At 70.7% G+C, this 113,206-nt stretch carries 104 protein-coding genes, 1 tRNA gene, 6 pseudogenes and 1 riboswitch (1 of these 112 cut by a window edge); of the genes and pseudogenes, 48 read left to right on the top strand and 63 right to left on the bottom strand.

Features of this window, described 5'->3' with window-relative positions:
* From K4S16_RS40920 to K4S16_RS46190, 3 genes are all read left to right on the top strand, one after another.
* Window positions 1–123 carry the final stretch of a cytochrome P450 gene (locus tag K4S16_RS40920; RefSeq protein WP_149264487.1) on the top strand. 1,101 nt of this gene lie to the left of the window's left edge, so the window shows 123 of its 1,224 coding nt (coding positions 1,102–1,224); its start codon lies off the left edge, out of view; the stop codon is at window positions 121–123.
* 139 nt (window positions 124–262) lie between these two features.
* Window positions 263–1,177: a hypothetical protein gene (locus tag K4S16_RS40915; RefSeq protein ID WP_149264486.1), complete on the top strand. Its 915-nt coding sequence runs from the start codon at window positions 263–265 to the stop codon at window positions 1,175–1,177.
* A gap of 10 nt (window positions 1,178–1,187) precedes the next feature.
* Window positions 1,188–1,838 carry a nucleoside triphosphate pyrophosphohydrolase gene (locus K4S16_RS46190; RefSeq protein WP_235037395.1) on the top strand — a complete coding sequence of 217 codons (651 nt, stop codon included), beginning with the start codon at window positions 1,188–1,190 and terminating at the stop codon, window positions 1,836–1,838.
* A 563-nt stretch (window positions 1,839–2,401) separates the two neighbouring features.
* Here K4S16_RS46190 and bioB read toward each other — a convergent pair.
* Together bioB and K4S16_RS40895 are read right to left on the bottom strand one after the other, a co-directional pair.
* Window positions 2,402–3,562 carry a biotin synthase BioB gene (gene bioB / locus K4S16_RS40900; RefSeq protein WP_149264485.1) on the bottom strand — a complete coding sequence of 387 codons (1,161 nt, stop codon included), beginning with the start codon at window positions 3,560–3,562 and terminating at the stop codon, window positions 2,402–2,404.
* A gap of 305 nt (window positions 3,563–3,867) precedes the next feature.
* The gene (locus K4S16_RS40895; protein WP_149264484.1) at window positions 3,868–4,098 is read right to left on the bottom strand and encodes a hypothetical protein; all 231 of its coding nucleotides are present in this window, start codon (window positions 4,096–4,098) and stop codon (window positions 3,868–3,870) included.
* A 149-nt stretch (window positions 4,099–4,247) separates the two neighbouring features.
* On the opposite strand from K4S16_RS40895, the gene K4S16_RS40890 reads away from it, so the two are divergent.
* Window positions 4,248–4,931: an alpha/beta fold hydrolase gene (locus K4S16_RS40890; RefSeq protein WP_149264483.1), complete on the top strand. Its 684-nt coding sequence runs from the start codon at window positions 4,248–4,250 to the stop codon at window positions 4,929–4,931.
* Between the two features lie 176 nt (window positions 4,932–5,107).
* On the opposite strand, the gene K4S16_RS40885 is transcribed toward K4S16_RS40890, so the two are convergent.
* The gene (locus K4S16_RS40885; protein ID WP_200842410.1) at window positions 5,108–5,698 is read right to left on the bottom strand and encodes a DUF4291 domain-containing protein; all 591 of its coding nucleotides are present in this window, start codon (window positions 5,696–5,698) and stop codon (window positions 5,108–5,110) included.
* A gap of 34 nt (window positions 5,699–5,732) precedes the next feature.
* Entirely contained in the window at window positions 5,733–6,437 is a 705-nt protein-coding gene (locus K4S16_RS40880; RefSeq protein WP_200842409.1) for a TetR/AcrR family transcriptional regulator, read from the bottom strand.
* An 89-nt stretch (window positions 6,438–6,526) separates the two neighbouring features.
* Here K4S16_RS40880 and K4S16_RS46185 point away from each other — a divergent pair.
* Window positions 6,527–7,369: pseudogene (locus K4S16_RS46185) on the top strand (TIGR03620 family F420-dependent LLM class oxidoreductase); the annotation flags it as partial.
* Window positions 7,370–7,726: 357 nt separating this feature from the next.
* On the opposite strand, the gene K4S16_RS40870 reads toward K4S16_RS46185, so the two are convergent.
* On the bottom strand, window positions 7,727–8,383 hold the full coding sequence (locus K4S16_RS40870) for a response regulator transcription factor (protein ID WP_149264481.1): 657 nt from the start codon (window positions 8,381–8,383) through the stop codon (window positions 7,727–7,729).
* A gap of 8 nt (window positions 8,384–8,391) precedes the next feature.
* Window positions 8,392–9,528, bottom strand: a complete 1,137-nt coding sequence (locus tag K4S16_RS40865) for a sensor histidine kinase (RefSeq protein WP_200842408.1) — start codon at window positions 9,526–9,528, stop codon at window positions 8,392–8,394.
* Between the two features lie 158 nt (window positions 9,529–9,686).
* On the opposite strand from K4S16_RS40865, the gene K4S16_RS40860 reads away from it, so the two are divergent.
* The 3 genes from K4S16_RS40860 to K4S16_RS40850 are packed head-to-tail and all read left to right on the top strand — an operon-like array spanning window position 9,687 to window position 12,144.
* Entirely contained in the window at window positions 9,687–10,592 is a 906-nt protein-coding gene (locus K4S16_RS40860; RefSeq protein WP_149264479.1) for an ABC transporter ATP-binding protein, read from the top strand.
* Window positions 10,589–11,365: an ABC transporter permease gene (locus K4S16_RS40855; protein ID WP_149264478.1), complete on the top strand. Its 777-nt coding sequence runs from the start codon at window positions 10,589–10,591 to the stop codon at window positions 11,363–11,365. Before K4S16_RS40860 ends, K4S16_RS40855 begins: the two co-directional genes overlap by 4 nt.
* Complete coding sequence (locus K4S16_RS40850) at window positions 11,362–12,144, top strand: ABC transporter permease (RefSeq protein ID WP_149264477.1); 783 nt, start codon at window positions 11,362–11,364, stop codon at window positions 12,142–12,144. Before K4S16_RS40855 ends, K4S16_RS40850 begins: the two co-directional genes overlap by 4 nt.
* A 65-nt stretch (window positions 12,145–12,209) precedes the next feature.
* On the opposite strand, the gene K4S16_RS40845 is transcribed toward K4S16_RS40850, so the two are convergent.
* Complete coding sequence (locus K4S16_RS40845) at window positions 12,210–12,518, bottom strand: hypothetical protein (RefSeq protein WP_149264476.1); 309 nt, start codon at window positions 12,516–12,518, stop codon at window positions 12,210–12,212.
* 597 nt (window positions 12,519–13,115) lie between these two features.
* Here K4S16_RS40845 and K4S16_RS40840 point away from each other — a divergent pair.
* Window positions 13,116–13,982 carry a helix-turn-helix transcriptional regulator gene (locus tag K4S16_RS40840; RefSeq protein WP_149264536.1) on the top strand — a complete coding sequence of 289 codons (867 nt, stop codon included), beginning with the start codon at window positions 13,116–13,118 and terminating at the stop codon, window positions 13,980–13,982.
* A 9-nt stretch (window positions 13,983–13,991) separates the two neighbouring features.
* Here K4S16_RS40840 and paaI read toward each other — a convergent pair whose 3' ends face one another.
* Window positions 13,992–14,432: a hydroxyphenylacetyl-CoA thioesterase PaaI gene (paaI, locus tag K4S16_RS40835; RefSeq protein WP_308800999.1), complete on the bottom strand. Its 441-nt coding sequence runs from the start codon at window positions 14,430–14,432 to the stop codon at window positions 13,992–13,994.
* A gap of 92 nt (window positions 14,433–14,524) precedes the next feature.
* On the opposite strand from paaI, the gene K4S16_RS40830 reads away from it, so the two are divergent.
* The 9 genes from K4S16_RS40830 (at window position 14,525) to K4S16_RS40790 (ending at window position 23,178) form a co-directional block, all read left to right on the top strand.
* Window positions 14,525–14,926, top strand: a complete 402-nt coding sequence (locus tag K4S16_RS40830) for a nitroreductase family deazaflavin-dependent oxidoreductase (protein WP_149264475.1) — start codon at window positions 14,525–14,527, stop codon at window positions 14,924–14,926.
* 105 nt (window positions 14,927–15,031) lie between these two features.
* A complete protein-coding gene (locus K4S16_RS40825; RefSeq protein ID WP_235037394.1) occupies window positions 15,032–16,237 on the top strand; it encodes a phosphotransferase enzyme family protein in 1,206 nt (401 codons plus the stop codon).
* 147 nt (window positions 16,238–16,384) lie between these two features.
* A complete protein-coding gene (locus K4S16_RS40820; protein WP_149264474.1) occupies window positions 16,385–17,251 on the top strand; it encodes an NAD(P)-dependent oxidoreductase in 867 nt (288 codons plus the stop codon).
* Between the two features lie 52 nt (window positions 17,252–17,303).
* A complete protein-coding gene (locus tag K4S16_RS40815; protein ID WP_149264473.1) occupies window positions 17,304–17,693 on the top strand; it encodes a VOC family protein in 390 nt (129 codons plus the stop codon).
* 47 nt (window positions 17,694–17,740) lie between these two features.
* Complete coding sequence (locus K4S16_RS40810) at window positions 17,741–18,343, top strand: bifunctional 2-polyprenyl-6-hydroxyphenol methylase/3-demethylubiquinol 3-O-methyltransferase UbiG (protein WP_149264533.1); 603 nt, start codon at window positions 17,741–17,743, stop codon at window positions 18,341–18,343.
* A gap of 66 nt (window positions 18,344–18,409) precedes the next feature.
* Window positions 18,410–19,246 (top strand): hypothetical protein, encoded by an 837-nt coding sequence (locus tag K4S16_RS40805; RefSeq protein ID WP_149264472.1) that lies wholly within the window; start codon window positions 18,410–18,412, stop codon window positions 19,244–19,246.
* Window positions 19,243–20,337: a hypothetical protein gene (locus K4S16_RS40800; RefSeq protein ID WP_149264471.1), complete on the top strand. Its 1,095-nt coding sequence runs from the start codon at window positions 19,243–19,245 to the stop codon at window positions 20,335–20,337. Before K4S16_RS40805 ends, K4S16_RS40800 begins: the two co-directional genes overlap by 4 nt.
* A gap of 7 nt (window positions 20,338–20,344) precedes the next feature.
* Window positions 20,345–21,817 (top strand): hypothetical protein, encoded by a 1,473-nt coding sequence (locus K4S16_RS40795; RefSeq protein ID WP_149264470.1) that lies wholly within the window; start codon window positions 20,345–20,347, stop codon window positions 21,815–21,817.
* Complete coding sequence (locus K4S16_RS40790; protein ID WP_235037393.1) at window positions 21,814–23,178, top strand: AAA family ATPase; 1,365 nt, start codon at window positions 21,814–21,816, stop codon at window positions 23,176–23,178. The genes K4S16_RS40795 and K4S16_RS40790 overlap by 4 nt, the downstream gene beginning before the upstream one ends.
* A gap of 29 nt (window positions 23,179–23,207) precedes the next feature.
* Here the strand turns inward: K4S16_RS40790 and K4S16_RS40785 are convergent, their stop codons facing one another.
* Complete coding sequence (locus tag K4S16_RS40785) at window positions 23,208–23,996, bottom strand: ABC transporter ATP-binding protein (RefSeq protein WP_149264468.1); 789 nt, start codon at window positions 23,994–23,996, stop codon at window positions 23,208–23,210.
* A gap of 203 nt (window positions 23,997–24,199) precedes the next feature.
* Between K4S16_RS40785 and K4S16_RS40780 the strand changes: the two genes are divergently transcribed.
* From K4S16_RS40780 to K4S16_RS40770, 3 genes are all read left to right on the top strand, one after another.
* Window positions 24,200–24,715 carry a hypothetical protein gene (locus K4S16_RS40780; protein ID WP_149264467.1) on the top strand — a complete coding sequence of 172 codons (516 nt, stop codon included), beginning with the start codon at window positions 24,200–24,202 and terminating at the stop codon, window positions 24,713–24,715.
* A gap of 99 nt (window positions 24,716–24,814) precedes the next feature.
* Entirely contained in the window at window positions 24,815–25,504 is a 690-nt protein-coding gene (locus K4S16_RS40775; RefSeq protein WP_149264466.1) for a thioesterase family protein, read from the top strand.
* A gap of 132 nt (window positions 25,505–25,636) precedes the next feature.
* Window positions 25,637–25,858 (top strand): hypothetical protein, encoded by a 222-nt coding sequence (locus K4S16_RS40770; protein ID WP_149264465.1) that lies wholly within the window; start codon window positions 25,637–25,639, stop codon window positions 25,856–25,858.
* 33 nt (window positions 25,859–25,891) lie between these two features.
* On the opposite strand, the gene K4S16_RS40765 is transcribed toward K4S16_RS40770, so the two are convergent.
* Genes K4S16_RS40765 through hrpA form a run of 3 tightly spaced genes read right to left on the bottom strand, consistent with a single transcriptional unit; the run spans window position 25,892 to window position 32,434 of the window.
* Window positions 25,892–27,424, bottom strand: a complete 1,533-nt coding sequence (locus K4S16_RS40765; protein WP_200842407.1) for a chromosome segregation ATPase — start codon at window positions 27,422–27,424, stop codon at window positions 25,892–25,894.
* 27 nt (window positions 27,425–27,451) lie between these two features.
* Window positions 27,452–28,453, bottom strand: coding sequence for a prolyl aminopeptidase (gene pip, locus K4S16_RS40760; protein ID WP_149264532.1), 1,002 nt, complete (start codon window positions 28,451–28,453; stop codon window positions 27,452–27,454).
* A gap of 48 nt (window positions 28,454–28,501) precedes the next feature.
* A complete protein-coding gene (hrpA, locus tag K4S16_RS40755; RefSeq protein ID WP_149264464.1) occupies window positions 28,502–32,434 on the bottom strand; it encodes an ATP-dependent RNA helicase HrpA in 3,933 nt (1,310 codons plus the stop codon).
* Between the two features lie 222 nt (window positions 32,435–32,656).
* Here hrpA and K4S16_RS40750 point away from each other — a divergent pair, with 222 nt between their 5' ends.
* Complete coding sequence (locus K4S16_RS40750; protein WP_149264463.1) at window positions 32,657–34,069, top strand: serine/threonine-protein kinase; 1,413 nt, start codon at window positions 32,657–32,659, stop codon at window positions 34,067–34,069.
* 8 nt (window positions 34,070–34,077) lie between these two features.
* Here K4S16_RS40750 and K4S16_RS40745 read toward each other — a convergent pair whose 3' ends face one another.
* Window positions 34,078–34,986: an SDR family oxidoreductase gene (locus tag K4S16_RS40745; RefSeq protein WP_149264462.1), complete on the bottom strand. Its 909-nt coding sequence runs from the start codon at window positions 34,984–34,986 to the stop codon at window positions 34,078–34,080.
* Window positions 34,983–35,756: an SDR family oxidoreductase gene (locus tag K4S16_RS40740; RefSeq protein WP_149264461.1), complete on the bottom strand. Its 774-nt coding sequence runs from the start codon at window positions 35,754–35,756 to the stop codon at window positions 34,983–34,985. The genes K4S16_RS40745 and K4S16_RS40740 overlap by 4 nt, the downstream gene beginning before the upstream one ends.
* Window positions 35,757–35,867: 111 nt before the next feature.
* On the opposite strand from K4S16_RS40740, the gene K4S16_RS40735 reads away from it, so the two are divergent.
* From K4S16_RS40735 to K4S16_RS40720, 4 genes are all read left to right on the top strand, one after another.
* A complete protein-coding gene (locus K4S16_RS40735; RefSeq protein WP_149264460.1) occupies window positions 35,868–36,611 on the top strand; it encodes an enoyl-CoA hydratase family protein in 744 nt (247 codons plus the stop codon).
* Complete coding sequence (locus K4S16_RS40730) at window positions 36,611–37,474, top strand: CoA transferase subunit A (protein WP_149264459.1); 864 nt, start codon at window positions 36,611–36,613, stop codon at window positions 37,472–37,474. The genes K4S16_RS40735 and K4S16_RS40730 overlap by 1 nt, the downstream gene beginning before the upstream one ends.
* Window positions 37,471–38,202, top strand: coding sequence for a CoA-transferase subunit beta (locus tag K4S16_RS40725; RefSeq protein WP_149264458.1), 732 nt, complete (start codon window positions 37,471–37,473; stop codon window positions 38,200–38,202). The genes K4S16_RS40730 and K4S16_RS40725 overlap by 4 nt, the downstream gene beginning before the upstream one ends.
* Window positions 38,203–38,360: 158 nt before the next feature.
* Window positions 38,361–39,491: a nitronate monooxygenase family protein gene (locus K4S16_RS40720; RefSeq protein WP_149264457.1), complete on the top strand. Its 1,131-nt coding sequence runs from the start codon at window positions 38,361–38,363 to the stop codon at window positions 39,489–39,491.
* A 6-nt stretch (window positions 39,492–39,497) separates the two neighbouring features.
* Here the strand turns inward: K4S16_RS40720 and K4S16_RS40715 are convergent, their stop codons facing one another.
* The 8 genes from K4S16_RS40715 to K4S16_RS40680 all read right to left on the bottom strand — a co-directional run bounded on the left by K4S16_RS40715 (window position 39,498) and on the right by K4S16_RS40680 (window position 47,010).
* Window positions 39,498–39,932: a TetR/AcrR family transcriptional regulator C-terminal domain-containing protein gene (locus tag K4S16_RS40715; protein ID WP_200842406.1), complete on the bottom strand. Its 435-nt coding sequence runs from the start codon at window positions 39,930–39,932 to the stop codon at window positions 39,498–39,500.
* Between the two features lie 110 nt (window positions 39,933–40,042).
* Complete coding sequence (locus tag K4S16_RS40710) at window positions 40,043–41,023, bottom strand: zinc-binding dehydrogenase (RefSeq protein WP_149264456.1); 981 nt, start codon at window positions 41,021–41,023, stop codon at window positions 40,043–40,045.
* Window positions 41,023–42,033, bottom strand: coding sequence for an aldo/keto reductase (locus K4S16_RS40705; protein WP_149264455.1), 1,011 nt, complete (start codon window positions 42,031–42,033; stop codon window positions 41,023–41,025). Before K4S16_RS40705 ends, K4S16_RS40710 begins: the two co-directional genes overlap by 1 nt.
* A gap of 106 nt (window positions 42,034–42,139) precedes the next feature.
* Entirely contained in the window at window positions 42,140–42,994 is an 855-nt protein-coding gene (locus K4S16_RS40700) for a helix-turn-helix transcriptional regulator (protein ID WP_149264454.1), read from the bottom strand.
* Between the two features lie 61 nt (window positions 42,995–43,055).
* The gene (locus K4S16_RS40695; protein WP_149264453.1) at window positions 43,056–44,258 is read right to left on the bottom strand and encodes a CaiB/BaiF CoA-transferase family protein; all 1,203 of its coding nucleotides are present in this window, start codon (window positions 44,256–44,258) and stop codon (window positions 43,056–43,058) included.
* Entirely contained in the window at window positions 44,255–45,433 is a 1,179-nt protein-coding gene (locus tag K4S16_RS40690) for an acyl-CoA dehydrogenase family protein (RefSeq protein ID WP_149264452.1), read from the bottom strand. The genes K4S16_RS40695 and K4S16_RS40690 overlap by 4 nt, the downstream gene beginning before the upstream one ends.
* A 14-nt stretch (window positions 45,434–45,447) precedes the next feature.
* Window positions 45,448–46,248 carry an enoyl-CoA hydratase/isomerase family protein gene (locus tag K4S16_RS40685; RefSeq protein ID WP_149264451.1) on the bottom strand — a complete coding sequence of 267 codons (801 nt, stop codon included), beginning with the start codon at window positions 46,246–46,248 and terminating at the stop codon, window positions 45,448–45,450.
* A gap of 66 nt (window positions 46,249–46,314) precedes the next feature.
* Window positions 46,315–47,010, bottom strand: coding sequence for a GntR family transcriptional regulator (locus K4S16_RS40680; RefSeq protein ID WP_149264450.1), 696 nt, complete (start codon window positions 47,008–47,010; stop codon window positions 46,315–46,317).
* Window positions 47,011–47,099: 89 nt separating this feature from the next.
* On the opposite strand from K4S16_RS40680, the gene K4S16_RS40675 reads away from it, so the two are divergent.
* Window positions 47,100–48,281 (top strand): acyl-CoA dehydrogenase family protein, encoded by a 1,182-nt coding sequence (locus K4S16_RS40675; protein ID WP_149264449.1) that lies wholly within the window; start codon window positions 47,100–47,102, stop codon window positions 48,279–48,281.
* Here K4S16_RS40675 and glpK (K4S16_RS40670) read toward each other — a convergent pair.
* Together glpK (K4S16_RS40670) and K4S16_RS40665 are read right to left on the bottom strand one after the other, a co-directional pair.
* Window positions 48,278–49,804 (bottom strand): glycerol kinase GlpK, encoded by a 1,527-nt coding sequence (glpK, locus tag K4S16_RS40670; protein WP_149264448.1) that lies wholly within the window; start codon window positions 49,802–49,804, stop codon window positions 48,278–48,280. The two genes, K4S16_RS40675 and glpK (K4S16_RS40670), sit on opposite strands and share 4 nt — an antisense overlap.
* 57 nt (window positions 49,805–49,861) lie before the next feature.
* A complete protein-coding gene (locus K4S16_RS40665) occupies window positions 49,862–50,629 on the bottom strand; it encodes an IclR family transcriptional regulator (RefSeq protein WP_149264447.1) in 768 nt (255 codons plus the stop codon).
* A 246-nt stretch (window positions 50,630–50,875) separates the two neighbouring features.
* Here K4S16_RS40665 and K4S16_RS40660 point away from each other — a divergent pair, with 246 nt between their 5' ends.
* From K4S16_RS40660 to K4S16_RS40650, 3 genes are all read left to right on the top strand, one after another.
* Window positions 50,876–51,703, top strand: a complete 828-nt coding sequence (locus tag K4S16_RS40660) for an MIP/aquaporin family protein (RefSeq protein ID WP_149264446.1) — start codon at window positions 50,876–50,878, stop codon at window positions 51,701–51,703.
* 42 nt (window positions 51,704–51,745) lie between these two features.
* On the top strand, window positions 51,746–53,266 hold the full coding sequence (gene glpK / locus K4S16_RS40655; RefSeq protein WP_149264445.1) for a glycerol kinase GlpK: 1,521 nt from the start codon (window positions 51,746–51,748) through the stop codon (window positions 53,264–53,266).
* A gap of 166 nt (window positions 53,267–53,432) precedes the next feature.
* Window positions 53,433–55,097: a glycerol-3-phosphate dehydrogenase/oxidase gene (locus K4S16_RS40650; RefSeq protein WP_149264444.1), complete on the top strand. Its 1,665-nt coding sequence runs from the start codon at window positions 53,433–53,435 to the stop codon at window positions 55,095–55,097.
* A 27-nt stretch (window positions 55,098–55,124) separates the two neighbouring features.
* Here the strand turns inward: K4S16_RS40650 and K4S16_RS40645 are convergent, their stop codons facing one another.
* The 12 genes from K4S16_RS40645 to K4S16_RS40590 all read right to left on the bottom strand — a co-directional run bounded on the left by K4S16_RS40645 (window position 55,125) and on the right by K4S16_RS40590 (window position 70,895).
* Complete coding sequence (locus K4S16_RS40645; protein ID WP_200842405.1) at window positions 55,125–55,940, bottom strand: MaoC family dehydratase N-terminal domain-containing protein; 816 nt, start codon at window positions 55,938–55,940, stop codon at window positions 55,125–55,127.
* Between the two features lie 11 nt (window positions 55,941–55,951).
* Window positions 55,952–56,929 (bottom strand): SDR family NAD(P)-dependent oxidoreductase, encoded by a 978-nt coding sequence (locus K4S16_RS40640; protein ID WP_149264442.1) that lies wholly within the window; start codon window positions 56,927–56,929, stop codon window positions 55,952–55,954.
* 34 nt (window positions 56,930–56,963) lie between these two features.
* Window positions 56,964–58,130 (bottom strand): NADH:flavin oxidoreductase, encoded by a 1,167-nt coding sequence (locus tag K4S16_RS40635; RefSeq protein ID WP_200842404.1) that lies wholly within the window; start codon window positions 58,128–58,130, stop codon window positions 56,964–56,966.
* A 208-nt stretch (window positions 58,131–58,338) separates the two neighbouring features.
* Window positions 58,339–59,493 carry an acetyl-CoA C-acetyltransferase gene (locus tag K4S16_RS40630; RefSeq protein WP_149264441.1) on the bottom strand — a complete coding sequence of 385 codons (1,155 nt, stop codon included), beginning with the start codon at window positions 59,491–59,493 and terminating at the stop codon, window positions 58,339–58,341.
* A 24-nt stretch (window positions 59,494–59,517) separates the two neighbouring features.
* The gene (locus K4S16_RS40625) at window positions 59,518–60,135 is read right to left on the bottom strand and encodes a TetR/AcrR family transcriptional regulator (protein ID WP_149264440.1); all 618 of its coding nucleotides are present in this window, start codon (window positions 60,133–60,135) and stop codon (window positions 59,518–59,520) included.
* 26 nt (window positions 60,136–60,161) lie between these two features.
* Complete coding sequence (locus K4S16_RS40620; RefSeq protein WP_149264439.1) at window positions 60,162–60,941, bottom strand: SDR family oxidoreductase; 780 nt, start codon at window positions 60,939–60,941, stop codon at window positions 60,162–60,164.
* Complete coding sequence (locus K4S16_RS40615; protein ID WP_149264438.1) at window positions 60,938–62,176, bottom strand: acyl-CoA dehydrogenase family protein; 1,239 nt, start codon at window positions 62,174–62,176, stop codon at window positions 60,938–60,940. The genes K4S16_RS40620 and K4S16_RS40615 overlap by 4 nt, the downstream gene beginning before the upstream one ends.
* 24 nt (window positions 62,177–62,200) lie before the next feature.
* Window positions 62,201–63,487: a glycosyltransferase gene (locus K4S16_RS40610; RefSeq protein WP_149264437.1), complete on the bottom strand. Its 1,287-nt coding sequence runs from the start codon at window positions 63,485–63,487 to the stop codon at window positions 62,201–62,203.
* On the bottom strand, window positions 63,471–66,383 hold the full coding sequence (locus K4S16_RS40605; RefSeq protein WP_149264436.1) for a CDP-glycerol glycerophosphotransferase family protein: 2,913 nt from the start codon (window positions 66,381–66,383) through the stop codon (window positions 63,471–63,473). The genes K4S16_RS40610 and K4S16_RS40605 overlap by 17 nt, the downstream gene beginning before the upstream one ends.
* A 244-nt stretch (window positions 66,384–66,627) precedes the next feature.
* Window positions 66,628–67,401, bottom strand: coding sequence for a CHAP domain-containing protein (locus K4S16_RS40600; protein ID WP_149264435.1), 774 nt, complete (start codon window positions 67,399–67,401; stop codon window positions 66,628–66,630).
* Window positions 67,402–67,412: 11 nt separating this feature from the next.
* Window positions 67,413–67,551, bottom strand: a riboswitch (cyclic di-AMP (ydaO/yuaA leader).
* Between the two features lie 485 nt (window positions 67,552–68,036).
* On the bottom strand, window positions 68,037–69,929 hold the full coding sequence (locus K4S16_RS40595; protein WP_149264434.1) for a PP2C family protein-serine/threonine phosphatase: 1,893 nt from the start codon (window positions 69,927–69,929) through the stop codon (window positions 68,037–68,039).
* Between the two features lie 183 nt (window positions 69,930–70,112).
* The gene (locus K4S16_RS40590) at window positions 70,113–70,895 is read right to left on the bottom strand and encodes a hypothetical protein (protein ID WP_149264433.1); all 783 of its coding nucleotides are present in this window, start codon (window positions 70,893–70,895) and stop codon (window positions 70,113–70,115) included.
* Window positions 70,896–71,073: 178 nt separating this feature from the next.
* Here K4S16_RS40590 and K4S16_RS40585 point away from each other — a divergent pair.
* The 3 genes from K4S16_RS40585 to K4S16_RS45345 all read left to right on the top strand — a co-directional run bounded on the left by K4S16_RS40585 (window position 71,074) and on the right by K4S16_RS45345 (window position 72,150).
* A tRNA-Pro gene (locus K4S16_RS40585) sits at window positions 71,074–71,147 on the top strand.
* Window positions 71,148–71,304: 157 nt separating this feature from the next.
* Window positions 71,305–71,634, top strand: a complete 330-nt coding sequence (locus K4S16_RS45350) for a transposase (RefSeq protein WP_200842403.1) — start codon at window positions 71,305–71,307, stop codon at window positions 71,632–71,634.
* A 48-nt stretch (window positions 71,635–71,682) separates the two neighbouring features.
* Entirely contained in the window at window positions 71,683–72,150 is a 468-nt protein-coding gene (locus tag K4S16_RS45345) for a transposase (RefSeq protein WP_200842402.1), read from the top strand.
* Between the two features lie 235 nt (window positions 72,151–72,385).
* On the opposite strand, the gene K4S16_RS40570 is transcribed toward K4S16_RS45345, so the two are convergent.
* Window positions 72,386–73,630 (bottom strand): hypothetical protein, encoded by a 1,245-nt coding sequence (locus K4S16_RS40570; RefSeq protein ID WP_149264431.1) that lies wholly within the window; start codon window positions 73,628–73,630, stop codon window positions 72,386–72,388.
* A 308-nt stretch (window positions 73,631–73,938) separates the two neighbouring features.
* Between K4S16_RS40570 and K4S16_RS40565 the strand changes: the two genes are divergently transcribed.
* On the top strand, window positions 73,939–74,562 hold the full coding sequence (locus K4S16_RS40565) for an SMI1/KNR4 family protein (protein WP_149264430.1): 624 nt from the start codon (window positions 73,939–73,941) through the stop codon (window positions 74,560–74,562).
* Here K4S16_RS40565 and K4S16_RS40560 read toward each other — a convergent pair.
* From K4S16_RS40560 to K4S16_RS40550, 3 genes and pseudogenes are all read right to left on the bottom strand, one after another.
* Window positions 74,559–74,846, bottom strand: a pseudogene (locus K4S16_RS40560) (ATP-binding protein); the annotation flags it as partial. The gene K4S16_RS40565 and the pseudogene K4S16_RS40560 overlap by 4 nt on opposite strands.
* A 92-nt stretch (window positions 74,847–74,938) precedes the next feature.
* Window positions 74,939–75,556, bottom strand: coding sequence for a hypothetical protein (locus tag K4S16_RS40555; RefSeq protein ID WP_200842401.1), 618 nt, complete (start codon window positions 75,554–75,556; stop codon window positions 74,939–74,941).
* Window positions 75,557–75,623: 67 nt separating this feature from the next.
* The gene (locus K4S16_RS40550; RefSeq protein ID WP_149264429.1) at window positions 75,624–75,815 is read right to left on the bottom strand and encodes a hypothetical protein; all 192 of its coding nucleotides are present in this window, start codon (window positions 75,813–75,815) and stop codon (window positions 75,624–75,626) included.
* Window positions 75,816–75,936: 121 nt separating this feature from the next.
* Here K4S16_RS40550 and K4S16_RS40545 point away from each other — a divergent pair, with 121 nt between their 5' ends.
* A complete protein-coding gene (locus tag K4S16_RS40545) occupies window positions 75,937–76,677 on the top strand; it encodes a phosphotransferase (protein ID WP_200842400.1) in 741 nt (246 codons plus the stop codon).
* Window positions 76,678–76,761: 84 nt separating this feature from the next.
* On the opposite strand, the gene K4S16_RS40540 is transcribed toward K4S16_RS40545, so the two are convergent.
* Entirely contained in the window at window positions 76,762–76,935 is a 174-nt protein-coding gene (locus K4S16_RS40540; protein ID WP_149264427.1) for a DUF397 domain-containing protein, read from the bottom strand.
* On the bottom strand, window positions 76,926–77,708 hold the full coding sequence (locus K4S16_RS40535) for a helix-turn-helix transcriptional regulator (protein ID WP_160161212.1): 783 nt from the start codon (window positions 77,706–77,708) through the stop codon (window positions 76,926–76,928). Before K4S16_RS40535 ends, K4S16_RS40540 begins: the two co-directional genes overlap by 10 nt.
* Window positions 77,709–77,861: 153 nt before the next feature.
* Between K4S16_RS40535 and K4S16_RS40530 the strand changes: the two genes are divergently transcribed.
* Window positions 77,862–78,254 carry an ATP-binding protein gene (locus K4S16_RS40530; RefSeq protein WP_149264425.1) on the top strand — a complete coding sequence of 131 codons (393 nt, stop codon included), beginning with the start codon at window positions 77,862–77,864 and terminating at the stop codon, window positions 78,252–78,254.
* Window positions 78,255–78,263: 9 nt separating this feature from the next.
* Complete coding sequence (locus tag K4S16_RS40525; protein ID WP_160161211.1) at window positions 78,264–78,503, top strand: hypothetical protein; 240 nt, start codon at window positions 78,264–78,266, stop codon at window positions 78,501–78,503.
* A 67-nt stretch (window positions 78,504–78,570) separates the two neighbouring features.
* Here the strand turns inward: K4S16_RS40525 and K4S16_RS40520 are convergent, their stop codons facing one another.
* From K4S16_RS40520 to K4S16_RS47080, 5 genes are all read right to left on the bottom strand, one after another.
* On the bottom strand, window positions 78,571–79,182 hold the full coding sequence (locus K4S16_RS40520) for a hypothetical protein (protein ID WP_149264423.1): 612 nt from the start codon (window positions 79,180–79,182) through the stop codon (window positions 78,571–78,573).
* Window positions 79,179–80,354, bottom strand: a complete 1,176-nt coding sequence (locus K4S16_RS40515) for a relaxase/mobilization nuclease domain-containing protein (protein ID WP_149264422.1) — start codon at window positions 80,352–80,354, stop codon at window positions 79,179–79,181. The genes K4S16_RS40520 and K4S16_RS40515 overlap by 4 nt, the downstream gene beginning before the upstream one ends.
* A 54-nt stretch (window positions 80,355–80,408) precedes the next feature.
* A complete protein-coding gene (locus tag K4S16_RS40510) occupies window positions 80,409–80,741 on the bottom strand; it encodes a mobilization protein (RefSeq protein ID WP_149264421.1) in 333 nt (110 codons plus the stop codon).
* A gap of 515 nt (window positions 80,742–81,256) precedes the next feature.
* On the bottom strand, window positions 81,257–81,427 hold the full coding sequence (locus K4S16_RS45340; protein WP_200842419.1) for a hypothetical protein: 171 nt from the start codon (window positions 81,425–81,427) through the stop codon (window positions 81,257–81,259).
* The gene (locus K4S16_RS47080) at window positions 81,385–81,705 is read right to left on the bottom strand and encodes a helix-turn-helix domain-containing protein (RefSeq protein WP_160161210.1); all 321 of its coding nucleotides are present in this window, start codon (window positions 81,703–81,705) and stop codon (window positions 81,385–81,387) included. Before K4S16_RS47080 ends, K4S16_RS45340 begins: the two co-directional genes overlap by 43 nt.
* Before the next feature lie 510 nt (window positions 81,706–82,215).
* Between K4S16_RS47080 and K4S16_RS40500 the strand changes: the two genes are divergently transcribed.
* From K4S16_RS40500 to K4S16_RS46655, 3 genes are read left to right on the top strand one after another with little or no spacing between them, the layout of a single operon-like run.
* The gene (locus K4S16_RS40500) at window positions 82,216–83,139 is read left to right on the top strand and encodes a hypothetical protein (RefSeq protein WP_160161209.1); all 924 of its coding nucleotides are present in this window, start codon (window positions 82,216–82,218) and stop codon (window positions 83,137–83,139) included.
* Window positions 83,140–83,182: 43 nt separating this feature from the next.
* A complete protein-coding gene (locus K4S16_RS40495) occupies window positions 83,183–83,677 on the top strand; it encodes a restriction endonuclease (protein ID WP_160161208.1) in 495 nt (164 codons plus the stop codon).
* Between the two features lie 25 nt (window positions 83,678–83,702).
* The gene (locus K4S16_RS46655) at window positions 83,703–83,825 is read left to right on the top strand and encodes a hypothetical protein (protein ID WP_268843306.1); all 123 of its coding nucleotides are present in this window, start codon (window positions 83,703–83,705) and stop codon (window positions 83,823–83,825) included.
* Window positions 83,826–84,018: 193 nt separating this feature from the next.
* Here the strand turns inward: K4S16_RS46655 and K4S16_RS40490 are convergent, their stop codons facing one another.
* Both K4S16_RS40490 and K4S16_RS40485 read right to left on the bottom strand, forming a co-directional pair.
* Window positions 84,019–86,121 (bottom strand): DUF3883 domain-containing protein, encoded by a 2,103-nt coding sequence (locus K4S16_RS40490; protein ID WP_160161207.1) that lies wholly within the window; start codon window positions 86,119–86,121, stop codon window positions 84,019–84,021.
* A gap of 955 nt (window positions 86,122–87,076) precedes the next feature.
* Window positions 87,077–91,225 (bottom strand): DUF3883 domain-containing protein, encoded by a 4,149-nt coding sequence (locus K4S16_RS40485; RefSeq protein ID WP_160161206.1) that lies wholly within the window; start codon window positions 91,223–91,225, stop codon window positions 87,077–87,079.
* 881 nt (window positions 91,226–92,106) lie between these two features.
* Between K4S16_RS40485 and K4S16_RS40480 the strand changes: the two genes are divergently transcribed.
* Window positions 92,107–92,499: a 2-oxo acid dehydrogenase subunit E2 gene (locus K4S16_RS40480; protein WP_149264415.1), complete on the top strand. Its 393-nt coding sequence runs from the start codon at window positions 92,107–92,109 to the stop codon at window positions 92,497–92,499.
* 310 nt (window positions 92,500–92,809) lie between these two features.
* On the opposite strand, the gene K4S16_RS40475 is transcribed toward K4S16_RS40480, so the two are convergent.
* The 5 genes and pseudogenes from K4S16_RS40475 to K4S16_RS40450 all read right to left on the bottom strand — a co-directional run bounded on the left by K4S16_RS40475 (window position 92,810) and on the right by K4S16_RS40450 (window position 97,763).
* Entirely contained in the window at window positions 92,810–93,433 is a 624-nt protein-coding gene (locus tag K4S16_RS40475; protein ID WP_200842399.1) for a Shedu immune nuclease family protein, read from the bottom strand.
* 47 nt (window positions 93,434–93,480) lie between these two features.
* Entirely contained in the window at window positions 93,481–94,725 is a 1,245-nt protein-coding gene (locus K4S16_RS40470; RefSeq protein WP_149264413.1) for an IS701 family transposase, read from the bottom strand.
* 62 nt (window positions 94,726–94,787) lie between these two features.
* Window positions 94,788–95,618, bottom strand: coding sequence for a hypothetical protein (locus tag K4S16_RS40465; protein WP_149264412.1), 831 nt, complete (start codon window positions 95,616–95,618; stop codon window positions 94,788–94,790).
* A gap of 119 nt (window positions 95,619–95,737) precedes the next feature.
* A pseudogene (locus K4S16_RS40460) lies at window positions 95,738–96,127 on the bottom strand (IS30 family transposase); the annotation flags it as partial.
* 289 nt (window positions 96,128–96,416) lie between these two features.
* Entirely contained in the window at window positions 96,417–97,763 is a 1,347-nt protein-coding gene (locus K4S16_RS40450) for a tyrosine-type recombinase/integrase (protein ID WP_235037391.1), read from the bottom strand.
* Window positions 97,764–98,180: 417 nt separating this feature from the next.
* On the opposite strand from K4S16_RS40450, the gene K4S16_RS44780 reads away from it, so the two are divergent.
* Window positions 98,181–98,330, top strand: a complete 150-nt coding sequence (locus K4S16_RS44780; RefSeq protein WP_160161204.1) for a hypothetical protein — start codon at window positions 98,181–98,183, stop codon at window positions 98,328–98,330.
* A 572-nt stretch (window positions 98,331–98,902) separates the two neighbouring features.
* Window positions 98,903–99,058 (top strand): hypothetical protein, encoded by a 156-nt coding sequence (locus tag K4S16_RS44775; protein ID WP_160161203.1) that lies wholly within the window; start codon window positions 98,903–98,905, stop codon window positions 99,056–99,058.
* Between the two features lie 19 nt (window positions 99,059–99,077).
* Here K4S16_RS44775 and K4S16_RS45335 read toward each other — a convergent pair whose 3' ends face one another.
* From K4S16_RS45335 to K4S16_RS40435, 4 genes are all read right to left on the bottom strand, one after another.
* Complete coding sequence (locus K4S16_RS45335) at window positions 99,078–99,236, bottom strand: hypothetical protein (RefSeq protein WP_200842398.1); 159 nt, start codon at window positions 99,234–99,236, stop codon at window positions 99,078–99,080.
* Window positions 99,237–99,248: 12 nt separating this feature from the next.
* On the bottom strand, window positions 99,249–99,641 hold the full coding sequence (locus tag K4S16_RS40445; RefSeq protein WP_200842397.1) for an NAD(P)-binding protein: 393 nt from the start codon (window positions 99,639–99,641) through the stop codon (window positions 99,249–99,251).
* Window positions 99,638–101,026 carry a DJ-1/PfpI family protein gene (locus K4S16_RS40440; protein WP_160161202.1) on the bottom strand — a complete coding sequence of 463 codons (1,389 nt, stop codon included), beginning with the start codon at window positions 101,024–101,026 and terminating at the stop codon, window positions 99,638–99,640. Before K4S16_RS40440 ends, K4S16_RS40445 begins: the two co-directional genes overlap by 4 nt.
* Before the next feature lie 112 nt (window positions 101,027–101,138).
* Complete coding sequence (locus K4S16_RS40435; protein ID WP_149264410.1) at window positions 101,139–101,786, bottom strand: dihydrofolate reductase family protein; 648 nt, start codon at window positions 101,784–101,786, stop codon at window positions 101,139–101,141.
* A gap of 328 nt (window positions 101,787–102,114) precedes the next feature.
* On the opposite strand from K4S16_RS40435, the pseudogene K4S16_RS46180 reads away from it, so the two are divergent.
* Both K4S16_RS46180 and K4S16_RS46175 read left to right on the top strand, forming a co-directional pair.
* Window positions 102,115–102,405, top strand: a pseudogene (locus K4S16_RS46180) (DJ-1/PfpI family protein); the annotation flags it as partial.
* A 100-nt stretch (window positions 102,406–102,505) separates the two neighbouring features.
* Window positions 102,506–102,853, top strand: coding sequence for a helix-turn-helix domain-containing protein (locus K4S16_RS46175; RefSeq protein WP_235037390.1), 348 nt, complete (start codon window positions 102,506–102,508; stop codon window positions 102,851–102,853).
* 202 nt (window positions 102,854–103,055) lie between these two features.
* On the opposite strand, the gene K4S16_RS44770 is transcribed toward K4S16_RS46175, so the two are convergent.
* The 3 genes and pseudogenes from K4S16_RS44770 to K4S16_RS40415 form a co-directional block, all read right to left on the bottom strand.
* Window positions 103,056–104,132 (bottom strand): hypothetical protein, encoded by a 1,077-nt coding sequence (locus K4S16_RS44770; RefSeq protein ID WP_160161201.1) that lies wholly within the window; start codon window positions 104,130–104,132, stop codon window positions 103,056–103,058.
* Between the two features lie 447 nt (window positions 104,133–104,579).
* A pseudogene (locus tag K4S16_RS40420) lies at window positions 104,580–105,798 on the bottom strand (IS110 family transposase).
* 690 nt (window positions 105,799–106,488) lie between these two features.
* On the bottom strand, window positions 106,489–106,704 hold the full coding sequence (locus K4S16_RS40415; protein WP_149264409.1) for a hypothetical protein: 216 nt from the start codon (window positions 106,702–106,704) through the stop codon (window positions 106,489–106,491).
* A 69-nt stretch (window positions 106,705–106,773) separates the two neighbouring features.
* On the opposite strand from K4S16_RS40415, the pseudogene K4S16_RS40410 reads away from it, so the two are divergent.
* Both K4S16_RS40410 and K4S16_RS40405 read left to right on the top strand, forming a co-directional pair.
* A pseudogene (locus tag K4S16_RS40410) lies at window positions 106,774–107,065 on the top strand (transposase family protein); the annotation flags it as partial.
* A 572-nt stretch (window positions 107,066–107,637) separates the two neighbouring features.
* Window positions 107,638–109,464, top strand: coding sequence for a BTAD domain-containing putative transcriptional regulator (locus K4S16_RS40405; protein WP_235037389.1), 1,827 nt, complete (start codon window positions 107,638–107,640; stop codon window positions 109,462–109,464).
* Window positions 109,465–110,392: 928 nt separating this feature from the next.
* Here the strand turns inward: K4S16_RS40405 and K4S16_RS40400 are convergent.
* The gene (locus tag K4S16_RS40400; RefSeq protein ID WP_149264407.1) at window positions 110,393–111,466 is read right to left on the bottom strand and encodes an IS30 family transposase; all 1,074 of its coding nucleotides are present in this window, start codon (window positions 111,464–111,466) and stop codon (window positions 110,393–110,395) included.
* 1,153 nt (window positions 111,467–112,619) lie between these two features.
* On the opposite strand from K4S16_RS40400, the gene K4S16_RS46650 reads away from it, so the two are divergent.
* Complete coding sequence (locus K4S16_RS46650; protein ID WP_268843305.1) at window positions 112,620–112,754, top strand: hypothetical protein; 135 nt, start codon at window positions 112,620–112,622, stop codon at window positions 112,752–112,754.
* Between the two features lie 88 nt (window positions 112,755–112,842).
* Here K4S16_RS46650 and K4S16_RS40395 read toward each other — a convergent pair whose 3' ends face one another.
* Complete coding sequence (locus K4S16_RS40395) at window positions 112,843–113,112, bottom strand: hypothetical protein (RefSeq protein WP_149264406.1); 270 nt, start codon at window positions 113,110–113,112, stop codon at window positions 112,843–112,845.
* Window positions 113,113–113,206: the final 94 nt, after the last annotated feature.

The following is a 113,206-nucleotide window of genomic DNA, read 5'->3' as shown; positions in this document are numbered from 1 at the left end:
GAGATCACCGTGCTGCTCCGCGAGCTGTACACGCGGCTGCCGACCCTGCACGCCACGGCGCCTCCCGTCCGCCAGCGGACGAGCTTCATCAACGGGATCAAGTCCGTCCCCTGCGCGTTCTGACCTCGGAGCGGAGGAGCCCGCACGTGCCGCGCGGACGTCGGCGCGCGTTATCCACAGAATCTCGTTCTCCTCGTTCCGTCCGGCGGCCTCCTCGAAGCTGAATCTCGCACGCCGGTCCAACGGCCCCGAGGAGGCTGCAATGCGCGTCACCATCACGGTCCCCGAAGAGACGACCGCCGATTTCGTCGTCGCGACCGACAGGAACCCCGGCGACCTGTCGGCGGCGATCCTCCGGAGGTTCTCCGGCTCCTTCGCGGCGGCGGTGTCGGAACGGCTCGCCTCGCCCCGCCTCGCGCTCGCCTGCCACCCCGCCGCCGCCTCCCCGTGGGACCTCTCCGGCGTCACCGGTGCGGACGCCGACGACGTCGAACGGCTGCGCCGAGCGACGACGCACATCGCCGTCACCTCGGTCCTGCCGGCCGGTGACCTGCCGTTAGGGCCGCACCTCGCCCGCGCCGCGACGAAGGCGATCGCCGAATCGCTCTGCGGCGTGCCCGTGGACGTCGCCTCGCGCCAAGTCCTGCCCGTCATCCCCTTCGGGAGATTCGAAGATTTCGCCCTCGCCGACGACTGGCTGGGCACCACCCTGCCGCCCTACCGGAACTCCGGCCGCTGCACCGCCGACGAGGAGGACATCGACGGCTGCGCCTGCGTCCACCTCACGACACGGGGGTTGGGCCGGTTCGGACTGCCCGAACTCCAGATCACCGGCGTCGCCTGCCCGCACGACCTGGCAGCGCTCAACGTACTCCGCACGACCGCCCAGCGGCTGCTGCCCCTCGGCAGGCACCCGGGCGAGCACACCCTGCCCGCGGAACTGCTGCTGACGAGCGCCGACTTCTCCGCGTTCTGGGGAAACCGCGACCCCCTGTGGGACGACGGACCCATCGCGGTGCGCCTCATCGAGGTGACGCCCCGCCGCCTGGCCATACGTCCGCCCGCGGACTTTCCCGGCACATTGAACGAGTGGCTATGGGACGAACTCCCGCCCGTCCTGCACGAACTGCTCAGCTGCGAGCCGGACCACGCCATGGCGAGCCATCCGAGTGGCTAACGTCGCCGGCATGGAGAACGAGCAGGCACCAGGGTCGCTCGCGAGAGCGCTGGCGGATTTGGCGGCCGAACGCGAAGCCCAGGACCGGACGTGGGGCGTCCAGGAGTTCCCGGACGGCACCGGCCCGGGCTTCACCGCACGAGCTGAGGAGGCGAAGCAGGAATGCGTTGCGGCAGGAGCGCGTGGGGAGCTGACATGGCGTCACATCCTCGCCGAGGAGTTCTTCGAAGCGCTGGCCGAGTCCGCCCCGGAAAGCCTCCGTAACGAACTGGTCCAGACTGCGGCGGTCGCCGTCCAGTGGATCCAGTCCCTGGACAGGCGCCACGGCGGCACGGTGCACCAGACCAAGGAGAATGTCCGGGCCGAGAAGCTCGTCCGCGATCGGATACCCGACATCATCCGGGAAGCGGGCCGGACCCCGGAGACACGGATCGCGGCCCATCACGAGCAAGCGTCCCTGCTACGCGCCAAGCTCTACGAGGAGGCCAGCGAGTACGTCGCGACCAGCGACCCCACGGAGCTCGCCGACCTTCTGGAGGTACTCCACGCACTCGCCTCCCTCCACGGCCTCACCCCCGACCAATTGGAAGACCAGCGCGCCGCCAAGGCCGCAGAACGAGGAGCCTTCTCCAAACGCCTCGTCCTCCGCCTCCCCCACTAGCCACGCCCCCTTAGGAGGCGCCTCCTCGAATGCGTCCCGCCCATGGAGACACCTCGCCTATGGATGCCGGCCCCACATGGATGAAGGCGCGCCCGTGCGACCGCCCCCACCAATGAAGACGACTCGCCCGCGAAACGCCCCCGCCTCCAGAGGCGCCCCGCCCGTACAACCGCCCGCGAACCTCTGCAGATGCCCCACCCATGCCACCGCCGCCCACCTCCAAAAAGCCCGCTCACGCGAGTGCCCGCCCGCCTCGTGAGGTGATCCACCCGTACAACCGCCACCCACCTGTGGGGGCCCCGTACGGCCGCCCGCCCACCCCTGCAGGCCCCCACCCATGCCCCCGCCGCCCACCTCCGGAGGCGCCCGCTAATGCGAGCGCCCGCCCGCTTCTGAAGGTGCCCCGCTTGTGAGCGCCCCCTGGTGCAGGCGCCGCCGCGCGTGAGGGCTCTCTGGTGCAGGCGACCCGTGCGACGGCGGCCGGGGTGAATGCGGGGCCAGAAGGGCTGGGGTGAGATCGACGGGGGTGATGTTCGGGCAGCGCCGGGGGTAGGTCGCGCGGGTCAGGCGTTGGGGGGCAGGTTGGTGCCTGCTCCTCGGCGGCGTACCGCGACCAGGTCGGTTCGGGCAGGCCCTGGGAGCTGCGCGGGGCGAGCGTCGCCGTCGTCGCCGATGTCCTCCCGATCGGGTGCGGCATCGGACACGGGGGCCTTCGATCGCCTTCGGTGTTCGGGAAGTGTGGCGGTAGCCGCACCTTCCACCTCGAAGCCCGCGTCGGCGATCATGTCGAGGTCCGCCTTGCCGGCCTGCCCCTCGCTGGTCAGGTAGTCGCCCAGGAAGATCGAGTTGACCACGTGCAGCGCCAGGGGCTGGAGCGTTCGCAGATGGATCTCCCGCCCGCCGGCGAGACGCACCTCCACGTCCGGGCAGACGAAACGCACCATCGCCAGGATCCGCAGGCAGCGCTGCGGGGTGAGGGCCCATTTCTCGGCCATCGGCGTCCCGTCGAACGGGATCAAGAAGTTCACCGGGACCGAGTCCACGTCCAGGTCGCGCAGCGCGAAGACCACGTCCACCAGGTCCGCGTCGCCCTCCCCCATGCCGGCGATCAGCCCGGAGCACGCCGACAGGCCCGCCGCCTTGGTCTGCCGGACGGTGTCGACCCGGTCGCCGAACTCGTGCGTGGTGCAGATGTCCGCGTACGCGGCTTCGGCGGTGTTCAGATTGTGGCTGTAGGCGTCGACGCCGACCTCTCGCAGCCGCCCGGCCTGCGCGCCGGACAGCAGCCCAAGACAGGCGCAGATCTCCACATCCTCGTCGCGTTCTTTGATCGCGTCGATGATGCCGGCGACCCGTTCCACGTCCCGGTCGGTCGGGCCACGTCCACTGGCCACCAGGCACAGGCGTTTGGCGCCACCGGCCACGCCCGCTTCCGCCGCCGCGGCCGCCTCGTCGGGCTTCAGCCAGGTGTAGGTCAGGACGCCCGCCTCCGACCCCAGCCGTTGAGAGCAGTACGAGCAGTCCTCAGGACAGAGCCCCGACTTCAGGTTGACCAGGTAGTTCAGCTTGACCCGGCGCCCGAACCAGTGCCGCCGTACCTTGCCGGCGGCCGCCACCACGTCGAGCAATTCGTCATCGGAGGTTTCCAGCACCGCGAGCGCCTCGGCCCGGGACAGCGGCTCACGGCGCAATCCCTTGCCGACCAGAGTCTCCAGCAGGTCCATGGCGCCGATCCTGGCCTCCTGCGCACGCCCCGCCAAGGCCCGCACCGTACAAGAAGGTCGATCAAGATCTGTCGATCATCTCAGCGCGAGGCACCCGCCTCCCCATAGCCGAGATGGAGTGGCGAAGGGACGGTCGCGAGGCCCTGGGCATCGGAGCGGACATGCCACTGCACCCCAGCCAACCCCCAGCCCCTCCCGCACGTCCCACGACGACAGATCCAGGGCCCCAGCGGCGAAGCACGACTGCCACGTCCTGCGCATCGCGAGCGGACATGACCGAGGCGGGCGTTTACCAGGTGGGAGGGTCAGGGCCAGACCTGGTGGAGGGTCCAGGGGCCGGGCTGGTGGGGGGCGATGACCTCGGCGATTGCGAGGCCGTCCGGTGTCGCCACCTGGAGGCGGTAGAACCTCGCCTGGCCCGGGGCCTGCCATTCCTCAAGGACCCGGCGCACGCGGTAGCGGCCGCGGGGGCCGGTGATCTGGGAGGGGCGGCCCGTGGGCGTGGTCTCCGCCGAGACCGGTTCGTCGATCAGCACGAGACGACAAGGTAGTCCGAACACACGTTCGAAGCGAACCCGACACGCCGTGGCGGCCGACGGAAGCACCGTCCCGCCCCTGGCTCTGGACCTGATTGTCCGTGGGGGGCGCTACCGTCGCTGTCGTCGGACTACGGAGGACGATGACCATGGCGACCTACACACTCATCCCCGGAGCGGGGGGCCAGGCCTGGTACTGGCACCGGCTGGTACCAGAGCTGCGGGCGCGAGGACACGACGTCGTGGCCGTCGACCTTCCCGCCGGTGATGACTCCGCGGGCCTGACGGAGTACGTCGACACCGTGCTCGAGGCGATCGGCGACCGCAGGGACCTCATCCTGGTGGCGCAGTCGATGGGCGGCCTCACGGCACCGCTCGTCTGCGAGAGGCTGCCGGTCGACCTGCTCGTGCTGCTCAACGCCATGGTCCCGTCGCCAGGCGAGACGGGCGGCGAATGGTGGGAGAACACCGGGCAGGCGAAGGCGATGTCCGACCAGGCGGTCCGTGATGGACGGACGCCGCCCGCCGAGTTCGACGCCGAAGAGTACTTCTTCCACGACGTGCCGGACGAAGTGAAGGCGGTGGCGCTGTCGCAGGAGGCTCCGCAGTCGGCCACCCCGTTCACAGAGCCGTGGCCGCTCCACAAGTGGCCCAGTACTCCGACCGTCTTCCTGCAAGCACGCGACGACCGCTTCTTTCCACTGGACTTCCAGCGGCGGGTGGTGGGCGAACGGCTGGGCATCACCGTTGACGAGATGCCCGGAGGGCACCTCGTCGCACTGAGCCGTCCCCGAGAACTGGCCGACCGCCTGGAGACCTACCGCACGCGATGACGGGCCCCCGCGGCCATCCGGAGACCCGCGGGGGTTTGGGTCATGGACTACCAGGCCCCTCCCCGTCACCTGGATGAGCGAGGAGAACGCCTGCGGTGCGGCGCATGTCGTGACGAGGTCTGTTGTCACCCTGGCCCGGCGGGTGGGGGCGTTCGGTTTCGACCAGGCCGCGCTTGCTAGGACGCTCCCAGCCGTTCGGCCAGGGCGGGCGCCAGCGGGTACGGGCGTTCCTCGGGGAGGAGCGCTCTGGCCTGGGGGATCCGGCCGGCCTGGCGGAGTCCGTGGATCTTGCGGACCAGCGGGGTGCGGTCCTCGATGCCGATGATCCAGTCGTCGACGTAGCGGTCGACGATGTGGCGGCTGAGGCCTATCTGGATGCTGCGCGTTTCGAGTTTCCGGCCGTGAAGGGAGCGTTCAGGGTCCCATTGGACGTGCACCATAGCCTTGGCGAACCGGCGGGGCCATTCATCGGCGCTCCGGAAGACGCGGCGGTCGGGATCGGTCGGGACGGCGAGGCCCAGCGCCTCCTCCCAGCCCGCCCGGGTGATCCGCACCGCGAGGATCGTCTCCTGTCCGGGCTTGCGGGCCCAGTTGCTGCGGGCCATGAGCCACAGGAAGGACGGCTTGATCCAGGTCATGCGGTGCCGGGAGAACGGCGGGACGAACGTGCCCTGCCTCGCCGCCGGACCGCCGATCTCGGGGGCGTACGCCTGGTAGACGGTGATCGAGTCGCGGTCGTAGCAGGCACGGATCTCGCGTGTGCGCATGATCCCGCCAGGGTGGCGCGGGGCTCGCTGCGGCTCAACCGGTTTTCCTCCGGCGGTGGGCCTTCTGGCGGCAGGCGGCGCCGCAGAACCGGGCGGGGCGTCCCGTCGGCGCCGAGGTGAGCGGCTTCCCGCACACCTCGCAGTACCTTTCGTTACGCGATTCGGGCAGCGTTTCGTCGTCTTTCGTTACGGGACGGAGAGCATCGCACGCCAGCGCCGTCATGCGTCCGGGCCGGCCATCGGGGCGCCGCTGGCGTTCCATCAGCATGGCGCCGACCATGAGGGCGCGGACATCGTGGACGTCGACGTCCGAGCGGACCGCGCCCGCGTCCTGCGCCCGTCGCAGCAGACCGCCCAGGGCCGAGGCGAACTGCTCGTCCATGCCTTGGACGTCCAGCGTTCGCAGGTCCGCGGCCAAGGCGTCGCACAGGGCGTGGTTGAACATCGCACGCTCCACGACCCACATCAGGAAGCCGTAGAAGGCCTCTCCGGGATCATCTGCGTGGACGAGCGCCTGCGCCTCGTCCACGATCCGCTCGATGCGGTCCGAGACGACCGCCTGGAACAGGACCTCCTTGGTCGGAAAGTGGCGGTAGACGGTCCCTGCTCCGACACCGGCCCGGCGGGCGATGTCGTCGAGCGGGACGAGGCGGCCGTCCGCGGCGAAGGCCTCGAACGCGGCCTGGAGGATGCGCTCGCGGTTGCGGCGCGCGTCGGCGCGCAGCGCGCGTTCGCTCACCCGGCACCTCCTTCGTCGGGGTTGACAAGCGGGGCGGACGTTCCGGTACCGTCCTAAGCGGGTTAAGCGTTCCGATTATAGGAGGACCGATGACGGCGGTGGACGAGGCTCGCGCCGCGCTCGGCAGGATCGGCGTCGGGCTCGTGACGCCCATCGCGCCGGCGGACGAATGGCGGCGTGCGGCGCAGCGCGTCGAGCGGGCGGGCTACGGGTCGATATGGGTGAACGAGGCGATCGGCGGGCGGGAGGTGTTCACGCAGCTCAGCGTGATGCTGGCTGCGACCGAGCGGATCGTTCTCGGCTCGGCCGTCGCGAACCTGTGGGCACGGCATCCCGCCACCATGCAGGGTGCGGCGTCGGTCCTGGCCGACGCCTACCCGGGGCGCCTCGCGCTCGGTGTGGGCGTCAGCATGGGCGCGATCGTGGAGCAGAGCGGGCAGAAGTGGACAAGCCCGCTGACCCGGATGCGCGAATACCTCGACGGCATGGACGCGGCCGTCGACGCGGCGCCCGTACCCGAGAAGCCTTTCCCGCGGCTGCTCGCGGCCCTCGGGCCGAAGATGCAGGAACTGGCCCGCGACCGCGCGGACGGCGCTCTCCCCGCTGCGATGCCCGTCGAGCACACCCGGCAGGCCCGGGAGAGGCTCGGCGACGACAAGCTCCTCATCGCCATGCAGAGCGCCATCCTCGAGACTGACCCGGCGAAAGCACGCGGTATCGCAAGAGGGACGCAGATGTTGGCGATTCCGGGCTCCCCTTACGTCCGCTCCCTCAAGTCGCTCGGATACGGCGACGAAGCGCTCTCCGGCGGCGGCTCTGACGAGGTCATCGACGCCTGCTTCATCTGGGGCGATGAGACCGCCATCGCCAAGAGGGTCCAGGAGCACCTGGACGCGGGAGCCGACCACGTCTGCGTCACGGTCTTCACTCCGGACCTGTCCTCGGCCGCCGACCATTTCGAACGCCTGGGCCCCCGCCCTGCTCTGACGACCGTCCCGGCCACGCGCCTGCCCAGCGCCGCCCAAGGCCTCAAGCCCGTGCCTCCGGACCGCCGGGTCGGCTTCTTACCCGGTGGCACATGGGCCACGACAACCGACCGGTCCGGCCTGAGCGGGCTCAACCGGACCTCCTGCTCGCCCGCCGCACGGCCCGGCCCCCGCCCAGCGCGGTCCCGCACGGATCTCAAGAGGCCACAGCCCTGCACGGCACAGGTCGCACTGCGCGGTCCTGCACAGCGCGGCCCGGCGAGAGTTACACCGCGCGGGCGGCACCCCAGGGCTCGCACGGGGTCAGCGGGGGCGGATCAGGCCGGTTTCGTAGGCGGTTATGACCAGTTGGGCGCGGTCGCGGGCGTGGAGTTTGGCCAGCAGGTGGCCGATGTGGGTCTTCACGGTGGCGGGGCTCAGGTGGAGGTGCTCGGCTAGCTCGGTGTTGGACAGGCCGCGCGCGATGAGGGTGAGGACCTCGCGCTCGCGGTCGGTGAGTGCGTCGAGTCCGGCGGGCGGCGGCTGGGCGGGGCCGGGGCGGCGGACGAACTCGGCGATCAGCCGGCGGGTCACCGACGGGGCGAGCAGGGACTCCCCCGACGCGACGACGCGGATCGCGGACAGCAGGTCGGCGGGCGGGGTGTCCTTCAGCAGGAACCCGCTCGCCCCCGCCCGCAAAGCCGAGTAGACGTAGGTGTCCAGGTCGAACGTCGTGAGGATCAGGACCCGGACGCCCGGCAGTTCGGCGCAGATGCGCTGGGTGGCCTCGATGCCGTCCATCTCGGGCATGCGGACGTCCATCAGGACGACGTCCGGGCGCTCCCGGGCGGCCAGCTCGACGGCCTCGGCCCCGGTGCCGGCCTCGCCGACGGTGCGGAGGCCGGGCGCGGTGTCGATCAGGACGCAGAAGCTGCCGCGCAGCAGGGCCTGGTCGTCGGCGACGAGGACGCTCAGATCCAACGGGGTTCCTAGCTGTCGTACGGGAAGGCGGCGGAAACGGCGAAGCCGCCTTCGGGGCGCGGGCCGGCGGTGAAGTCACCGCCGTACATCATGACGCGTTCGCGCATGCCGATCAGTCCGTGCCCGTCGCCGCCCGGCAGGACGCGGGTGCCGGGCCCGTCGTCGGTGACGTCGATGCGCATCCGGAGCCCGTCGGCCCTGACGCGGACGCGGCAGCGCGCGGGCGCCGCGTGCTTGACGACGTTGGTGACCGCCTCCTGGACGATGCGGTAGGCGGAGAGCGCGATGCCGTCGGGGAGGTCTCTCGCGTCGACGTCCAGGTCAACGTGGACGCCCGCCATGGCGGCGCGTTCGGCGAGCGCGGTCAAGTCGGCCAGCCCTGGGGACGGAGCGAGGTCGGCGTCGGCGGCGCCGGTGCGCAGAACGCCGAGGAGGTGACGCATCTCCGCGAGCGTGCCTCGGCTGGTGGTCTCGATGACGCGGAGGGCGTCCAAAGCCTCCTCGGGGCGGGCCTCGGCGACGTGGACGGCGACGCCGGCCTTGACGGCGATGAGGCTCATGCTGTGCGCGACGACGTCGTGGAGCTCGCGGGCGATGCGGAGGCGCTCGTCGGAGACGGCCTGGTCGGCGAGGCGGCGGGCGGCGTGCGCGGCGTGCGCGCGGCGTTCGCGGACGACGCGGCCGAGCGTCCAGGACGCGCCGAGAACGGAAACCCCGAGCAGCAGCCTGCCGAGGATCGCGGCCTGCGTCCCGACAGGGCCGGCGACGGCGCCGACGAAGATGAACACGGCGCTGACGGCGCCGATGAGCAGGGTGGGGACCCATCGGCGGCGGCGCCGGGTGAGCGCGACCTGGTAGAGGGCGAACCCCGCGGCGGCGTAGGTGTCCCAGGGCAGGCCGAGGAGCAGCGTGGCGGTCGAGGCGGACAGGACGGCGGCGAAGACCGGGACGGGCCACAGGCGCCGCACCGCGAGGGGCAGGGCCGTCGCGGCGGCGAGCGGGACGGCGAGGAGCGGCGGGGCGTCGGTGGAGTCCGGCAGCAGCACGAGCACGAGGGCGTAGATGAGCGCGGCCCCGGCGTCGAGGCCGACGAGGCCGCGCCGGCCGAACCGCGGGAGCGGGGAGCGCAGCTCGGATTCGTCCACGTCACGAAAGGTAGCGGGGCGGTGCGGCCCGCGCCTCATGCCGGCGGCCGTCATACCGGGGTCTGAGGCGGCGGGACGGTCTCGGAGCACGGTCGCACGCGCGGTTCCCGCCCGCGTTCCGATGTGCGCCGGGGCGGTCGCGGACGACCCTCGACGGCATGATCGAGGTACGCGAGCTGACCAAGCGCTACGGCGCCACGACGGCGGTGGACCGCCTGTCCTTCACCGTGAGGCCGGGGGCGGTGACGGGGTTCCTCGGCCCGAACGGCGCCGGAAAGTCGACGACGATGCGCGTCGTGCTGGGCCTGGACCGGCCGACGTCCGGTGAGGCGCTCGTCAACGGGCGCCCGTACAGGGCGCTCCGGCGGCCGATGCGCGAGGTGGGGGCGCTGCTGGACGCGGGCGCGGTGCAGGGCGGGCGCCGGGCGTTCGACCATCTCGGCTGGCTGGCGCGCAGCAACGGGATAGGGACGCGGCGGGTGGCGGAGGTCCTGGAGCAGGTGGGCCTCGCGGGGGTCGCGCGCAAGCGGCTCGCCGGGTTCTCGCTTGGCATGCGGCAGCGGCTCGGGATCGCCGCGGCGCTGCTGGGCGATCCGGGGGTGCTGATGTTCGACGAGCCGGTGAACGGGCTGGACCCCGACGGCGTCCGCTGGATCCGCGAGCTGATGCGGGGGCTGGCCGCCGAGGGCCGGACGGTGCTGGTCTCCAGCCATCTGATGAGCGAGATGGAGCTGACGGCCGACCGGCTGGTCGTCATCGGGCGCGGACGTCTGATCGCGGACACGTCGGTGCGGGAGCTGGCGGACCGCTTCCACCGCGGGGTGCTCGTCCGTTCGCCGCGCCCGGCCGAGCTGACCGCCGTGCTCGCGGCGGCCGGGGGCTCGATCGAGTCCGCGCCGGGCGGAGCGCTCACGGTCACCGGGCTGGACGTGGCCGCCATCGGCGACACGGCCGCCGCGAACGGGATCCCGCTGTACGAGGTGACGCCGCACAGCGCCACGCTGGAGGAGGCCTACATGGAGCTGACCGCGGGCGGCACCGAGTTCAGGGCGGTGGCGTCGTGATCGACGCGCTCGCCGCCGAGTGGTACAAGCTCCGGACCGTCCGCTCGACCTTCGCCGTGTTCGGGACGGTCGCGGTGTTCATGCTTCTCTGCCTCCTTTGGTCGTGGTACGTCGCCCGTTACTGGGACGGCCTGTCGCCCGCGAGGAGGGCGACGGCGAAGGCGGCCCCGGCGGAGCAGCCCCTGGCCGTGGCGCTGCCGGTGTGCGCGGTGGTGCTGGGGGCGCTCACGTTCACGTCGGAGTACGCGCACGGCATGAACCGCACGACGCTGGCCGCGCTGCCGAACCGGCCGGTCCTGTTCGCCTCCAAGGTGGGCGTGGCGGCGGCCGCGATGCTCGGGGCGGCGCTGGCGGCCCTGGCCGCCGGGGCCGCCGCAGGGGACGCCATCGTGGGGAGCCGACCGGTGGCCACGTTCCAGGGGCCGGCGGCGGACGTCGCGGTCCACCTGCTGTGGCTCGGCCTGACGACGGCGGCGATCACGCTGGTCGCGTGCGGGCTGGGCGCCGTGCTCCGCTCCACGGCCGGGACGATCACGGTCGGCATGGCCGTGCTGTTCGTGGTGCCCGGCCTCGCCCGGCTGCTTCCGTCCCCGTGGGACGAGCGGATCTGGTCGGCGCTGCCCGGCAGCCTGTCCGACCAGATCGCGGGCCCGCCGGGCTCGTCGACGGACCACGGCGTCCTGTCGCCGTCCGCGGCGGTCGCGGTGCTCGTGGCCTATGCGGCCGTCGCGCTGGGGGCCGGGGCCTTCTCCTTCACGCGGCGGGACGCGTGATCGCCCTCGCGGTCGCGGCCGAGTGGCGCAAGCTGCGCTCGGTGCGCTCGACCTACTGGGTACTGGCGGTGACGGCGGCGTTCACCGGGTTCACCGTGCTGCTTGCGATGCAGATGGCGCACGTCTGGGACGGGCTGGCGCCCGACCGCCGCGACGACCTGCTGCTGCGCCCGGTGCAGGAGCTCAGCACGTGGGTGGCGTCGCTGTGCCTGGCGGTGCTCGGCGCGCTGTCCGTCACGTCCGAGTACCGCACGAGCATGATCCGGACGAGTCTCACCGCGCTCCCGAGGCGCCCGGGACTGCTGGCGGCCAAGGCGGTGGTGGCCGGGGCGGTCGCGCTGGTCGCCGGGGAGGCAGCGACGGTCGGCTCGTTCCTCGGCACCCGGCTCGTCGTCGGCGACCGGCCCTTCCCGGACCAGCACGCGTCCATCGCGCACGACCTGCCCGGATTCCTCGTCGAGGGGACGGCGGTCCCGGTGTTCGCGCTGCTCGGCCTGTCGCTCGGCGTGCTGCTGCGGTCCACGGCGGGGACCCTCGTGTCGGTGGTGTTCCTGTGGCACGTCCTGCCCCTGCTCGCCTTCCACCTGCCGCGACCGTGGAGCGAGCGCGTCGGCTCGGTCCTGCCCGGCGGCCTGCCGGCCCAGATGGCGGGGATCGGCGCGGACAACTCCATCTATGGGGATCTGCTGTCCCCGCCCGCGGCGACCGCCGTGCTGCTGGCGTACGCTTTCGCGCCGCTCGGCCTCGCCGCCGTCGTCCTCGCCAGGCGGGACGCCTGAAGGCCCTGAAGCCACCGACGGCGGCGTCCCCGGGGCGGGGCGCCGCCGTTCGTCTTCGGGCAGGCTCAGCCGGCCTGCAGGGAGGTCGCCCGGACGGCCAGGCGCTCGCGCAGCATGTCGACGGCCTCGTCGATGCGGGGCGCGGCGGCCTGGGCGCGCACGCGCCGGCCGTCGAACTCGACGACGGCCTGCGCCAGGGCCGGGCGCGGCAGCGACCGGTCGGCCACCACGCTCAGCGTGACCTGGACGGACGTGACGCCGCGGGCGCCGGCCAGCGCGTCGCGGACGGCCCGCTCGGCCGCCGCGCGCTCGTGCGCCGAGACGTCGCCCGAGGTCAGGAATCGGATCTCCGGTCGCTCACGGGTCGCGTTCATGTGTCCTCCCAGATGCGCTTGTTCGGTCGCCTGTCGGCACGCGCGGCGGCCCGGTCGCGGCCAGGTGGGCCGCCGCCCTGAACAGTGAACGCCGCAGGCCCCCGGGATCACGCCCGCGCGGGACGAGAGCTTCATCACTCGTTGCGCCGGCCGCCGGCGCGCACCACGGGGAATGCCTGCGGAATAAGTGGTCAGAGACATTCACGGAGCCGGCAACGGCCTGCGAAATGGCCTGTCAGGATTGGCCGCCCGCAAAGCGGGAGAGCACCCGGCAATTCCTGCACCAACACCGGCCCGCGCGCGGGAAAAATGACCACCCGGCCGACTCCGTGCAACGCTCGTGCAACGTTCCGCAGCCGACTCGCCACCGACAGGCACTGCTCACAGGGCTCCGCACCCGTTTTCGCCCATGTCAGCGCCGGTCAGGCGCCGCCGGATCGGAAGGCGGTATTCCGCCATCCCAAAAACACCCGCGCATCCTCTAACATAGGGCGGTGCCGTTCCGCCCACGAGCAGACCCGTCGACTGGCTGGTGACCCCTTGCCCCAGGATTCAGCTGCCCCAACACCCCCGCCGGAAGGTGATCCGGCCGGACGGCTGATCGATTATCCGCGCCGCGGCGGGCCGACCGTCCTGCGCATTCTCCTCGGCGCGCAACTGCGGCGGCTGCGCGAGGCGCGCGGCATCTCCACCGAGCAGGCGGGTTACGAGATCCGCGGATCGCACTCCAAGATCAGTCGAATGGAGCTGGGCAGGGTCGGCTTCAAGGAGCGCGACGTCGCCGATCTGCTCACCCTCTACGGCGTCTCCGACCCCGCCGAGCGCGCCCCGCTGCTGGCGCTCGCCAAGGAGGCCAACACCCCCGGCTGGTGGCACCGGTACGGCGACATCCTGCCGAGCTGGTTCGAGGTGTACCTCGGGCTGGAGGAGGCCGCCTCCCTGCTGCGCACCTACGAGCTCCAGTTCGTCCCCGGGCTCCTGCAGACCGAGGACTACGCGCGCGCCGTCGTCCGGCTCGGGTACTCCGACGCCAGCGACGAGGAGGTCGAGCGCCGCGTCCAGATCCGCACCACCCGGCAGGAGCGGTTCACCTCCCCCGAGGCGCCGACGCTGTGGGCCGTGCTGGACGAGGCGGTCGTGCGCCGTCCGCTCGGCGGCCGCCAGGTGATGCGCGAGCAGATCCGGCACCTGATCGAGGTGTCCGAGCTGCCCAACGTCACGCTGCAGATCGTGCCGTTCGGCGCGGGAGGGCACGCCGCCGCAGGCGGCCCGTTCACCATCCTGCGCTTCGCCGAGCCGGGCCTGTCCGACGTCGTCTACCTGGAGCAGCTCACCAGCGCGCTCTACCTCGACAAGCCGACCGACGTCGACACCTACATGCGCGCGATGAACAACCTCTGCATCACCGCCGAGCGGCCCGACGAGACCGCGCGCTACCTCACCCGGGTCCTGAACGAGTTGTGACCGCGCCCCTCAGGGCGCGCCGCCGTCCAGGACGCGCTGGTTCCGGCTGCGGCTCCCGCCGCGGAACTCCGCGATGACCTCCCCGCCGGGGACGCGGCGCACCGTGACGTCGTAGATCCCGCTTCGGCCGTACCGGGTGCGTTCGACCGCCGTGGCCTCCAGGTCGTCCCCGCCGCGCGCACTCGCGACGAACACCACGTCCGCGGACGCGGCGACCGTCACGGAGTCATAGGTGTTGCACGCGTAGGCGAACGCCGAATCGGCGAGCAGGAACAGGTAGCCGCCGTGGGCGATCCCATGGCCGTTCACCATGGTGTCGGCCACCGTCATCCGCAGCCGCGCCCGCCCCGGCGCGATCTCGGTGATCCGCATGCCGAGGTCCTGCGCCACCTTGTCCTGCGCGTACATCGTCTCGGCGCACCGCCGCGCCACCTCTGCCGCATCATCCACCACGCCAGGGTAATGATCCCGGGAAGGGCGGCCCCGGCTCGCAGGTTACAAGAGGGCGCCTTTTGATGACGATGCCGAGTGAGGAGACAACCATGCTTTACGGCAAGGAGCACGTCGAGCGGTACCAGGCGACCGACGGTGAGGAGGGGCACGAGTGGCAGGGCACCGTCACCCTCCTGCTCACCACGACCGGGCGGCGCAGCGGCAAGGAGCGGACCACGCCGCTCATCTACCAGCCGGAAGGCGACGCCTACCTCGTCGTGGCGTCCAAGGGCGGGGCGGACGAGCCGCCGGCCTGGTACCGCAACCTGCAGGAGAACCCCGAGGTGAAGGTGCAGGTGAAGGGCGACAAGTTCACCGCGCGGGCCCGGACGGCGACGTCCGAGGAGAAGCCCGCGTTCTGGCGCAAGATGGCCGCCGTCTGGCCGGACTACGACGAGTACCAGAAGAAGACGAGCCGCGACATCCCGGTCGTCGTCCTCGAACGCGTCTGAGGCGCCGGGCCGCGCGGTCGGCTTTCGCGCCGCGGCCGGGACGTGTAGCGTCGGCGTAGAACACCCATTCGACCGCCGTCCGTCCGACTCAGCCGAGGTGCCGAGGTGCCGACGTCCCAGAGCGCTGACACGAGAGACCGGCCCGACGCCGAGGAACCGGCCGACACAGAGAGACAGGCCGACTCCGAGAAACAGGCCGGCGTCGAGAAGCGGGCCGCCGGTGGGAAGCAGAGCGGCGCCGGGAAGCGGGCGAAGGCCGGCGACGGGCCCGGTCCCGAGCCGCTCCCGCCGCGGCTGCTGAAACGCTGGGAGATCGGCGCGCCTGGCACGACCACGCCGCTGGCCACCGGGAGCGGCGACCGGAGCTGGCGCGTCGACACGGCGGACGGGGCGTTCTTCCTCAGGGAGCACGTCGGCCCCGACCGGCGCCGCGTGCTGTTCCAGCACGGCGTCACGGCCGCGCTCGACGCGGCCGGTCTGCCGGTGCTCGCGCCCGTGCCGGCGCGCGGCGGGCGCACGCTGGTCACCGCCGCCGGCCGCGGATACGTCCTGTACCCGTGGGTCGGCGGCCGGGGCCGCGGCGGCCTGGAGCTGACGTTCGCCCAGTGCGAGGCCCTCGGCGAGCTGCTCGGCCGACTGCACGCCGCGCTCGACGAGCTCACGCCGCCCGTCCAGCAGAGCATGCTCGTGCCGACGCCGCGGGCCGCCGACGCGGCCGCCGCCGTCGAGGAGATGCTGCGCGACGTCCCGGGCGGCGAGGACGGCACCGACTTCGACGCGCTCACCGCGCGCCGCCTGCGGGAGCGCCGCGACCTGCTCACCGAGTTCGCCGGGCACCAGCCGCCCGACATCGAGGTGAGCACGGTCGGGCACCTGCACGGCTCATTCCACGCCGAGCACCTGCGCTACGGCGGGTCGGGCAACGTCACCGCCGTGCTCGGCTGGGGCGGCCTCACCACCGGTCCGGTCGCCGGGGAGGTCGTGCGCTCGGCGGCGCGGCTGTTCGCCTGCGAGGACGAGCGCGGCCTCGATCTCGACCGCGTCGAGGCGTTCGTGCGCGGGCACCGCTCCGCCTTCCCCCTGGACGCCGGGCAGATCCAGTCGGCCGTGCACCGCGAATGGTGGGAGCGGCTCTGCGACGTCGCGCCGCTCCGGCACCGCTACCTGGGCGAGGACGGCGCGGGCGAGCGCGGCCCCGCCACGCTCGTGAGCTGGTGGTCGGCCAACCTCGACCGCACCCTCGACGCCTTCGCCGTGCCCTACACCGCCGAATACGCCGACGCCCCCGGCGACAGCCCCGCCTACGGCTGATCGGCTCGTCCCGGCTCCGATCGGACGGCGCGGCGAGGCATCCCCGCCTCCCGGCGGGTAGGGGACACTGCGAACGCGCATCGGCCCGCGATGTGCGAACCTTGGTCCGCACAATTCTGTATCGAACAGTCCAAAAGGAGCCGCAGGATGACTCAGGTCGCAGTGCTCGGCACCGGGATCATGGGGGCCGCGATGGCCCGCAACCTGCTCAGGAACGGGCACGGGGTCGCCGTCTGGAACCGCACCGCCGCCCGCGCGGAGCCGCTCGCCGCCGACGGCGCCACCGTCGCGGCCTCCCCCGCCGAGGCCGTCCGGGACGCCGACGTCGTCATCACCATGCTGAACGACGGGGAGACCGCCCTCGCGGCGATGACCGACGCGGCGCCGGGGCTGCGCGCCGGGCAGGTCTGGGCGCAGGCGGGCACGGTCGGCGTCGCGGACGTGCCGCGGCTGGCCTCGTTCGCCGCCGACCACGGGCTGACGTTCGTGGACTCTCCCGTCCAGGGCACCAAGCAGCCCGCCGAGCAGGGCAAGCTCGTCATCCTCGCCGCGGGGCCGCAGGACGCGCGGAAGGCCCTGGACCCTGTCTTCGGCGCGGTCGGGAGCAGGACGGTGTGGCTGGACGAGGACGGCGCGAGCGGCGCGGGCACCCGGCTGAAGCTGGCCGCCGTGAGCTACGCCATCTCGCTGACCTCGGTCGTCGCCGAGTCGGTGGCGCTGGCGAAGGGCCTCGGGCTCGATCCGTCCCTGCTCGGCGAGGTCCTCACCGGCGGACCCCTCGACAGCCCCTATCTGCAGATCAAGATGAAGGCGATGCTCGAGGGCGACTTCGAGCCGAGCTTCGCCGTCCGCAACGCCGAGAAGAACACCCGGCTCATCCACGACTCCGCCGAGGCAGCGGGCATCCGCGTCGACGTGAACGACGCGGTGGGCGAGCGGTTCCGGCGCGTCATCGAGCAGGGCCACGGCGACGAGGACATGGCCGCCACCTACCGCGCCAGCTTCGCGGACTGACACCGGGCGCGCCGCTGCGCGCACGGGGCGGGGGCGAGGCCAGGATGGTGGCATGGACGTACTCAGCAGCCGCATCCTGCTCCGCCCCCGCGATCCGGCGCGCACCCAGCGCTTCTACCGCGACGTGCTGGGCCTCGCCGTGTACCGGGAGTTCGGCCCGGCCGACTCCCCCGGCGTGGTGTTCTTCCTCGGTGCGGGCTTCCTGGAGGTGTCGGGGCACGGCGCGGGCGAGACGGGCTCGTCGCCGATGCTCTGGCTCCAGGTCCGGGACGTCCGGGCCGAGCACGAGCGGCTCGCGGCCGCCGGCGCGCGCGTCACGCGGGAGCCCCGGGAGGAGCCGTGGGGGCTGGTCGAGATGTGGATCGAGGACCCCGACGGCGTCAAGATCGTTGTCGTGGAGGTCCCGGAGGCCCACCCCCTCCGCCGCGACCCGCGCCCCTGACCCGGCGGTGACGATGACCCGGTGGTGACGATGACCCGGTGGTGACGATGACCGACGACTACTGGAACCACAACACGCACTACCACGGCGTCGTGCTGCGCAACGTGCCGCGCGGCTGCGGGGAGGCGCTGGACGTCGGCTGCGGGGACGGCCTGCTGGTGCACCGCCTCGCGCCGCGGGCGGCGCACGTCACCGGGATCGACAGGTCGCCGGAGATGATCGCGGAGGCGGTCCGGGCGAGCGCGGGCATCGGCAACGTCGACTTCGTCGAGGCGGGGTTCCCCCCGCACGACCTGCCGAAGGACCACTACGACTTCGTCTGCAGTGTCACCGCCATCCACCACATGGACTTCGTCAAGGCCCTGGCGGCGATGCGCGGAGCCGTCAGGCCGGGCGGAACCCTGGTCGTCGTCGGCCTGGCGAACAACAAGGGGCCGCGCGACCGGGCGTACGCGGCCGTCGGCCTCCCGGTGCACTACTTCCACCTGCTCCGCAACCGGCGGCGCGCGGGCAACCCCGGCGCCCCGGTCATGGACCCCGACATGACGTGGGGCGAGGTGCGGGACGAGGCGCTGCGGCTGCTGCCCGGCGCGGTGTTCCGGCAGCACCTGCTGTGGCGCTACTCCATCGTGTGGCGCAAGCCGCGCTGAGCCGCCCGGACTCCGAAAAACTGGAAAACACTGGAAGTGTCGGGAAGCACCTGTACTGTCTGCCGCATGTCCCGGTCCCCCGGCGCCCCGACCCCCGACGAGCTGGAGACGCGCATCGCCGAGCTGCGCGCCGCCGTCCGGCGGGCCATGGCGGCCGGCGACCGGCCGGGCGCCCGCGAGCTGCGCGCCGAACTGCGCAGGACCGAGAGCGCGTGGGACGACGCGGTCCTCGGCAACGCCGCCGGGCCCGGCGCGAGCGGCGGCGACGGAGGTCCGCGCGGCCTCCTGCCCGTCCGGGAGCAGGTCCACCAGGCGCTCACCCTGCTCGGCGCGCCCGCCGCGCCGAAGCTGATCGGGTCGGTGTACGCCGCGTTCTTCCCCGGCGAGATCCCGGGGAGCCGCCTGACGAGCCTGCGCCGCGACGAGGAGCGCTCCTTCCGCACCGCGCCGTACGCGCGCCCGTACTACCTGTGCGCCGCGCTGACCGCCGACCTGCTCGCGCCCGCGCGCGGACTCCTCACCGTCAGCACGTGGCCCCTGGAGCAGCGGATCGTCGGGCCGCTCAGCCCGCGCACCGACTTCCTCACCTGCGCGCTGCGCCTCGCCGAGCACGCCGGGCGCGGGACCCCCGCGCCGAGCGTGCAGCGGCTGCTGTGGCGTTTCGCGTCCAACATTCCCGGTGCGGTCACCGGTACGGTCGGTACAGTCGATCCGGCCGCGCTCGCCGAGGCAGCCCGGGCCGAACTGGACGTGCACCGCGACCCGGACCGGCGGCGCCGCGAGGCGGCCGCCGCACGCGCCCGGGAACGGCTCGACGACGCCGAACGGCTGTTCGGCACCCGGCTGCGGGCCCTGCGGGATCCCGGCCGGCGCCCCGCCATCAACGGAGAGACGGACCGATGACCGACACCGCGCCGGACCTCGACCGGCTGCGCGGCGACGCGCCCCCGCGCAACCACGACGCACGCACGATCGCCGCGCTCACCTCCAATCCGGGCTGCGCCCGCCGCGGGGTGATGGACGCGGCGGGCGTCGACAAGGACGCGGTGGCGCGGGCCCTGGGGTTCCCCGCGCCGTTCGGCCAGTCGCAGTTCGCGATCACGCGCGGGAACGCGTTCGAGGCGCAGGTGAAGGCGGACGGCTGCGCGGAGCTGCTGACGCTGCTGCGCGAGCGGCTCGGCCTCGCCGTTCCCGAGGTCGCCTATGACGACCTGGAGGTCGTCGCGGGCAACGAGGGCCGGGAGCTGCGGCACTCGCGGACGCGGCGGCTGGTCGCCCGCGCGCTGGAGACCGGCGAGGGCACGCTGTTCGACCACCCGCTGCTGCGGCTGGAGATCGCCGGGCGGCCCGCCTACCTGGAGCCCGACGTGATCGCGTTCCAGCTCGAGGGCCGGATGCACGTCATCGAGATCAAGTCGTTCGCCGTGGTGGACGGGCAGGCCGAGCCGGAGCAGGTCGCGGCGGCGGCCCGCCAGTCGGCGGTGTACGTGCTGGCGCTGCGGCGGCTGGCGGCGGAGCTCGGGCACGACCCGGCGCGCGTGTCGCACGAGGTGTTCCTCGTCTGCCCGGAGAACTTCTCGAACCGCCCCACCGCGACGCCGCTGGACGTCCGGCCCCAGCTCGCCGTCCTGGAGCGGCAGCTCGCGCGCCTCACCCGCGTCGACGACATCCTCGCGGAGCTGCCCGACGAGCTGACGTTCGAGCCCGGGGAGGCGCTCGCCGAGTCCGTGCGGGCGGTCGAGGCCCGGTACGCGCCCGAGTGCATGGCGGGCTGCGAGATGGCGCTGTTCTGCCGGGACGAGGCGCGCGCGTGCGGCGCGACGGGCGCGCTCGGCCGGTCCGTGCGCGACGACCTCGGCGGCCTCGACACGATCGGCACCGCGCTCGCGCTGGCGGACGGGTCGCTGCACCCCTCCGACGACCTGGCCGAGACGGCCGAGCAGCTGCGCGCCGCGGCGCGGCTGCGCGACGAGGCGCTGCACGGGGCCGCGTGATCCGCCCATGAGTGCGCTGTCCTCGCTCGCGCGGTTGCAGGCCGCGGCCGCCGGGATCGCGCAGCCCCTCGCGACCGTGCGGCACTGCCACGTGTCGGACGCCCCGCTCGTGCTCGTCCCGCTGAAGCTCGCCGGGGAGGCGGCGGCGCCGCTGGCCGTGATGGTCGGCAGCGCGCCGGACGATCCTTCCCTGCTCGTCGTCCCGCAGCCGCGCAACCGCGATCTGCGGTTCGCGTTCGCGGCGACCCTCGCCAAGCTCGTCCTGAACCACATCGAGACGAGCCGGGGCGCGGTGGAGGAGCTGCCGCCCGGCAAGGACGGCGACGAGCGCATCCGGTACGGGGACGCGCCGCAGCTGCTCGTGCCGAACCGGGGCGGTGTCGCGTTCCTGCGCCTGATGGGCCGCTCGACGCGGTTCCGCAGCACCGAGGGGCCCTACGCGGTGGACCCGGCGGTCCCGGTGCTCGGCCGGTGGCTGACGTGGTTCGCCGACCGCAACGACCATCCCGGGTCGTCCCTGCTGGGGGCGATGACGGAGCTGCTGCGGCTGCACTGGGCGACCGGGCAGAGCTCGCTGGAGGACGGCAACCTCGCCGCGCTGATGGGGTGGATCGACCCGCCGGGCGGCCTGGACGGGCCGGCCGCGGCGGCCCGCGCCGAGGACCCCGTCCAGCATCCGCCCGCGGGCCCGACGACCGACCCGACGTTCGACAACGAGGTCCTCGCGCCCGCGATCGCCGCCTACGACCGGTCGGGCGGCGCCCCGCGCGCCGAGGAGCGGCTGCGCGCCGCGCTCGCCTCCCAGCTCACCCCGACGTGGGAGCTGATGTGGCGGGCCGTCGAGCTGCTGCGCGCGCTGCCGGAGGGGGCGAGCGTCCCGCGCCGCTGGGAGCGCGACCGGGACGCCTTCACCTATTACCACCAGACGTTCGGCGAGGCGTATCCTCAGGCGCGCCGCGACCCGCCCGTCCGCGCGGCGCGGCGGCTGCACGACCTCGAACGCGCGCAGGACGCCTACGACGCGCAGCGGGCGTTCGACGATCCGCTGGTCATGGCCGAGCACCGCCTGGCCGGCCAGGCGTTCGGCGGGACGGTCACCGAGTGCGACCCCGCCCGGCTCGACGAGACGGGCAAGCGTCCGAAGCTGCGTCCGCTGCTGCGGGTCGGCACGCGCGACCCGGTGCGGCTCGACGTCGGCACGACCGTGTGCAGCGCGGCCAGGCCGGCGCTCAAGGGGAGGATCGTGGACGTGGAGGACGGCGGCGTGCTGCTGGAGCTGACCGGCGGGATGGGCCGCAAGCTCACCCCGGAGGCGGGCGTCGTCCCCGAGGTCGGCGACCGGGTGTGCTTCACCTCGCTCACGGAGGGCTCGTTCGGCGCCGCGAAGTTCCCCGACCGGGAGGACACGCCGTGGACGCACGGCGGGCCGCCCGCCGAGTACGTGCCGACCGACGAGGACGCCGAAGAGGAATGGTCGTGACCGGACACGCGGGCCGCCACCTGGTACCGGTGGCGGCGCAGGACCCCGCCCTCTCCACGGCCGACCCCGGCGACGCGGCGGCCCGGGTCGTCGACGGCGTCCTGGCCGACCTCGGCGGCGGGCACCGCGGCGTGGTGGTCGACTCCCCGCCGGGCGCGGGCAAGTCGACGCTGGTGGTCCGCGCGGCCGCGCACCTGGCCGAGGCCGGCGAGCGGCTGATGATCGTGGCGCAGACCAACGAGCAGGTCGACGACCTCATCGACCGGATCGCCGCGAGGCATCCCGGGATCACGCTGGGGCGGCTGTCGGCGTCGGGGTACGCGCCCTCCGAGCGGGTCATGGCGCACCCGTCGGTGCGGGTGGCGCAGAAGGCCGACGACCTCGCCGAGCACACCGTCGTCATCGCGACGGGCGCGAAGTGGGCGACGCTCTCGGACGGGTCGTGGCCGTGGGCGATCGTGGACGAGGCGTACCAGATGCGCTCGGACCTGCTGCTGCGCATCGCCGGGCGGTTCGAGCGGGCGCTGTTCGTCGGCGACCCGGGCCAGCTCGACCCGTTCTCCAGCGTCGAGGTCGAACGCTGGGCCGGCCTCACCTGGGACCCGATGCGCAGCGCGGTGTCCGTCCTGCTCGCGCACAACCCGGACCTTCCCGTCCACCGGCTGCCGGTGTCCTGGCGCCTGCCCGCGTCGGCGGCCCCGGTGGTGTCGGAGGCGTTCTATCCGTTCACCGGCTTCCGCGCCGGGACGGGGCCGGGCGACCGGAGGCTGGAGTTCGCCGCGCGCGGCATGGGCACCACCTACGACCACGCGCTCGAAGAGGCCGCGGCCACCGGCTGGGCCCTCTACGAGCTGCCCGCCCGGCACACCCTGCGCACCGACGCCGAGGCCGTCCGCGCGACGGCGGCGCTCGCCGTCCGGCTGCTGCAGCGCGGCCCCGTGGCGCACTCCGAGCAGGGGTCGAACCCGGTCGACGCCGCGCGTGTGGCGATCGGCGCGGCCCATCGCGACCAGGTCACCGCGATCCGCGCGGCGCTCGGCCCGCACGGCGCCGGCATCACCGTCGACACCGCCAACCGGCTCCAGGGCCGCGAGTACGACGTGACGGTCGTGCTGCACCCGCTGTCGGGGCGCCGCGACGCGACCGCGTTCCACCTGGAGTCGGGGCGGCTGTGCGTGCTGACGTCGCGGCATCGGCACGCGTGCGTCGTGGTGGCGCGGGCGGGGATCCCCGAGCTGCTGGACGCGCATCCGTCCGCCGAGCCGGTGCACCTCGGCGTGCCGGTCAAGTTTCCGGACGGGTGGGAGGCGAACCAGTCGGTCCTCGCCCACCTGGCCGGGCACCGGGTCGCCGGCGGCTGAGCCGCGGCCGGCGGACCGGCGGGGCCCGGTCAGACCCGCCCGGCGGTCGCGGCCCAGCGCCCGTGGTGCCGGCTGATCGTGATCGGATGGTCGAAGCACGCGCTGACCAGTTCGGTCGTGAGGACGTCGCCGGCCGGTCCGGACGCGAGCACCCGGCCGTCGCGCAGCAGCAGCGCGTGGCTGGTGCTGACGGGCAGCTCCTCCAGGTGGTGCGTGACGAGCACGGTGGTCAGGTCGGGGCGCTCGGCGCGCAGCTGGTCGATGGCGGCGAGCAGCCGCTCCCGGGCGGCGACGTCCAGGCCCGTGGCGGGCTCGTCGAGCAGCAGCAGCGGCGGGTCGGGCATCAGCGCCCGCGCGATCAGCGCGCGTCCCCGCTCCCCCTGCGACAGGTTCGGCCAGCGGGCGTCGGTGCGGGGCGTGAGGCCCATCAGCCCGATCAGCTCGTCCGCCCGGCACAGGTCGTCCTCGGACGGCGTCCAGCGCGGGACGAGCTCGATGGTGCCCGTCACCCCGGTCAGGACGATCTCCCGCACCGTCCGCGCCGACTCCAGGGGGTGGCGCGGGTTGACCTGCCCGATCAGCCGGCGCAGCTCCTGGACGTCCACGCGGCCGAGCCGGCGCCCGAGGATCTCCGCAGTGCCCCGCGTCGGGTGCGTGTAGGCGCCGAGGATGCCGAGCAGCGTGCTCTTGCCGGCCCCGTTCGGGCCGATCAGCGCCCAGTGCTCGCCGCGCAGCACCGTCAGCGTGACGCGGTCGAGCAGCGTCCGCCGCTCGCGCACCAGATCGATCTTGTCGGCGTTGAGCACGACGTCGGACACGGAAACCTCCCGCTCGCGGACACGGCCTGTCGAGGGCACCGAAGGGGCACGCGCGGCGGATGGGCGGTGCGGGACGCCGGAGACCGGGGTCGCCGGGGCGGAGGCGTCGGTGGACGATCTTCAACGTACCCCCGCGGCCCGGTTCGAGGGAGGCGCCCGGCCGGATACTGTGAGAGCCGGTGCCTCAGCTATCGGGGAGGGACATGGAGGACCTCGGCTTCATGTGCGCCCGCTGCGGCGGCGAGGTGCACGACGTGACGCACAACCGCGAGGGCTCGCTCGACGGCGTCGGCTACCGCCACAACCGGCGGGTGGAGCCGTGGGACCACGAGCTCGAGCTCGCGGTCGGCGAGCCCGCCCCGCCCGACCAGGGATGCGACTTCTGCGGCGGGCCCGCGGCGAGCTGGCTCTACTACCCCACGCTCGACCCCGACGACACCGACATGTTCGAGGTCGAGCTCGACACCACGCACCTGTCGGACGACGACACCGCCGTGGCCGTCCTCAACATGCTCTATCCCTGGTACGCGTGCGACACGTGCTCCGTCCTCGTCGCCGACCGCAGCGTCGACCTCCTCATCGCCCGCGCCCTCGACCGCACCCCCGTCCCCGCGGACGGCCCCGTCGACGAGGAGACCGTCCGGGCCCGCCTGCGCGGCTCCCTCTCGGTCTTCTTCACCACCCGCCCGGGCCGCCCCCAGCCCTCCCGGGCGGTATAGGACGGCCCTGCCCGGCCACCCCCGGAAGCGGGCTGTCGGTAGGGCTGACTATGATCGGTCCGTTTTCGGTGTGGTGTACGTGAGCACGGGGGATGTCAAGTGATCATCGAGAGGCGGTTCCACGGGCCGGACGGGTCCGGGAACGGCGGATACGTGGCGGGGCGCCTGGCGGGGCGGGTGCCGATCGACACGGTGACCGTGACGCTGCGGCAGCCGCCGCCGCTGGACACCGAGCTGACCGTCACGGTGGAGGACGAGCGCGGGCACAGCGCCCGGCTGTGGGACGGCGAGCGGCTGATCGCCGAGGCGCTCGCGGGGGCGATCGTGGTGCCGCCCGTCGCGCCCTTGCCGTTCGAGGAGGCGCTGCGGGCGGCGGAGAAGTACCGGGCGACGGAGAACCACCCGTTCCCGGGCTGCTTCGTCTGCGGGCCCGACCGCGAGCCCGGCGACGGGCTGCGGCTCGAGCCGGGGCCCGTCGCCGAGGGCACCGTCGCGGCGCCGTGGGTGCCCGAGCGGGTGCCCGAGCGGGAGCTGGTGTGGGCCGCGCTCGACTGCCCGGGCGGCTGGTCGTTCGACGTGGCGGGCCGCCCCGCGGTCCTCGGCACCATGACCGCGCAGGTGATGGACGTGCCGGAGGCCGGTGAGCAGTGCGTCGTGATGGGGCTCGCCCGCAGCCGGGAGGGCCGCAAGATGCACGCGGCGACCGCGCTGTACGGGGCGGACGGGCGGCTGCTGGGCCGCGCCGAGCAGATCTGGATCGAGGTCGACCCCGAGACGTTCGGGCGCTGACCACCCGGCCGCCGATCCGGGGGCGGAGCGGCCGGGACGCGCTTTTTTCGGCGGAACGTGTCGTCCGACACTGTCGCCCATGCCGGATCCGCTGTTCAATCTGAGCTTCCGCGGAAAACGGGAGGCGTATCGATGAGCGGAGACGGGTTACTCATCCTGGGGCTGGCGGCGCTGGCCGTCTACACGGGGGCTTACTGGGAGGGCGCCCGCCGCGCCGCGGCCGACATGGCGCAGGGCCACCGGAAGGTCCTCACGCCGCGGCGGACCTCGGCGCAGGGGCGCTGCCAGGTTCTGGTCTCCGCCGCCGCGGCAGGGCTGGCGCTGGCGCTGGTCGTGCTGGCCGGCCTCGGCTGAGCCCGGACGGCGCGGCCGCCCGGGCCCGGGCCGTCAGGGGCCGGTGAACAGGGGGTCCTCCCGGTCGGCGCCGTTGAGCGCGCGGCCCTGGTGCGGCGGGGGGCCGCCCGGGGCGGGGTGGCCGCCGGTGGTCGAGCCCGGCGTCCCGTTCGGGCCGGGGGCCGGATGCGGGACGGGGGCGCCGAGGGGGGCCGGCGCGCCGGGCTGGGCAGGGACGCCGCCCGGGACGCGGCCGCCGATGGGGGGCGGGCCCGGTGGCATGCCGGGCACCGGTGCGGTGCCGGGGGCGCCGGAGGGCGGCGCGCCGGGCGGAGGCGCCGGGTGGCCGCCGCCTGACATCCGGCCGCCGGGCGGGAAGTTGGACGACAGCGTGTTGTGGGTGAGCTGGTCGATCTGCCGGCGGGCGCGGTCGGCCTCGGCGCGGGCGGCGTCGCGCTCCTCGGCGAGGGCGGTCAGCGCGGCCTGCTGCTCGGCGACCGACTGCGACAGCTGCCGCAGCTGCACCGCCTGCTCGTTGATCTTGGTGTTGAGCTCGTCCCGTTCGCTCGTCGCGGCCTTGGCCTGCGCCAGTGCGGCGTCGCGCTCCTTGGCCGCCTCCTCGGCGCGGGCGTTGGCGCGCAGGGCCTCCGCCTCGGCCTCCGACTGTGCGCGCATGGCGGCGGTGCGCTCGGCCTCGGCCTTGCTGGCGGCCTGCATCGCGCGCTGCCGCTGGGCCTCGGTGTCGCGCATGGCGTTGCGCAGGTCCTCGGCGCCCTGCTTGGCGACCGCGGCCTCCACGCGCTGCGCCTCGGCGGTGCCCTCCGCCTCGGCGAGCTTGGCGTGCAGGCCGACGAGCTCGGCCCGCGCCGCCTCCAGCGCGGCGAGCAGCTCGCTCTCGCGGGCCGCGACCCGGTCGCGCTCGCTCTCGGCGGCGAGCTTGGCCGTCATGGACTGCTGCGCGATCTGGTGGGCCTCCTCCCACGCCTGCTGCGCGGCGTCGCGCTTGGCGGTGGCGAGCTTGGCCTCCTCGCGGGCGCGCCCGGCGTCCTGCTCGGCGGTCTCTGCGCGCTTGCGGGCGGAGGTGGCCTCGTGCCACGCCTCCTCGGCCTTGCGCTGGGAGGCGTCGCGCTCGCTCTGCGCGATGGCGAGCTCCCGGGCGGCCTCGGCGCGCACCTCGGCGACGCGGCGCTCCACGCCGGCGACGCTCAGCTCGGAGGTCAGCGAGTCGGCGAGCGCGTCGGCGGCCTTCTCCAGCCGCTCGACGATCTCCCATGCCGACGCGACCTGCCCGGTGAGGCCCGGCGCGTCCCGGCCGCGGTCGCGGCGCTCGCGCGCCTCGCGGGCGCAGGCGCCGTCGTTGTCCTGGCAGTAGCGGACGGTGCGGACGGCGCCGACCGCCTGGGGGACGGGCCGCCCACAGTTGGCGCACGGCCAGACCGTGACCGGGTCGCCCATGCGCGCGACCGCCGTCTCGGCGGACGCCCCGGGACCGGTGCCCTTGTCCCCCGAGCCTTCGGAGACCGCGCCCTGGGGAGCCGCGGCCGTCCCCTCGGGGCCGCTATTGTCGCGCTCTTCGCTGTTAGGCATGGAATGAACGATACGCACCCCCGCGCGTCACTGCAGTGACTTGGGTGGTACATGTGGAAGCGCCCACCCCGTCGGAAAGTGAGCGGCGAATTCGTCGGTCGCCCCGATGATGAGGTCGCGCGTGCCGGGCTCGCTGCCGCCGTGCCCGGCGTCCTCCACGATGTGGAACCTCGCCTCCGGCCAGGCCCGGTGCAGGTCCCACGCCTGCTCCGGCGGCGTCTTCACGTCGTAGCGCCCGTTCACGATCAGGGCGGGGATGTGCCGGATGCGGTCCACGCCCGCGAGCAGGCCCCCGGCCGGCAGGAAGCCCCCGTTCGCGATGTAGTGGTGCATGATGCGGGCGAACGCCACCAGGACCCCGTCGTCCAGCTCCGGCGGCGGGACGGGCAGGAGCGTGTTGGCCGCCAGCTCCCAGGCGCCCCACGCGCGGGCGGCCGGGACGTGCACGGCAGGGTCGGGGTCGCCGACGCGGCGGCCGTACGCGGCCAGCAGGTCGTCCTGCTCGGAGGGCGGGATCGCGTCCCGGAACGCCGCCCACTCGGCCGGGAAGAGGCGTGCCGCGCCCGTCGGCGCCAGTCCCCACTCCTCGTCGGAGGGGCGGACGAGCCAGATGCCGCGCAGTACCATCGCGCCGACGCGGTCCGGATGGGCCTGCGCGTACGCGAGCGCGAGGGTGCTGCCCCAGCTGCCGCCGAACACGAGCCAGCGCTCGATCGACAGGTGCTCGCGAAGCCGCTCGATGTCGGCCACGAGATGCGGCGTGGTGTTGTGCTCCAGCGACACGGCCGGGTCGCCGGCGAAGGGCAGGCTCCGGCCGCAGTTGCGCTGGTCGAACAGCACGATGCGGTACCGGGACGGGTCGAAGAACCGCCGCTGGTCGGGCAGCACCCCTCCCCCGGGCCCGCCGTGCAGCACCACCGCGGGCACCCCCTCCGGGTTGCCGCAGATCTCCCAGTGGATGCGGTTGCCGTCACCGACGTCGAGGAGACCGGAGTCGTACGGCTCGATCGGGGGGTAGAACTCGCGCAGCGCCATGCCCCAGTATCACCCGAATGTGATCATGCCCCGCACCGCCGGCTAGAGCTGGGCCATCGCCTTCCGGATGCGCTTGTCGGAGACGGGGAAGCGGGTGCCGATCTGCTGGGCGAAGAGGCTGACCCGCAGCTCCTCCAGCATCCACCGGACCTGCCGGGCCGGCTCCTCCTCGCGGCGGGACGGGTGGAGGCGGCGCAGCGCCTGCTCGTACTCCTGCGCCAGGACGTCGACCTGGTGCGCGAGCATGCGGTCGCGCCCCGGGTTCTCGGGGAGCTTGTCGAGCCTGACCTGCAGGGCGCGCAGGTAGCGCGGCAGATCGGGCAGCCGGGCCCACCCGGTCGCGGTGACGAACCCCGGATGGACGAGCGTGCCGAGGTGGCCGCGGATGTCGGTGAGCGCCGGGACGAGGGTGAGGCTCGCCGTGCCGCGCAGCCGGCGGTCGAGCTCGTGCGCCTCGGCGAGGATCCGCTCGACGAGGGCGACGATCTGGGCCGTGGCGTCGTGCAGGTCGGCGCGGACCCGGTCGTACAGGGCGCGGAAGGCGTCCTCGTCCCACGCGGGCCCGCCCGCCTCGGCGATGAGCCGGTCGGCGGCGGCCGTGACGCAGTCGTCGAAGAGCGCCGCGACGGAGCCGTGCGGGTTGTGGCTGAGCGCGAGCTTGCCCTTGTTGGTCAGACGGCCCTGGATGAGCTTCACCGGGGACGGCGCGTTCAGCAGGATCAGCCGCCGCGTGCCGAGCCACATCGCGCGGCGCTGCTCGGCCTCGGTCTCGTACATGCGGACGGCGACGGTGTCGCCCTCGTCGGTGAGCGCCGGATACGCCTTGACGTCGTAGCCGGCCTGGTTGCGCTCGTAGGTGCGGGGCAGCTCGCCGATGGTCCACGCGGTGAGCCCGGACCGCTCGATCGTGGACGCCGCCTTGGACAGCGTCCCGCGCACCTTCCCGGCGAGGCGGCGTTTCAGCTCGTCCAGGTCGGTGCCCTCGCCGAGGGTGCGGCCCGCGCCGTCCACGACCCGGAACGTGATGCGCAGGTGGGCGGGCAGCCGGGACGGGTCCCACGCCTCCCGCGCGACGGGCACGCTCGTCAGCGCGGTCAGCTCGCGCTCCAGGGCGTCCAGGAGCGGTTCGGTGCGCGGCGCGACCCGGTCGAGGATCTTGCGGGCGTAGTCGGGCGCCGGGACGAAGTTGACCCGCAGCTGCTTCGGCAGCGACCGGATCAGCTCGGTCACCAGCTCGGTGCGCAGTCCGGGCACCTGCCAGTCGAAGCCGTCCGGCCGCACCTGGTTGAGGACCTGGACGGGGATGTGCACGGTGACGCCGTCGGCGTCGGCGCCGGGCTCGAACTGGTAGGTGAGCCGGAGCCGCAGCGCGCCCTGCTTCCACGCGTCCGGGTAGTCGGACTCGCTGACGCCGCCCGCCGACTCGTTGATGAGCATCGACTTCTCGAACCCGAGCAGGTCGGGATCGGTGCGCCGGGCCTGCTTCCACCAGGCGTCGAAATGCCGCCCGGAGACGACGTCCTCGGGGATCCGCGCGTCGTAGAAGTCGAAGAGGGTCTCGTCGTCGACGAGGATGTCGCGGCGCCGGGCGCGGTGCTCCAGCTCCTCCACCTCGTCCAGGAGCGCGCGGTTGTCGTGGAAGAAGCGGTGGTGGGTCTCCCAGTCGCCCTCGACGAGGGCGTGCCGGATGAACAGCTCGCGCGACAGCGCCGGGTCGATGGCGCCGTAGTTGACGCGGCGGTCGGCGACGATCGGCACCCCGTAGAGGGTGACCTTCTCGCGCGCCATGACGGCCGCCTGCTTCTTCGACCAGTGCGGCTCGCTGTAGTTGCGCTTCACCAGGTGCCGGGCGAGGGGCTCGATCCACTCGGGCTCGATCCTGGCGTTGATCCGCCCCCACAGCCGGGACGTCTCGACCAGTTCCGCCGACATGACCCAGCGCGGCGGCTTCTTGAACAGCGACGACCCGGGGAACACCGCGAACTTCGCGCCCCGGGCGCCCAGGTACTCCTGCCCGCGCCGCGGCTTGTCCTTCTTCTCGGCGTCCAGCAGGCCGATGTGCGAGAGCAGGCCGGCGAGAAGCGAGGTGTGGATGCGGTCGGGCGGCGCATCGGCGGTGTTGAGCGTGACGCCGAGGGACTTGGCGACCTGCTTGAGCTGGCCGTGGAGGTCCTGCCACTCGCGGATGCGCAGGTAGTGCAGGAACTCGTTCTTGCACATGCGGCGGAACGCGCTGCCCGACAGCTCGTTCTGCTGCTCGCGCAGGTAGTTCCACAGGTTCAGGTAGGCGAGGAAGTCAGAGCCGGGGTCGGCGAACCTGCGGTGCCGCTCGTCGGCGGCCTGCTGGTGCTCGGCCGGGCGCTCGCGCGGGTCCTGGATGGACAGCGCCGCCGCGATGATCAGCACCTCGCGGACGCAGCCGTTGCGGTCGGCCTCCAGGATCATCCGCCCGAGCCGGGGGTCGACGGGCAGCTGGGCGAGCCGGCGGCCGAGCGGGGTGAGGCGCTTGCGGGGGTCCTTCTCGGCCGGGTCGACGGCGCCGAGCTCGTGCAGCAGGTCGACGCCCGCCTTGACGTTGCGGCGGTCCGGCGGCTCCACGAACGGGAACGCGGCGATGTCGCCGAGGCCGAGCGCGGTCATCTGCAGGATGACCGACGCGAGGTTCGTCCGCAGGATCTCCGGTTCGGTGAACTCCGGGCGGGACTCGAAGTCCTCCTCGGAGTAGAGCCGGATGCACACGCCCTCGGAGACGCGGCCGCAGCGGCCCTTGCGCTGGTTCGCCGACGCCTGCGAGACCGGCTCGATCGGGAGCCGCTGCACCTTCAGGCGGTGGCTGTAGCGGGAGATGCGCGCGGTGCCGGGGTCGACGACGTACTTGATGCCGGGGACGGTCAGCGACGTCTCGGCGACGTTCGTGGCGAGCACGACCCGCCGCCCGCGGTGCGGCTTGAACACCCGGTGCTGCTCGTCCGACGACAGCCGCGCGTACAGCGGCAGGACCTCGGTCGCCGCCCTCCGCCGGGTGAAGTGCTTGGTGAGCGCGTCGGCGGTGTCGCGGATCTCCCGCTCGCCGCTGAGGAACACCAGCACGTCGCCGGGGGCCTCGCGGCCCAGTTCGTCCACCGCGTCGACGATCGCCTGGACCTGGTCGCGGTCGGGGTCGGCCGACGGGTCGTCGGGGTCGGTGACGGGGCGGTACCTGACCTCGACCGGATAGGTGCGCCCGGACACCTCCACGATCGGCGCGTCGCCGAAGTGCGCGGAGAACCGCTCCGGGTCGATCGTCGCCGAGGTGATGATCACCTTGAGGTCGGGGCGGCGGGGCAGGATCTCCTTGACGTAGCCGAGGAGGAAGTCGATGTTCAGGCTGCGCTCGTGCGCCTCGTCGATGATGAGCGTGTCGTACTGGCGCAGCAGCCGGTCGGTCTGGATCTCGGCGAGCAGGATGCCGTCGGTCATCAGCTTCACGAGGGTGTCGTCGCTCGACCGGTCGGTGAAGCGGACCTTGTAGCCGACGGCGTCGCCGAGCTCGGTGCCGAGCTCCTCGGCGATGCGGTCGGCGACCGTCCGCGCGGCGAGCCGGCGCGGCTGGGTGTGGCCGATGGAGCCCTGCACGCCCCGGCCCAGTTCGAGGCAGATCTTAGGGATCTGGGTGGTCTTGCCGGAGCCGGTCTCGCCCGCGACGATCACCACCTGGTGGTCGCGGACCGCGGCGAGGATGTCGTCCTTCTTCTGCGACACCGGCAGCTGCGCCGGATAGGTGATCGCGGGCATGGCGAGGCGCCGCCGCTCGACCCGCCGTTCGGCGGCCTCGACGTCGGCGGCGATCTCCTCGGCGACCCTGGCCCGGCGCCCGGCGTCGCGCATCTTCTGCACGCCGTCGATCCTGCGGCGCAACCGGTGCTGGTCGCGCAGCATCAACTGCGGCAGGCGCGCGCGCAGGCCGGCGAGCGGCGATTCCACACTCGTCCCCATAACCATCGACAAGGATAGGGTTCCAGGCCTCGCGGGCCCCGCTCACCCCACACAACCTTCGCACCGTAGCCGGAACGCCCGGCACGAGGCGATCCATTATCCGGGGGTTACAACGCCGCGCCGGGAACGCGCATTCCGCTCTCCCCCGGGCCACGCCCCGCACCTGATCCTTCACCCAAAGCCACTGCACCGGGCCCCCGCCCTCGTTCATGATGGGGAGGCGTGGAGACCCCGACCGCCGCCGGCCGCTACCGGATCGACAGCCACCTCGGCTCGGGCGGCTTCGCCTCGGTCTGGCTGGGGCACGATCCCGACCTCGACTCCCCGGTCGCGATCAAGATCCTGGCCGGGCACTGGACGCTGCGCACCGACGTTCGCGAACGGTTCGTCCAGGAGGCGCGGCTGCTGCGCCGCGCCGACTCGCACCGGCTGGTGCAGGTCTTCGACATCGGCGAGCTGCCCGACGGGCGGCCCTACTTCGTCATGACCTACGCCGACCGCGGCACGCTGGCCGAGCGGCTCGCCGGCGGGCCGCTCCCCGCGGCCGAGGCGCTGCGCACCGCCCAGGAGATCATCCGCGGCGTGCAGGAGCTGCACGACCTCGGCATCGTGCACCGCGATCTGAAGCCGTCCAACGTGCTGCTGCGCTCGACGCCCGGCGGCGGCGAGCGCATCATGATCGCCGACCTCGGCATCGCGCGGACCGGGGAGCACCTGTCGAGACTGACGCTGCCGGCCGGCTCGCCCGGCTACATGGCGCCCGAGCAGACGCAGGTGGACGGGGCGCCCGACCGCCGCGCGGACGTCTACGGCCTCGGCGCGCTGACCCACCACCTGCTGACCGGGGAGCCGCCCGCCGTGCCGCCGCGCCCGCCCGCCGAGACCCGGGCCTCGATCCCGTCCAGCGTGGACGCGGCCGTGCTGCGCGCGCTGGAGCCCGACCGGGAGAGGCGCTGGGCGTCCGCGGCGGAGTTCGGGGAGGCGCTGGCGCGGGCCGCCGGGACCACGCGCACCGATGCCCTCGCACCGGGAAGTCGCACGCCGCGAAGGCGCCCGCGCGGTCGGCGGGCGTTCGCGGGCGCCGGGGCGGCCGCGGCGCTGGCCGCGGCCGCCGTCGCGTTCTGGCTCCCCCACGGGGGAGACGGCGGCGCGAAGCCGCAGGACCGGACCGGGCAGTGGCTGCGCGCGGGATCCGACATCCCCGCGCGCTACCGGGACCTGATCGTGCAGGCCGGGACGTGGTGCGAGATGCGCGGGCTGAGCCCGGCTCTGATCGCGGCGATGCTGAGGGCGGAGAGCGGCTTCGACCCGCACCTGTCCGACCCGGCGCACGACGAGTACGGCATCGCCCGGTGGACGCCGCGCGTGCTGGTGTTCTGGCAGCCCGGCGGGCTCGACAACCCCGAGCCGAAGCCCGCCCAGATCACGCCGGAGCTCTCGATCCCCGCGATGGGCCGGTTCCTGTGCTACTGGGGCAAGGACCTGAAGAACGTCCCGGGCGACCCGGCGCTGAACCTCGCCGCCGCCTACCGGAGTTCGTCGAAGACGGTCGTGAAGGCGGGCGGCGTCCCGGCGAGGTTCCGGCCGTACACCGAGAAGGTCCGCCGGTACATGGACGACTACCGTCCGCGCTGAGGCGCCGGTCAGCCCGCCCCGTACACCGGTTCGGGCGCGGGGGCCTTCGCCAGGAGGTCCTTGACCACGTCGCCGACCTCGGCCGGGTCCCACCGCGCGCCCTTGTCCGCCGCGGGGCCGTGGCGGAAGGCGTCCATCACGCAGATCCTGCCTCCCTCCGCCTCGAAGACCCGCCCGGTGACGTCCCGCGACTGCGCGGAGCCGAGCCAGACGACGAGCGGCGAGACGTTCTCGGGCGCCATGGCGTCGAACTCGCCCTCGGCCGGGGCGGCCATCGTCTGCGCGAAGACCTCCTCGGTCATCCGGGTGCGGGCGGCGGGGGCGATCGCGTTGACCGTCACGCCGTACCGGCCGAGCTCGGCGGACGCCACGAGGGTGAGCCCGACGATGCCCGCCTTCGCGGCGGAGTAGTTGCCCTGGCCGACGCTGCCGAGCAGCCCGGCGCCGGAGGAGGTGTTGACGACGCGCGCGTCCACGGCGCGGCCGGCCTTGCTCTCGGCCCGCCAGTACCGCCCGGCGTGCTTGAGCGGCAGGAAGTGGCCCTTGAGGTGGACGCGCATGACGGCGTCCCACTCGTCCTCGCCGAGGTTGACCAGCATCCGGTCGCGCAGGAACCCGGCGTTGTTGACGAGGGTGTCCAGCCGGCCGAACGTGCCGGTCGCCGCGGCGACCAGCGCGGCGGCGCCCTCGTCGGTGGCGATGTCGTCGGTATTGGCGACGGCCCGCCCGCCGAGGGCCTCGATCTCCCGGACCACGTCGTGGGCGGGGCCCTCGGAGGCGGCCCCGGTGCCGTCGCGGGCGACGCCGAGGTCGTTGACCACGACGAGGGCGCCCTGGCGCGCGAACTCCAGCGCGTGCGCCCGGCCGAGGCCGCGTCCGGCGCCGGTGACGGCGACCACCCGGTCCTTGCAGATCATCGCGATTCCTCCTTGTTGACGGTGGCGGCGTCCAGGAACGCGGGGCGCTCTCCCCCGCCGTGCACCTGCATCGACGAGCCGGTCACGTAGGACGCCAGGTCGGACGCCAGGAACACGCACGCGGCGCCGATGTCGTAGGGGTCGGCGAGGCGGCCGAGCGGGACGGTCCTCGCCACCGCCGCGACGCCGTCCTCGTCCCCGTAGTGCAGGTGCGACAGCTCGGTGCGGACCATGCCGAGGATCAGCGTGTTGACCCGGATGTGCGGCGCCCACTCGACCGCCAGCGACTGGGTGAGGTTGTGCAGCCCGGCCTTCGCGGCGCCGTAGGCGGCGGTGCCGGGCGACGGCCGCACCCCGCTCACGCTGCCGATGTTGATGACCGAGCCGCCGCCCCGCTCCATGATCCGCGGCCGCAGCGCCCTGGCCATGATCAGCGGCGCCGTCAGGTTCAGCTCCATGATCTTGACGTGGGTGCGCAGCGAGCCGTCCGCCACCGGCAGGTAGGGGGCGCCGCCCGCGTTGTTGACGAGCACGTCCACGCTGTCGAGGCCGTCCGCGAACGCCTGCACGGCGTCGGGGTCGCGCACGTCCAGCGAGACGAACCGCGCGGCCCGCCCGCCCGCCTCGGGCACCGCCTCCGGCTCGCGGCGGGCGACCGCGACCACGTCCGCGCCCGCCTCCAGGAAGGCGCGGCTGATGCCGGCGCCCACCCCGCGCACGCCCCCGGTCACCACGACGGTCCGGCCCGCCAGGTCGAGCGTCAGTGACATGCCGCCTCCGGCCGCGTATGACATGCCGCCTCCGGCTCCGGTGACATTCCGCCTCCTCCGTGCGCCTCTGCTACCTTCTGTTCTAACAAATGTTTGGTGGAAAGGTAGCGCATGGGAGTCTCCACCACGACCCTGGACGGGGTCGCCGAGATCGTCGTGGACGCGCCGCCGGTCAACGCCCTGACCGTCGCGGGCTGGTACGAGCTGGCCGACGCGGTGCTCGCGGCGGGCCGCGACCCCGGGGTCGGCGCCGTCGTGCTCCGCGCCGAGGGCCGGGGCTTCAACGCGGGCGTCGACATCAAGGAGATGCAGAGCACCGAGGGCCACGCCGCGCTGGTCGGCGCCAACCGGGGCTGCTTCGCGGCGTTCGCCGCCGTCTACGACTGCGAGGTCCCGGTCGTGGCCGCGGTGCACGGCTTCTGCCTCGGCGGCGGGGTCGGCCTCGCCGGCAACGCCGACATCGTGATCGCCTCGCGGGACGCCTACTTCGGGCTGCCCGAGGTGGACCGGGGCGCGCTCGGCGCGGCCACCCACCTGGCCCGGCTCGTCCCGCAGCACCTGATGCGCGCGATGGTCTACACGTGCCGCAACGTCACGGCCGAGGAGCTGCACCACCACGGCTCGGTCCTGGAGGTCGTCCCGGCGGAGGAGCTGCGCGCCAAGGCGATGGAGGTCGCCGCGGGCATCGCCGCCAAGGACCGGTACGTGATCCGGCGCGCCAAGGAGTCGCTGAACGGCATCGACCCGGTCGACGTCAAGCGCAGCTACCGCTACGAGCAGGGCTTCACGTTCGAGCTGAACCTCGTCGGCGCTGGCGACGAGCACCGCGACGCCTTCGTCTCCAAGGGGGCTTGATGAGTTCCAAGGTGATGTCCGTCGAGGAGATCGCGGGGTCGCTGGAGAGCGGCATGACGCTCGGGATCGGCGGCTGGGGCTCGCGGCGCAAGCCGATGGCGCTGGTGCGGGCGATCCTGCGCTCGCCCGTCACCGACCTCACCGTGGTCTCCTACGGGGGGCCGGACGTGGGGCTGCTGTGCGCGGCGGGCAAGGTCCGCCGGCTGGTCACCGCGTTCGTGACCATGGACTCGATCCCGCTGGAGCCGCACTTCCGGCAGGCGCGCCAGTCCGGGGCCGTCGAGCTGACCGAGTACGACGAGGGCATGTTCATGTTCGGGCTGTACGCGGCGGCGCACCGGCTGCCGTTCCTGCCCACCCCGGTCGGCCTCGGCTCGGACGTGATGAGGGTCAACCCGGAGCTGCGGACGGTCCGGTCGCCCTACGAGGACGGGCAGGAGCTCGTCGCCGTCCCCGCCCTGCGGATGGACGCGGCGCTGGTGCACATGAACCGCGCCGACGCGCGCGGCAACGCCCAGTACCTCGGCCCCGACCCGTACATGGACGACCTGTTCGCCAAGGCGGCGGACCGGACGTACGTCTCGTGCGAGCGGCTCGTCGACACGGCCGACTTCGCCAAGGAGGGGCCGGTGCAGTCGCTGCTGATCAGCCGCTCCCAGGTGGCGGGCGTGGTGGAGACGCCGAACGGCGCGCACTTCACCGACTGCCTTCCCGACTTCGGGCGGGACGAGGCGTTCCAGAAGCTGTACGCGCAGTCGGCGGCCGATCCGGACAAGTGGGCGGCGTTCAGCGAGCGGTTCCTGTCCGGCGACGAGGCCGCCTACCAGGACGCGGTCCGGGTCTGGCGGGAGGAGGCGCGATGAGCGAGGTGACCAGGGCCGAGGTGTGCGCGGCCGCGTGCGCGGACCTGTTCCGGGGCGACGGCGAGATCGTCGCCGCGGCGGTGGCGGGGTTCGTGCCGATGCTGGGGTCCCGGCTGGCGCGGGCGACGTTCGAGCCCGACCTGCTGACGACCGACGGCGGGCCGTCGCTGAGCGCCGAGCCCGTCCCGCTCGGCGGGCCGGCCGGGACCGTCGAGGGCTGGCTGCCCTTCCGCGACCACCTGTGGCTCGTCCTGAACGGGCGGCGGCACGTGGTGATGGGGCCGAGCCAGATCGACGCGCACGGCAACACCAACATCTCCTGCATCGGCGACTGGAAGCAGCCCACCCGGCAGCTCCTCGGAGTGCGGGGCGGGCCGGGCAACACGCTGCTGAACACGACGAGCTACTGGGTGCCGAACCACTCGGCGCGCGTGTTCACCGAGAAGGTCGACATGGTGAGCGGCGTCGGCTGGGACCGCGGCGCGCACGAGATCCGCGCCGTGGTCACCAACCTGGCCGTCCTCGACTTCGACACCCCTGACAAGCGGATGCGGCTGCGCTCGGTGCACCCCGGCGTGCGCGTCGACGACGTGCTCGCGGCGACCGGATTCGAGCTGGCCGTCCCGGGCGAGGTGCCCGAGACGCGGCTGCCGGACGGCGAGGAACTGCGGATCATGCGCGAGGTCCTGGACCCGAAGGGGCTGCGGGAGCGCGAGGTCCCAGCATGAGCGAAGCGAACCGGGGGGTGCGGGGGGTCGTCCCCCCGCAAGGAGCAGGCATGAGCGAAGCGAACCGGGGGGTGCGGGGGGTCGTCCCCCCGCAAGGAGCAGGCATGAGCGAAGCGAACCGGGGGGTGCGGGGGGTCGTCCCCCCGCAAGGAGCAGGCATGAGCGAACCGAACCGAGAGGGCGCCGCCCCGCAAGGAGCAGGTATCAGCGAGGCGGACACGGGGCAGGTGCTCGACACCCCGCTGACCCGGCTGACCGGAGTGCGGCACCCCGTCGTGCAGACCGGCATGGGGTGGGTGGCCGGTCCGCGGCTCGTCACGGCGGTGGCGAACGCGGGAGGGCTCGGCGTCCTGGCGTCGGCGACCATGACGCTCGACCAGCTCGCGGAAGCGATCCACGAGGTCAAGGACCGCACGGACGCCCCGTTCGGCGTCAACCTGCGGGCCGACGCCGGGGACGCGGGCGACCGCATCGACCTGCTAATCAAGGAGGACGTGAAGGTCGCCTCGTTCGCGCTCGCGCCGAAGCGCGAGCTGATCGCCAAGCTGAAGGACGCCGGGCTCGTGGTGATCCCCTCGGTCGGCGCGCGGCGGCACGCGGAGAAGGTCGCGGGGTGGGGCGCCGACGCCGTCCTGGTGCAGGGCGGCGAGGGCGGCGGGCACACCGGCCCCGTCGCCACCACGCTGCTGCTCCCCCAGGTCGTGGACGCCGTCGACATCCCGGTCATCGCGGCCGGAGGCTTCTTCGACGGGCGCGGCCTCGCCGCCGCGCTCGCCTACGGCGCGGCGGGCGTCGCGATGGGCACCCGGTTCCTGCTGACGTCCGACAGCTCGGTGCCCGACGCGGTCAAGCAGGTCTACCTCAGGACGGGCGAGACCGTGGTGACGCGGCAGGTGGACGGGATGCCGCACCGGGTGCTGCGCAGCGAGCTGGTCGACACGCTGGAGGGCTCCGGCCGGATCGGCGGGCTGGTCCGGGCGCTGCGCAACGGCGCGCGGTTCAAGAAGCTGTCCGGCATGTCGTGGCGCGAGATGATCGCCGACGGCAGGGCGATGAAGCACGGCAAGGACCTGTCGTGGTCGCAGGTCCTGATGGCCGCCAACACCCCCATGCTGCTGAAGGCCGCCATGGTGGACGGCAGGCCCGACCTCGGCGTGATGGCGTCCGGCCAGGTCGTCGGCGTGATCGACGACCTGCCGGACTGCGCCGACCTGATCGGTGCGATCGTGCGGCAGGCGGCCCAGGCCATCGCCGCGCAGCAGGCGCACCTGGTGCGTCAGGCCCCCTAGCCCCGGCTAGGTCGCGTCGTCGCGGAGACCGCGCAGCACGGCCGCCAGCCCCCCGCGGAACTCCTCGTCGGGGCCGAGCAGGCGGGCGTGCCGCGCGGTCCGCGCCAGAAGGGGGAACTCGTCGGCGGGCAGCCCGGCGAGGGCGGCGGTCCCCTCCCCCGACAGCGCGCTCAGATGCTCCAGCTGGATCGCGCCGACGATGTGGGCGAGCAGCGCGCGCATCGCGATCGCCGCGCGCGGCCCCGTGAAGCCCGCGTCGGCGAGGATGCCCGCGACCGTCTCGCCCCAGCGCAGCGACCCCGCCGAATCGTGCCGGCGCGTGAGGGTCAGCGGGACGACCGACGCGTGGGCGCCGAAGGCCGCCCGCATCCGCAGCGCCATGGTCTCGATCCGGTCCTCCCAGCCGACGGCAGGATCGTCGCGGTCAAGTACGGCGAGCACGCCTAAGACCAGTGGACGGTCGACGAGCTGCTGGCCCTGGCCGCCCAGGCTACGTACCCCGGCCGGAAGGCGGCGAGGTGACCGCCCTCCGGCCGGGCCGCGGCTGAGCGTCAGCCCTTGACCGCCAGCACGAGCTTGCCGGTCGTGGAGCCGGACTCGATGCGCTCGTGCGCCTCGGCGGCCTGCTCCAGGGGCAGTTCCTCCACCTGGACCCGCAGGTCGCCCGAAGCGGCCGCGGCGACCGCGCGGCGCAGGGCGCGCCCCGCCTCGGCCGGTGCCACGCCCGCGAACGCCGCGAGGTTGAACCCGGACACGGTCTTGTTGGAGAACCACAGCTCGTTCGCCGGGACGCCCACGTCGTCCGCGCCGGACGCGTTGCCCATCACGACCATCCGGCCCATCGGGGCCAGGGCGTCCAGGCTGGCGCGGCGGGCCGGGCCGCCCACCATGTCCACCACGATGTCGAACCCGCGCCCGCCGGTGAGGCCGGCGACCTCGCCCGGCAGCGCGTCGCGCAGCACGACGTCGTCGTAGCCGAACCCGCGCGCCGCCTCGATCTTGGCGGGACCGCCGACCGTGCCGGCCACCCGGCCCGCGCCGAGCAGCCGGGCGGCCTGGCCGAGCTGGCTGCCGACGCCCCCGGCGGCCGCGTGCACCAGCACGGTCTCGCCCGGCTCGATGCGCGCGACGCGGTCCAGGACGAGGAACGCGGTGGCCCCGTTGGACGGGACGGCCGCCGCGACGTCCAGGCCGAGGCCGAGGCCGTCGAGCGGGGCGACGAGGTCGGCGGAGGTGACCGCGACCTCGGCGTAGCCGCCGCTGTCCACGATCGTCAGCGCGGCGACGGGCTGGCCCCTGCGCAGCCCCTCCACGTCGGGCCCGACCGCACGGATGTGCCCGGAGACCTCGATGCCGGGCACGAACGGCAGCGGCACATCCACGACGCCACGCCTGTACAGGACTTCGGCGAAGTTGGCGCCCGCGTACGCGACGTCGATGGACACCTGCCCCGGCCCCGGTTCGGGGGCGTCCACCTCGGCCTGGCGCAGCACGTCCGCGCCGCCGAACTCGGGGATCGTGACGGCCCGCATCAGTACCGCCCCCCGACGGCCGCGGGGACGCCGTCCAGCTCGGCGAGGTCGGCCTCGGTGAGGTCCAGGGCGGCGGCTCCGGCGTTGTCGCGCAGGTACTTCCGCTTCTTGGTGCCGGGGATCGGGATGACGTGCTCGCCCTGCGCCAGCGTCCAGGCGATGGCGACCTGCGCCGGGGTGGCGCCGTGCCGCGCGGCGACCGCCTTGACCACGTCGACGATGCGAAGGTTGGCCTTCAGCGCCTCCTCCTGGAAGCGCGGGTTGCCACCGCGGAAGTCGGTGTCCTCGAAGTCGGCGGCGGTGACCGTCCCGGTGAGGAAGCCGCGGCCGAGCGGCGAGAACGGCACGAAGGCCGCGCCGTGGGCGGCGCACCAGCCGACCACGTCGCCCGGTCCCTCCCCCGCTCCCGCGGTGTCGCCCGGCAAGGTGCCCGCGATCCCGCCGGGCGCGCCCATGGCGTCCCGGGTCCACAGCGACAGCTCCGACTGGACGGCCGCGACCGGGTGGATCGCGTGCGCCTCGGCGGCCTGCGCGACGCCGACCTCCGACAGGCCGAGGCTGCGCGCCTTGCCCTCGGCGACCAGTTCGGCCATGGCGCCCCAGGTGTCGGCGAGGGGCACCTCCGGGTCGACCCGGTGCAGGTAGTACAGGTCGATCACGTCCGTGCCGAGACGGCGCAGGCTGTCCTCGGCGGACGCCTTGACGTGCTCCGGCGTCCCGTTCCGCACGATGTTGCGGGTGGCCGGTGACTCCACGACGAGGCCCGTCTTGGTGGCGACGACCGCCTCGTCCCGGCGTCCCGCCAGCGCCCGCCCGACAAGCGTCTCGTTGTGGCCGTCGCCGTAGGGCTGCGCGGTGTCCAGGAACGTCACGCCGAGGTCGAGCGCCTCCCGGATCAGCGCCACCGAGGCGTCGTCGTCGCGTTCCGACTCGGTGTAGGCCCAGCTCATCCCCATGCAGCCGAGCCCCACGGCGCCCACCCGCGTCCCGGCGAACTCGCGCGTCCTCATGATGTCTCCTTCGTTCCTCATGAGGACGATCGTGCTGGACGGGCCGGAACGTAGACAGACTCCGCTCATCCTGGGTGTGGCACCACCACCCTGGACGGGGGCCGGGTCAGCCGGCGGCGGCGAGGCCGCGGCGCGCCATCAGCCGTTCGAGGCGCTCCTGCGTGCCGGTTCCGGGACGCGGGTTGTGCAGCACCAGGGAGTGGCCCGGGCGGTCGGCGAGCGGCAGCAGCGTGCCCTCGAAGACGAGCTCGCCCGCGTCCGGATGCCTGATGCCCTTGACCGCCTGCGCGTCCGCGCTCACCTCGTGGCGGGGCCACAGCTCCGCGAACTCGGGACTGACCGCCAGCAGGTCCGCGATGATCCGGTCGAACTCGGGGTCGCCCGGGTAGCGGGCGGCGTCGGCGCGGAACCGCGCCACGACGCCGGGTGCGGCGGCGGCCCAGTGGGTGTGCATCGACCGGTACCGAACGTTCGTGAAGTAGGTGACCAGGCAGTTGTGGTCGGTGTCGCCGTACCCGAACACCTCGCGGGCCGCGTCGTTGATCGCGACGAAGTTCCAGTGCCGGTCGCGGACGTAGGCGGGGCGCGGCGACCAGGCGTCCAGCACCCGCCGCAGCTCGGGCGTGATCGGGGCGGCCGGTCCCGCCTCCGCGCGCGGCGGGTTCAGCCCGGCGAGCAGGTACAGGTGCTCGCGCTCGGCCCGGTCCAGCCGCAGGGCGCGGGCGATCGCGTCGAGGACGTCCCCGGAGACCTTGATGTCGCGGCCCTGCTCCAGCCACGTGTACCAGGAGACCCCGACCCCCGCGAGCACCGCGACCTCCTCGCGGCGCAGGCCCGGCGTCCGGCGCCGTCCGCCGTCGGGCATGCCGACGTCGGCGGGGGTGAGCCGGGCGCGGCGGGTGCGCAGGAAGTCGCGCAGTTCTTCGCGGCGGCGGTCGGGGGCGGGGGTCCGGCTGGCCATGCCGCCACGATAGCCGCCGCTCCCCGGGGCGGCGCGGTCGGAGATCGCGTTGGACCTCAGGTCAGGCGATGGCGCCGGCGGAGCGGAGGGCCGCGATGGCCGCGTCGTCGCGGCCCAGCTCGCGCAGGACGGCGTCGGTGTGCTCCCCGAGCACCGGGATCGGGTCCATGCGGGGCTCGGCGCCGGCGAACGTGATCGGCGGGAGCAGCGCCCGGATGCCGCCGACCGGGGAGCCCACCTCCCGCCACCGGTCCCGCTCGGCGAGCTGCGGGTGGGCGACCAGGCCGTGCCCGTCGTTGAGGGTCGCGTTCGGCACGCCCGCCTCGTCGAGCCGCCTGAGCAGCTCGTCCCGTCCCATGCGGGACGTGACGGCGGCGACGAGCGCGTCCACCTTCTCCCGGTTGCCGACCCGCGCCCGGTTCGTCGCGAACTCGGGGTCGGTCACGAGGTCGGGCCGCTCCAGCACGCCGGCGGCCAGGGCGGCCCAGCCGCGGTCGTTCTGGACGCCGATCACCACGTCGACGCCGTCGGCCGTCGGATAGGCGTCGTACGGGGCGATCACCGGGTGGCTCAGCCGCGTGCGCGGCGGCGGGGAGCCGGTGTAGAGCGTCGTGTACATCGCCTGGCCCATCCACTCGGCGACCGCGTCGAACATCGTGACCTCGATCGAGGCGCCCTCGCCGGTGGTGCCGCGCCGCACGAGCGCGGCGAGCGTCCCGGAGAAGGCGTACATGCCGGCCGCGATGTCGGCCAGCGGCGAGCCCGCCTTCACGGGCGTCTCGGGCGTGCCGGTGACCGAGATCAGCCCCGCCTCGGCCTGGACGAGCATGTCGTAGGCGCGCTTGTCCCGGTACGGCCCGCGCGACCCGTATCCCGACATCTCGACCACGATCAGGCGCGGGTCGCGGGCCCGCAGCTCCTCCGCGCCGAACCCGAGCCGGGCGGCGGCACCGGGGGCGAGGTTCTGCAGGAAGACGTCCGCGCGCGCGACCAGTTCGGTGAGGACCGCCCGGCCCTCGGCCTGCTTGAGGTCGAGCGCGACCGACTCCTTCGACCGGTTGAGCCAGGCGAAGTGCGTGCCGAGGCCGCCGCGCACGCCCGTGTCGTACGCGCGGGCGAAGTCGCCGCCGTCCACGCGCTCCACCTTGACGACGCGGGCGCCCAGGTCGGCGAGCTGCCGCGTGGCGAACGGCGCCGCGACCGCCTGCTCCAGCGCGACGACGGTGATCCCTTCCAGCGGCAGCGGAGCGCCCGCCGCCGTCACCGGTCCTCCAGGAGCCTGCGGCCGATGATCATTTTCTGGATGTCGGCGGTGCCCTCGCCGATCAGCAGCATCGGGGCCTCCCGGTACAGGCGCTCGATCTCGTACTCCTTGGAGTAGGCATAGCCGCCGTGGATGCGGAACGCGTCCTCCACGACCTCCTTGCAGTACTCGCTGGCCAGGTACTTCGCCATCCCGGCCTCCAGGTCGTTGCGCTCGCCGGAGTCCTTGCGGCGCGCCGCCATCACCATCATCTGGTGCGCGGCCTCGACCTTGGTCGCCATCTCGGCCAGGCGGAACAGGACCGCCTGGTGCTCGGCGATCGGCCTGCCGAACGTCTCGCGCTGCCGCGCGTAGGCCAGGGCCAGCTCGTAGGCGCGCCGGGCCACACCGCAGCCGCGCGCCGCCACGTTGACGCGGCCGACCTCGACGCCGTCCATCATCTGGTAGAAGCCGCGCCCGGGCGCCCCGCCGAGGACCTGCGCGGCCGGGATCCGGTAGGAGTCGAAGACGAGCTCGGTGGTGTCGACGCCCTTGTACCCCATCTTGTCGATCTTGCCGGGGACGGTGAGGCCCGGCGCGACCTCGCCGAAGCCCGGGGTCTTGTCGACCAGGAACGTGGTCATGCCGCGGTGGCCCGCGCCCGGGTCGGTCTTGACCAGCACCGCCACCAGGTTCGCCGAGCCGCCGTTGGTCAGCCACATCTTCTGGCCGTCGACCACGTAGTCGTCTCCGTCCGGGACGGCGCGGGTCGTGATGGCGGAGACGTCCGAGCCGCAGCCCGGCTCCGACATCGAGAACGCGCCGCGGATCTCGCCGGACGCCATCCGCGGCAGGTAGTGCGCCCGCTGCTCGGCCGTGCCGTGCTGCGCGATCATCCACGCGCCGATGAAGTGGGTGTTGACGATGCCCGACACGCTCATCCAGCCGCGCGAGAGCTCCTCCACCACGAGCGCGTAGGTCAGCAGCGACTGGCCCAGCCCGCCGTGCTCCTCGCCGATCGTCAGGCCGAAGAGGCCGAGATCCCGCATCCCGTCCACGATCGCCTGCGGGTAGGCGTCGGCGTGCTCCAGCTCGGTCGCGACCGGCAGGATCTCCTTGTCGACGAACGTCCGGACGGTCGCGATGATCTCCCGCTGCTCGTCGGTCAGCCCGTGGGTCTGCTGCAGCCTGCTCACGTCCTGGATCCTCCCTAGCGGCCCTCGAAGCGCGGCGTGCGCCGCTCGGCGAACGCGGCCCGTCCCTCGGCGAAGTCGGCGCTGCCGAACAGGGCGGTCTGCTCCTCCCGCTCGGCGTCCAGCAGGCGGTCCAGGGCGTGGTCGGTGCGGGCGAGAAGGCGCTTGGCCGCGGCGACCGACAGCGGGGCGAGGGCGGCGGCCTCGGCGGCGAGCTCCAGGGCGGCGTCCAGGGCCTTGCCGGACGGGGCGAGGGAGTCGGCCAGGCCGATCTCGTAGGCGCGCTGGGCGGGCACGGTCCGCCCGAACACCAGCATCTCCTTGGCGCGGCCCGTGCCGACGCGATGCGGGAGCGTCCAGAGCAGCCCGCCGTCGGCGACGAGGCCGACCCTGCCGAACGCCGCGACGAACCGCGCGTCCTCGGCGGCGACCACGTGGTCGCACACGGCGGCGAGGGACACGCCGAGCCCGGCCGCGGCGCCCTCGACCGCCGCGATGAACGGCGTCCCGCAGGTGGTGATGATCCGGACGGCCTCGTGCACCGGGTCGAGCCGCGCCCGGACGGCGTCCGGGCCGGCGCCCTCCATCGAGCGGACGTCGCCGCCCGCCGAGAAGGTCCCCGCCGCGCCGGTCAGCACGACGGCGCGGACGCCTGCGTCGTCCGCGGCGCGACGCACCTCCGCCAGGAGCCGCTCGCGCATCGGGATGTCGATCGCGTTGCGAGCCTCGGGCCGGTTCAGCGTGACCACCCGCGCCGCGCCGTGGTCGGCGGTGGTGACCACGGAGCCGCGCGCCGGTTCGGGGTCCCGGTCGTCCATCAACCCTCCTGGAAATTTTTTATACGATATGGGAAGCCCGCGAGCCGCCGAAAGGGGACCCCGGCGTCAGCCGGACTGCTCGTCCCAGAAGCCCTGCGCTTCCAGGTGCACCACCAGCAGGGCCCCCGCGTGCCGGATGTGCGCGCGCATCGCCTGCCGCGCGGCGTCTCCGTCCCCCGCCCGCAGCGCGGCGAGGACGAGATGGTGGTCGTCGACCGACGCCTGCGTCCAGCCGTCGATACTGGAGTAGAAGCGGCGCGGGGCGTACCGCACCACGAGTTGCAGCAGCCAGGCCGTCTTGGGCGAGCCCGCGCACAGGTTGACGGTCCGGTGGAACTGGTGGTTGGCGCGCTCGATCGCCGCGGAGTCGCGGGCCTTGGACGCCTCCTCCAGCAGCGCCTGCGTCCGGTCGAGCGACTCGAGCTCGGCCCCGGTGATCTTCGCGGCGGCGCGGGCGGCCAGCTCGCCGGCGAAGTACGCCTGCGCCTCGAACAGGTCCTGGACGTCCTGCCGGGCGAGCGGCGCCGGCATGAACCCCCGCCGCGGCTCCAGCGTGACGAAGCCCTCGCCGCGCAGCGAGAGCAGGGCCTCCCGGACGGGGGTGACGCTGATCCCGAGATCCTCGGCGATGCGCTCCAGGCGGAGGAACTCCCCGTGCCTGACCTGGCCGGACATGATGAGCTCGCGGACGTAGGCGGCCACCTCGTCGCTCAGCTGGCGGCGCCTGCCGAGGGCCTGGTCACCGGAAAGGGCCACTCTCATCGTCTCCCCGTGTGCCTGGTGGTGGGCTCACATTATGGACGGGCGGGGGCCCGCCGCCCGTTGACAGCCGGTATTTTCCTATCAAATATATGAGACTCGAACCGGAGGGGGGCGGGGCCGTGTTCACGCTCAGCGACGAGGAGCGCGCCATCGTCGAGGTCGTCGCCGACTTCGTCGACAAGGAGGTCCGCCCGGTCGCCCGGGACCTCGAGCACGCGGGCGCCTATCCCGCCCGCCTCATCGACCGCATGAAGGAGCTCGGGGTCTTCGGGCTCGCCGTGCCCGAGCCCTACGGCGACGTCAGCGTCTCGAAGGCCTGCTACGCGCTCGTCACCGAGGAGCTGGCGCGCGGCTGGATGACGCTCGCGGGCGCGTTCGGCGGCCACACGGTCGTCTCCCACCTGCTCGCCGTGTACGGCACCGAGGAGCAGAAGGCCCGCTACCTGCCCCGGATGGCGACCGGCGAGCTGCGCGCCACGATGGCGCTCACCGAGCCGTCCGGCGGCTCCGACCTGCAGGCCATGAGCACGACCGCGCGCCGCGACGGGGACCGGTACCGCGTCGACGGCGCCAAGATGTGGATCACCAACGCGCGCACGTCCGGCCTGATCGCGCTGATGTGCAAGACCGACCTGTCCGCGTCCCCCCGCCACAAGGGCATCAGCATCCTGCTCGTGGAGAAGGGGCCAGGCCTGACCGTCTCCCGCGACCTGCCGAAGCTGGGCTACAAGGGCGTGGAGAGCTGCGAGCTGTCCTTCGACGGCTACGAGGCGCCGCTCGACGCCGTGCTCGGCGGCGCGGAGGGGCGCGGCTTCGCCCAGATGATGCGCGGCCTCGAGGTCGGCCGGATCCAGGTCGCGGCCCGCGCGCTCGGCGTCGGGCGCGCCGCCCTGGAGGACTCCCTCCGCTACGCCCAGCAGCGCGAGGCCTTCGGCAAGCCGATCTGGCAGCACCAGTCCATCGGCAACTACCTCGCCGACATGGCCACCCAGCTCCGCGCGGCCCGGCTGCTCACCCTCGACGCCGCCGAGCGCCTGGACGCGGGCGAGCGCTGCGACATGGAGGCGGGCATGGCCAAGCTCTACGCCTCGGAGGCGGCGATGCAGATCGCGCTGAACGCGGTCCGCATCCACGGCGCGGCCGGCTACTCCACCGAGTTCGACGTCGAGCGCTACTTCCGGGACGCCCCGCTGATGATCGTCGGCGAGGGGACCAACGAGATCCAGCGCAACGTGATCGTCCGGCAGCTCGTCGAGCGCGACCGGATCTAGGGCGCGGCGGCCGGGTCCTCCCCCGCCCGGATCCAGTCGAACGTGCGCTCCACGGCGCGCTTCCAGTTGTCGTACTCGGCGGCCCGCCGCGCGGGCTCCATCGCCGGGACCCAGCGGGCGGCGCGGTGCCAGTTGCGCCGCAGCCCTTCGAGCCCCGCCCAGTAGCCGACCGCGAGCCCGGCGGCGTAGGCGGCGCCGAGCGACACCGTCTCCACCACCATCGGGCGCGCCACCGGCACGTTCAGCACGTCGGCGACCATCTGCATGACCAGGTTGTCGGACGTCATGCCGCCGTCGGCCTTCAGCTCCTTCAGCGAGAGGCCGGAGTCGGCGTTCATCGCGTCCACGACCTCGCGCGTCTGCCAGCCCGTCGCCTCCAGCACCGCCCGCGCCAGGTGCCCCTTGGTGATGTAGGAGGTCAGGCCGACGATGATGCCCCGGGCCTCGCTGCGCCAGTGCGGGGCGAACAGCCCGGAGAACGCCGGGACGATGTAGCAGCCGCCGTTGTCGTCGACGGTCCGGGCGAGGGTCTCGATCTCCGGCGCCGTGGAGATCAGCCCGAGGCCGTCCCGGAACCACTGGACGAGCGCCCCGGTGATCGCGATCGAGCCCTCCAGCGCGTACACGGCGGGCTCGTCACCGATCTTGTAGCCGACGGTGGTGAGCAGCCCGTTGTCCGACTTCACCGGCTTCGTTCCGGTGTTCATCAGCAGGAACGCGCCCGTCCCGTACGTGCACTTGGTATCGCCCGGGGAGAAGCACGTCTGCCCGAACAGCGCGGCCTGCTGGTCGCCGAGGGCCGCGCCGACGCGCACGCCGGGGAACACGCGGCGGGCCGTCCCGTAGGTCTCGGTGGACGAGCGGATCTCCGGCAGCATCGCCCTCGGCACGCCGAAGAAGTCGAGCAGGCCGTCGTCCCAGCTCAGCGTGTACAGGTCCATCAGCAGCGTGCGGCTGGCGTTGGTCACGTCGGTGACGTGGACGCCGCCGTCGACGCCGCCGCTGAGGTTCCAGATCAGCCAGCTCTCCATCGTGCCGAACAGGACCTCGCCGCGCTCGGCGCGCTCCCGCAGGCCCGGCGTGTGGTCCAGCATCCAGCGGATGCGCGGGGCCGAGAAGTAGGTGGCCAGCGGCAGGCCGCTGCGCTCGGTGACCATCGCGGCGCCGGGCGCGCGGGCCAGCTCGTCCACGAGCGGGCCGGTCCGCATGTCCTGCCAGACGATCGCGCGGCCGATCGGGACGCCGGTCAGCCGGTCCCACAGGACGGTCGTCTCCCGCTGGTTGGCGATCCCGACCGCCGCGACCTGGCCGGGCGTCGCGCCCGCCTGGGCGAGCGCCTCCGGCGCGATGCGCTCCAGGTTGCGCCAGATCTCCATCGGGTCGTGCTCGACCCAGCCGGGCTTGGGGAAGTGCTGCCGGTGCTCGCGCTGCGCCACCGACACCAGGCGGCCGCCGTGGTCGAACAGGATGCACCGGGTCGAGGTGGTGCCCTGGTCGATCGACATCACGTACCGTTCGGTCACGTCCGGCGCCCTCCTCCCAGGCGCGCCCCTCCGCCCCGCCGTGCCGGGGGCGGCGCGTCACCAGCGCGATCCGCCGAGGTCCCGGGAGACGGCGCGGGCCGCGTCGCGCACGTAGGCGACGAGCCTCGGGTCGGGGACGCGGCGGGAGTCGCAGATCCGCTCGACCGCTCCGGAGATGCCGATGGCCCCGACGACCAGGCCTCCGTGCCCGCGGATCGGCGCGGCGATGCCGGCCTCGCCGATGGACAGCTCCTCGGTCTCGGCGGCCCAGCCGTTCTCCCGGACGCGCGTGGCGGCCCGTGCGAGTTCCCTGGGGTCGGTGATGGTGCGCCGGCAGTAGGACTCCAGGACGGTGTCGCGGATGGACGCCGCCGCGTTGGCGTCGTGCGCGAGCAGCGCCTTGCCGAGCGCGGTGGCGTGCAGCGGCAGCAGCGAGCCGACGTCCATGGCCTGGAGCGTGTCGTCAGGGCGGAACACGTGGTGGACGACGAGGACCTTGCCTTCCAGCAGCGTGCCGATCCGGACGGCCTCGCCGCTGCGCGAGGCGAGCGCGTCGGCCCAGTTGATCGCGCGCGACCGAAGCTCGTTGACGTCGAGGTAGCTCGTGCCGAGGTGCAGCAGGGCGGCGCCGAGCTGGTACTTCCCCGTGGCGCCGTCCTGCTCGACGAAGCCGACGCGCTCCAGGGTGCGCAGGATGCCGTGCGCGGTGCCGCGGGCGAGGCCCAGCGAACTGGCGATCTCCCCGACCCCGAGCCGGCCCGAGCTCGCCGCCAGCAGGCGCAGGATCGCGGCAGCCCGCTCGATCGACTGCACAGGTCCGGGCATGGGAGCGATGGTAGGTCTCCCGGCGGGGTGCCGACAATGTCGGCAGCCGCCGTAATCATCGTCCGATGCGCCCTGAACTGCCCGGATTCTGTGATCTGGTGCACAGGGTGGAGGGTAACCGCCGCCGGGCGGCGACGAAAGTGTTCGACATTGTCGGCAGGCTCCCGTTGTAAGACGGTTCGTCCCGGCTTACCGTCCAGCCAGCCTCACGGGGCTCGCGTCCACCCCATCTGCCGAGGAGTACCCATGGCGGAACGCCCCAGAATCCCCACCCTGGCCGGTGAGCTCGCCGCCGAGTTCGCCGGCACCCTGATCCTCATCCTGTTCGGCGTCGGCGTCGTCGCGCAGGTCGCCGGGGCCGAGATCGGCGACCACGACAGCATCGCCTGGGCCTGGGGCCTAGGCGTCACGCTCGGCGTGTACGTCGCGGCCCGGATCAGCGGCGCCCACCTCAACCCCGCCGTCACCATCGCGCTGGCGACGTTCAAGGAGTTCGCCTGGCGCAAGACGGCCCCCTACATCGCCGCGCAGACCGCGGGGGCGTTCGTCGCGGCGCTGATCGTCCGCTGGAACTACAGCGAAATACTGGCGAAGGTCGACCCCGGCCACACCATCAAGACCCAGGGCGTGTTCTCCACTCTGCCGGGCAACGGCACGCTCCCGGTCGGCACCTGGGGCGCGTTCCGCGACCAGGTGATCGGCACCGCCATCCTGCTCTTCGTGATCAAGGCGCTCACCGACGTGCGCAACTCCCCGCCGCTCGCCAACCTGGCCCCGTTCATGATCGGCCTGCTGGTCGTCGCGATCGGCATGGCGTGGGGCACCGACGCCGGCTACGCGATCAACCCGGCCCGCGACTTCGGGCCCCGGCTCGCCTCGTTCCTCACCGGCTACGGCAGCGCCTGGCGGGACCAGAACGGCGATCTCTACTTCTGGGTGCCGATCATCGGCCCGCTCATCGGCGGCGTGCTCGGCGTCGGGCTCTACAAGGCGCTGATCGGGCGGTTCCTGCCCCCCGCCGAGGAGGACCCGCAGGGCCTCACGAAGCCCGAGCCCGAGTACGAGGCGGCGTGAGCCGTCCCGTCCCGTCCCCCACGACTCCAGGAGACCGCACGCATGGCTGACTTCGTCGGGGCCCTCGACCAGGGCACGACCAGCACCCGATTCATGATCTTCGACCACGGCGGCAACGAGATCGCCCGCCACCAGCTCGAACACGAGCAGATACTGCCCCAGGCCGGCTGGGTCGAGCACAACCCGACCGAGATCTGGGAGCGCACCCGCGCCGTCATCGAGAGCACGCTGAACAAGGCGAACCTCTCCCATGGCGACCTGGCCGCGTGCGGGATCACCAACCAGCGCGAGACGACCGTGGTGTGGAACCGGCGCACCGGGCGCCCCTACTACAACGCGATCGTCTGGCAGGACACCCGCACCGACCGCATCGCCGCGGCCCTGGAGCGGGACGGCAAGGGCGACGTCATCCGGCGCAAGGCGGGCCTCCCCCCGGCCACCTACTTCTCCGGCGGCAAGATCCAGTGGATCCTGGAGAACGTCGACGGGGTCCGCGAGGCCGCCGAGAACGGCGACGCCGTCTTCGGCACGACCGACTCGTGGGTGCTGTGGAACCTCACCGGCGGGACCGACGGCGGCGTGCACGTCACCGACCCCACCAACGCCAGCCGCACCATGCTGATGGACCTGGAGACCCTCTCCTGGGACGACGAACTCCTGTCGTTCTTCGGGATCCCGCGCTCCATGCTCCCGAAGATCAAACCGTCGTCCGCGCCCGGCGGCTACGGGACGACCCGCGCGAACGGTCCGCTCGGCGGCGAGGTCCCCCTGACCGCCTCGCTCGGCGACCAGCAGGCGGCGACGGTGGGGCAGGTGTGCTTCTCGCCCGGCGAGGCCAAGAACACCTACGGCACCGGCAACTTCCTCCTGCTCAACACCGGCGAGGAACTCGTCCGCTCGAAGAACGGGCTGCTGACGACCGTCTGCTACCAGTTCGGATCCGAGAAGCCGGTGTACGCGCTGGAGGGGTCGATCGCGGTGACGGGGTCGGCGGTGCAATGGCTGCGCGACCAGCTCGGCATCATCTCCGGCGCCGCCCAAAGCGAGGCCCTGGCCCGGCAGGTCGACGACAACGGCGGCGTCTACTTCGTCCCGGCCTTCTCCGGCCTGTTCGCCCCCTACTGGCGATCGGACGCCCGCGGCGCCATCGTCGGCCTCTCCCGCTACAACACCAACGCCCACCTGGCCCGCGCCACCCTGGAATCCATCTGCTACCAGTCCCGCGACGTCGTCGAAGCCATGCGCGAGGACTCCGGCGTCTCCCTGGACGTCCTCAAGGTCGACGGCGGCGTCACCGCCAACGAACTGTGCATGCAACTCCAGGCCGACATCCTCGGCGTCCCGGTCTCCCGACCCGTCGTCGCCGAGACCACCGCCCTCGGCACCGCCTACGCCGCCGGCCTCGCCGTCGGATTCTGGAACACCACCGACGAACTCCGCCAGAACTGGAACGAGGACAAACGCTGGCAGCCCACCTGGGACGACGACAAGCGCCAGCAGGGGTACGCGGCCTGGAAGAAGGCCGTCGACCGGACCCTCGACTGGGTCGACCTGGGCGACTGAGCACGGGGGCGCCGCTCGGCCCCTCACCACGGGGGCCGAGCGGCACCTGACGCTCACCGCACTTCGCCGGGAAGCGGCGGGCTGTTGGTCCGGAGGTCCTCCGGGCGACGGCCCGCCGCAACCCGCCCGCACGACACTCGACCTGACCTCTCTTCGGGAGCATGCAGTGACATCCGTAGCCCTCGGCCCGCGGTACCGCGAGGACACCCTGCGCGACCTGGCGGAGACCGAGTTCGACGTCGTGGTCGTCGGAGGCGGCATCGTCGGCGCCGGCGCGGCGCTCGACGCGATCTCGCGGGGCCTGTCCGTCGCCCTCGTGGAGGCGCGGGACTGGGCGGCCGGCACGTCCAGCCGGTCCAGCAAGCTGATCCACGGCGGGCTGCGCTACCTCGAACAGCGCGACTTCGCGCTGGTCAGGGAGGCGCTGCGGGAGCGCGGCCTGCTCCTCCAGCGGCTCGCGCCGCACCTGGTCCGCCCCGTCCGGTTCCTCTACCCGCTGCGCAACCGGGTCTGGGAGCGGGCGTACGTCAGCGCGGGCGTGACCCTGTACGACTCGATGGGCGGCGCCCGGTCGCTGCCCCGGCACCGCCAGCTCACGCGGCGGGCCGCCCTGCGGGAGGCCCCGGCCCTCCGGTCTGACGCGCTGGTCGGAGCCGTCCAGTACTACGACGCGCAGGTCGACGACGCCCGCTACACGATGATGGTCGCCCGCACCGCGGCCCAGTACGGGGCGAGGGTGGCCACCCGCGCCGAGGTGACGGGGTTCCTGCGCGAGGGCGAGCGGGTCACCGGCGTCCACGTCCTGGACCTGGAGGGGAACCGGGAGATCGCCGTGCGGGCCCGGAGCGTGGTGTGCGCGACCGGGGTGTGGACGGACGGCGCCCAGGCGATGACCGGCTCTCGGGCCGCGTTCGGCGTGCGGGCGTCCAAGGGCGTCCACCTGGTCGTGCCCCGCGACCGGATCCCCATGGGCACCGGGCTGATCACGCGGACGTCCAAGAGCGTCCTGTTCATCATCCCGTGGGGGCGGCACTGGCTCGTCGGCACCACCGACACCCCGCACGACCACGGCCCCGACGGGCCCGTCGCCGAGCACACCGACATCGGCTACCTCCTGGAGCAGGCGAACGCCGTGCTGCGGACGCCGCTCACGCACGACGACATCGAGGGCGTCTACGCGGGGCTGCGGCCGCTGCTGTCCGGCGAGATGGACGACACCACGCGGCTGTCGCGCGAGCACGCCGTCGCCGAGCCGGTGCCCGGCCTCGTCGTGGTCACCGGCGGGAAGTTCACCACCTACCGCGTGATGGCGCGGGACGCGGTCGACGTCGTCGCCGAGGGCCTCGACGACTCGGTTCCCGCGTCGGTCACCGGCCGGCTGCCGATCCTCGGCGCCACCGGGTACGAGGTGCTGTGGAACGAGCGGCGCCGGCTCGCCGCCGAGTCCGGCCTGCACGTCGCGCGGATCGAGCACCTGCTGCACCGGTACGGTTCGTGCGCCCGGGAGGTCCTCGCCCTGGTCGCGGACGACCCGGCGCTCGGCGCCGCCGTCCCCGGCGCCGAGGACTACCTGTGCGCCGAGGCCGTCTACGCGGTGACGCACGAGGGGGCGCTGCACCTGGAGGACGTCCTCTCGCGGCGGCTGCGCATCTCGATCGAGGAGTGGGACGGCGGCGTCGCCGCGGCGGCCCGCGTCGCCGAACTCATCGCACCCTGGCTGGGCTGGGACGACGAGCGGGTGAGCGGCGAGGTGAAGCGGTACGTCCAGCAGGTCGCGGCGGAGCGCCGCGGCGGCCCGGCGGTCGAGGAGGCGCCGGTCCCCGCCGCCTAGGGCGAAGCCACCGCACGTAGGTGCCGCCTACGCGAAGGTGGCGGTCATCGCCGTGACGTCGCCCGGCGCATGGATCGCGAGGGCGCCGTCCGGGGATCCGGCCGCCGCGAACGGCTGCCTCGCGTAGACGGGCCTGCGGGCGCGGAACGACAGTTCGCGCACCTTCAGGCCCGCCCGGCGCGGCAGCTCCAGGCAGAGGATCGCGAGCAGCGGCCCGTGGACGACGAGGCCGGCGTGCCCCTCCGCCTCGGTCGCGTACGCCTCGTCGTAGTGGATGCGATGGGCGTTGTAGGTGAGGGCGCTGAACCGGAACAGCATGACCGGGTCGGCGGCCGTCCTCAGCGTCCACGGCGCGTCCACGTCCGGCGCCTCGAACACCGCCCGCTCCGGACGGGACGCCGTGTCGCCACTGCGGTAGACGAGATCCTGCTCCTCGACCGCGATCTCGGCGCCGTCCCGCACGAAGGTGTGCCGGACGGTCACGAACAGCATCTCCCCGCTGCGCCCCTGCTTCACGGCGGTGGAGGCGAGCTCCGCCCGGCGCGTGACGGCGTCCCCGACGCGAAGCGGCTCGCGGATCCGGAACCGCCCGCCCGCGAACATGCGGCGCCGGTCGGGCATCGGCGGGAGAAACCGCCCTTCGCGCGGATGCCCGTCCGGGCCCAGCTCGCGCTGCGCGGGCCGTTCGAGGAAGTGCAGCCACTGCCAGAGGGGCGGCAGCTCCTCCCCCGGCGGCTCGACATCGAGTACCCCGGCCAGGGCCGCCGCCGGCCCGGCGCCGATGACCTCGGTCGTCTCCTGCGGTTCCGGCGCCCACCCCGCGATGTCGATCACGGGCCCCATCGTCGCAGGCGCTACGCGAACGCGTTCACCCCGGTCAGCTCCGCCGACAGCGCCCACAGCCGCCGGGCCTGCTCCGGGTCGACCGCGTAGGAGCGCACGCCGCTGGAGGGGGCGCCGCTCCGGCCGCGCTGCACGGGCAGGTCGTCCGGGACCTGTTCGGCGATGTCACAGTCCTCGCAGTACACGCCGCCCATTCCGGCCAGCCGCGGCGAGGTGGCCGCCCACACGGCCGACGCCGCGCCCTGCTCAGGCGTCTTGAACCCCTGGCCGATCTCGTTGCCGTCCTCGTCGATCCAGCCGTTCGCCACCTTCTCCTCCATGGGGATGTGGCGCTGGAGGGGCGTCAGGATGCTCCCGGGGTGGAGCGAGAAGGCCCGCACCTCGTCCTTGGCGAGCGCGTCCAGGTGGACGGCGAACAGCACGTTGGCCGTCTTCGCCTGCCCGTACGCCTCCCATTTGTCGTAGCCGTGCTCGAACTGGACGTCGTCCCAGCGGATCGGGGAGAAGTGGTGGCCGCGCGACGACACCGCGACGACCCGGGCGCCCGGCCTGACGGCCGGCCACAGGCGGTTCACCAGCGCGAAGTGCCCCAGATGGTTGGTGGCGAACTGCGCCTCCCAGCCCGGCCCCACCCGCGTCTCCGGGCAGGCCATCACCGCCGCGTTGTCGATCAGGATGTCGATGCCGCGCCCGGACGCGAGGAACCGCTCCGCGAACCCGCGCACGCTCTCCAGATCGGCCAGGTCCAGCTCGTCGACCTCAACGCCGTCGATGCCGCCGACGGCCTCCTTCGCCGCGCCCGGCCGCCGCGCCGGAACCACCACGCGCGCCCCCGCGCCCGCCAGCGCCCGCGTCTTCTCCAGCCCGAGGCCCGAGTAGCCCCCGGTGACGACGGCGAGCCTGCCCGACAGGTCGACGCCCTCAAGGACGTCCCCGGCCGTGCTCTCGAATCCGAACCCCGAACCGATCGGCAGCTGTGGTGTGGTCATGCCCCCGAAACTAGGAGCTGGAGCGCACTCCAGGTCAATTCGGCTCCGGGACGAGCGGGCAGTGGGTGCCCTTGTAGACCGTCGGGACGCACCGGTTGCAGTGGATGCACAGCGACGGCGTGGACGGGTCGGCGGCGATCCGGTTCACGAGGTCCGGTTCGCGGAGCAGGGCGCGGGCCATCGCGACGAACTCGAAGCCCTCCGCCATCGCGGTGTCCATGGCCGCGCGGTCGGTGATGCCGCCCAGCAGGATCAGCGGCAGATCGAGTTCGGCGCGGAACCTGCGGGCGTGCTCCAGCAGGTAGGCGTCCTTGTAGGGGTAGGTGCGCAGGAACCGCTTGCCGAACATCCGCAGGCCGATCCTCATGGGCGGCTTGTAGCTGGCCGCGAACTCCGGGATGGGCATCTCGCCGCGGAAGAGGTACATCGGGTTGAGCAGGGAGCTGCCGGCGGTCAGCTCCAGCGCGTCGACGGTGCCCTCGTCTTGGAGCCTGCGCGCGACGTAGAGGCTGTCGTCGATCTCCAGGCCGCCGCGCACGCCGTCGCGCATGTTGAGCTTGCCGGTGATCGCTATGCGGTCGCCGACCTCGTCCCGGACGGCGCGGGCGATGCCGAGCGCGACCTTGGCCCGGTTCTCGACCGGCCCGCCGAAGCCGTCCTTGCGCCGGTTGAGGCGGGGGCTGAGGAACGAGCTGGCCAGGTAGTTGTGCCCGAAATGGATCTCGACGGCGTCGAAGCCGGACTCGATCGCGAGCCTGGCCGCCCCGGCGTGGGCGCGGGTGATGCGCTCGATGTCCTCGGCCGTGGCCACCTTGGTGAAGGCCATGCCGAGCGGGTTGAAGAACCGTCCGGCCGAGATCGCGGGCAGGCGGGTGGAGCTCGCGTCGGCGACCGGGCCGGCGTGCCCGATCTGCGCGGACGCGGCGGCCCCCTCCGCGTGGACGGCGTCGGTGAGGCGCCGCAGCCCGGGCACGGCCTCCGGCCGCATCCAGATCTGCCGCCCCTCGGTCCGCCCCTCGGGCGCGACGGCGCAGTAGGCGACCGTGGTCATGCCCACTCCCCCGGCGGCCGGCCGCCGGTGGTACTCGATCAGGTCGTCCGTCACGAGCGCGTCGGGCGTCATCCCCTCGAACGTGGCCGCCTTGATCACCCGGTTCCGCAACGTCAACGGCCCGAGCCGCGCCGCTTCGAAGACCTCCACGATCCGTCTCCTCACCTACTGATTCGGAACACCGGCCACGACCGCGGGTCGGGCGGCCGGAAGGCGCTCTAAGCGCCTGGAGGTCGCCCGACCCGCCGAGCCGGGCGACCGCAGCGCCGCGAACGAACCCGCACGGGCTCAGAAACCCGCACGGTGGCGTGAGGATCGCCCGGCTCGCAACGGGGGTTCCAGGGGGCGCCCCCCTGGGCTAGCACTTCTCAAGGATCGTGACGTTGGCCTGGCCGCCGCCTTCGCACATGGTCTGGAGGCCGTAGCGGCCTCCGGTGCGGTCGAGCTCGTGCAGGAGGGTGGTCATCAGCCGGGCGCCGGTGGCGCCGAGCGGGTGGCCGAGGGCGATGGCGCCGCCGTTGGGGTTGGTCGTCGCCGGGTCGGCGCCGGTCTCCTTGAGCCAGGCGAGCACGACGGACGCGAACGCCTCGTTGATCTCGACGGCGTCGATGTCGGCGATCGTCATCCCGGTCTTCTTCAGCGCGTACGCGGTGGCGGGGATGGGCGCGGACAGCATCCGGATGGGGTCCTCGCCGCGCGCGGAGATGTGGTGGATGCGGGCGCGGGGGGTGAGGCCGTGGTCCCTGACGGCCTGCTCGGAGGCGATGAGCAGCGCGGCGGCGCCGTCGGAGATCTGCGACGAGACGGCCGCGGTGAGCCGGCCGCCCTCCACGAGCGTCTTCAGGCCCGCCATCTTCTCCAGGGTGGTGTCGCGGCGCGGGCCCTCGTCGGCGGCGACGCCCTCCAGGGGGGCGATCTCGCGCTCGAAGCGGCCCTCGTCGATGGCGCGGATGGCGCGCTGGTGCGACTCGTAGGCGAAGGCCTCCATCTCCTCGCGGGAGATGTCCCAGTCGCGGGCGATCATCTCGGCGCCGTTGAACTGCGACACCTCCGTGTCGCCGTAGCGGCGCGTCCAGCCCGCGGAGCCCGCGAAGGGGCCCTCGGTGAAGCCGAGCGGGGCCGCGGCGGTCATCGCCGAGCCGATCGGGATCTGCGACATGTTCTGCACGCCGCCCGCGACGACCAGGTCCGAGGTTCCGGACAGCACGGCCTGCGCGGCGAAGTGGACGGCCTGCTGGGACGAGCCGCACTGCCGGTCGACCGTGACGCCGGGGACCTCCTCGGGGAGGCCGGCGGCGAGCCAGCAGGTGCGGGCGATGTCGCCCGCCTGCGGGCCGAGGGTGTCGACGCAGCCGAAGACCACGTCCTCCACGGCGGCCGGGTCGATCTTCGTCCGGTCCATGAGCGCGGTCAGCACGTGCGCGCCGAGGTCGGCGGGGTGCACTCCGGCGAGCCCGCCGTTGCGGCGCCCGACCGGGGCGCGGACCGCGTCGACGATGTATGCCTCGGCCATGGGGTGTCTCCTTCGTACGGGGGCCTAGCTCGCCTGGATCCCTTCGAGGAACATGGCGAGGTACTGCTTGGCGATGTCGTCGGCGGACAGGCGCCCGCCGTGCTGGTACCAGTTGGCCGCGACCCAGACGGTGTCGCGGATGAACCGGTAGATGAGGGTCCGGTCGAGGTCGGCGCGGAACGCGCCCTCCTTGACGCCGCGGTCCAGCAGGGACAGCCACATCTCCTCGAACCGGCGCTGGGAGTCCAGGAGGTAGTGGAACCGCTCGCTCGTCGCGAGGTGCTTGGACTCGTTCTGGTAGAGCACGACGGCGGGGCGGTGCTTGTCGATCGAGCGGAACGACTCGACGACGATCGCCTCCAGGGTGTCGCGCGCGCTGAGGCCCGCGCTCAGGACGCGGTCGTAGGCGGTCCACATGTCGTCCAGGAAGGTCGACAGGATCTCGTCGGCCATCGACTCCTTGGAGTCGAAGTGGTAGTAGAGGCTGCCGCCGAGGATCCCGGCGGCGTCGGCCACCTTCCGGACGGTGGTGGCGGAGTACCCCTGGGAGGCGAACACCTCGGCGGCCGTGGCGAGCAGCTCGGCCCGCCGCCCCGCGCGTGCGGCGGCGGTGCCCTCGGCGTCGCGCCGTCGTGGACTCATGCGCTCTTCCTCATGTGCCGGTGTTCCTATGCGTGCTGGGAGGAGACGGAGACGACCTCCCCCGTCATGTACGACGAGTAGTCGCTGGCCAGGAAGACGATAACGTTGGCCACCTCCCACGGCTCGGCGTAGCGGCCGAACGCCTCCCGGCGGGTCAGCTCCTCCAGCAGCTCCTCGGACGTCACCTTGACCAGATGGGGGTGCATGGCGAGCGACGGGGAGACGGCGTTGACCCGGACGCCGAACTCGGCGGCCTCCAGGGCGGAGCAGCGGGTGAGCGCCATGACGCCGGCCTTGGCGGCGGCGTAGTGCGACTGGCCCTTCTGCGCCCGCCAGCCGATCACCGAGGCGTTGTTGACGATGACGCCGGAGCCCTGGTCCCGCATGAGGCGCAGGGCGGCGCGGGTGCAGCGCATCGTGCCGGTGAGGGTGATGTCGAGGACGCGCCCCCACTGCTCGTCGGCCATGTCGACCAGGTCCGCCGTCCCGCCGAGGCCGGCGTTGTTGACCGCGACGTCGACGCGCCCGAACTGCTCCACGGCCGCGCCGTAGAGGGCCTGCACCTGCTCCTCGGAGGTGACGTCGCAGGGCAGCGAGGCGACCCGGTCGGCGCCGAACTCCTTCGCCAGTTCCTCCGCCGTCGCGGCGAGCCGGCGCTCGTGCGCGTCGGAGACCAGGACCCGGGCGCCCTCCTCCAGGCAGCGGCGGGCCGTGGCCCCGCCGATCCCGGCGCCGGCCGCCGCGGTGATCACGACGGCGCGGCCGGCGAGCAGGCCGTGCCCGGGGACGTAGGGGGGCGGGGTCATCCGCGTGCCTTCCTGTCGGCGGCCGGTTCACGGGGCAGGCCGAGGACGCGCTCGGCGATGATGTTGCGCTGGATCTCGTTCGACCCGGCGTAGATCGTGTCGGAGCGGGAGAACAGGAACAGCCGCTGCCAGTCGTTCAGGTCGTAGGGCTGCGCCTCCGCGGACCCGCCGTCCGGGCCCGCGCCCGGCGCCCCGTCGGCGACGAGGCCGGCGGCGCCGAGGACGTCCATGGCCAGCTCGCCGAGTTCGCGGTGCCAGGTGCCCCAGACGAGCTTGGAGATCGACGACTCGGGGCCGGGCGCGCCCGCCGCGACGCCCGCCATGGTGCGCACCGCGTTCAGCCGCATGATCTCCAGGCCCATGTACGACCTGGTCAGCCGGTCGCGCAGCAGGGGGTCGTCGATGGCGCCGGTGCGCCGGGCGAGGTCGGCGACGCCCTCGAACTCGCGCCGGAACCCGACCTGCTGGCCGAGGGTCGCGACGCCGCGCTCGAACCCGAGCGTCGCCATCGCGATCTTCCAGCCGTCGCCGGGCGCTCCGACGATGTCGCCCGCGCCGGCCCGGGCGCCGTCGAAGAACACCTCGTTGAACTCGGAGGTGCCGGTGAGCTGGACGATCGGCCGGATGTCCACGCCGTCCTGCCGCATCGGGACGAGCAGGTACGACAACCCCTTGTGCCGGGACGAGCCGGGCTCGGTGCGGCACACCACGAAGCACCAGTCGGCTTCGAGGGCCAGCGACGTCCACACCTTCTGGCCGTTGACCAGCCAGTGGTCGCCGGCGAGCTCGGCGCGGGTCTGCACGTTGGCGAGGTCGGACCCCGCGTTGGGCTCGGAGTACCCCTGGCACCACAGCTCCCGCACCGCCACGATCGGCGGCAGGAAGCGGGCGCGCTGCTCGTCGGTGCCGAACGCGATGATCGTGGGGCCGAGCAGGTTCTCGCCGATGTGGTTGACCCGGGCGGGGCCGTCGGCGAGCGCGTACTCCTCGTGGAAGATCACCTGCTGCTCGACGGTGGCGCCGCGCCCGCCGTACTCGCGGGGCCAGCCGACGCACGTCCAGCCGGCGGCGGCCATGTGCCGCTCCCAGGCCAGCCGCTCCTCGAACGCCTCGTGCTCGCGGCCGGGCCCGCCGAGCCCGCGGGCGTGCGCGAACTCGCCCGACAGGTTGTCCTGGAGCCAGTCGCGGACCTCGGCGCGGAAGGCCCGGTCCGCGGGGGACTCGTTGTGCTTCACGCCGCGAACTCTACCAAACAGTTGTTAGAAAGAATCACCCCCTAGGGCGGGTTCGGCCCCCCGCGTCGCGATCCGCCCCGGAAGGGGGGACGCGGCACGGCCCGGCGCGGGTGCCGGCGCATGGGTCGGCGCGGGCTCCGGCGCGGTCGCCGGGAGCTCGCGGTGGAGCAGGTCGAACAGCCGGTCCCAGCGGGCGAGGACGGTGGCCGGCTGGAACCGCAGCACCGACGCGCGGGCCTCGGCGCCGAGCGCGCGGCGCAGGTCCGGGTCCTCGATGAGCCGGTCGAGTTCGGCGGCGAACGCGGCGATGTCCCCCGGACCGGCCAGCAGACCGTCCCGCCCGTCCTCGATCAGGACCCGGACGCCCGGCGCGCAGTCGAACGCCACCGTGGGCAGCCCGTACGCCATGGCCTCCAGCACCGACATCGGGAACCCCTCGGCCCGCGAGGGCAGCGCGAACACCGAAGCCTCGACCAGCGCCTCCTCGACGTCGGACACCGCGCCCCGGAACTCGACTGAGCGGGACAGCCCGGCGGCGTCCGCCTGGGCCCGCAGGTCAGCCTCGTCCGGGCCGGTGCCGTAGATGTGCAGCCGCCACCCCGGATGCCGTCCCGCGACGCGCTCCCATGCCTCCAGCATCAGGTCAACGCCCTTCTCGTAGGACAGGCGGCCGACGCAGGCGACGACGGGCAGGTCCAGCGTGGGGTGGACGCCGGGCGTGACGTGCAGCGCGTTCGGGATGTGATCGACGTTGGTCATTCCGTCCCTGGCCCAGGCGTCGGCGTCCTCGGCGGTGAGCACCAGCATCCGGTCGGCCCAGGGGTAGTGCTCCTTGACCCGCCGGTACCGCGAGGACGCGCGGGTCGCCTGGTACGACTCGTGGCTCATCGCCACCACGCGCAGCCCGGAGGTGTCGGCCAGCCGCACCCACTCCATCGCCCACACCTGCGCCGCGATCACGACCGCTCCCGGCCTCGCTGCGGCGAACAGCTCCGACAGCCTCGCCGCGCCGCGCCGCTGGACGGCCGTCCGCCACAGGTCGCGGGCCCGTGCCACCGGATCGAGCCGCCGCAGGGCCTTCCGCGGACGCCACGCCATGACGGGCGGGCGCCACTCCCCGTGCAGCACCTCGACGGCATAGGAGCCGTCGCGGCCGTGGTGGTACGGCTCCGGCCCCCGCGTGATGCCGACGAGGGTGACGCGGTCGCCGCGCCCGGCCAGCAGCCGCGCCATGTGGTGCGCCCAGCGCTGGAGGCCGCCCATGTCGTCGGCGTTGTTGCACACGATGAAGACGTCACGCGGCGCGGCCATGGCGCTCCCTCCTCCTTCTCGGCCGCCCCCTCCTGCCGGGCGGCGCGGCCGGGAAGTAGCGGTCCGCCACCGTCCTGGCGGCGGCGCCGCGGTCGTGCTCGCCGAAGCGCGCGGCGAACGCGCGGCGCCGCGCGGCGTACTCGGCCTCGGCGGCGTCCAGGCCCGCGAGCGCGGCGACGAGCTCGTCCTCGGTGCGGGTGATCGGCCCGGGGGCGTGCCGCTCCAGGTCGAAGTAGCCGGTGGCGAGGTCCCGGCCGTCCGGCAGGTGCAGCACGATCGGCCGGTCGAGCAGCGCGAAGTCGAACATGATCGAGGAGTGGTCGGTGACGAGCGCGTCCGCGAGCAGCATCAGCGGCGTCACGTCGGGCACCGCGCCGACGTCCCGCATGACCTCGCGGGCGCCGGGCGGCACGTTGGCCCGGCACAGGTAGTGCGGCCGGACGAGCAGCACGAACTCCTCCCCCAGCTCCCGTGCGAAGACGGCGGGATCCACGGGCGGGTCCAGCAGCCGGATCCGCCGCCCCTTCGGCCCGGTGGCGTACGTCGGGGCGTACAGGACGGCGCGGCGCCCGTCGTCCAGGCCGAGCGAGTCGCGCAGCTCCGCGATCTCGGCGGCCAGCTCCGGATCGTCGTCCACCCCGTTGACCAGGGGGTCGTTGCGGGGGTAGCCCGCCGGGAGCAGTTCGGAGCGGACGCCGAGGCCATTGCACAGCGTCTCGGCGTCATGCCCGGAGCGCACCAGGAAGCAGTCGAACCGCTCCACCATCCGCCGCAGCCGCGCCTGTTCGGAGGCCGGGCCCGACTTCAGCCGCGGCTGGTCCAGGCCCATCAGTTTGAACGCCGAGCCGTGCCAGGTCTGGATGTAGGTGGTCTCGGGACGCTTGCGCAGCCCGTCCGGGAAGCCCTGGTCGTCGATCCAGTACCGGGCCCGCGCGAGCGCCAGGTAGTACGCCCATGATCCGCGCTTGACGAGCCGGGCGTCGTCCGGGAACCCCTTGGGGGACGACGCGTACGACCAGACCGCCTCCACCGGGCGGCCGGACCTGCGCAGCTCCCGGTAGACGTACTTGGGGTTGCCCGAGTAGTGGCGGCCGAGCTGGCTCTCGAAGACCGCCAGGCCGGTCCGGACGGGCAGCCGGCTCAGCACCCGGTTGAAGACGACGATCTTGGTGTTGCGGGCGGTCAGCGTCCGGCGCACCGAGGCGCCGAGCCCCTGCGCCCGGTACCTGGCCAGCCGCCCCGGGCGGGACCGGGCGGCGCTGCGCGCGACGGCCCGGGCGAGCCTCGCCCACGGGCTCCCCGTCTCCAGGGCGAACGCCAGGTGCCCTCCCTCGGTGACGTACGAGCGGAGCCGGTCCCCGGCGAACCGCGTCAGCCGGGGCCGGACGGGCAGCGCGGCACCGCCGAGCGGCGGCGACCCGCGTCCCTCGCCGAGCCGGGTGACCATCTCCTCGCCGTCCACCCGGATGCGCAGCCGGACGTCCCAGACGGGGTCGATGAACCCGTACGGGCGTATCTTCCGGGCGGGGTCGAACTCGGCCCGCCAGGTGAGCCGGTCGCCCTCGTGCCGGACGGACGCGCGGACCCGCGCCCTCCTGGAGCGGCGGCGCCGGTCGGAGAACTCCAGCGTCCCGGTCAGCTCGGCTTCCGGCGGAATCCGCCCCAGCGGGTTCAGCACGTAGCCGGCCATGAGCACGCGGACACCGCGCGTCTCCAGCCGCGTGACGGTGTTCGCCGGGCGCAGTTCCCGGAGGGGCCGCAGGTGGAAGCCGAAGCCGGTGACGTCCAGGATGCGGCGGCCGATCCGGCCCCGCGGGCGCCCGGCGCCCCAGTAGACGCGCCCGTCCCGCTCCACGAGGCGGGCCCGCAACTCCGGGCGCTTGGCCGGGTCGTACTCGGCGGCGGCGAGCGCTCCCGCGTGGTCGCCCTCGCGGACCAGGTGCGCGGCGATCGCGGGCATCGGGTTGGCCTCCTCGAAGACCCGCGGGTCAAGCTCGGCCAGATAGGCGGCGGCCAGGTCGAGGAAGCGCGCCTGGTGGGCGGGGTCGCGTCCGCGCAGCTCCCGCAGGTACAGCACGAGGTCGTGGTTGACGAACTTGACGTCCTTGGCCCGCTGCAGGTCGTAGGCGCCGCGCAGCGCGAAGAGCATGTCGATGCGGCGGTGGATCTCCAGCCGGTCGGCGAAGTTGGCCAGCTCGGCGCGCCGGTTGGAGATCGACGGATCCGGCGTCCGCTCCTTGACGAGCCAGTTGTAGACGCGGTGCGGGATCAGGGCGGTCCGTCCGGCCTCCAGGTAGGCCTCGGCGGTGAAGAGCAGGTCCTCGTAGTGCAGCCGCTCGACGAACCGCAGCCCGTGCTCCTCCAGGAAGCCGCGCCGGTACGCCTTGTTGGTCGAAAGGGTGTCGTACAGGAGATCGGGGTTCTCGCTCAGCGACTCGTGGACGGCGCTGTGCCGGTACAGCCACGGATACCAGGGGCGGATCCGCCCCTTCGCGCCCCTCGGCACGTCGAGGAAGATCCGGTCGCAGAGCCCCGAGACCATGTCGGCGCCGGTGTCCTCGGCGGCGGCGAGCAGGTTGAGGCAGGCGTGCCGGTCCAGCAGGTCGTCGCTGTCGAGGAACATCAGGTACCGGCCGGTGGACGCCTCGATCCCGGTGTTGCGGGGACGGCCGCAGCAGCCGGAGTTGACCGGCAGGTGGACGGCCCGGACCCGCCCGGGGTGGGCCGCGGCGAGCCGGTCGGCGGCCTCGCCCGTGCCGTCGGTGCTCGCGTCGTCGACGATCAGCGTCTCGACGCCGCCCAGCGACTGCGCCAGCGTCGAGGCCACCGCCCTCGGGAGCCGGCGCGCGTCGTTGTAGGCGATCACCACGACGCTGACATCCGGGCGCGCCGCCATGGGCATCCCCCCTCCGCAGACTCCGGCGTGCTGGATTCCTTTCCAGGAACGCCGCACTGAGGTCCAAGGGGGATCAAAGCCTGTCAACGCTTGGCATTACCCACCGTCCCCGGAGACATTGGGCACAACACCCGGAACGCCAGAAGGCGCCCGGCCGTGCGGCCGGGCGCCTTCTGGGGACGGGCGCCTCCGGGAGGAACGGGCGCCTTCGTGGACCGTGGTCGGGTCAGCGGGCGTGGTCGGGTCAGCGGGCGTAGTCGGGGTAGCCGAAGCCGACGACCTGCGACTTGTCGCGGACCTTCTCCTTCACCGCGTTGTCGGTGTTGCCCTCGATCGTGGTGATCTTGCCGTTGCCGTTGTCCTTGACGACGATGCCGACGTGGTCGATGTCGCCGATGCCGGCCTTCGAGCCGTCCTGCCAGTCGAAGAACACCACGGAGCCCGGCTTGGCGGTGTGGCCCCAGCGGCCGGTCTCCTTGAACCAGTTGGCGTGCTGGACGGTGTAGGCGTCCCAGCCCATGTTCTTGACGCCGGTCTGGGCGCCGAGCCAGGACACGAACATGTTGCACCACTGGGCGCCGTTGTACTCCTTGACCGAGAAGCCGCCGTCGCGCTTGGCGGTCTCCTTGGCGTGCGGGGTCGAGACGTACCACCGGTGGTACTTGGTCATGCCGCCCTTGCCCTCGTGCACGCCGACCTGCTTCTTCGCGAGCTTGATGACCTCGGCGGGCTTGACGGCGTGCGGGGGGACCTTGAATCCCTCGCGGCGCGCCTCGGCGGCGGCGGAGGCCCGCTCGGCCTTCACGGTCCTGGCGCCGGAGGAGGCGTGGGAGGCGGTGCCCTGCTCGGCGACCGCCGCCGCGGCGGCGGGGGTCTCGGCGGCCGCGCGGCCGCCGGCGAGGGGGTTGAGCACCGAGAGCCCGACCGCGCCCGCCAGGACGGCGCCTGCGGCGATGCCGAGGGCCTTGTCCTCGGACGTGAAGCGGTCGAGCGAAAGACGATCAAAGCGACCGGACATGCAGGGAATCTCCTTGTCTTCCATGGCGCCTACCGGGTTAGCTGACGGATTCGGGCATGGAAGCAGCCCTACGGCGCGACTCTCGGGCGCGCCGATTCACCCCAGAAACGTGGGTCCCCGGCTCCGTTCCGGTCTCTGCGACCGGACGGACTCGGCCTCGCACCGCGGACGCGGTGCCGGTATACGGATGTTCTGCTGGCTGATCTTGACGAGGGGGCGCGCATCACCTGGCGCGCATCGCGTGCGGATACCGCTCCGCGATCCTCGGCCGCGCATGGTGCGGCCGGTGGCAACGCATGGGACGCGCTGCGTGATTCGGGATCGAACGTACCAACCATCCCAAGAAAAGCAAACCAGGCATAAAGTAAAGTCTTGCCTGCTCAAAGCCCTTCCAAGGGACTCCCAACACCCGCACCCCGCCGCGTCTTCCCGATCTTTGCCGGAGTGCCCCGCACCCCTTTGCCCGACGGGCTTACCGGTTCTCTCGGAAAAGGTAAAGAAGATCGAAAAGGGGCGGCCGGCGGGCCTGGCCGCGCCGCCGGAGGCCCTCTCCCCGCCCTCCGAGTGAGGCGTACATCACACGCAGCGATCTTCGCTGGTCAGCGGTGCCGTTCGTCACCGCGGGGCGCGGACGGTCACACCACGTAGACCGCGAAGAGCGTGGTGTCGTCCGCCGCCCGGTCGTGCTCCATCCGCCCCAGCACCTCGTCCAGCACCAGATCGGGGCGCATGGAGCTCTCCCGCAGGATCCGGGTGAGGCGGACGATCCGCTCGTCCAGGTCGGCGTCCCTGCGCTCGACCAGGCCGTCGGTGTACAGGAACAGCATGTCGCCCGGGTGGAGCCGGGTGGTGATCGTCGTGTACTCCCAGCCGGGCATGGCGCCGAGCATCGGGTCGCGGACGACCTCCAGCGGCGCCGCCCGGCCGTCCCGCACCAGGATCGGCGGCGGGTGGCCCGCGCACGTCCATTCGAGGACGTGCCGCGACGGGTCGTAGTGGGCGACGATCGCGGTGCCCGTCGCGGGCGGGTCCATGGCGCCGATCAGCTCGTTCAGCCAGCCGACCAGCCGCCCGGCCCGCTCACCCGTGCAGGCGAGCCCCAGCAGGCCGTTGCGGGTCCGCGCCATCGCCGCCGCAGCCGGCAGGCCGTGCCCGGCCGCGTCCCCGATGGCGAACATCGCCCGCCCGTCCTGCAGCGTCCGGGTCGCGAACCAGTCGCCGCCGATGCGGGCCGTGCTCTCCGCCGCCATGCTGCGGATCGAGGTGCACAGGCCCGGCAGCTGCTCGATCTCGTTCTCGTCCGGCAGGATGGCCCGCCGCAGCGTCACCGCCACGCGCCGCTCCTGCGCCGTCCGCGCCTGCTGCCGCAGCATCTGCCGCCGGGTCTCGGCCAGCGCCCGCTCCACCCCGCGCCGCCGGGTGATGTCCTGCGACACGATGTTGATCGAGACGGGCAGCCCGGACTCGCCGAGCACCGGCTCGGCGAACACCCACAGGTGGCGCGGCGTCCCGTCGTGGCCGATCACCCGGTGCTCCGCCTCGACCGGCTCGCGCCGCGAGAACATCGTCTGGACGGCCTCCTCGACCAGCGGAAGGTCGTCGTCCGCCACGACCTTCGGCAGGTCGTGCGGCACCGGCGGCACCTCGTCGGGGGCGAGGCCGTAGTTCGCCAGCATCTGCGGCGTCCAGTCCGCCTCCCCCGTCGCGAGGTCCCACTCCCCGAACCCGATCAGGGCGAGCCGCTCGACCCGCTCCAGCCGCCGCGCGATCCGGTCCTCGGCCAGGTGGTACCGCCAGGTCACGCACACGCCGGTCGGCACCCGGACGCACCGGACGCTCATCCGCGACGAGCGGGACAGGCCGCGCTGGGCCGTCGAGTACTGGATCGAGGGACGCTCCAGCCTCGTCCCGGACTCCAGCACCTCGACGTAGTCGTCGAACAGGCCGCTGAGCACCGCGCCCGGGTCCGTCCGCAGCAGCCGCAGCCCGGTCAGCTCCTCCGGGCCGCGCCCGAACATGTCCCTGGCGACGCCGTTGAGCTCCGCGAACAGGAAGTCGGCCACGTTGCCGTCCGGCCCCCGCACCGGGACCAGATGGGCCGCCGAGTCGAGCGCCCCGTCCAGCACCGCCTTCGCCGCCGGGTCGTCGGGCACCCGCGCGAGGATCTCCGCGTCCCCCGCGGTGTCCTCGGCCGTCACCCGGCGCAGCACGTCCTCGGCCTCCGACAGCACCGCCTGGCGCTCCGCCGGGACCTCCTCGGTGCGCGGCGCCCGCCGCCCCGCCACCACGGCCCCGACCGGCCCGCCGCCCCCGTCCTTGACCAGGAGGGACGCCGCCTCGGCCAGGTCCATGTCGAGGTCGCGCGCGAGCCAGATCAGGTGCTGCAGGGCCTCACCCGGCGGAACGCCGAGCCGGCGGGCCAGCACGACCCGCGCCTCGGCCAGCACCGCGCGGTCGTGTGCCGCGCCCCGCAGGTCCTCCACGTCCGCGACGTGGACCCCGGGCTGGGCGCCCTCCGCTTCCGCCAACCTGTCCCCCGTTCGGCGTCACGTGCCTCTGGGAGAAAAAAGCTACATACGTCAGTGAGGGACTATTCGCCCATCTCCTCATAAGGAGGGCATATCTTTGCCCGGGTTTTCCGTTCCCGCCCGGACTCGACCGCTTCCGGTGACCCTCTCGGGAGGGAACCGTTCCCCGCCTTGTGACCCGCGTCACACCCTCGCGACCTGCCTGGTCAGCGAGGTGATCCGCGCCGTCGCCGTCCGGAACGACGTGCCCGCCGGGTGCAGGGTCAGCACCACCACGATCCTGTCCCCGACGACCCCCGTCGTGTGCAGCACCGGCCGCCCCAGCCCCAGGTCGGGCCCCCACGCCGCCGGCCGCACGCCCCGGCACGGCTCCGCAGGCGTCTCCCCGAACCCGGACCACCCCTGCTTGACGGCCCACGGCCGCATCAAGGCCCGCGGAATCCCGAACGTCTGGTCGAACCCGTCCGTCCCGCACGGCGTCGACCTCCGCAACTGCTCCAGGACGAACTCCCGCTGCGCCTCCGGCGCCTCGTCCAGGAGATACCGGTACATCCGCACCACGTCCCGCGCACTGAGCGCCGTATATCCCCAGAACCCGGGCTTCTCCGCGGGCGGCGGCGCGGTGTCCTCCAACCCCACCTTCCGCACCATCCGCTCGATGATCCGCCCCTGCCCGCCCCGCCGCCAGAACTCCGTGGCCGCCGCGTCGTCGCTCGACCGCAGCATCGGCACGAGCAACCGCCGATCGGCCGCCGAAACCGCGTGCCGATCCATGTAGTCCAGCGCGATGAGGATCTTCACCACCGAGGCCGACCGGAACGTCCGCCGCGTCGCCCGCGCCACCACCACCCGCCCGGCGGCACGATCAAAGACCTCGTACGAGGCCCGCACCCCCGCCGGCACCCGCACGACCGGCGCCTTGGAAGGCGTCTCCGACACCCGCGGCTCAGGGCTACCGCTGCTCACCGGCCGAGCCCCTCCACCGTCCCCGCACCCGCACACCAGCCCGAGGCCCACGACCCCGGCCAGCACCACCCGCAACCGCACCATCCGGCCTGCCTACCAGAGATCCGCGCACCCGTATCTCGGTACGCACGACCCCGCAGACTGCGCTACAGTAATTCACGCCTGCTCCACCAGGCACCGGGACGTAGCGCAGTTTGGCAGCGCACTTGACTGGGGGTCAAGGGGTCGTGGGTTCAAATCCCGCCGTCCCGACAAGAAGTACCAGCTCAGAGGCCGTTTCTCCACCACGGAGAACCGGCCTCTTGATCGTTAGTTAGCCGTTCGTTAGCGAACCGAGCCGTCTCCCCCGGCACCCGGACGGTTCACACAGGACCAGAAGACTCGAGAACCGTCGGCGCGCCCTCTCCCTATGTTCAACCGAGCCACGCCGAGCCACCAGACCTCCAGGCCGCCGCAGGTACCAGGTGCGTCGCCCAACTCCACCGACCACAGCCAGTGGGAGCGGCTGGAGCCGTTGCTGCCGGTGGGCAAGAAGCCAGGTCGGCCGCGGATCTGGACCCGGCGGCAGTTGATCAACGGGATACGGAGGCGGACCCGGACCGGCGCTCCGTGGCGTGATCTTCCGGAGCGCTATGGGCCGTGGAACCGGGCCTACGACCGGTTCCGGCGTTGGCAGCGCGACGGCACCTGGAAACGGCTCTTCGAGCAGTTGCAGGCGGAGGCCGATGCAAAGACCTGATCACGTGGGACGTAAGCGTGGACTCCACCATCGCGCGCACCTATCAGCATGCCGCTGGAGCGCGTAAAGAGGGATCTCCAAAAGAAGCCTCCCGGGGGCGTCGACGCCGAGCCCGACGACCACGGCCTCGGGCGCTCGCGCGGCGGGCCGACTACCAAACTTCACCTGGCGGTCGAGCAGGGACAGAAGCCGCTGTCCCTGCTCGTCACCGCCGGCCAGCGGCACGACGGTCCCCAGTTCCAGCCGGTCCTCGACGGTATCCGAGTGCCCAGGACCGGACCGGGCTGGCCTCGCACGAAGCCGAACAGGGTCCGCGCAGGCAAGGCGTACGGCTCCCGCGCGAACCATGCCTATCTGCGCCGACGCGGCGTGAAGTGCACCATCCCGGAGAAGGCGGACCAGATTCGCAACCGCCGAAAGCTCGGCTCCCGCGGTGGCCGTCCGCCCGAGTTCGACAAGGACGACTACAAGCAGCGGCACGCGGTCGAGTGCGGGATCGGACCTGCTCTCGCTTGAACGACTCGTCGTTGTCGAACAGTACGGCTCGGCCGACTACGACGTCCTCCAGCCTGACGTCATTCTGTCCTTCCATGACCTGTGCCTTGCACGCGCCGACGACGGCTGGTTCATGGGGCAGCTCGACGCCGACGGTTCAATCATCTACTAGGCCCCCTACGGCCCTGACCTGGCCGAAGTCATCCGTGGGTTGTGAGCTGCCAGGCAGCGAGCTCGATCATTTTCACAACACGCCTTAACTCGACGACTCTGTCGCCGGCGGGACACCGCACCGCTTGCAGCCGTTCGCATGGTCGTTCCGACAGACGTAGCCGATGGTCCCTTCCACGCACCATTCGGCAGCTGCTTCGGACAGCAGGTCCGGCCCGGCAAGCAGGAGCCGACGCAGTTCAACGTTGTCGGCAATGTCGGCCGGACGGCTGGTGAACCACTCGTCGAACCAAGGCTGGTCCCGGTGCACGCGCCAGTGTCCGTGCTCCCGGTCGTCGATTGCGGCAACGAACCGATCGACGATGCAGCCCCAACTAGGTGCGCCGAACCAGCCGGTGTCGAGCGCGCAGAAGAATTCGATCAGGGTCCGCAGGCCGAACTCCTGCTCGTGGAGGCGGTACGCACGGCCCCAAGAGATCGCGGCCTGTGCCATCTCCGCGAGGTCGTCGCGCGGATCATCCTCGTGCGCCGGGTCGTCAGGGTTGTGGCAGGCCAACCCGAGCTCGAGCACGGACTGTCCAGTCGGCAGAACCCGAGACGGGTTGACGATCGCGAGACCGACAGCGACCCAGTCGACATGGTCAAACGACAGCATCGAGCGCACGAGCCGGGTGGTCGCCGCGTTGATCCGCATCATCGTGCCGTCGTGCAGCGGGCTCCTGCCGGCATGCCAGTTCTCGACAGGCGTGTTGCGCCAGAGGGCGAGCGTGATCCGGGTGGCGGCGAGCCACAGCAGAGCGTCGTCGTCAAGGTGCCCGAACCGGCTGGCGCACTCCTGGGCGCCGTACCGGATCAACTCTCGCTGGCTCGGCCGCTCGTGGCCGTCGGACTTTTCGGGTTCGACGTACTCGTCGTCGGTGGCGTACTCGTCGAGGATCTCGTTGAGCTCGGCTGCGCTGTCGGCGATGTTGTACTCGTAGCCGTCCGGTCCAAGGACGGTGTACACGTCGTGGTCCCACGTGACTTGCACGTCGCCCCAGAGCACGACGTCGTCGCACTTGTCGATGGCGCCGTCAGTCACTACCGGCCTGATCGTGATCGGTGCAGTTCGCCCATCGGTCCGCCCGTCGTCCTGTTTGGCCGCCCACGCGGTGATGACGTCGAGCGGCTTCGGGACGAAGGGACCGACCTCGGTGAAGCTGAATGGATCGCCGTTTTCATCGGTGTCGAACCGGCTGTTGATGAACGCGACCGCCTCGGCAGGCGTACTGACGATGGCCTCGGCGCCACTGTCGTTGTCGACAACTCGCCACAACACGCTGTTCTTCACGACGGTCTCCGATCGAGGTGGGGACACCCGGGGCTGGCAGGACGCGCCGAGTTACTCGGCGCTGACTCCAATGATGGGGTGACCGTCCCCTCTGTAGGTCCTGCATGCGCTTGTCGGCGAAGATGCCTGAGCGGACGGTGTGCAACCTATGGCTCCGTAGTTGAGAAGCGACAGCGTTTGTAGTGCTGTTTGAGCAGCGCCAGGCGATCTTGTGGGTCGTGAGTGTTGGTGAGAAGTGACAGCACCTGCTCGGGTCCAGTTCGAGCTGACAGGTTGAGGTCTCCGGTTCTTCGGTTGATCATGTGTCGATGACTTCCACCGTTGATGAGTCGTGGGACCGGATCCTGGGATGGCTGACCCAGCATGCTCCGGCCACCTTGGAGCGCATCGGTCCACCTGCCGCCGACGCGGACATCGCCGCGGCTGAAGAAGCGGTGGGCGCGAGGCTGCCGGCTGATCTTGTGGCGTGGTGGCGGCTCGCGAACGGAAGCGCGTCCAGCTGGTCCCACCAGCGTTTCGACCTGCTCCCGGGCTACTGTCCCTTCCGCATCGAGCACGCTCTCGACTCGCGGAGGGTCTGGTGGCAGGTGTGGCATGACCAGATGATCGGGGAAGGGCTGCTCACGGAGGAGGTCTTCACCAAGGCGCAAGCCGACCCTGCAGGCACCGAGGCGAGAATGTGGCTCCTCGCTTTCTTGCCCATCGCCGGCAGCGGCGGCGCGGACCTGTTCGTCGATCTGCGGTCTGGCCCGAGGCGCGGGTGCGTGCGGGAGTTCGACAGGGTCTCCACGGACGGCGAAGTGCGCTGGGGCAGCGTGACCGCCATGCTCGCCGACATCGCCGACGCACTCGACAACCACGGCAGGATCGGCGGATATGAGGCTCGCCCGGACGAGGACGGAGTCCTGTTCTGGGACCGGGACCTGGGCTAAGAAACGCTCTGCGCGGCGCGGGCGCGGCTTTGTGCGAGGCGGTAGGAGTCGGTCCCGGTCTCGATGATGGTGCCGCCGAAGGTGAGCCGGTCGACGATCGCGGTGCAGAGCCGCGGGTCGGTAAAGGTCTTGGTCCAGCCGCCGAAGGACTCATTGGAGGCGATCGCCACGCTGGCCTTCTCCTCGCGTTCGGTCCGGACCTGGAACAGCAGTTCGGCGCCGTGACGGTCCAGCTCCATGTAGCCGAGTTCGTCGATGCAGAGCAGGTCGACGCGGCCGTAGCGGCCGCGGATTGTGGGCAGCCGCAGCAGCCGGCATGCCTGCTCGATCGAGGCTTGAGCGGCCTGTTCGATCATCCCGCGGTGACGGTGCTGGGTCATGAGGCGGTCTCCGATCCGGGTGGGCGATGGCGCAGCAGCTGGTCATAGGCGGCGACCGAGGGAAGCGGGCGGGTGTCGGGCGGCAAGTTCGCCAGCCGCCGCTGGGTCAGGAACGTCACCGCGCTGGCCGCCTGCCCGGCCTCACGAGGATCGTGCTCGGGAACGGAGTCGTCGGCCTCGGCGGTTTTGCGGGCCTCCAGCGCGACGGCGTCGGCGGTGAGCGCCCCGGCGCGTAGAGCGGCGGCCAGGCCCGCGACGATGTGCTCGTGGTTCATGTGGCGGGCCAGCAGCAGCACCTCGATCAGGGCCCGGGTACCGTCCCGGTCGCCGTGTCCCTGGCAGGCCCGTGCCCACCACTGCTCGTGAACGGGCGTGAACTTCCCTGCCGCCTTGGCCTGGTCCAACGCGGTCGCGCCCGGCAGCGCACCCGGCTTGCGGATCAACACCTCCAGATAGTGGTCCAGTTCTAGGCGGCTGGCCGCCTTGGCCAGCAGCCGCTCGTGCCGGGCGACCTCGGTGCGGCCGTCATAGACGATCAGCTCCGAGGCGTGCAGCATCGCCCGGACCCGGCGGCCGATCAGCCGGACCGGGACCGAGTAGTGGTTGGTGCGCACCGTGATCTGGCTGTAGCAGCCGGGACGCTACGAGCGCGAGTTCAGCGGGACGCTCACGACCTTGGGCTCAGTTCAGGTCATGACCGAGGACTACCATGCCGCGGCCAGGACGCTTGCTGAGGCCATTCTCCGCGCACCCGAGGGCGGCCCTGACCAGTTGGTAGGCATAGGTGCGGGAGAGGTCGAGGGCTCGGGCGGCGGTGTTGATGTCGACGACGGTGGGGAGTTCCGCAAGTTCGGCGTTCTTCAACGGCTGCATACGCGACCTCCAGGTCGGAGAGGTTTGGCGGTGGGGGTGACGTCGGCGAGGGGCCGTTGTAGCGAAAAGGGGGCACGTTCCATTGCGAGGAAGCGGTCGCGGCATGCGGAGGACTGGTGCGGTGTCTGAGTTCTCGCTGCCTGGCGGGTTCGTGAGTGAGAGCGTCCGTGTGGGTGACACGGTGCGCCGACGGCCTGCTGCTCGTGCGGAGTTCGTGCACCGGCTGCTGGGGCTGTTGGAGCAGGCCGGCTGGGAAGGCGCCCCTCGGTTTCTGGGGATCGATGGACAAGGGCGGGAGGTGCTGAAATTCCTCGATGGCCACGTGGCTTGGGAGCCGGTCCAGGCCATCCGGGTCGACAGCGACGAGAGCTTAAGGCGGGTCGCCGAGTTGGTCCGGGAGTTTCACGACCTGACGGCCGCGACGGACCTGGCCGGCGATGGTGAGGTGGTGTGCCACAACGACTTGTCGCCGAAGAACACGGTGTACCGGGATTCGGGTGCGGGGATGCGTCCGGTGGCCTTCATCGATTGGGACCTGGCCGGCCCCGGGCGGCGGATCCATGACGTCGCGCATGTGTGCTGGCAGTACCTGGGGCTCGGGCCCGGCATCGTCGACGTCGCGGCGGCCGCTCGGCGAGCGCGGTTGATCTGCGACGCCTATGGACTGGCCGATCGCAGCGAGCTGGTGGATGTGATCTTGTGGTGGCAGGACCGCTGCTGGCGCGGCATCGCGGCCGCCGCTCAAGCCGGCGACCCGGCGATGATCCGTCTTTGTCAGGGTGGCGCCATCGACGAGGTGCAAGCCGCCCATCACTGGGTCCAGCAGCATCGCGCAGAGTTGGCCGCAGGCTTGATGTCGTGAGTGTGGTCCTGGCATGGCGGCCGTCCACGCGAGGAAGCCCCGGTCCCTCGAAGGCCGGGGCTTCCTCGGTGCCTTGTCCGGGCGTTAGCGCTTCAAGATCGCCACGAGGTTCGCGAACTCGTCGCGGCGCAGGGTGAACTTGGCGCCGGCTGGGTCTTTGCTGTCGCGGATGCCCACGGCCTCGCCGAGGTCGGCCAGTTCGACGCAGTTGTCTCCGGCCTCGCTACTACGCGACGACTTGCGCCAGGTCACGTCCATCGCTCTTCCACAACCTTCCGCATCAGTTCGACCGACGCCTTCGGCGAAAGCGCCGCCGCCTGGAGCCTACTGAAAGCCTCGCTGACGAGCGCCAGGTCTCTCGGCTCTGCGCTCGTCTCGCCCCCGATATTGCTTTCCAGGTACACGATCTCGCTCCGATCGGGTTGAGTGGCGATCACGAACGGCGCTCGGGCGTCGCGGTAGTAGCCGATCGGGGCGATCTGAATCGTGATGTTCTCCTGCTCCGACATCTCGATGAGATGCTCCAACTGCTCGCGCATGATCTGCCGGGAGCCGACCTCGCGGAGGAGGACGGACTCGTCCAGCACGACGAACACGGTCGGAGGGTTCGGCTTGGTGAGGATTCTCTGCCGTTGCATCCGCTCGCGGACGGCATCGTCGTTGCACAGGAGCACACGTGCGTACGCCTCGGTCTGCAGAAGCCCGTAGACCAACCTGATCTCGAACGCGCGCAGGGCGTCAGCGGACGCCTCGGCGCGGGGGAAGTCCGCGAAGAACTTCGGGTAGCTGCTGGAACGCAGGAGCTCGTCCCATGCATCGACCAGGGCCGTGCCCGAGTCCAGCCCCTTGTCCATCCGTTCGGCGAAGTCCCTGCGGCACTTGGTGCGCCCGGACTCGACCTGCGAGATGTAGCTCCGGGTGACCGCCGTCCGTGCGGCGAGTTCCGTTCGATTGAGTCCCGCTTCCTCGCGGAGGCGCGTGACCTCTGCGCCGAAGGCGACGGTCTTGGCTGTTGGTTTGCGTGCGGCCACTGCTTCGCCTCCACGTGAGCGAGGGGAACCCACCTACCAGCGATCGACAGCGCCACGTGTGTGCTGGGGCGCTTCGGTGGTAACGCTACGCGGCGGAGTTGAAGCTGTGCAGCGAGTTACCCAACCTGTCAGTGGCCAGCGAAGGTCGTGCCGATGTCCGCAGCACCGCAAACTCCTGAAGTCCCGACGATCGTCCTCGATTGCACCGATCAGGCGCCCCGCCTCGCACGCCGGTTCCTCGCCGAACAGTTCGCCAGTTGGGGCATCAGCGACGACTACATGGGCCGTCTCGTGGTCTGCGAGTTGGCCACGAACGCCTACAAGCACGGCGAAGGCACGATCGTGGTTCGGCTCTTCCTCGACCCGGACGATGGGCAACCGGTGATCGAGGTATCGGACACCGGCACGGGCCACCCCACGGTCCAGCCCCAGGACTACGCCGCCACCTCCGGCCGTGGCCTCCAGCTCGTGGCGGAGCTCGTGCACGAGTGGGGAGTCAAGCACCTCACCGGAGGCGGCAAGGTCATCTGGGCCAAGCTGCCCTGACCTTGTGAGGTGGCCGACACAAAGAGCTGGGGACCACGCTCCTGCGAGGAAACGATGCAAATCACGTTGCTGCTACTGCAGCACCTCTTCCCTGAATGGTCGATCACGCTGGACCGAGAAGGGATCTGGAGGGCAACGGGGCGCGTCCTGATCTCGGCGTCCGACCTGGACGAGTTGATGGACCTGCTCCACACCGCCGACCCAGAAGCCTTCGAGCGTGCCTTCCGCCAGCTCGAAGAGCGGAAATGACCGACTGGCGAGAGGAGTCCCTCCGTGCGGCGAGTGCCGGCAGGCCGCGTGATGAAGAGCCGTTCGATCACGGACGTCGACGACCGGAGCGCGCTGGGCCCGTAGGAGCCGACGGCGCTGATCTGTTCTGTGCATCCTGCGGCAGCGGAGCCCACGCGGTCGGGAAGGCGGCCATGGCCAGGCGCGCTTGCGCGCTCGGGCCAGCCGGCGGAGGTGAGGGAGCGCCGCCCGCTGGGCGTGCTTCTCGCGTGTGCGCGGCGGCTCTTCGAGCCGCGTCGGCCTGGGCGTGACGCTCCTGGAGGCTGCGCAGCTGGGCAATGGTGTCGAGCAGGCTGATGAAGTTGGCGACGAGCACCATCGTCGACACCACCGTTCGGTCCTTCGCCATGCCGGTGAGCGCGAGCAGGCGGGCTGTGGTGCGCAGCGCGTTGCCTGCCGGAGTCGGGGTGGGGATACGGCCGCAGGGGGCGCGGGCCGCGCGGTCGTAGGCATCGGCGGCGCGGTGGAGGTGACGGTTGCCGGTGACTCGGGCTGCCACGTGAAGGGCATCGGAGGCCGCCCAGCAGGCGTCCTGCGCAGCGTGCGGGTTGGTGACAAGGTGCCGCCGGATCTGGGCGGTGGCGAAGGCAGCGGCCCGGGCCGCATCGTCGTAGAACGCCTGGCGCTCCTCCGGTGTCAACTCATCCTGGCCAGCAGCCGACTGGCGGTACGCGGCAGGAGAGGCCCAACGCTGGCGGAGACGGGACAGTGACAGGTCATCGGCAAGACGGCTGCCGGGATACCACGTCGGCTCATGACCATCGTGTTCAGCAGCGAAAGCGACGGCGTAGCCAGTGATCTGCCCGTCAACGGTCTGGCTGTAGCGCAGCTTGACCAGGAGAGCCCCTCACCCCGAAGCCGGTCGAGGAACTCGTTGGTCGTCGCCGACTCGTCCGCCGCGCGGCGGACGGCCGTCCGCAGCACGGCTCGTCTCGTCCGCTCGGAGAGATGCCGTCCGTCCAGCGGACGGAGCGGGGACGACGCGTGGACGGACCCGTCCGCCCCCGTCCACCGGCGGCGAAGCTTGGGCAGAGTGAGGTCGGCAGCGAGCTTCCCTCCGCCGAACCACACAGGCCGCCCATCGCTGTTCAGATCGTCAGGGAGGGCGACGGCGTAGCCGGTCATCTCGCCGGCCGTCCGCTCGCTGAAACGCTGGCGGACCAGGACACCCTCATCACGCAGCTGCCTAAAGAACTCCGCCTCGCTGCTCGCCCCGGCCGCCGCCGTCTGGACCTTGCGGCGCAGAAGCGTGCGGGACGGTAGCGGCCGGCCGTGGCGGACGGCTTTCTCGATCTCGCCCCGGCTCGGCCGCCGCGCCGCCGTCCGGTCCGCCGGAGCCGTCCGCCGCAGCCCGTACTGCCGCTCGATGGCGCGGCAAGCGTCCCGGACGCGGTAGCCGTCGTTCCACACATCGGGCCGACCACCGTCCTGGCGCGCCAAGGTCGCCACGATGTGGACATGGTCGGCAGCATGCCGGACCGCCACCCACCGGACCGCGCCGAAGTCCCCAGCCGGAGCAAGCCCGACCCGGTCCATCACCTCATGAGCGATCCGAGCCCACTGCTGATCGGACATGACCGGGTCCTCAGGCGCCGCCCTCAACGGAAGATGCCACACCGGTTGCCGATAGTTCCGCTCCCCCAGCAGAGCCAGCGGCTGCGTGAACAGCGCGTCCAAACGCCGGAAATCCCGGCTCCCATCCGCCCGCACACCCGGCTCCAACTCCGGCGCGCTCCGGAAACCCGCCACCACATGCGGATCGCGATGCTCCTCGTGCCGGCCAGGACCGTACAGGTAGCGCAGCAGCCCCATGACACGCTCTCCACGACGAATCTTCCCAATCACCCACGGCCCCCGGCCGACCGCTCAAGGGAGCCGATGCCGCAACTCCTGAGCCAACTCATCAAGTCGGTCAACGCTGCGCACCGCCGCCTGCGCGTACCACCGAAGCTGCTCGACCAGCTCACCGGAATTCAACGCCGCAACAGCCTGATTGAGATTCACGCCGACCCGCTGCACCTGCCCGGCAGCGAACAACACCGCCGCCAGCGCCTCACGCACCACGGCGTACTCCGCAACCACTCGTCCCTGCGCCGCCGCCAAACTCGCCTGCGCGGCGAACGCCCCCAGCGCCAACCCCTCGTTCGCCGCCGCAGCCGCCAAAACCGCGTACTCCTGCTCCGACAGCGCGATCCTCACCGACCGACTCCGCTGCTGCGACCGAACCGAACGCCGCCTCCGCGGCCCCCCGGACCCCGACACCGACTTGCCGATCTCGACCGTATGCCCCACCCCCCGCGGGGATCGCGCCCGATCCCCTCTGCCCTGGCTAGACCGCGCCCGGTCCAACTACACAAATGAACGTTGCCTATTACTTGCTCCGCGCGGCGAGAACCGGCGAGACCATGACGGCATCACGATCTCCGCCGCCTAGCTGCCGCCCCTGATCGGAGCTCTGCATCGCAACGCGCCTGACCCGCACACGCGAGCAATCAAAAGCGTTTTACTGGATGACATCTCCTAAAGTTGATCGTGCTTCATACTGGACGACCCGAAGGCCAAGCACCAACTTCACGACCGGCGCGCCGCGACTTCGCCCGCGATCTGGAGCATTGACGCATCGACCTTCTAGTCCGACGGTCGCGGGTTCGAATCCTGCCAGGCGCGCCCCTGTCTGACCTGCAGTCTTGATGTAGCGATGGAGGAGGTTCTGGCTACCGGTGTAGCCGCTCACCCTCATCCGCAACACCGTAAGTGACCAGGCCGGGCAGGCCCGAGAACACCACATTGACAAGCCCATCGACCTTGATCTCGCCTGAGCGCGACAGACCGCCGTCCTCTGCTACCAACGGCAGAGCGACAGAGCCGTAACTGGACAGACCCACCGAATCCTCCTCGCATGCCGATGAGCAGGCGTTCGGTGCCCTGGGACAGATCGGACCGCGTCTTCAGACGGCGCTGACGCCCATTCCGTCGTCTGGCACCTGTCGCGAATGGGCCGTGATCGCGCCAGGAACCGCGACCGCCACTTCGACACCGTGTTACGCGAGGCGCCGACCTTCTCCGCAACCCGGGCGATCGTGGCGCCCTCGGCCCACAGCAGCACGATCCGAGCCCGCAGCGCCAGCGCCTGCGAACCCGCAGCACTCCTCCCAGCAACCATGCGCGACACCCGGACTGGTGGAGGGCTCAGGTTAGCCCCGGCCGTCAGCCGGCTCTGTGTAGAACGGCACATTCCGCCAGCCTGATCCGCGACGAGCCTGCAGCGCAGCCGCCGGAGCGGTCAGCCCCGGCTGCACAGCTTCGCCGGTGATCCCCCAAACCGGATGAAACACTCTGGTCACGGCTTACCGAGAGCATGCCGTCGGGGACCTCGTCGCCTTCTCGATGGCGGGCGCCTACGCCTGGACATCTCGCACCATGACTTCCTGATGCATCCCAAGCCCACGTTCCACTACCTGGACGTCTAACCAAAAGGGCACATAGGGGCTCCGGTCGGTCATCCCGTCCGGAGCCCCTACGCTTAGGCCTCGAGCTGTCCACGCGCGTTGCCCGAACGATCGCTTCAATGATCCACCTAACCCCCGTGCTGCTGGTTCAGGGGACCTAGGCAAGCTAGTGTGCTGTCCGATACGTCCACCACCCTCGGTCTTGTGAAGGCAGTACTTAGCTGATGCTTGTTGCCACGTTGATTAAGGCAGGAAATCCTGACCTAGGACCCCTTATCGATATCTGCCGAGAGATTGATATCCAGGAACTCTTGGTCATGGATAAGGTGGTAGCGGACCGCGCTCTGGATATACAACAGCCCGATCTCGTTATAGGGTATCTCGACCCTCCGTCTGATATCACTCAATTCATTGCCACAGCAGACCTGGATCTCGAAAATGTCACTGCTCTAACCAACCTTGAAGTAATGCTGCAGTTGGGCAGGGCTGTTGAACGGAGAATCCCAGCCTGCCTGATCGTGCCCCCACCTCTCCGGGCTCCATCTGTTCCTAGTCAGCTTGTAGTAATTCCATGCCAGCTAAGTGATGTAGACAGTCTTCGGCTGCATCTTTGGGCGTTTACGGCCAACCTTGCAGAACGTCGGCAGGATACTGCAACAGCGCCCGCACAGATCAGCCCTCCCGTTGATTTCAAGCGATACATACGTCTACTTAAGTCGCTGCGCCAAAAAAAAGGATCAAACATACCCTCTTTTAGGGTAGAGCAACTTGTTGTTGAGCTCATACGGGCCACAGGAGTGGCATTCGCCGAGAACCCAGAGAAGAGCACGCCCGATCGTGGCTTCGACATGGCCGTGTTGCCATCGCGGGAGTCAGACGAGATCGCGCTAATAGAAGTGCTGGCAGGACGTCTGAACGAGCGAAGGCTGCATGATTCTGAACTACGTCTTCAGGAAGCAACGCTTGATCGGCGGGCTCAACTGGGCGTGTTGCTCTATGACAGCATTGATGGACGACGCTTTCCCGCAAAAAGGACTACACCCCTTGTACTCAGACTCGCCCTTGAGGATTTGATTGAGCAACTCGGGCACAAGAGTCTCTCGGAGGTGCTTACCGAGGAAGTCGCTAAGGCAACGGAGCGCATCTGATATGGCGCCATACTCGACCTCCAGGATTAGTGCCCTCCATGCCTTGAGCATAGATAAGACGCGCAGCACAACCGTTCGTGGCCGTGCCTTCGAAGACTGGTTCTGCTACCTACTTGACCAGGTTCCGGGTTTTAGGACGCGGAAGGACACCCTCAACAAATTCCACAGCGAAGAGATAGACATAGCTGTGGCCAATAGTAAGCTCAGTGACATGGGTTGCTTTCCTAACCTTTTCCTGGTCGAGTGCAAGAACTGGAGTGACCCGGTAGATTCACCTACCGTCGGTGCCTTTATAGACAAGCTGGCGAATCGACGGATTGAGCTTGGCGTACTCGTGGCCGCCAATGGAGTGACAGGTGATGAAAACGAACTAACTGCGGTTTATCACAAAGCTTCTCTTGCCCAAGTTCGTGGGCATCGTCTGATAGTTATCACACTCGACGAGCTTCTGAAGGTGACCACGACACAAGAGCTTACAACTCTCTTGATTGAAAAGCTCTTGGACGTGATCGCCTCGGGCACCTTCCGCCTATCGTGACAGGTGACGTTGGCGTAAGGACGGTATGGACCGGACGCAGGCCGACCGGTTGGCCTTCATCCGGGTCCGCTCCGACCGGTTCGAGCGCGGCGCGACCCTCACCCACGGCCCCAACCAGGTGCCCGCGCCAGCTCACCGGCCTGTCTGAGTTGAGTGCTGCGTCAAAGTACAGCCGGGGAGTACAGCAACCCCACCGTTGGGGGCGGATTCCAGTCGACCACAACGGATACCGCATGCTGGAATGCTCAGCGCCCTGATCGTGCTTGCCGATAGATGGGGGTCAAGCGCGCTCGCCGAAGCGCGCTCGCGACGTGACCGCTCGGCGATGACCTCTGGAACCGCTAGTTCGGAAGGGTGTAGCGGTATCGGGTCGGTCGGAGATCCATCTCATCGGGTTGCCAGGTGGTCCAGTGACGGCAACGCCCTCCGCTGGTTTGGATGGTGCCATCGGATTGGCGTTGCCAGGTGATCTGGTCGACGACCACCAGGTCGGTGCGGGCAGTGGTCCGGGCGTGAGTGACCTCGTTGGTGGTGAGTTCGACCGCGTCGGCGGTACCAGTGGAACCTTTGACCTCGATGTGGATCTCTTCGTCGCCTTTGACGGCCCGCAGGTCGTAGGAGCAGATGGCACCGACGTCGGTGATGTCATGGTCCGGGTAGAGGTCACGGGCTCGGCGGACAGCGTGCTCTTCGATGGCTTTGCGCAGGGCTGGGTCGGCCAGATAGCCGGCACCGGTCCGCGAGCGTGGGCGACGCAGACGGGCGGGCACCCGCCTTGGCGTACTGGCGGCGGGCGCAAAGTGGTTGAGTCTGGCCAGTTCGGGGAGCAGGTTAAGCATGGCTGCGGGGACTTTGACCAGGTACGCCTGTGCGGTGCGCAGCGGCCGGCTCGGGGAGAAGACAAACGGGAAATACAGCGGCCCGTTGATGCGTGCTTCCAGGTCGCACTTGATTGCATGAAGCTGGTCTTCGAGAGGGCGGAGAGCCTTTTGACCGATCGGGGTGTGCAGCGGGGTGTACCAGGTCAGCTCATACCGCCAGGCCGGTTGGGGGTGAGTGTTGACGGGGCGTTGCTGGCCGTAGGTGCCACGGGCGTCCCAGATCAGCTGGTCGTCGTAGGGACCATCGGCGGCGATGGAGTGTCCGACGATGCCGGGCTGGCCGTGCAGGCTCTTGTGCCAGTGCAGGACCACGTCACCAGGCTTGATCGCAGTGACCAGTGAGTAGGACCAGAACTCCCCGCCAGTACCGTTGCGCTGCAGTGCCTGCAGGTTGCTGCCGAGGTCGGGGCGGTCAGTGATCTCCATCCAGAACCGTTCTGCGGGGTCTTGGTCCCACCACCGGTTCAGCGCACCTGTGGGTGAAGTGAACACCGTCCGGGCTTCCCTCACAGTGGGGTCCACCAAGCCGTTGGCCTGACGTGCGGCATCCTCTGCGGTGCCGCCGGGGAGCATCCGCCGCGGCTCGATCCGTTTAGTGGCATTGCCGCCATCAGTAGTGGCAAGGTCCGGTGAGGTCCCCCCCTCCTTGCGTTGAACACGGACAATGCGTCGATCGCGTCGCGAACCCGATCGCGCGACGATCTCAGGGGCATCGCCGCAAACGGAAGTGACGTCGTCATTCTCTTCCGCAATTTCAAAAATTTCCTCGATCAAAGACGATTTGTTGCGCGCTGACGCTATCGCTTCATTGGTGCTGCCTTTGGCTTCAAGTAGCTCTACCGTGTCCCAAATAGACCTGCGAACGAAAGACCATGCTGCAACCACGTGAGCACAGCGCACAACCATCGATCGGTCTGCTGCAGCCAGAGATGTCGCAATGCGCAGCAGATGCTCGAAGGATCTAACGAAATGGAACTCCGGACCCTCGATAGAGGATGACCGATCAGGGTTATCACTCAAGTCTTCTATCGTGCGATACGCCGCGTTCAACTTGTTTAGCGCCGCAGGCGTGAACGTGATATTGCGCTGTTGAGCGGTAGCCCATTCGTACGCCCGACCGATTTCACCAACAGCACCTGCGGTGTCGTCATGTTTGAGATCGAAGTCCGAAGGTCCAGCAAGGATCGACATGACTCGACTGCTAGTAGCGGCGGAGGTCCTATCAAATCTCCGCAGCCAGGCGTCCTTGCTTATCGCCCATTGAACACCAACATTAGGCATGGCCTTGCCATCCTGCATATCGGGGGATTGATGCACTTCCCGCTGCTCACCATAATCCCAGGAAGAGCGAACAGATGCTTCGAGTCCAACCTGGAACGAGAACGGCTCGCGTCCGCGCGCAACAATTGGCGATCCTGTACACAAGACATTGTGGGTCTTTGCCGACTTACGACTATCACGTAGCGCCTTTCTGATTAGGTTCTCGTAAGCCTTCACGGTGGTCACGGCACCATAAACGATGCCCTCCAGAACGTTCGATTCAGTCTCCCTCAGGGTCTCCATAGCCGCCTCAAAGGCCGCAACCGATGAGTCACCTTCGTTCGATACGAGCACGGTCCATACGAGTGGGGGACGCAGCCTATTCCTCGAGATTATGGAGACCGTATCGGCTATAGCAGCCGACCATACGCTCAGAAGTACTGTGTAGGCTGCCACTTCATCCACACCGCAGCGACTCGTTACTCGCTTGGCAATCTGGCCGACTGGACCGTAGAGCAAAACGCTAGGCGACACGAATACCTCCATAATGACCGGGATGGTTCAGCAGTTCAGCAGAGTACTGGATGGTGTCCTGACAGTGCTGTCGAAGGGGAGAGCGCGTCCAGCTGTGGGCTGCCCATCGCTCGCTGAGTGCGGTGGCGAGCGACGCCCAAGCGGGTGGGAGCAAGATTGGGAGCGGAGAGCTCCCGGTAGGATGCATTCAGGCGCGGCGAAGCACGGCGCCAGGTCCTGGCGATACCCACTCTGACGTGGTCGTACGGATGCGAGCAGGCTGTCACGACCCCCATGGTCCCCTGTTGTGGTCATGGTTGTCATGAAGTTCGTCTTGGGGAGAACCCCTACTCAGCAGGACTTATGAAGACTTCGTGTGCAGCTTTCAAGGCGGCCCGACAACCGGGCCGCACGCGCCGCCGACTCGGTGCCTGGCCCTCCGCCTCTGCTCGGGAGCTGGCTACGGGACCAGGCTGCGGGCACCGGGCGGCGCGAGACAGGTGCCACGCGAGCGCCTCGGCGCGCTCCAGGACGGCGGAGAGGGCGTCCAGGACGTCAGTGCGGCACGCGTCCGGGTGCTCCCCCCGGCGCCACCTCCGAACGAAGTCGCACGTTTCAGTAGACGTCCGCGACCGGGACCGGGCCGTTCGGAAGTCATTAGGATTGACAAACCGGGGAAGCTCAGTGTGCCCACAGGGTGGCTACTCGCTGACGTCGAGCCCGCTTGGTGCATTGAGCCCGCGAGTCATGAGGGCCCGGCCAGAGGGCCAACGTCTCCTGTGAGGCGGTTGAGGTCGAGATGGAGCTCGCCGGCGTCGAAAAGGCCGATCGGATCGCGAATGCAACGCCATGACGGCGTTGTGGTGTTGGCCTCGTAGACGCGGTAGAGGACATAGCGCTGACGGGCGCGCACCGCTAGCTGGAACTCGGCGGCGGGCCAGACGAACTGGCCTTGGCGGCTCGTGGTGGACTTGACCTCGACCCACAATTCGGCACCATCGTCGTCAACAGAGACGATGTCATGGTCCGAGCCGGGGTTAGCGTCGGCGACCCACCTGACACGGTCTGGCGAGAAGCCAAGCTGCCTCACGCGCTCGCGTTCGATGGCGAGGACTATTTCTTCGCCGCGCCGGCCGACCTCCCGGTCATCCTCCGATTCCTGGTAGCTGCGTGGTGTCCAAGCGCCGGAACCGCCGCTGCCTGCGGTTGCTTGGCGCTTGTGGGATGGTGTTGCTGTTCTCTCTGCGGGCAGGGCTTGGACGCGTCCGAGGTCAGGCAAGGGCGGCCGGAGGGCTCGGGCGGCCGGCAGTGTGGGTGGTTTCTGTGAACCACTGTTGTCCGGTAGCGGCTTTGACATTGCTTCCCGGACGACATGCTGGCTGAGGGCGTCGGAGAGTGATGCTAGGTCCTCGTCGTCCGCGTCTTCGGCGTATTCGGTGCCGGGTGTGCGGGGCCGCCAGTTCACTTTGCGGCGCTCCAGTTCACGTTGCATTTCACGTGCCGACCGGCACCGCAACAGGAAGTAGACGGCGTCGCCAAGCAGCCGTTCCCCGAGCGGCCCTGAGTCCGCCAAGCCAGCGACCGCGTTGGCGACGAGCCTGCGCTGCTCATGGGAGCTGGCGACTTGGTCGAGGACGATCTGATTGTCGTCTACGTTGTAATCCACGGCCACGGTGAGGGCGTGTCCGCCGACACGGTACTTGCGTTGGATCCCGTTGACGAGGGTTATCTGCGTGATCCGGGCGAGCCGGGCAGTTAGTCTGCCAACTGTGCGCGACTGATCCGGTCCGGAGACTGCGGAGGCAAGCGCAGCTACCGCAGACGCGAAATTCGGGTCGTGGAGCCGCGCGAGGGTGATGTCGAGCCGGAGCGTTTGATCTGGCTCGATTTCGGAACCGTACTCTGTGTCCTCCCGTTTGGCTGCTTTAGATAGCGGCCTGGTACCAGCGGCTTCGAGGAACCCGATTACGCGCCCATCAGAGGTGTCGGCGAAGGATACGGGCACGCGCGCGGCCACCGCTGCCGCCGCCAGCGCGGGGTCGTCGTTGATGAGGAAGCCCTCCGTGGTCGCCTCCTTTAGAGTGTGCAGGCCACGCTGGTCGTCCAGAAGCAGGTGCGTGCCGGGGGCGAGCCCCTCTGGGGGTGCGTCAAGGCGGTGGTACGCCCGCCGCAACGCCTCGGCCACGTGGCGGGGAATCGGGCGCTGCGCGCCGTAGAGTTCGCTGACCCGCACGAACAGACGCCGCCAGTGTGCGGGGGTAGGCCGTTGGGTGGCGCCGAGGAAGACCCAGGTATCTCGCAACGCCTCTGGCAGCACCGTGACCACGTCGAGGAAAGCACTGCGGTTGTCCGCGCCGACAAGGCAGTTACCTGCTGCCTCCCATCTGCTACCGGTCCAGATGACTTGCCGGTCTCGCAGCTCGCCGGCACGCCGCCTCTCCCGGCGCAACGCCGATACCAGTGCCCGGTAGACAAGGTCTGGCTTGGTGACGTGACTGCCGGACTCCTGCAGTTTCATCAGGGCTGCGAGGATGTCGTCCGCGCGGGGTTCGGTCCGGCATCCGAGTCGTCGTAGCAGGGCCGTCGACATGCCCACGGCGTATGGGGCGTCCTCCCCCAGCACTGCGACCAGATGGTCGGACCGGTTGTAAGCGTCGGAGGGCGCCGTTGCCGTGCCCGGCCCCGTCTCGAGGAACTTGATGGTCTTGAGGTGGGTGAGCACGGACAGTGAAAGCAGTCTTTGCAGGCGGGCGATTGCCTGTCGCATGACCTCTGGAGGAACGGTGCCCTGCTCCACCAGTCGTGCAAGGGCCACTATGTCGCTGCCCCGAACTGCCTGACGGAATCGAAGGGGCTTTAACGAGTCGTTGTCCTCGTCAGCAGGCGTGGACAAGTGCAGTGCCGGCGCAAGGAGCGTGGCACCCTTCGCCGACCGGCTCACCATGTTTGCAGGAGCAACCCACTCGCCGTTGTGGTCCTGGAGCACCGGGGCGCGGCGGACCGCGGCCCACGCTTTCCTCGACAGAGTTGGCCGACCTCGTATGTAGCGTGCGAGAGCATCGCGTGCCTGCTCGGAGGCGGTCCCGTCCACAAGACGGCTCGCTGTTTCTATCGCCCATCGGGTAAAGTTGAACGGCCTGCACAACCCGGCAAGGACCTTGGAGTCGACCAGGTCTGGATGCAGCGTCTGGTCCCAGGAAATCACGTCGGCGACTGCCTCGTCGACAATCCAAAGCCCCTTCGGCGAGCCAAGCGTCCCCGCGCCGGTCAGCGTGGTGGGCGCGGTGCGGAGATCTCGCCTGTGGTCAGCGGTGAGGGCGGTCCTACACCCGTCTAGGGCGGCCGCGAAGTGCTGCTGGAGCGTGAGATCGCGCAGCGCGTCCGGGAAGTCGGTGTAATACCGTGCTACCTCGGTGGCTTGGTCGAGTTTGGTCGCCAGTTCGCGTGCGTTCTCGCCTGCGCAGCGCAGGCGGATTAGTGAGCTGACCGTGAACGCCTTACCTCCCAGCGCGACCGCCATCGCCTGGGTCTCTGGGCGTGTGACGAGGCTGGAGTGCAGCAGATGGTCCGGGCTTGAGGTACCGGCTCTGAAGGCCGCCAGCGCGGGGTTGGCCGGGATCGTCAGGGATTCGACCGGGGCGCGTAGCGATCGCTTGGCGCGGCCTGTCGTCGCTTGGGTCGGCCAGCACGACTCGCTACGCAGCAGCCGGTCGATCTCCTCCCTTAGTGCGGGAACTGTGGAAGAGCCTGCTGCCCGCGGGTCAAAGGCGAGGAACGCTTGAGCGCCAAATTCGACGAACAGGCGTTCGGCGAGTAGGCGGACGGCGAACGCGGCGGCTTGCTCGACCAGCCAGGCGTTCCAGTCGCTGTTCTGGGGATCGACAAGCTGACTGCGGTCCTCGGTCATCTCGAACGGGGCGCTGATGCTGAATCCGAACCCGGTCCGCGCCCGGATGGCGCCCATCGGGTAGTAGAAGATCCCCGGTGTCTCCAGGTCCAGGCCGCGGCGCCGAGTCCGGACTGAGACACCCAATCGGATCCGGCCCCCGGGAACCTGGAAGTAGCTGGGCACGTTCGGTCTGCGGAGCGCTGCTGGCGGTATCAGAACACGCTGGTACTCCCTCTCGCTGATCGTTCCCGACGCGTGGGCCAGCGACGGGCCGTGCTCTTCGAGCTTGGCCGTCCGCTTGATCAAACCGGAACCCCGCTGCCCCGCGCGGGCAGACTGCCGCCAGCGCAACTCGTGCCCGAGACGCTCGGAGCAAAGCACGACGGACTGGAGGTTCTTCCCTGGCCCGGGGTGGGCCAGCTTGATTAGGGTCGGCGCGAACTCGGCTGCGATAGCCTTCAGCGCTTCGGCCTCGTGATGTTCGTCGAAGGCCCGCAGGGGGCCGTCATCCCTCTTGCGGTATGGAACCACGAGGGTCACACCCGGCTGGGTGCTGGAGTCCGGATGCGGCAGTGGTTCGGCCAGCGCCCCCTTGGTGCGGTCGAGGATAGTGCGCCTCCCACCGGACATGATGTTGATGCGGTCGCCGAGCAAGAACAGGGAGCGGAGCCCGAAGTTTTTCGACCCGATGCCGTTGGACTTCGGCTCGACACGATCTGCCGCGTCCGGTATCAGACCGTGGCCGAGCATGACACTCAGCCGCTTCCATCCCGCGCGATCGATCGTCTTTCCGTTGCCGCGGACCTTGAGAGCGTCTGGACCGAACTCGACCACCAGTTCGGTACCTCCCGCGTCGTACTCGTTCTGCACCAGTTCCCGCAGAACATCCACCGAGGTATGACTGAGCGCGAACTCGATAAGCAGGCTCGAGCCGACGTGAAAACGGAACTCCAGCTCCGCGGAGTTAGCCGGGACTAGGGAGTGATCGGGCACGTCTCTTCCCATCAAGCCGATCCAGAGATGACAACGATGATTTCAGGGCGCACCGACAAAGGGCGGCCTCCTGCGGTCCCGGAAGATGCCCGTTTCCGGTCATCGCTGACTAGCGGCTGCACCGCCGGTGACACCGTCGTGGCGGAAGCCTGGGTGGTTGGCCGTCGGCCACCGTTGACCAAGCCCGCCGCGCTGGAGACGCGCCTGGCCAGGTCGCGAAGGGCAGGGTTTGTACCAGATTAATCCCATGTCCTGGCGAGGCGCGTCGGAGATCCAAGGCCAGAGCTGTGCAACTATCTCTTCTTGATCATGCATACGCGATACTCGACCAATCGGCTGTAGTCTTTATCGTACTTCATTTTAGTCTGAAGAACTACATTGCTTCCCGGGATCTCGTAGGTTCCAGCCGGGCACGCGGGACCATCACCCATTGCATCGCTCAACAAATACATGCCGGAGAAATCATTGATGGATGCGGTATCGACGCCACTTGGACCAGGCGGCCCCGAAGGTCCAACTGGTCCCTTATTGAGCCCCAGCACTCCTATGGCTGCGCTAGTTGCGGCACCACTGATAGTTCCGGCCAGGAGTGCGGACAGGAGAACACTGAAAAAAGATCGACTCACTGCTGGGAACCTCTCATCTTGACCGATCAATACTAGCGATGGGCGAACCAGCACCCCGGATCCTCGCAACACCGGACCGCGTCCAATTCTGGCCAGTAGCGCACACGCATATCCAGCCGGTCGGCCCGGAACCACGACCGTCACACGAAACACTAGGAGCAGAGCCAGCCAAAGCATGGTTGTCATCCGCGCAGGTCAGGCGGGGACCGCCGGCGATGAAGTCACAAGACCTACAACGGCCCATGTCGGCTCGTTGTCGGCTCGGCGATTCCGAAGCGGATCGATGGTAACCCTGTTCTGCGCACCCCCGAGTTGGCTTCTCTGGGCTTGCTGTCCAGTGCGATGCGAGATCTGGTGGCACGGGCTAACACCGGTCGGTTGACGCAAGCCGACCTTGAGGGTGGATCACTGACCGTGAGCAACTTGAGCATGTACGGTGTCGATTCGTTCTCGGCGATCATCAATCCACCCCACTCCGTGATCCTGGCGGTGGGCGCCGTGCGACCCGGGGTCGTCGCCATCGACGATGAGTGCCAGGTCCGGCCACTGATGCAGCTCACGGTCTCTATCGATCACCGCGCCATTGACGGCGCTGTGGGGGCCCGGTGGCTCGACGCACTCGTCAACCATCTACGTTGCCCGATAGGCCTGATCATCTGACGGACACGCCCCGCGAGACATCGAGCGTGGCTCGATAGCTGATCAGTGGAGCTTTTCGGCTGCGGACGAGATCTCGTGGTGAGACCTCTTCTACCGGGGGCTCCACGCCCTTTCCGGACGCCGCCTGATCGTTCGCGTGTCTGCCCTCAAAGCTTCGTTTGTGACAGGAAAAGCATCCTTATCCGGATCGATTTCGCTGAGACCACCTCACTGCGACGGCCGCTGGCCGATTGTAGAAGTCAATCGCTACGAGTGCCGGTCGTTGTGCCTCACCGAGGGTATGTCTACAAGCGGGAGGGCGCCATTTTGTTCAGCCTTCCGCGGTGCCGCTATCAGTAGGCGCAAGGAAGTTGCGCAGGAGCCTGAGTCGTTCAAGAATTTCGTCATAGGTCACGATAGTGACGCTGCGAGAATTGGCGCGGTATAGCTCGAAGGACTTCTGCTTCGATGGCTCATCCGGAGGCGGGGTGCGTCCTGCCACAACAAAGCAGGAGATCGCATAGGACTCCAAGTCCCATCGGCGCGAATTGTGCTTCAGCGTGGCGAGGTTCGACGTCAGTTGGTATGCCTGATCGAGAACCTGCGTGACCGCGCCATTCAGCTCCTTTGAAGGGCCGTACACCCCCGTTCGATGCTCTCGCGTGTCGAGCAGTCGGGTTGTCGGCTTCTTGATCTCCACCAATGCCACATTGTTGGTGAGCGAATTCTTAAACAAGTAGTCGGCAATCTTATCACCACCTCCCGCGAGGCTGCCGCCGCCCACCGTTGCTTGCGACTGAACGCTGACCATTGGCGCGCCGAACACTTGCTGGAGAGCAAAGGCGTTGTCATCAAAAAATATCTGCCAGTACTGCTCATTCTCACCCTTCTCCAATGATTCTTCGTAGGAGGCGATGAGGTGATCGAGACTCACCAGCTCGATCTCGCGGTGCAATTTTTGAAACTTCTCGGGCCTAGTACTCCAGCGGTAAGTCGTGATCTTCAGGTCTGTTGTCGCTGGTGGTGGCATGTGCGGGCGTGGGCTTGATGGCGTCGGCGCCAGTGTGACCAGTGGCGGGAGAGTTCGACGGCCTGTGGTGGACTGGCGGTGAGCCGGGTCATGAGGCGTTGGACTTCGGCGAGGGTGACCGGGATCAGATCGGGCTCGTCCTGTGGGCGGGTGTGCTCGGACGCGGTGACCGCGGTGAGGAAGGCGTGGGCGAGCATGGCCATGGTGGTCCACCGGTACCACGATCTCCAGGTGCGGACCTGGTGCTGGTCCAGACCGCACAGGCCCTTGCCGGCCTGGAACGATTCCTCGATCGTCCAGCGGCGGCCCGCGACGGTGACCAGGGTGTGCAGCGGGACGGGCGCGGGTGCGTAGCAGCGGTAGAACGCCAGTTCACCGGTGCGGCGGTTGCGGCGGACCAGCAGCCACCGGCAGCCGGGCCTGTGGTGGTCGATGCCGATCAGGGCCCAGTGGTAGAGGCGTTCGCCTTTGGCGCCGGTCCCGGCCGACAGGGGCTGCCAGGCCCGTTTGGGCAGTGCGGCGGCGGCCTGGTCGGCGCGGCGGGTGCCGACGCCCAGGGTGACGCGGTGGCTGGAGGCGACCGCCAGCACGTACCCCACCCCGCGTTGTTCCAGCTCACCACGCAGGTCCGGGCTTTGGCCGTAGACCTCGTCGCCGGTGGCCCACCCCGCCTGCACCCCGGCGTCCAGCGCGCGGGCGAGCATGCGGCGGGCCAGCTCGGGCTTGGTGGCGAAGGTCCGGTCGGCGGGCACCCCGGCCGCTTGGCGCCGGTCAGTGTCGCCGGCCCAGATGCGGGGCAGGTAGAGCTCCCGGTCGAGGAAGGCGTGCCCGGCATCGGTGGCGTAGCCCAGGAACACCGCGACCTGGCTGTTCTCGATCCGGCCGGCGGTGCCGGTGTACTGGCGCTGCACCCCGGCGCTGCAGGTGCCCTTCTTCAGATCGCCGGTCTCGTCCACCACCAGCACCGCCCCCGCCGACCCGAGCTGCTCGGTGACATAGCCGCGCAGGTCATCACGTATCTGGTCGGCGTCCCACACCGCCCGGCTCAGCAGGTACTGCATCCCGTACGGGTTGCGGTCCCCGGCGTGCTCGGCGATCGTCCAGCAGTTCTTGCGCGGCAGCTCCGCCAGCAGCCCCTCCAGCAGGCCCCGGAACCGCCGCCGGGTCTCCACCCGCTTGAACCTGCAGGCCACCCGGCCCAACAAATCCTCCAGCATCGTCTGCCACCGGCCAGGGTCTACGCTGGGCCCAGCGGCCACCACGCGATCTTCGGTTGTCCTCACAAACACCCATGATCACGCGGTGGCCGTCTGCATGCTCCAGCACCCCCACCAGCAAGATCACGACTTACCGCTGGAGTACTAGCCTTGGCGAGCCCTGCTGACTCGGATGTGAGCGTTGCGATCAGCGCGTCCCGCTCCTGGTCGTTCAATTCTTCGACCCCATCCGCCGCCTTCGCGATCACCCGTGAGACTGGATGGCGCCCCAGACTGAAGTCCATAGACACCAATCCGAGCACCGTGGCCAGATCATTGTGAACGAAGGCGTCCTTGACTCGACCCGCTGCGCGATTACCGCGATCGTTGATGCGCCTGATTTCCGACCACATTTCCGCAAAGCGAGACATTCCGAGCCGGAAGACTCGGCCCTCTACAGCCGACTCATCTGCGCTGGTGAACGCAATCTCGTCGCAGGCTGTGTGCTTCTCAATCAGCCGAATGATCCGGTTGCAGTCTTTCAAGAGGCCAAGTCCATAGGCGTAGTCCTTGACAAAGCCAGCTGGGAGCATTTCAAGGACCGTTTCTAGTTCGGACTCCTCGAAGTACGGGTCAATCGCCGAAATCTCCACAACTAGGGTACGTATCTGGTCGTACTTGGGACCGAGATATCCACTCGTACCGTACAGCGTGTTGATCGGATAAATACGAAGTTCTCCGGAACCTCGAACGAGGCCTAGCAATTTTACACCCGCATCGGCGCGGGCTGCCGCCGGAGCACCCTCGGCAGGTGAGACGGAGGGGATGAAGTACGCCTCGATCTCCTGGCCTATGGAAGCCATCCGAATGTCGAGGCGTCCGTTTTCCGATTGGTCAATTCCAAACCGTGCCACAGTAAGCCTCAACTCTTCTCAAGTAGCTATTCGTCCAATGGTCAAGCTCTCGTAGGTGTGTGAGCAAGCGGAGCCACGGCCCAGGGGGTGAAGAGCCTGTGCTCGGGTTCAAAGAGTCGTCACCCACTGCCTGTCGGAGAGCATAGATGCTTGCTGAGGGCTTCTGCGGGACTTTTCCAGGCCAGGGTCTTCGGGGCCGGGCTGTTGAGTGCGGCTGCGACGGCGTCGAGTGCGTCTTGCCCGTGTGGGCTCAGGTCGGTGCCTTTGGGGAAGTAGTGGCGCACAGACCGTTGGTATTCTCGTTGGTGCCGCGCCGCCAGGGGCTATGCGGGTCGGCGAAGTAGATCTCCAGTCCCGGTGTCGAGACGTAGTTGGGTGTGCTGGGCCATCTCCGCGCCCTGTCCCAGGTCAGCGACCGGCGCAGTTGCTCGGGCCAGTTGGTGAGGGTTGCGGCGATGGCATCGCGCACCGCCCTCGGCTCAGTGCCCGGCCAGCGCCGGGCCATTCTTTTACCCGAGGCCACGCCGCAGGCGATGAGTCTGGTCATCCGCGACCTGGAACGGCGCGGGCTGATCCGCCGCGATCCGCATCCGGACGGCGGGCGCGTGCTGCGCGCCCGGGTCACCGGCAGGGGGCTGAACGTCCCGCGGCGCTGTGACCGCGCGTTGGACGACATCGAAGCGATCATGTTCGCCGAGATCGACGCAGCATCGCTGCAGGATGACACAGACATAGAGGGCGATCGCTTCCGCTTGATGCCTCCTTGTCCGGCCTGCTTTGAGCGGAACGCCCACTTCGTCAATCGGTGCGGCGGCGGCTGCGGATTTTGTCGAAGGCGGCGAGGGCGGTGTCGTCGGCGTCGTCGAGGGTGTGCAGGTAGCGCTCGGTGGTGGAGATGGATCCGTGGCCGAGGCGTTCCTTGACGACTTGGAGGTCGGCGCCGCCGGCCAGGAGCCAGGATGCGTGGGCGTGACGGAGGTCGTGGATGCGGACCTTGGCGTCCAGGTCGGCTTTCTTGAGGGCGGGCTTCCAGATCCGGTTGCGAAACCAGTTGGCGGGGATGTGGCCGTCGGTCTCGCGTCGGCGGGGTTCGCGGGGGTGGTCCTTGCCGTCGGCTCGGCGGCGGGCGCGGTATTCGGCGAAGGCTCGTCTGCAGTGGTCGCAGCGGCATTTGGCGGCGTTGTAGGCGCTTAGCGTGCCGTGCTGGTAGCGGCGTCCCTTGGCGTTCACTTCGGTCCAGCCGAGGGTCTCGGGGTCGAGAGGGGCGGGTGGCTCCTCGGTCGTAGTTTCCGGTTGGTAGACGAACAGGAGTCCGTCGGTGCCGAGGTTCTCTTCGATGATGTGGTCTTCGAGTTTGGCGACGATCTGGTCGCTGAGCTTGAAGCGTCGCCACTCTTTGTCTTTGGGGTAGTCCTTGACCAGGAAGCGTTTGCCCTCGGGGTGGAACTTCGGGTTGAGCTCCACTACGACGCGGCTGACCGTCAGGAGGCGGGAGCGGGTTTTGAGGTCACGGCCGCGGAGTTCGGTGAGTTCGCCCCAGCGCAGGCCGGTTTCGATGGCGGTCTCGACCAGGAGTTTGGAATCGGCGTCCGGGAGGGCGTGGTAGAGGTCGTCGAACTGCTCGGGGCTGATGATTTCCAGTGGCTTCTCGGGGACGGTGGGGGTGCGGACTCCTTTGCAGGGGTGGATGTAGGTGACCTGGTCGTTCAATGCGGTGGTGAAGATGGCGCTGAGGACGACCTTGTTGTAGCGGATGGTGGCGGCGGAGACGCCGTTCCTCTTCATCTGCCTGATCCAGGCGCGGACGTGCTCGGGGAGGATGTCCATCATCCGCATCGCGCCGAACTCGGGCATGACGTGCTTGTAGATCGAGTAGTGGTAGCTCTGCATGGTGGTCGGCTCGACCTCGTGGTTGGGCAGCCAGGTCTCCTCGACGTACTTCTTGAAGGTCTGCCGGCCCCGCTTGAGGTTGAGGTCCCTGCCCTTGCCGACCTCGGCCTCGGCGCGCTGCCAGGCCCGGTCGGCCTCCTTCTTGGAGGAGAAGGTCCCCGCTGATGTGATCTTGCCTTTGAGGTCTTCGTAGCAGGCGGTGTAGCGCGGCTTGCCGTGGCGGTCGATGCGTTTGAACGCGTACCCCAACGTCACTCCCCCGAATGATCGTTTGTTAGTCGCTCGTTAGTGGACTCTGCCCCACGGGGCGGGATCCAGGATGACTGCACGTCACGCACTTTAGGCCTCTGACCTGCATGTTCTCATGGATTCGACGGATCGCGAAGGAGGTGAGATGAATGCTTTTTGGGCACTGGGGGTCAAGGGGTCGTGGGTTCAAATCCCGCCGTCCCGACAGAGTTTGTGCAGGTCAGAGGGCTAAAGCGGGGTCGCTCCGCGGCTCCCCCCAACGGCGGTGGGGAGCCACAGGGGGAGCCAACGTCAGCAGGATCGGGCCCAGAAAGCGGCTTTCGTCTCAGTGGATAGATCACCTTGGCCGGAAATGCGTGTCAAGCACATGACACCGGTCAAGAAGTCCTCGCTGTCCGCCCAGTGCCGCCGAGGAACGCGGCCATGAGCAGCCCCACGACCATGAACATCGGCGCACGGCGCCGCCATCCGCGCGCGGCCAGCCAGTTCACCGCCGGCTCGATCGCGAAGGTCGGGAACGCCAGCGAGCGTGAACGCCTCGGACAGCCACGGGGGCATCCGCTGCGCAGGTGAACATCCACAGACCCTTTGCTGAGCCAGCCGAGCCTCCCAGCCGTCGGCAGGGGCACGGGGCGAGGAATGTGAAACGCCCCGGGTGGGATGGAGGCTCGTTTTCCCTGAGTGGATCGAGTCATGGCCCGTCCGTCTCCCCCTGAACTGCGCAGGCGCGCGGTCCGCATGGTGGACCGAGATTCGCCCGCTACCCCAGTGAGTGGTCGGCGATGAAGGCCGTCGCGGCACAGGCTGGGAGTCGTCTCGACCGAGACGGTGCGCAACTGGGTGCGTCGGGCCGAGGCCGACCGGCCGCACAAGTACTGATCGCGTTCATCGATGCGTTCCGCAAGGTCTTCGGTGTCGAGCCGATCTGCCGGGCGTTTCTGCGCACGGCACCAAGATCACACTGTCCGCCCACCACGCCGCCAAGTCACGGCCGGCCTCGCCCCGGAGGGTCCGTGACGAGTGGCTCAAGACCGAGATCAGCCGCATGTACACCGGCAACTACCAGGTCTATGTCGCCCGGAAGGTCTGACGGCAATTGCAGCGCGAGGACCACCAGGTGCCGCGCTGCACGGTGGAGCGCCTGGATGCGCGAACTCTGCCTGGCCCGCGTCCGCGGCGGCCGCAAGATCCGCACCACCGTGTGCGCGGATGGGAACGAACGCGCGGCGGACCTGCTGCGTCGAGACTTCACCGCGACCACGCCGAACCGCCGAGGGGTGGCCGCGACTTCACGCACGTGACCACCTGGGCCAGCGTCGTCTACATCGCACTCGTGGTGGTCATCTTCTCGCGTGCGCCGCTCCAGCGCGGCGGGCCCTCATCGGGGAACAGGGCCGACCGGGTGGCCGAGTGGATGCCGTCGGCGCCAACCAGGACGTCCGCGCGTGCGTGCGAGCCGCCGGCGAACCGGGCGGTCACGGCCCCGGCGTCCTACTCGAAGCCGATTAGGCGGTGGCCGGTGCGCACCGCGTCCGCGCCCAGCCGTTCCACCACGCGGTGGAGCGGGCCCTGCAGCCGGCCGTGATGCACGCTGATCTGCGGGTGCGCGAACCCGGCGGCCAGACCGCAGGGCCTGCGTATGATCTCCTGCCCCAGCCGGTGGGCGTAGACCAGCTCACCGGTGCGCACTCCGATCTCGTCGAGCCGGTCCAGCAGCCCCACCGCGGCCAGTTCCCGGGCCGCGAACGGCAGCACGTTGATCCCGACACCGAGCTCGCGGATCCGCTCACCGCGCTCGTAGACCACGCAGCCGATGCCCTCGGCGTGCAGGCGGAGCGCGGTGAACAACCCGCCGATCCCGGCTCCCACGATCATCACCTTCACGGCTTCTCCTCGTCCTCGTCGAGGCCGTCGCGGCCACCGCCCGGCGGTGCAGCGGCTCGGCGGTCCGCGGTTTCCGAGCGGAGCGAACCGGTCGTGATCAGCCGTGCGGTGATCCGGACGACGGCCAGAGCGGCCACGCCGGCCAAGCCGAAGAGCAGGAGGCGCAGGGTGGGCGTCCACGGCCAACTCGGGCCGGACGGGCCGAGGTCGGCCGAGCGGTACTCGAGGATCTTGCTGGTCCAGCGGGCCGTGGGCCTGTCGAGCGTGCGGGCCATGGAACGCAGCACCGGGTCGAACGCGAAGCCCGGCCGCCGGTGCGGGTACTCCAGCGGGACGCCGGCGCGGCGGGCGGCGGCCGCGATCTCGGGGTCGGGGTTCGCCGCGGCGGTGGTGCCCGGGACCATCAGACGGTCGACGCCGTCTCCCGCGCCGGCGAGGCGCCGCCTCGGAGCGAAGGTCAGGCCGTGCCGCGAGCGCACGGTGGCCGTGGCCGCGATCGTGACCGTCCGGACGGCCTTGACCTCGGCGTACGGGCTGAACACCGAGGCGAGTTCCAATTCGCCGACGCCGTCGGTGAGCACCACCCCCACCTTGGTGGAATGCGAGCGGAACCCGAGGTTGAGCAGGTGCACGATCGCGTCGGACGGCGCCAGCCGCGATTCGGGCATCCTCGCGGGGGTGCCGGGAGAGTACCGGTGCCAGCCGGCGGCCCGGGCGGCCGCGGCGGCGGTGTCGGTGCCGGCCAGCCGCTCGATCACCCGCAGCGTCCCGTCCATCGACGACAGCAGCCCGCCCGTGGTGATCACGTTTCCGGCGTCGACGTAGCGGACGCCGCGCCGCCAATGCACGGCGGGGTGGGCGTCCTTCAGGCCGGAGAGCCGGTACCAGTGCGTGGTGGCCTCGCGGCCGTCGAGGAGCCCGGCTTCGGCGACCAGCCGGGCTCCGGTGCACACGCCGAGCACCAGCCCGCGGCTCGCGGTGCTCCGCAGCCACGCGACGACGCGGCGATCGCCGCCGTCGTCGGAAGGCATCTCCGGCACCACGGTGACGTCCGGCGCTCCGCCGTCCAGCCGCCGGCTCAGTTCCGCGAAGTCCAGGTCGGGGACGAGGTCCAGCCCCCCGAGCAGCGGCAGGGGCCGGCGTTCAGGTGCCACCGTGTAGACGTTGAACCTCCCGGTGCTCGCCAGAAGGTCGTAGGGGACGAGCGTGTCGGCCACGTTGGCGCCTGCGTTGCCGACCACGACCGCCACGGTGGGCTTGCCCGGGGCGTGCACGGGCGGAGCCACGGCGGGGAGGCCCCCGGCGGTGGGCGGCGCGTACCGGTAGGAGGCGAAACTCCGCGAGCTGATGAGGAACTCCACGCCCGGGACGAGCAACAAGGCCACGAGGACCACCAGCCCACGGCCGAGGACCCGCAAGACCCGCGCGCCCTGTTCCTTTCTCAGCTGGGACATAAGGCGTCCAAAGCCCGCTGCCCGAGGCTCGATCGCATCGCGTTCACCGGCTCTTGGCCGTGAACGTCAGATGGGTGACGCCCGAGGGCGGCGAGACCGCCTCGATGTCGAACGCGTCCTCCAGCGACTCCAGGCCGTCCCAGAGCCGGACACCGCGGCCGAGCAGGATCGGGACCTGCACCACGTGCATGTGGTCGACCAGCCCCTCGGCGAGGAAGTCGCGCACCACCGAGGGCCCGCCGCCGAGGCGCACGTCCCGGCCGCCGGCCGCCTCACGGGCCCGCTTGAGCGCCTCGGCGGGCGAGGCGTCCAGGAAGTGGAACGTGGTGCCGCCCCGCATCTCGATCGACGGCCGCGGCCGGTGGGTGAGGACGAAGACCGGGGTGTGGAACGGCGGGTCGGCGCCCCATGCGCCGCGGTAGCCGGGGTCGTCCTGCCATCCGGGCGGACCGAACTTGCCGGCACCCATGATCTCGGCGCCGATCCCGGATTCGTGCAGTGCGGCTAGGGCGTGGTCGGCGCCGGTGCTCCCGCCCGGGCCACCGCCCATCCGGTGCCAGAACCGGGTGGCGAACATCCACTCGTGCAGGCGCTCGCCGGCGTGCCCGAACGGGGCGTCGGGGCCCTGGCCCGCGCCGGTGCCGAAGCCGTCGAGCGAGATCGCGAAATTGTGCACGCGGAGATCGGACATCACCGTGCTCCTTCGATGATCGAGGCCCCGGGCGGCATCGGCGGCCGACCGATGCCTTCCGGGCGTGACCTCACCATCGGGGGCCGGTACGCGGGCTGCGACGAAACGTCACGACAATGGCCGAAATCTTGGTACGCCCGTCCCCGCGGCATAGGGTCATCAAGGTGGACGAACGGCTGATGGTGGTCGTCGGATACGACCGGGGCGCAGTTGCTCGGCATCGCCTGCGTGACATCGACGTTGAACGAGGCGAACTGGGGCACCAACCCCGCAGTACCGGGTGCTCCTGGCCACCCCGAGCGGGCGGCCGATCACCTGTACCGACGGGATGACGCTGCACGGGCAGGAAGCGCTCGAGCGGCTTAAGGGCCCGCTGGACACGCTGATCGTGTCGGGCGGGCTGGGCTACCGCGAGGCCGCGGACGACCCCCGCTTCGTCGGCCATGTGCGCCGGCCGACCAAGGAGAGCCGGCGGGTCGTATCGGTGTGCACCGGCTCCGCCGTGCTGGCCGCGGCCGGCCATCTCGACGGCAGGCGCGCCGCCACCCACTGGACGTGGGCTGACAAGATCGCCGCACGGTATCCGAAGGTCGCCTTCGACCCAGGCCCGATCTACATCCGCGAAGGCAACATCACCACCTCGGCGGGCGTCACCAGCGCACTCGACCTGACGCTCGCGTTTCATCCAGGACGACCACGGGCCGGAACTGGCACGCGGCGTGGCGCAACTGGTCGTGACCTACCTGCAGCGGCCGGGCGACCAGGCGCAGATGAGCATGTTCGTCGCCGCCGCACCGCAGCCCGAGCACGGCCTCGTCCAACAGGTCACCGACCACGTCGCCCGCAACCTCGACGGCGGCTTGAGCACCGCCGCCCTGGCCCGGCCGGCGGGGGTGAGCGAGCGTCACCTCACCCGGCTGTTCCTCCAGCACCTCGCCCGCACTCTGGGGCGCTACGTACGCCAGGCCCGCACCGAAGCGGCCGCCCACCTGCTGGCGACGTCGACGCACCCGATCGCGAGCGTGGCACGGCGCTGCGGTTTCGGGACAGCCGAGACGCTCCGCTAAGCCTTCGTCGACCAGCCCCCTCCCGCTACCGCTCGGACCACTCAACGCGCCAGGCGGACAGGACGGGTGGCAACAGCGCCCGAACGCCTTGCCCCATGGCCAACTGCGAGACCGACAACGCCCGCAGCGCGCGTGGGACAGCGGCGCGGGTTGGCCCCCTGCCGCGGCCTCCATGTGGGCTGACGGTGTCTCGTGCGGAGGGTCAGCTCTCGGTCCTCCTCACGCGAGCTTCCCTATAGGCGTCGGTCAGCAGGGCAAGGACGTCCTTGTCGATGGGGCTGGTGAGGTAGTTGTTCTGCCGGATCTCGCCCGGGAGGCGCTCGTCCAGGCGGGCCAGGGTTCGCGGCGCCTCGGTCTGGAAGACCGACCGCTGCGGGCTGACGAACGCGCCACCGTCGTTCCAGATGGTGACCAGCCCGCGCCCTTGGCCGGGAAGCCGTGGATTGAGCACCCAGCGCCCTTTGCCGATGGTGGTGAAGAGGACGGCCAAGTCCTCAGCCTCCAAATGTCGCGCCCAGTCGAGCAACCGGCGCAGCAGTTCCCGGTGCGCCGGTTCGGCCTGATCGATGCTGTCGGCGAAAGCCTGCGTGCCCGGCGCCGGCTTGGCGTCCCGGCGGGCCGGCGCCGCCGCCAGGGCCGGGGCCCCGGCGCGCTCAGGCTCGATCAGCTGAGGCACCAATACCCGGGTGCCTTGGACGGTGTAGGCGGCCACGGTCACCACGTCGATATCGAGCCGGTCATTGGTGACCGCCTGAAGGAACCCGGTGAGCTCGATCAGATCCGCCGGAGCGGCGTCCAGCACCACCACGCACCGGAACCGCCCCTCCTCCAGAGCCTGCGCCATCTGCGCGTTGAACGACTCGGCGTCCACGGAGCCGTCGCCGACTTCGGCGACGACCGCCTCCGCTATCGAGGCGTGACCGCCCCTGGCCAGGTGAGGCCGCAAGAGTTGTTCGAAGGCATCGGCGGAGAGCCCGAACAGGTAAGAGGCGTAGCCGAGCGTCTGCGTGAACACCTGCCGGCGGTCGGCGTTGGAAGCGAGCTTGACCTCGATCACCACGGGCCGTCCGGTCTCGGCCTCGATCGCGATCAGGTCCGCATAGCCGTTGCCCAACTGCACTTCCCGACCCAGCATCACCACCGTCGGCTGGCCCGGGAGCGGGAGCATCGCCGCACCGTGCTCGATGCTGTCGTGCAGGACCTGCTCCCGCTCGAACGGCTCGGGCCGCAAAGCCACCAGACCGCCGCCGGTCTCACGCCAGATCCCCACCACCGGCAACTCCCCTCCTCAGATTTCACCGCGCATCGAATATGCATCGAAACCTGGAGCCGTTTCCACCGTGGGAGGCCGATCCGAATACGATTCACGACCTCATGAGCGAACACCCGCTGCCGAACCGGCTTGCGACCGGGTCCCTCAGCAGGACCCGGCATGGAGCCATTCGAGCGACGATCCCCGCGTCGTCGCCGCGCCGCCCGTAGCGACGTCCCATCGCCTCTCATATCCCGGCGGGACGAACAGGAGTTGCTGGCCCCGTCTGGATAGTGGTCGCCCTGCTGGTAGGACCATTGCCCGTAGACGCCGTCGTACGGCTCGAGAGGGTCCTCCCTTTCTGGACCGGGCTTCCCACGAATCACAGCCGCCACCAGTAGCAGCCCGCGGTGATATCGATTCCCTGGCGGCCACGCCCCACGTCGCGGGTCAGACATCCCTGGAGGTTGGGTGTCAAGCGGCGAGGTCGTGGTTGTGGTGTGACCAGGCGGTGGCCTGGTTGTAGGGGGTGTGGGTTTTGAGGCAGCCGTGCAGGATGCCGACCAGGCGGTTGCCGACCTGGCGCAGGGCGGCGTTGTGGCCGATGTCGCGGGCGCGGAGTTGGTCGTAGTAGGCGCGGACGTGCGGGTCGTGCAGCAGGGCGCAGGAGGCCTGCATGTGCAGTGCGTCGACGAGGCGGTCGTTGTGGACGAACCGGGCGTGGACGGTGCGCATCTTGCCCGATTGGCGGGTGATCGGGGACGTTCCGGCGTAGTTCTTGCGTGCCTTGGCTGAGGCGTAGCGGCCGGGGGCGTCTCCGAACTCGGCGAGCACCCGGGCACCGAGAACGGTTCCCAGGCCGGGCTGGGACAGGATGATCTCAGCGTCCGGGTGCCGGCCAAAATGCGCCTCGACCTGCCCTTCCAGGGCGGTGATCTCGGCGTTCAGGGTGGTGATGACCGCGACCAGCGACCGGACCGTGGCCGCGTAGGCGCTGGTGACGATCTCGCCTTGCCCCAGGTGCTCGGCGCAGGACCTGCTGGACCGCTGCGGCCTTGGCGTCGATGTCGCGGCGGCCGGTGAGCGCCGCGGCGATCTGGCCGGTGGTGAGCTCGGCTCCCGCGGCCGGAGCGGGGGCGGCGGCCAGCAGCCGCAGCACCGCCGGCGAGGTCAGGCCGAGAGGCTTGTAGGCCGCCAGCGCGGCGGGGAAGTACTCGCGCAGCGCTGACCGCAGCCGCAGCATGTGCCGGGTGCGTTCCCACACCATGCTCTGATGCGCCCGGGTGACGACCTTGACCGCCTCGGCGATCTCGGAGTCGCCGGCGACTTCGCGCAGTTGCCGGTGGCGGGTGCGCAGCATGTCGGCCAGCGCACGGGCGTCGCCCTTGTCGCTCTTGGCCCCCGAGGACCCCAGGATCTCCCGGTGCCGGGCGGCCTGCTTGGGATCCACCGCGAACACCCGGTACCCCGCCGCCACCAGCGCCCGCACCCACGGGCCCCGGTCGGTCTCGATGCACACACCTACATCGCAGGGTTCGGCGTCGGCGGCCACGAACCGGCCGACCAGCTCGTGGAACCGCGACATCCCGTCCATCCCCTCGGGCAGCCGCGCCCGCTTGAGGACCCTCCCGTCTGAGTCCTGGACCTCCACATCGTGGTGGTCCTCGGCCCAGTCGTCTCCGACGAACAGCACACCGGCCTCCATCAACGACCAACACATCAGCAGCCCGCAGAGGCCGGTCGGCGACCTAATGGACCAGTGCTCACGCCGGCCATCGGCGGGCACGACATCCCATCAGCGATCAAGACCCCTGACCACCGGAGAGGGCACGATCTGACCCCAGGACTCACAGATCCAGGTGAAGGAAGTGCTCACTCCCCGGCGGCTACCAGGCACCGAGTCTGCCAGCGGCGGCCGACCCGGTAGCTCCCATTAGGTGAGGAGGGTGCGGGCGGCGCGGACGACGGCCTCGTCGACCGGGCGGCCGTCCTCGCCGACGAACACGGTGGAGCCGGAGGCCAGGACGGCCTCATGGCGGGCGAGCAGGGCGCGGGCCCGATCCAGGTCGGACGGTGTCGGCGTGAAGACCTTTGCGGCGACCGGGAGCTGGGCCGGGTGGATGCAGGCGCGGCCGCGGAAGCCGAGCCGTTTGAGGCGCGGCGTGGTCGCGCGGAACGCGTCGAGGTCGCGGAGTTCGGTGGAGACCGGAGCGATCGGCGGGCGGAGGGCCGGCGGCGGCGGACGCCGCGACCACCTGGGACCTGGCCCAGAGCAGCTCGGACTCGTCCGGGCCGGGGGTGACGCCGAGGTCGGCGGCCGGGTCGGCCTCGCCGATCTGGAGGCTGGCGCCCCTGTCCCTGCCGAAAATCTCGTCCGCGCAGGTCAAGCAGCATGTTCGTACTCGTTGAGGATTCCGCCCAGACGTTGCCTTCTTCGGATGTTCAGGTGGGCGATCCGGTCTGGTTCGCTGATCGGCGGAGGCAGCGGCTGCAACGGGCGGGCGTTGACGATGCCCTGATGCGGGCGATGCTCGTTGTAGAAGGTCTCGGACCGGATCCACCTGCGCACGACCAACCCGATCGAGAGCACCTTCGCCACGGTCCGCCACCGCACCAAGGTCACCAAGGGCCCCGGCTCACGGGCCGCCGGCCTGGCCATGGCGTCCGGGCCCTGGCGGCCACCGGGCTGCTGGTGCTGGCCGATAAGGCCTACCAGGGCGCCGGGGCGCAAATCCTCACGCCCTACAAAGGGACGCGACAAGCCTGAACCGCAAAAGGCCGCCAACCGTGCACACGCCAAGCTCCGCGGACCCGGAGAACGAGCGAACGCCCAGCTCAAGTCATGGCGAATCCTGCGGGAGCTGCGCTGCTGCCCCCACCGCGCCGGCCGCCTCGCCAAAGCCATCCACACCCTGCAACTCCGCGAGACCGCAGCACGCTGGAAAAGGCTCAGTAAATAATGATCTTTGATTTCGCGAAGCCGTCGAGTCTGATGGTTCCGCCGGCTTGTCGGATGGAAGGTACGCGGGCGCCGGGTGCCTTGCCCGGCAGGGTGATCCTCCCGGCGTCGGCTACCGCCCACGCCACCACCGATACCCCGCCCGCCGGCGAGCCCAGCGCGTCTCCGTCCCACAGCACAGAGTGGGAACCACTACTCGCCGACGAGACGCCTACCTCATCGGCACCTCAAGAACCCACGCCAAAGACCAGAGTCGTCCATCGCGGGGACACTCTGTGGAGTCTGGCCCGCCGCGCCTACGGCTCCGGTGACCGCTACCCCAGGATCTTCAAAGCCAGCCGCACCATCGACCAGCCTCCCGGCATACCGGCCCTCACCAATCCCGACGAGCTCCACCCAGGCCAACGAGTGCGAATCCCTCCAGCCCCCAAGCGAGCGGACGGGCCTCCGCCGGAACGCGGCACTGACGCCGCCCACCCTGAACGTCCCTCGAAGCCCAAGACCGACCACGATCACAACCATCCACGACGCGCTTCCCAAGGACCCAACGTCCCTGGGAGCCACCCCTCGCAGGTGCCCAGCCCGGTCGTCGCCCCACCGGCGGATAACCCACCTGCCAGCCACTCGCCGTCCACGCCGCGAGCCACCGCCGAAGACCGTCCAGGGATCACCCTGCCGTCCGGTTCCTATATCGGCCTGGGCCTCGCCGCAGCGCTCAGCATTGCCGTCGCCGCCACCCGCCTGCACCGACGCCGCCGACTCCACACCAACCCTGGCGACGTCTCGGCCCACGAGTCAGCTGCGCTGCCGGAACCGGTCGCCAAGGCCCGCAAAGCCCATCTAGACCTCGCCTACGCCAACCATGACGACCCCATCCCCCCCGACGTTGACCTCGTCGCAAAGGATGACGCCACGCCACCTAACTCGATCACTCTGGGCGCTCGCGACCGCACCCCCATCACCCTGCCGCTCGCCGGGCTCGTTCTCGGTCTGACCGGCGACGGCGCACTCGCAGTGGCCCGAGCCATCACCACCGAACTCCTCGCCCAAGCACGCCGCGACCGCGCCGAACTCCTTATCCCCCGACCCGACGCCGACGCCCTCTACGCCGGTGCCGCCCTCACCGGCATTCCAGGGCTCACCATCACGCCCAGCCTCGCGGCAGCAACCTCCCAACTGGAGGCCGAGATCCTCCGCCGCGCCCGGCTCTTGGAAAACACCGACCAATCCGACCTGAATGCCGTGCGCGCCGCCGACCCCACCGACCCGCTCCCCGTCCTGCTCCTGACCGCCTCCGTCCCCGAACCAACGACCGCCACCGTCCAGGCCATCGCCCAACTCGGCACCCGCTACGGCATCGGCACTCTCATCCTCGGCCCCGCACCGACGGGAACCACCCTGCACCTCACCGCCGACGCCACCGTCGCCCAAGCCGAGGGACCCCACGCCGACACCCTCACCGGAGTTCGCCTGTTCCACCTGACCAGCGACGACGCTGACGCCATGCTCCACACCCTCCGCACCGCCACCGGCGCCCCCGAACCGAAGACGGTCGACATCCCGGGACCACGAGCCACCTCCGACAGCAGTTCAGAGGTCACTCCCCACGCCTCGGCACGCGACGAAACCCTCATTTCCGCCCCCACCGACCAGGACCACCCCCGCCCGATTCGACTCCAGGTACTCGGACCGGTCCGCCTTCACACCACCGACGGCCCCATCACCACCGGAGTCCGCCGCAGCGCTCGCGACCTGCTCGCCTACCTCGCCCTCCACCCCAGCGGCATCACCCGCGACCAAGCCATCAACGCCCTCTGGCCCGACCACCAACCCGAAACCGCAACCACCCAGTTCAACACCGCCGTGGCCAACATCCGCAAGACTCTCCGCACCGCCACTGGCCTCCGCGAACCCATGTACGTCACCCACATCGCAGGCCGCTACCGCCTCGACCCGAACCTCATCGACGTCGACGAACAACGCCTAACCGCCGCCCTCGCCAAGGCCCGTCACGCGGCCACCGACCCCGAACGCATCGCCGCGCTCACACCGGTCAGCGACCTCTACACCGCCGAGTTCGCCACCGACCTCACCCACGACTGGGCCGAAAACCACCGCGAACACCTACGCCGAGCAGTCATCGACGCCCTGGCCCGCCTTGCCCGGCTGCTCCAACACGACCACCCCGAGCAAGCCCTCAACACGCTGGAACAGGCCATCACCCAAGACCCCTACGCCGAGCCGCTCTACCGCCGCGTCATGCAACTGCAAGCCGAACTCGGCCACCCCGACGCCGCCCAACGCACCTATCGGCTCCTAACAGCCCGACTCGCAGACCTCGACACCGAACCCGACGAAAAGACCCACCAGATGCTCATCGACCTCGAACGGCACCCCTGATTGGATTCAGCGGTGGCCGGTGACCGGAAACCCAGTCCGGTGCCCTCGGTGGAGGAAGCTCTCAAAGGTACCTGCTCCCCGGCACGGGTGACCGGGTTCTTCACAGCGGCCCTTGCCCCTCGGGCGAAGAACTGTGCCACCCGAACGCAGGACCAAAGGGCGCAGGCTTCGAGTGCGGCGGTGTGCTTATCGCAGATCAGCAAGAGTGCGTCGCGGTAGAAGCCACGCACGGACGCCAGCCCTGCCATGCCCAAGCACCACCTGTTCGAAGCAGCTCCGCGAACAGGGCACCCATCACGTGCTGGTGGTCCCCGTCTGCCTGTACAGCGAGCTGAACGAGCTGCAAGCCTCGGCCTACCAGCAAAACCCAGACGACACCCTCGCCACAAGCAACGGGAGCCGGCACCTCCAGCAGGGACCCAACCGTGGGGTGAGCGACCTGGCGGGAGGGACGGATGCCCAGAGCTGCGCCGTCACGCTCATCGGTCCGGGCCCGGCGCAACCGCCCCGACTCCCGGCCAGCCCTGGAAGCTTCTGCCGTCCGCGCTGGGGCCGACGCCGAGGTCGGGTGATGGATGAGCACCTGGACGGCGGCGGGTGCCGACCGGCTGGCCTTCTTACGCCTGGACCTGCTGCTACTGGGTGGCCGCGACGCCTGCACCCTGCTGGATGAGCCGGCTATGTCCCGGGCGGCTGAGTCACCGCAGCGCTAGGAATGATGCTCATCGTCAAGGTACGTCGATCAGGTGGCGGCAGCCCACTGCACGCTTCACCATGTGACCACCACCACGCGCCCGACTGTACAGAAAAGGGTGGGCCGAACTAAATGAACACCCAGACTTTTCAACGCGTTTTTTGGACACCTCTGAGCAGGGTCCGGACCGGCCTGGAGCCGCCGGTCGGCGGCTGTTGAGAAACGAAGGCGGTCTCAGTGGATCAATGCATCGACCTGGCCGCAAAGGTCAGCGTAAACCTCGTTGGGTGTTCGGTAGCCGTGGATTTTGCGAGGCCGGTGGTTGAGGTCGGCGGCGATGGCGTCCAGGTCTGCTTGGGTGAATGTGCGCAGGTCGCGGTTCTTGGGCAGGTACTGGCGCAGGAGGCCGTTGGTGTTTTCGTTGGTTCCTCTCTGCCAGGGGCTGCGACGTTTGCAGAAGTAGACGGGCATGGCGGTGTCGGCGGTGAAGCGGGCGTGTTCGGCCATTTCGCGGCCGCGGTCCCAGGTCAGCGTTCGCCGCAGGTGGGGTTCGATCTGCAGAGCGGCGCGGGTGAGATGCGGCCGGACCTGGTGGGCTTTGATCCCGTCGGGGAGCGCGACGAGGCAGACACGGCGGCTGGTGCGTTCGACCAGCGTGGCGATGGCTGAGGGCCGGGTTCCCATGACCAGATCGCCTTCCCAGTGGCCACCGGTCTTGCGGTCGTCCGCCTCGGCGGGACGCTCCCCGATGGGCAGCATGTCGCGGATGCGGCCGCGGCCGCTGGGCTGGCGGGCCTTACGCGGGAGACGCATCAGGCGGCCGGTGCGCAGTTGACGGGACAACTGGCGGTTGATGGCCCGGCGCCTGGGGTCGAACAACGCCAGGTAGATGGTCTCGTGGGAGATCCACATGGTGGGGTCGTCGGGCGAGTCCAGGCGCAGTCGGCCGCTGATCTGCTGTGGTGACCAGCGTCGTGCGAGCAGTTCTTCGACCACGACTCGCAGATCCGGGCGCTCGGCCAGTTTCGCCTTCTTGGGGCGGCGGGCTCGTTGCTCGGCGGCTGCATCGGCTGTGCCGGCGCGGTAGGCCTCACGGCCGCCGTTACGCGCGATCTCCCGGGAGACCGTCGAGGCCGGACGGCCCAGCCCGCGGGCGATGGCTCTGCCGGACATGCCCGCGGCGATGCCCCGGGAGATCTCCTCACGCTCTTCAGCCGTCAGGTGCCGCAACGACCGGCATCGCGGCGGACTCTTCAGTCCACCGGTCTGCAGCAGGAACCGCCGCACATGCTGCAGCTGCGCTCCCATGCCCCTGGCGATACAGCCCAGCGACTCACCATTGCGCCAACGACTCCACAGCTCCTCCTGCCGAGCCGTCGAGAACCCATAGTCCCGCACTCGCACCTCCGAAACGATCAAGATCATCTTCGGTGATGCACTGACCCCTTGAACCCAAGATCGTTTCTGAGATGGGAATCTACGGTGCTCAGCCGCTGCCTGCAGGTCGCCCCGGGACCACACGCCCGGCCCGGACGGGCGTGCCGGGCGTGCGGCCGCCAGGCCGGCGCGCTTGACCCCACACAGCCAATTCCGGCAACAGGTCCCCGCGAAACCTTTGTCAGCGTTGAGGCCCGATGAGAGGGAGGGCGTAAACGCGCAGGTTGCCGATATAATGGTGTTACGGCAAGTCGCGTACGCCGTCCGCCGCCGCTCAAGCGCCCACGTCGCTGGAGCATTGTCGGTCAAGGTCTCCCGGGGCCCGCGTTTCTCATGCTGTTCGGCATCTCTCTTAGCCGTCCGGCAGAGACGTGGGATCTGCCGAGAACGGATCGAAATGCCGAAGAACTAAACCACTGCGGCGAAGAAAGCGCGTGCCGCCGCCCGCAACGGGGCCAAGTACACCCACGCTCTCCGCCAAGAGCTCCAAGGCGAGCAGGCCGCAAGGCGCCCGAACAACGAACTCGGGATCAGTTCCTTCTCCCGGTTCGCGTACGCGCCCAAGATCAAGGTCGCCCCGCCGGTCACCATCAGATCGTTCGCCGCGTACGCGCCCAAGATTAGGAAATCGCGGGATGACGTGGGCTAGGCCGCTTCGGAGATTGAGACCAACCCCGTAGAAACGGGCACGTGCTCACCGCTCGCCCGAGTGTTCGGCAACGAACTCCGTGGCGGCCGTCGACGGCCCTCCGGGTCTGGCCCAAAGAGGCCGCATGCCCGGCGGGCCGTCGACGGCCTGGCCGCGCTCGGCGCGGCCCTTAAAGACGCAAAGAGAGGTCTCATCTGGCTGGTCACAGCCCTGCGTGCGTGCGGAGGGTTCAGGAGTTCACCCGGCTCGTGCGCGGCCCCTTCTGAGGGCCCTCAATGTCGAGGTTGCGCAAATCCTCAGGCGAGTGGACTCCCTACAGGCTACTGCTGCACCAGTCCTTGCGTCTCTGCCAAAGCGCAGGAAGGAGACCCAACGATGCTGCCCTACATGCCCGACCGTCGCCCTGGCCAAGAGCAGGCCCGGTACTGGCGGATCCGGACCGTCCTTGAGTTGGTGAAGAGCACCGCATGGCTGGTGTGGGTCATCATGATCGGCGGTCACATCGGCTGACCGCTCATGCCGCCGCGGCGACATGCCTGGGGGCTCCGGGATAAAAGCCATTACCCCGGGGCCCTCCCCCTCGGCTTTCGGCAGCGGGCTAGTCGTCCGGGCGATTGTTGACGGGGATCCATCTGGCCCGTGCCTGCCGCGCCGCGTCCAGCGCCGCCCGGCCTACCGCCTGGCCGGTGCGGTCCGAGCGGCCCAGCGCCTCGAAGATCACGGCCTCCACCGGCTCCCACGCCTCCTGGAGCTGGCGCTCATTCAGGCCGTACCGTTCCAGTTCCCTGTAGATCAGGCGGGTCTGCCGTATCAGTTCCTCGTAGGTCGGTGCGCTGTCTCCCGTGCCTGGGTCGGGTGTGTCCACCATGAGGTCCACGCTGCCACCGTCATGGCCCCAGCGCGAGAGTGCGACCGCCGTACACCCCGGGCTAGGGCAGCGCAGCGCTCCGCATGTCGTAAAA

The sequence above is a fragment of the Actinomadura sp. K4S16 genome (genome assembly GCF_008327685.1).
Classification (GTDB): domain Bacteria; phylum Actinomycetota; class Actinomycetes; order Streptosporangiales; family Streptosporangiaceae; genus Spirillospora.
The sequence above is the reverse complement of the archived record's forward strand: the minus strand, read 5'-3'. Positions and strand labels throughout refer to the sequence as shown.

What these genes read in the sequence shown, in the direction of transcription:
- K4S16_RS40745 (WP_149264462.1), bottom strand. Translation starts at nt 34,986, where the DNA reads ATGATCTGCAAGGACCGGGTGGTCGCCGTCACCGGCGCCGGACGCGGC.
- K4S16_RS40710 (WP_149264456.1), bottom strand. Translation starts at nt 41,023, where the DNA reads ATGCGGGCCGTCACGATCCCCGAGTTCGGCGGCGCGGACGTGCTGCGC.
- K4S16_RS40700 (WP_149264454.1), bottom strand. Translation starts at nt 42,994, where the DNA reads ATGGCCAGCCGGACCCCCGCCCCCGACCGCCGCCGCGAAGAACTGCGC.
- K4S16_RS40890 (WP_149264483.1), top strand. Translation starts at nt 4,248, where the DNA reads ATGGCGACCTACACACTCATCCCCGGAGCGGGGGGCCAGGCCTGGTAC.
- K4S16_RS40565 (WP_149264430.1), top strand. Translation starts at nt 73,939, where the DNA reads ATGACTTCCACCGTTGATGAGTCGTGGGACCGGATCCTGGGATGGCTG.
- K4S16_RS40490 (WP_160161207.1), bottom strand. Translation starts at nt 86,121, where the DNA reads ATGGAGACCCTGAGGGAGACTGAATCGAACGTTCTGGAGGGCATCGTT.
- K4S16_RS40610 (WP_149264437.1), bottom strand. Translation starts at nt 63,487, where the DNA reads ATGGCCGCGCCGCGTGACGTCTTCATCGTGTGCAACAACGCCGACGAC.
- K4S16_RS40680 (WP_149264450.1), bottom strand. Translation starts at nt 47,010, where the DNA reads ATGAGAGTGGCCCTTTCCGGTGACCAGGCCCTCGGCAGGCGCCGCCAG.
- K4S16_RS45345 (WP_200842402.1), top strand. Translation starts at nt 71,683, where the DNA reads ATGCCGCTGGAGCGCGTAAAGAGGGATCTCCAAAAGAAGCCTCCCGGG.
- K4S16_RS40395 (WP_149264406.1), bottom strand. Translation starts at nt 113,112, where the DNA reads ATGGTGGACACACCCGACCCAGGCACGGGAGACAGCGCACCGACCTAC.
- K4S16_RS40630 (WP_149264441.1), bottom strand. Translation starts at nt 59,493, where the DNA reads ATGGCCGAGGCATACATCGTCGACGCGGTCCGCGCCCCGGTCGGGCGC.
- K4S16_RS40915 (WP_149264486.1), top strand. Translation starts at nt 263, where the DNA reads ATGCGCGTCACCATCACGGTCCCCGAAGAGACGACCGCCGATTTCGTC.
- bioB (WP_149264485.1), bottom strand. Translation starts at nt 3,562, where the DNA reads ATGGACCTGCTGGAGACTCTGGTCGGCAAGGGATTGCGCCGTGAGCCG.
- K4S16_RS40765 (WP_200842407.1), bottom strand. Translation starts at nt 27,424, where the DNA reads ATGCCTAACAGCGAAGAGCGCGACAATAGCGGCCCCGAGGGGACGGCC.
- K4S16_RS40720 (WP_149264457.1), top strand. Translation starts at nt 38,361, where the DNA reads ATGAGCGAACCGAACCGAGAGGGCGCCGCCCCGCAAGGAGCAGGTATC.
- K4S16_RS44775 (WP_160161203.1), top strand. Translation starts at nt 98,903, where the DNA reads ATGCGCGAACTCTGCCTGGCCCGCGTCCGCGGCGGCCGCAAGATCCGC.
- K4S16_RS40740 (WP_149264461.1), bottom strand. Translation starts at nt 35,756, where the DNA reads ATGTCACTGACGCTCGACCTGGCGGGCCGGACCGTCGTGGTGACCGGG.
- K4S16_RS40770 (WP_149264465.1), top strand. Translation starts at nt 25,637, where the DNA reads ATGAGCGGAGACGGGTTACTCATCCTGGGGCTGGCGGCGCTGGCCGTC.
- K4S16_RS40620 (WP_149264439.1), bottom strand. Translation starts at nt 60,941, where the DNA reads ATGACCCCGCCCCCCTACGTCCCCGGGCACGGCCTGCTCGCCGGCCGC.
- K4S16_RS40685 (WP_149264451.1), bottom strand. Translation starts at nt 46,248, where the DNA reads ATGGACGACCGGGACCCCGAACCGGCGCGCGGCTCCGTGGTCACCACC.
- K4S16_RS40830 (WP_149264475.1), top strand. Translation starts at nt 14,525, where the DNA reads ATGCTTTACGGCAAGGAGCACGTCGAGCGGTACCAGGCGACCGACGGT.
- K4S16_RS40530 (WP_149264425.1), top strand. Translation starts at nt 77,862, where the DNA reads ATGTCCGCAGCACCGCAAACTCCTGAAGTCCCGACGATCGTCCTCGAT.
- K4S16_RS40500 (WP_160161209.1), top strand. Translation starts at nt 82,216, where the DNA reads ATGCTTGTTGCCACGTTGATTAAGGCAGGAAATCCTGACCTAGGACCC.
- K4S16_RS40550 (WP_149264429.1), bottom strand. Translation starts at nt 75,815, where the DNA reads ATGCAGCCGTTGAAGAACGCCGAACTTGCGGAACTCCCCACCGTCGTC.
- K4S16_RS40660 (WP_149264446.1), top strand. Translation starts at nt 50,876, where the DNA reads ATGGCGGAACGCCCCAGAATCCCCACCCTGGCCGGTGAGCTCGCCGCC.
- K4S16_RS46650 (WP_268843305.1), top strand. Translation starts at nt 112,620, where the DNA reads ATGCTGCCCTACATGCCCGACCGTCGCCCTGGCCAAGAGCAGGCCCGG.
- hrpA (WP_149264464.1), bottom strand. Translation starts at nt 32,434, where the DNA reads ATGGGGACGAGTGTGGAATCGCCGCTCGCCGGCCTGCGCGCGCGCCTG.
- K4S16_RS40540 (WP_149264427.1), bottom strand. Translation starts at nt 76,935, where the DNA reads ATGGACGTGACCTGGCGCAAGTCGTCGCGTAGTAGCGAGGCCGGAGAC.
- K4S16_RS44780 (WP_160161204.1), top strand. Translation starts at nt 98,181, where the DNA reads ATGAGCAGCCCCACGACCATGAACATCGGCGCACGGCGCCGCCATCCG.
- K4S16_RS40625 (WP_149264440.1), bottom strand. Translation starts at nt 60,135, where the DNA reads ATGAGTCCACGACGGCGCGACGCCGAGGGCACCGCCGCCGCACGCGCG.
- K4S16_RS40515 (WP_149264422.1), bottom strand. Translation starts at nt 80,354, where the DNA reads ATGGGGCTGCTGCGCTACCTGTACGGTCCTGGCCGGCACGAGGAGCAT.
- K4S16_RS46190 (WP_235037395.1), top strand. Translation starts at nt 1,188, where the DNA reads ATGGAGAACGAGCAGGCACCAGGGTCGCTCGCGAGAGCGCTGGCGGAT.
- K4S16_RS45350 (WP_200842403.1), top strand. Translation starts at nt 71,305, where the DNA reads ATGTTCAACCGAGCCACGCCGAGCCACCAGACCTCCAGGCCGCCGCAG.
- K4S16_RS40675 (WP_149264449.1), top strand. Translation starts at nt 47,100, where the DNA reads ATGAGACTCGAACCGGAGGGGGGCGGGGCCGTGTTCACGCTCAGCGAC.
- K4S16_RS40435 (WP_149264410.1), bottom strand. Translation starts at nt 101,786, where the DNA reads ATGTCCGATCTCCGCGTGCACAATTTCGCGATCTCGCTCGACGGCTTC.
- K4S16_RS40735 (WP_149264460.1), top strand. Translation starts at nt 35,868, where the DNA reads ATGGGAGTCTCCACCACGACCCTGGACGGGGTCGCCGAGATCGTCGTG.
- K4S16_RS40795 (WP_149264470.1), top strand. Translation starts at nt 20,345, where the DNA reads ATGAGTGCGCTGTCCTCGCTCGCGCGGTTGCAGGCCGCGGCCGCCGGG.
- K4S16_RS40640 (WP_149264442.1), bottom strand. Translation starts at nt 56,929, where the DNA reads ATGACCACACCACAGCTGCCGATCGGTTCGGGGTTCGGATTCGAGAGC.
- K4S16_RS40645 (WP_200842405.1), bottom strand. Translation starts at nt 55,940, where the DNA reads ATGGGGCCCGTGATCGACATCGCGGGGTGGGCGCCGGAACCGCAGGAG.
- K4S16_RS47080 (WP_160161210.1), bottom strand. Translation starts at nt 81,705, where the DNA reads ATGGTTGCTGGGAGGAGTGCTGCGGGTTCGCAGGCGCTGGCGCTGCGG.
- K4S16_RS40815 (WP_149264473.1), top strand. Translation starts at nt 17,304, where the DNA reads ATGGACGTACTCAGCAGCCGCATCCTGCTCCGCCCCCGCGATCCGGCG.
- K4S16_RS40780 (WP_149264467.1), top strand. Translation starts at nt 24,200, where the DNA reads ATGGAGGACCTCGGCTTCATGTGCGCCCGCTGCGGCGGCGAGGTGCAC.
- K4S16_RS40885 (WP_200842410.1), bottom strand. Translation starts at nt 5,698, where the DNA reads ATGCGCACACGCGAGATCCGTGCCTGCTACGACCGCGACTCGATCACC.
- K4S16_RS40730 (WP_149264459.1), top strand. Translation starts at nt 36,611, where the DNA reads ATGAGTTCCAAGGTGATGTCCGTCGAGGAGATCGCGGGGTCGCTGGAG.
- K4S16_RS40800 (WP_149264471.1), top strand. Translation starts at nt 19,243, where the DNA reads ATGACCGACACCGCGCCGGACCTCGACCGGCTGCGCGGCGACGCGCCC.
- K4S16_RS40400 (WP_149264407.1), bottom strand. Translation starts at nt 111,466, where the DNA reads ATGGGAGCGCAGCTGCAGCATGTGCGGCGGTTCCTGCTGCAGACCGGT.
- K4S16_RS40725 (WP_149264458.1), top strand. Translation starts at nt 37,471, where the DNA reads ATGAGCGAGGTGACCAGGGCCGAGGTGTGCGCGGCCGCGTGCGCGGAC.
- K4S16_RS40470 (WP_149264413.1), bottom strand. Translation starts at nt 94,725, where the DNA reads ATGCTGGAGGATTTGTTGGGCCGGGTGGCCTGCAGGTTCAAGCGGGTG.
- K4S16_RS46655 (WP_268843306.1), top strand. Translation starts at nt 83,703, where the DNA reads ATGGACCGGACGCAGGCCGACCGGTTGGCCTTCATCCGGGTCCGCTCC.
- K4S16_RS40860 (WP_149264479.1), top strand. Translation starts at nt 9,687, where the DNA reads ATGATCGAGGTACGCGAGCTGACCAAGCGCTACGGCGCCACGACGGCG.
- K4S16_RS40820 (WP_149264474.1), top strand. Translation starts at nt 16,385, where the DNA reads ATGACTCAGGTCGCAGTGCTCGGCACCGGGATCATGGGGGCCGCGATG.
- K4S16_RS40810 (WP_149264533.1), top strand. Translation starts at nt 17,741, where the DNA reads ATGACCGACGACTACTGGAACCACAACACGCACTACCACGGCGTCGTG.
- K4S16_RS40845 (WP_149264476.1), bottom strand. Translation starts at nt 12,518, where the DNA reads ATGAACGCGACCCGTGAGCGACCGGAGATCCGATTCCTGACCTCGGGC.
- K4S16_RS40600 (WP_149264435.1), bottom strand. Translation starts at nt 67,401, where the DNA reads ATGTCCGGTCGCTTTGATCGTCTTTCGCTCGACCGCTTCACGTCCGAG.
- K4S16_RS40605 (WP_149264436.1), bottom strand. Translation starts at nt 66,383, where the DNA reads ATGGCGGCGCGCCCGGATGTCAGCGTCGTGGTGATCGCCTACAACGAC.
- K4S16_RS40805 (WP_149264472.1), top strand. Translation starts at nt 18,410, where the DNA reads ATGTCCCGGTCCCCCGGCGCCCCGACCCCCGACGAGCTGGAGACGCGC.
- K4S16_RS40705 (WP_149264455.1), bottom strand. Translation starts at nt 42,033, where the DNA reads ATGAGGACGCGCGAGTTCGCCGGGACGCGGGTGGGCGCCGTGGGGCTC.
- glpK (WP_149264445.1), top strand. Translation starts at nt 51,746, where the DNA reads ATGGCTGACTTCGTCGGGGCCCTCGACCAGGGCACGACCAGCACCCGA.
- K4S16_RS40485 (WP_160161206.1), bottom strand. Translation starts at nt 91,225, where the DNA reads ATGGGAAGAGACGTGCCCGATCACTCCCTAGTCCCGGCTAACTCCGCG.
- K4S16_RS40665 (WP_149264447.1), bottom strand. Translation starts at nt 50,629, where the DNA reads ATGCCCGGACCTGTGCAGTCGATCGAGCGGGCTGCCGCGATCCTGCGC.